Raw genomic sequence first — 113304 nt, 5'->3', positions numbered from 1 at the left:
CGAATAGATGAGCCGCTGCGCGAGCAGGTCAGTCGGCGTCGCTATGGGATGCTTCTCGAGGTAGGCCGGCGACGCGAGCGGGGCAATGGTCTCGCGGCGCAAGGTCCTGACCTCGACATCGCGCCAATGGGCATAGCCGTGTCGGATATCCACATCGTAGTAGCCGCCCGTGAAGGAGATGTCCTCATAGGAGCAGGACAGGTTCAACTGGATGTCGCCGTTGTCAGCCTGGAAGGATTCCAGCCGCGGCAATAGCCACATTAGGCCGAAACTGGGACTCGAGTGGACCCGCAGGATCTCGATGTTGGCTGGGCTGGAAGCGCGCTCCGTCGCACGATTCAAATCGGCGAGCACACCGGTAATGTCACGGAGATATTGCTCGCCGACAGGCGTCAGGACCAATCCGCGTCCTTGCCGGAAGAAGAGCGCCTGGCCGAGCGCCTCCTCGAGGTTACCGATCTGGTGGCTAACAGCGGACGCCGTCAAGCCCAGTTCCTCCGATGCACGGCTGACGCTCTTGGTTCTGGCAACGCTTTCGAAGGCAATGATGGCCTTCACCGGAGGAATCCGCATGTTATTTAGCCTCGGTGTGCAATCGTGGCACGCATTTGCGCCGGGGGGATCAAGGACATGGACGTATCGGAATTCTACGCGACGGCACGGGATTATCGAATTGTGCGTGTGCCATTACCACAATTCCCAATGACAGGGATACGCCTAGCTTCGGTCATTCCCACAGCAGACCGAGAATGACCGAATGGGGTCGATGAGAGACGATCAGTCATCCAGTGCCTGTGGCGCTTGAGGATGAGCTGGCACGGATACTACATTTTCCTAACGGATCAATATCTTTCAGCGGCGCATATGCCGTATAAGGCATATCTCGACCGAAGGCCGCGTTTTGAGGCTCGGCCGGAATTCGTGAAATTTTCGCAAAATATGGAGGACACTGCCCCTCCCGAACGGCACAGGCGAGCGCCCAACGCCATCGCCCGCGACAAGAGAAAATGGAGGTCAGAGACGAGAATCTTCCTTGTCCCGCCTGCACGTCCCATGTACCGTGGAAGCGAGCTTTTTAGCAGGTACCACAAGGCGCGTCCGCATCCGGTATCCGTGCAGGCGGCCGCGCGCCCGCGAAGGCCCGCAAACAGGAGCTGCCATGATCGAAATCCTGGAAGGCTTCCCCGGCAACGTCGTCGCGGTGCGTGCGTCCGGCGAAGTCACACGAGATGATTACGAGCGGGTTCTGATTCCTGCCGTGGACGCCGCGATGAAGGGGCACGACAAGATTCGCGTCTACTATGAGCTCGGGCCCGGTTTCACGCGGATGTCCGCGGGTGCGGCATGGGATGACCTGAAACTTGGGGTTGCCCATTACTGGCATTGGGAAGCCGTAGCCGTGGTGACGGATCATGACTGGATCCGCCGCGCTATCGATGTCTTCCGCTTCGTGGTGCCGGCCCACATCAGAACTTTCCCGGACGACCAGGCGGCCGAGGCGCGGGACTGGATCGTGAGCTCTCTCGACAAGCCCACGACTCGCCCGAGCTGACCAGGCCGCGACGGCAAATCAGGCCGCACGGGCGCGCCGAGGCGTATGAAGGACTGACACTGGGCGATTATGCTAAGCGATGGGTGTCCACAGGTCTGGATCTAGCAGCAAAGGGGGCAACGTGTCAGAAGATCTCAATCAGGAGAAGCTGCGCCAGCTCGCTGCCACCGTAGCCACCCAGATCGCCGAAGAGGACCGGTCCGCTGTCCTCGCATTAATGCGTCAGCTCTTAGTGATCCGCGACAGCGCACTGCCCCGGTATGAACAGGCGCGCGCGGCTTACCGAGCGACTGCGCAAAGTGGCGGAGCCTGGGCTCTCGCGAAGATGGCGGCTGGGGCTCTCAAGGAATACGCCTGGGACAGCCGTAGCACGTCCACTCGGCTTGGGCTTTCAGGTCTCGCCATCGTCGCGGCCGCGTTCGCCCGTCGAGGCTTAGGAATTGCGGCGGTGGGGGCGTTATTTGGCGTCCCCCTCTGGATCGTGTTCGGCGCCGGCGGCCAGTTCCCTGACCTACTGATTGAGGAACTCTCTAAGTTGGAAAAACCAAACAGCAGGGACGACGCGCAATAAACAAGATCCTGCATATCGCTGCCCTGGTTCTTATCAGTACCGCTGTCGAGATTCACGTAACTCTGAACTTTGTTCGCTCAACTCTGAACTCTAGCGGCGCACGTAGGCCACCCAGGTTCCTGCCGGCCCCCGACCGAAGGCAGAGATCGGCCAGTTACTGCCGCTTGCCTTCACCGTCATGCGGCCATTCGAGCGGCGGCTTCGTGTGATCATTGCGGTCAATGCGCTGCACCGACCCGGCTCAGGCTGCTGGCGTCACCCAGATCTTCTTGCGGTTCAGCAGTAGCGGAATGGCACCGATGGCAATGCCTCCTATACCGACGAAATTGGTGACCCAGTCGAAGGTCGGAATGCTGTAAAGCGCGATGAAGAAGAGGAAAAGTCCGCTTGCCGCCGGCCAGATAACGTGACTCACGGCAAGCCACAATCCATGCGCCAGCATTTTGCGGTAGTACCAGCCGCAGGCGAGCCCGGTCAGCCCAAGGTAGAAGCAGATCTGGAAGCCGATGGCTGTAATCGAATCCTGCAGGATGACGTTGATGGTTGGCAGGTAAGACGACACGAACAGCAGCGCGAGCCCCGTGATCCAGATGAAAAAGATAGCAATGTGTGGCGTCCGCCAACGCGGATGCAGACGCGCATAGCGAGGGTGGAGTGCGCCGTCGCGGCTCTTGGCAAAGAGTGTTCGCGTGAACTGCAGCATCTGCGTCTCGACCGTTCCCACCGTGCTCAGCAGTACCGCGATGATCGAGACGTAGCCCCAAGTCGGCCCGAAGAGCTTCTCCGCGATGGCGAAGATGATGTTCGTGTTGTAGTGCTGGATCTCGGCATCCGACAGGCCGAGCAGCGTGATGACGATGAAGACGAGGAAGAACGCCATCAAGAATACCATCGACCAAAACGCGGCGAGACCCGGGATGTGGTTCGAGTCTCGCGTCTCCTCACTGAGGTTCATGGTCACGTCCCAGCCGTAGAAAAAGAAGATTGCCACCAATGCGCCGTTGGCGAACAGCTCGGGCGAGAACGCGAAGGGCCAGAACCAGACCAGTGAGAACGGGTGTTGCGGCGCAGGTGTGAACGTGAAGAAGCTCGCGACGATGATCGCGAGCAGGATGACACCCTCGATGATCGTCATCAGCACCTGCACGTAGCTGGTGAGCTTGATGCCCTTGACGACCACCGCGCTGACAAACGTGAGCCACGCGGCGGCGATCAGCGTCACGTAGTGCACGTTATTCATCATTGGTCGATCAAAGATGAGTAGCGTGGCATTTGCCGCCGGAATCATGGCGGAAACCATGAACACGCAGCACAGTACGAGAAGCGCCCAGCCGGCAAAGAAGCCGAGCGCACGCCCGAATACCATGCTCACCCACGAATAGGAGGTACCGGCGCTCGCCAGCGCACGATTCATGTTGATAAACGCGTATGCGATGCCGAACATGATGAGCCCGCACACCAGGATACTCGCCGGTGACAACGTGCCAGCCGTCCCGATGATTGTGGAAGTCGTGATCTCGATGCTGTAGGCGGGCGCGGTGCCGGCGATGCCCATGATCACCGATTCGACGATGCCCAGCGAATCGGCGTTGAGCTTGGCGGGTTCGTCCATGGATGTGCGACTCGCGGTCGCCATTGATGGCCCCAACTTTTGCTCCGTGCGTGATGTGCTGGCAAGCTTCATTGCGCCTCCAAGGCTGCCATTTCTTCAGCTCGCAAACCGATCAATGCGAACTGGCAGTAGAGATTGCGTTGCCGGAAAGACACGTCCAGTCGCCTCTAAGGCCGGCAATAAAGCCACGTATGACTTCATGGCAACGCCAGGACCGTGTCAACGATAGGATCGCCAACTATCGCGCGCAGTTCACACAGCTGGACGTAATCATGGCGCAGGTGAAAAACACCGGCACTTACCTGACGCAGCAGTTCAGCGCGATGAGCTCCAGCGGTTAACGCACGGCATCCGCCTGGCAAACGCAGGCGGCGGGGGCCCGTTCTCGTGCTCCCGGACACCGGCCTCCTGACCCAGACGGACAAGTTCAACAGCATCCTAGAGGTGAAGTGCGCCCCCCGCTCAGCGAGCGCGCGTGCCTGCCGTATCGAGCGAACCGGAGATCCAGTCCCGTGCCTCGCGGGACTGGGCCATCTGGAAGCTCCTGACATAGCCCGGCACCAGGAATCGAAAGATATCGGCGGCGTGACGGATCCAGTCGAGATCCGTTACCACCGCGATGCCCTCCCAGTGCAGGTAGCGCGTCACGCCCAGCCTGAAGTCATCCCACATGGCGCCGACCGCCATCCTGGCGAAGCCGGGTCCGAGTTCGTAGTAAATGCGTACCTTGTCGTGCCGTGCGATTGCCGCGTCGACGGCGGGCATCAGCACCTTCTCGTAGTCCTCCCGCGTAACCTCGCCGCTGGCGCTGACCGCGACGACGTTGTCTGGAAAGCCGTTCAGGATCTCGATCATGACTGCTTCCTCCCGCCAGTGGCCGCAGAAATTGTAACTACCTGCGGTGCCAGTTCCAGACCTCCCTCGTCTGTCTTTCCCGTCCCTCTCTCACCGTATATGCAGGGTCCGGTAGCGGCAAGACAGCTTACAAGATCCGTATGCACGTCCCGTACCACAGGGTTATCTCCTGTCTTGTCCACTTTGTCTCGCGACGTGATATGTGATTCGTGCGCGGTTTGCGGGCGAATCCCGTCCCTGCCCCGCTTGCCTTCGGCTCATTCAACATGCCTCGGGACTGACAACGCCCGGACCAGTGTGACCGTGGTCGATTGCCGAACGCCTCATATGCCGGCAAAGACCCGGACTCCCACACGATGTTGCCAACGCTCGCAGCGATGCCGCCTCCGGTACTACCGCCGGCCACGCTGGCCAGCAAGGCCCCGGGCGTAGGAGTAACATTGACCCAAGTCATAGGTGCGCTTCCAGCCACGACACCTCGGCTACAAGAAAAAGGTTGTCGAGCGGCGCTTCACGGCCTGCGCTCAGTTCGTGCCGCTCACGCCCGTGGCGGGTGGCGCGGACGGTCCAAACAGTGTGTCTGGTGCAACTGGTGCGGACCCGGCCATCGGCGCTGTAGCGTCGGGCTTCGCCGCGGGTGCTGCAGTGGCCGGTGATCCATTAGGCGCCCTCGACGTCGGCGAAGGCGACGGTGCCGCTGGAACCGGTTCCAGTGCAGGTGCAGGTGCTACAGCGGGCGGCTGCACCGGAACGGGCGGGGCGGGCGGCGTCGGCCCGGCGGGCGTCGTCATCTTCATCGGCTCGCCCGGATGCGTCGGCGCGGGCTCGGGCAGCGGCGCAACATGCGCCTTCTCCGCGGCCTTCACCGTCGCACGGTCGCGCCGCACTGGATCGACCTTCAGAAAATGGTCGACCAGATTGAAGAAGCGCTCGTAGAACACGCCGGCCGGAATTGTCTCGCTCGCAATTTTGACCATCGAGTCGCTGCCCGAGCCGATCGGCAATGACAGCGAGCCGAGCACGCTCAGGCCGACGCTGGCCGACGTGCTGGTCTTCTTCAGCGCGTAGCGGTCTTGTACCGCGTTCACATAGGCGGTGCTCGACGTGCCATCTGCGTTCGCGTCCGCGCAGACGACGTGAAAGGCGATCACGACGTGCGTGTCGTTGCTCGGTTGGAAATTCTTGCTGCCATCGATCGTATCGGGATGGGGCGAACTCGACACATAACCCTGGCTCAGCAGCGCCCGGCGCGCGGCTTCACAAGTCGCGTCGGAATTGGCCTTGAACGTGCGCGCGTATGGGCTTGTCGCTGTGTCGAACTGCTCCTGCTGATAGAGCGGCGTCGGCGCCGGCGCCGTACTCAAACTGCATGCCGACGAGACGGTGGCAATCGCGCACAAAACGGACAACTGGCGGAATCGGTGGAGCATGACGTCAATCAAAAGCGCTCGGCCGTGTGACGCGCCGCGAGGCGCGGTCGGGACGATGCCGCCGCATGTGCCGTGTAATTATCATTTGCGCCGGTCGCGTTTGTGGCGACGCAATCTCGCTTGGCCGGGCCGTCAATATAGATTCTTCTGTTGACCGGGGGTTCCGCGCGCACGCGCGGACTTCCGCGTGGTGGTCGCCACCGGAATGAGTTGGCAGAGCGGATCCGTCCGACTCTAACTTTAGGCGCGAATTCGCTGGGCCGCTCCTCGCCGGCTGCTCACTGTCTCTGGCCAACCCATTTGCGCCGCTCGAACATAACCTATCTCTGTTTATCAGTCTTTCGCAATGCATTGATGGAGTTGATCCAATACGCGCCGCAAACGCGGGAGGTCTGGCAGGAGGCGGTGCGCGAGCAAGCTATAGCCTATCGCCCAAGCGCCAACATGCCCGCGCACTTCGTTTTCTCCTACCGCGGAGTCCGTACTCCCAATCACCAGCAGGCGACTCAGCCGATCTGCAGTTCGCCCAAGCCAGGCGCCGGCATCTCGCCCTCGAGGAATGCAGCGATCTGGATGAGATTCAGCCTGGCCGCGCTGCGCAGTCGCCTGCGGATGGCAGCAGGGTTCTGCCGGAAGCAGAATCGAAAATGCCGCCGCACCAAAACCAATGCCGATCAGTGTTGCGAAGGCCCCGTTCAAGAACGCTGCATCCTCGATCCATGACCCGCGTCCGGTCAGCGGCAGTGAAGTTCATCCCTCCAGGGATTGCCGCGGCACTTGGGGGTACCGTCAGCGAAATGTTTCCTGACTTTGCTGAAATCCGCCTGGGCGGGTGGCTACCGTGCATGAATCCATGCATGACTGCTGTAAGTTCAGCGCAGGTCAGTATTAAGTTCCATGCAATTGCACATTGGCGGCGATCTTCTACGATCCATGCATTGCCGGACAGTCCGTGGTCGGCCTTCCGCGCAACAATAAGAGGCAATGCGAGGGGGGCCTGCGATGACGTCAGGCAAATCTACAGGTCAGGTCCTAGGCCAGCCTAGGAGACGCCATCCACCGCGCTCGCGGTATCGCGTACATTGCCCGGAGGCAAGTCGCGCTCTGCGACTGAGAAGCAATTTACGCCAATTCGACCAACCGCCCTCGTCTTTTGCATCCACACGCCCCTGGCGCCTGCCAAGGCACCAGTTCTCTATTCCGCCGGCCGCCAAACCAGAATTGGTTCCGTCTGGAAAGGGCCTCATCAACCGTTGGCTAAGTACCTCTATTTATTGAGCTTTCCCTATTTCATGACAACTTCAAGACAACCACTATCATTCCCGCGCAGGCGGGGACGACGGACTTTTGGCGTTGTCGTGAATTTCGGAAACGTTAATAAGCTTGGCAGGCGCTACCCTTCGCTGTGAGCCGATGGTCATTCACGTCGAAAGAAGGAGAAATCCAAATATGGCGACGATCAACCATTTCGGACCCTACTACGTCACGCCTGCCGGAGGTTTGGCTCCCGGCGCCGCGTACAACGTGGTCTGGGGCCCCAGCGATGTATTCAAGGGTTCCACGATTAATGTGACAGCTCACCCTGGTGGCAACCGCAGAGGTAGGTATGCGGCCTGGATCAGCGACATGTCGATCGAGAACGTCATTAGCGGCACAGGGGACATCAGCTTTGTGGATACAAATGCCTATGCCACGTTCGCAAACGACGGGCAGGAAACCATTGATTATGTTTCCTTGTATCTGACCGTGACAACAGCTTAGGGGATCTCCATGCGATTGACGGTGATTCATGACAGCAACGGGAACATCGTTTCCATGGTTGCTTATCCCGAAGGTTCGCCTCCGATGTACCTCGAGACAAAGCCCGGGCAGCATATGACTGAGATGGAAGCGCCAGCAAATATCAGGCTTGATCTGGATGCCAGACAGATACATGAGCGCCTGTCCGAAGTGATGCAGAACTACCGGGTGGACATGGGATCGATGAAGTGCAGCCTGACTAGAAAATCCTGAGGCTTCAGCGCCTGGGTTAGTGGGCATGCGCTGGATCGGCACGAACTGCCGCTACACCCAGGCTCGTTCATCGAAACACATTTCAACCGGCCGAAGACGGTGTCCTTTCCTTCGATCCCAACGTGGGGAGCAAAACATGGCCAAGACCGCACCTCAAATTACGCAAGAGGAAATCGATGCTTTCGCTACCAAGGTTGCGAAATGGGCGGAGACGTTGCCCGACAGTCATCGATCCCTTGCCCATGTCCTTGTGGAGCACGCACGCGAGTTGACGCCGCACACTGTCGCGTTGTCGAAGATCACCGCAGACCTCAGGACCTCCGCAAAGGCAGTGATCAATGCACTGAACCTGGCTGCTACGCCACAGGGTTGGGTGCGGATCGATCCGGTCTGGGAAAAGAAGAACAAGGTCGAATTCGGCGAGGATATCGAGATTGTGCAACGGGTGTTCATGAAAACGAAGGGCTAGGCCGCCAGGTCCATTGATTTCTGTGTGGCGAGGGGACTCTCATGCTCGATTCGATCCAGGCACGTTGCAAGATTGATCAGACGACCGAAGAGACATTTGTCGCGACGCTCATGGAGTTTGCCGCAGGTCTTTCGCTACAAGAATCCCTGATTCTCTCCGCGCTCATGCAAGAGGCCATGGATCCGTGGTCCCGCTCGCTCCTTGCGCCCCCCGATCTGACCCCCGTCGAAGCTGCCATCCTGGAAAAAGCCGTACCACCGCCACCCGAGGAACCCTGAGGCCATGCACGCCGCGCTGATTATCAAAGCGACACGCCTTTGCAATCTCCGCTGCAGCTATTGCAATGATTGGCGCGTCGGGAGGGGCCACACCATGACATTCGAGGTCATGGTAGCCATGACCGCAAAGGCGCTAGGCGATCCACTTCATGACAGCGTTGACTTCATCTGGCATGGTGGCGAACCAACGCTTCTCGGCCGAGCGTTCTTTGAGAAGGCGATTCATGCGCAGGCGCGCTTGCGGCGGCCTGGTCAGGCAATCACCAATTCGATCCAGACGAATGCCACGGTACTCGATGCCGAACTGGCGGCGTTTTGCCGGGCGAATCAAATCGCCGTGAGTGTCAGCCTGGACGGGCCTGCCCATATTCATGACGCGCAACGCGCACACATATCCGGCCGGTCCTCATTCGACGAGGTCCGGCGAGGGATTGCGCTGCTGCGCCAGCACGGCATTCCCGTCAGCGCGCTGCTTGTCGTGGACCGCCCTACTCTCAGCCTCGGCCCCGAAGTTGTGTTCGACTTCCTCGTCAATCAGGACGTCAAGAGCTTTGGTTTCCTGGCGGCAAAACCGAAGAATACGCCCGAGGCCCGGCCGGCCACGCCCGCTGACCACTATGTACGCCCAGCCGAAATGGGAAAATTCCTGAGTCGTCTTTTCGATCTCTGGGTGGCGCACAACGATCCCGGCCTGCGGATCCGGGAGTTCGACGCCATCCTCAAACGCGTGCTGGGTCGCCCGGCGGCAACCTGCGTCCTGGCGGGTGAATGCTTTGGCAGGTACTTCATGATTGAGCCCTCGGGCGACGTTGCCCATTGCGACCTGTTTCTTGGCGATCCAGCCTACACCCTCGGAAACATCGTCACCGACACCTTTTCGGAGTTTAGGTCGAGCACCGTGCTTGCCATGGCGCGCGAGCGCAATCGAACGGTCATTGAAGCCATGCGCGGTTGCCACAATTCTCCAATCTGCAACGGCTGGTGCCCGCATGAACGGTACACGGCCTTGCGACATGACCCAGACTATTCCCAAGGATGTTGCGGGCTCAGCGGACTGATCGACCATATCCGCTCGCGGGTCGCGCCGCCTGCGCAGGCGATGAGCGACCCATTGCATTGCTTCTCGGTCTGACAAGAAGCCATGCGCGTCCTTCTTGGCCCTTCCCACGAGTTGCACAGCGGGATTCATGGCGCCCTCACGGATCGGCCGGCGGAGGGAATCGAGTACATCGACGGACGCTATACGCATTTCTTCCGGTATCAGCCATCGTCGCAGCGCCCTTTTTCACCTGTGCGCGACCACAGTGAATCCGAGTGGATCCGGTTCGAGAAAGCGCAAGACGTCGATTTGATCCACAGCGCGCGCTTCCCGGTAGAGACTGCCCTGCCTTGGGTGGTCGATGCGGATTGCCTGCTGCTGCCCCTGCAGATCGGCGCCTTCTTCGCGATGGGGCTTTCTCGTGGCGCGTCGGCGCCTGAGCCGGGCACTGTCTTTCGCCGGGAAGCCGCAATGCTCGCTCGCTATGCGGATGACGGCTGCCGCCGCATCCTGCTGCGCACTGAACGCGCGAGACGTCAATTCCTTCTTCAGATCAGCGAGCACCCGGAACTCGGGGGGAATATCGCGGATGCGTTGGCAAGAAAGACTGAAGTCGTTTATCCCGCAGTCGCCGCAAGCACTCGCCCCGGACCCCGCCAGAGTCGCCCTTCCATCATGTTCATGGGCCGCACATTCGTCGACAAAGGAGGCGTGGTCGCGCTTGCCGTATTCCAACGGTTGCGCGAACACCTGGGATCGGCATTCGACGCAACCATCGTGTCGAGTTGCCCGCCGGACGTCACGGATCGCTGCAAGGCACTGCATATTGATATCCAGCCGCCCTCCGACAGGGGCAGATATCTCGAACGTCTTGCCAACGCAGACATATTTTTCTCGCCAACCCTCTTTGAAAGCTTTGGTATGGGGCTCGTTGAAGCCGCGGCGGCCAACACTGCCATTGTCACGTCCAGCGGTCCCGGAATGGAGCATATCGACGAACTGTTCGAGGACGGCCACGACGCCTTCCTGGTGTCCAACGCGCTCGCCCCGGAGGCGCGAATCCGCGCCTATGCCGATGACCTGACCACGCTGATCACCGATTGGGAAGTTCGGCATCGACTCGCGGCCAATGCACTGGCACTTGCGTCGACGGGCATTCTTTCGCTCTCGCGGCACAACCAGATCATCGAGCGCATCTATGACAACGCCGTCCACGTTCCGCTGACGCGCAATGAAGGAACGGCGCGGCCAACGGAGCGCTGCGACGATGGACGTTTGCGAATTCTCGGCTGGAGCGAGCAGACCTGCCACTGGACCCGCCAAAGACTGATCCCTCCCGGCGGGCTCCGTATCTGCCTTTAGCAGCGGCGTATTGCAGGCGATGCCACGTCGCGAAGGACGTGGCATAACGTTCTAAAGTCACTGTCGATTGCTCGAAACAATACACTTGAAACGGGGTATCTCGGACTTATAACGGCGATGGCCGGGACGTCGGCGAGGGCGCGCTGCGGCGATTCGCTGTCCCGCGCCACTGCAGCGCGAGACACCTGCGCAATGACCTACGCCCGATTGCCGTTGTCGCGCGACACGCTGATGGACGCGAATAGCTCACGGACTCGGACGTTCTATCACGAAGGGCCGAACGTCCAGGAAGGGTCGGCTACGGCGATCGCCTTCTGTTGGGTTGGACGACCGCCTATCGCCCGAAGCGGCCAACGTCTCAGAAGGGTCGATTTGAGACGATCAGCCATGCAGTGCCCTTGGCGATTGACGGTATGCGGAAATGGATACTAAATTCCATTGTAGATCAATACGTTAGACTATATTTGGCGAAAATTTCACGAATTCCGGCCGACCCGTCAGCCCGTAGTCGGCCATCTGCGCCTGGATTGCAGTGACAACAGCGATGACAGTAAAAACTGAGCGGGCGGACGCGATCCGCTGCTTCTGGCGCGCAGTGCGCTCCTGGTCTAGCTCGCGCAAACTGCGGCACTCGCCGGCTTCGCGCGTTCCTGCGCGAGCGTTACCGCCTCGGGTGGCCGCCACAGCTTCGTCGAGAAATGGGTACGCAATGCTTTCAGTTGCGGCGGCCCGCCTCGAGTTCCGTTCGCCTCGTCTGTGTTTGCGACAGTCGCTTCGCAGGCCTATGCGACGCTGCCAAAAGCAGCGAAAGAATTCTAAAATGACGGGAAATTCTGTTCCGACAACATAGGGGCTAAGCCATGTTCAAGCACGTACTGGTACCCACCGATGGTTCTGACCTTTCTGGGAAGGCCGCTGCCGCTGCGATCGAGTTTGCCAAGGCAATGGGCGCAAAGATCACGGTGTTCACTTGCATGAATGAGTACCCCTTCCTCACATCGTCCGACTCGGGCCACCAGACCCGCAAGGCATTCGAGGAGCATGCAGCGATCGAGGCAAGGGCGAGGCTCGACTTGGTCGTGACGGCCGCGCAGGCGGCTGGCCTTGCCTGCAGTACTGATACGGCGATCACGACGACGCCGTACAAGGAGATTATCGAGGCCGCCAACCGGCACGGATGCGATGTGATTTTCATGGCATCGCATGGACGTCGTGGCCTTGAGGGACTGCTGGTGGGCAGCGAAACGCAGAAGGTGCTGACGCATTGCGCGATCCCTGTGCTGGTGTACCGGTAGTGGGGATGGCCAGACCCCTGACCGGGATTCCAGCGGTAGGACCGGGGTCATCGCTGACCCCACACTCCGGAAAATGTAGGGTTCGTCAGAATCTGAAGATCCACCTAAAGCAGGCCTTCGGCGCGTGGTGCGGCCGGCTGGAAGCCGCCCGCACTTACTTCAGCGTCTTCAACCGGTTGTTCGCCGCACGCCCGCCTTCGGTACCGGGATACTTGGCCACCACCTGTTCCAGCGTTTTGCGCGCGGCCGCCTTCTGCCCGGACTCGAGCTGATTATTGGCAACCGCGATCATTGCGTCCGGCACCTTGGGATGCGTCGGGTTGGCATTGATCATTTTCTGCAGCGTCCAGGTGGACCCCTTATAGTCGCGCTGCGCGTATAGCGAGTTGCCGAGCCAGTACTGCGCCAGCGGCAAGTACGGGCTCTGCGGATACTTCTTGATAAACGACGAGAACGAATTCCCGGCGCTCTTGAAGTCGCCCGCCTGGAAATGCTTAAGCGCGGCGTCGTATTCGGGCTTCTCGCCCGGCGGCGACGTGCCTTGGCGGTCTTCGACCGAAGCCTGCTGCGGCTCGAGCTTCTTCAGGCGCGCATCCAGGTCGGCGTAGTAGTCCTTCTGCTGCTTCTGCAGCGTCCCCACCGTGTTCTGCAGCACTTCGTTCTGGCCACGTAGCCGCGCCAGTTCCTGGCGTAGGCTTTCGAGCTGGTTCTGCATGTCGAGAGTGGTGCGGCTGTTTTGCTCAATGCGCTGCGTCGCAGTCGCCTGGAAACTGTTGAACTGGTCGCGCAGGTTGATGACCGTTCTGCGCGCCTGGTCATCGTCGAACACTCCGGCATGCGCCTGCGTGGGTGGCAGCATGCCGCCGCTAGCAATGGCGGCGAGCCACAACAAGGTGGAAACGCGTACTTTCATGGATGGGTCGTCGTTGGTTGTGTCGGTTAGCCCTCGTCACATCGCCGTTGGACAGAGGGCCGAATCTGCGGGCCTATCCGACCGGGAAAAACTCCTTACTCTGCCCCGCATTGACCGCCCGCCGCAGCCAGTCGGGCATCTCGCCCTGCCCGTCCCAGCTCTGCCCCGCGGCGTTGCGGTAGCAGACCACTGGCGCTGGTGCGGGTGGCGGTGGGGGCGGCGGATCAAAGCACCCCGCCGCTTCCAGCTCCTCCATCGTCAGCCCGTAGTCGGCCATCTCCGCCTGGATCCAGCGGGTCGCCGCCGCCCGCTCAGATTTTGCTGTCATTGCTGTCGTCACTGCTGTCGCTGCCGTCATCCGGGTTGGAGGCGGCCGTAGGCGCGCGCTGATTCTCGTCTTGCTGTTGGTCCAGTTTTTTGCCTGGCGCCTCCTGTTCGGTCGGCGCCGGGCTCCCGGTCTTGCGCCGCCGCCCGCCACCACTCCCCCCCGCCCGGGCGGCGCCACCCGCAATTCTGCCAGCAGCTGGCGCGCCAGCGCCGCTTCGGCCTCGGCCCGTTCGGCCCGGCGCTGCGCCGCGCCCAACTCCGCCTGCACCGCGTCCAGGACGTGCGCCGATTTGCGCTTCGCCTGCTCGGCGGCCGCGAGCCGCTCGGTGAGCCGCTCAGTGAGCGCCGCGGCCTGGGCCTCGAGCCGGGCCCGGACTTCGGCCTGCGCCACGGCCGCGTCGCGGGCCTCGCTGCGCGCCGCCAGCAGTTCGCCGCGCAACGCTTCGGCCGTGCGCTCGCTCTGCTGGCGCGCGGTACGTCCCCCATCCGGTTCGCGCAAGCTCCGCCGCTCGCTGGCTTCAGCCCGCTCTTGGGCAATGGTCACCTGCTCGCGGGCGCGCTCGAGCTCGGTCGAGAATTGGGTGCGCAGTTCCGCCAGTTGCCGCCCGGCGGCGTCCAGTTCCGCCCGCCCCGCTTCCAGCCGGGCCTGGGTCGCCGCGTGCGCCTCGCGCGCCTCCGCCAGCTGCGCCGAGATGGCGGCCACCTCCTCGCGCGCGTCCGTGGTCTCGGTCCGCGCGGCGTCGCGCTCGGCCTCGGCGGCGCTGGCCGCCGCGCGTGCCTCGGCGCGTAGCGTGGCCAGCTCACCGGTGGCGGCCTCGTTGGCCGCCTGCCAGACGGTCTGGACCGCCCCGGCCGCGATGTCCTTCAACGCATCCGGCAAGTCGGGATGGTCGATGGTGACGCGCGTGCGCCCGCGCAGCTCCTGCCAGAACGCCTGCAGCACCTCGGCGGGCGTGCCCATGCTGCCCTTGCGTACCAGGCTATAGAGCTTGTTCGCGGTGGGCGTAACGCCATAGCGGAAGAACAGCAGGCCGCAGACCTCGCGGTACAGCGCGCGGGTTTCGGGGAAACGGCTGCGCAGCTCGGCAATGCCATTGGCCATCGCGGCATGCAGCGCGGCGTCGGTCAGATCCAGGTCGGCAGCGGGCAAAATATCGCGCTTGCAACCGCGCCGACGCCCGTTGTCTCCGGTTCGCGACCGGAGGCAACCTGCCATCGCCACACCAGTCGGCCGAACTCCAGGGCGATCAGGATACTTGTGAATATTCCGATCGCAAACGCCAGTCCACCGGCCCAGCCAGCACCATAAAGTGACGGCCGCCCGCCGCTGGAAATATTTGTCGGCCCTGCAGGCAGGGTCTCCCGCTGCGCCCACCCGCAATGTGGGCAGGTCACGACTGATTCCAGGATGACGTCACGCATCGCACTATCCTCGCTGAAGATCAGACAGATCGCCCGCGCTTCCCGTCCACGCGGCTCAGTGCACCGACGCGTCCGTGAGACGCCGGCGAATCAGCCAGTCAACCGAGAGCGCCCCGGCTCCCCGCGCCAGCAGTACCAGCAGCATCGCCGCCCACTGGATATGCGTGGGCCATGCCTGCGGATAGACGAACAGCTGGATCACCGTGATCATGCCAAGCAGTATCAGCGCCATGGGGCGGGTTGCCAGGCCGAGCACCAGCAGCACTGGCGCCGTCAGCTCAACGGATACCGCCAGGTAGGCGGCCAGTTCGGGCGGCAGCAGCGGCAGCCGGTATTCCTCCCGGAACAGCTCCACCGCCGTCGCCCAGTTCGCCAGCTTGGCCATGGCCGAATTCCAGAAGACGGTGGCGACCGCGAACCGCAACGGAATGGCCAGGGCTGTGTACGGCATGCGATCGAGCCAATCCACGACGCGCTGTGCGCGCGCGGCAAGCGTGAAGGGGGTGTGGGGGGAAGGCGTGGCGCGTGTCATGGCGAGAGATCCGGAATGGGTAAGTCAGAGGCCTGGGCCCGGCCGAAGCCGGTAAAGCTGCCGGCCGACAACAGCGTGGCCAGCCACGCGTGCGCGTCCGCCGGCGACGTCGGGCCCAATGCAGCGTGCAGCGGATGCCCGGCCAGCAAGGCCGCGGTGAATTGCCATTGCCACGCGCTGAGCCGGTCGACGTCGATGGCGTCCGATGTGCGGCGCACCAGCAGCCAGACCGGGCCCACCGCGGGGTCGATGCGCGCCAGGGCATGGTCGTCGCGGTTCAGCACCGCGCGCCAGATGGCATCGACGGGGAACGCGGCATGCACCACGCGCACCGCAGGATGCGGCAAGAAACGTATATCGCCGGCTGCGGATACGTCTGATTCCGCCAGGCGGCGTAGATCGAGCGGCGTGGCGTCCGGCGCGTGCAAGACTGCACTCACGGCCCACTCCAGCCGGGCGACGTCAGGCAGGTAGCCAATTGCGGCCGCCTCAGGCAGACGCGCCAGGAATTCCGCGAACGCCTCGCCGTACGCATCCAGCCACGCGCTCTGCGGGGCAGACTGCCCGATGAACAGCCGGGCCGCGCCTTCGAAGAACTCGGGGCCTACCAGGGCCTGGACGGCCGGATATGACAGGCGCAGCGCGCCTACGAGCGTGGCGGTGGCGGTGTTTCGGTAGATACCCAGCCGCGCCTGCGGCGCCAGCCCGTCCGCGATCACGTGCGCCGAGGCCCCACCGGCGGCAGGATTCCCCAGTTCCTGGGCGAACGCGCGCTGCAGCTCAAGCAATGAGGGCGGATCGGATTGCATGCTGCTGTCTCTCCAGTGCCGCCTGAGCGATACGCGCTTCCCCCATCAGCACATCGAGAGGCGGCACGTCCGTATCCCATTCGATCAGCGTCGGCACCGCGCCGAACCGCCCAAGCGCCGCCTCGTAGAGCGCCCACACCGCCGGTGCCACGCGCGAGCCGTGATCGTCGATGCGCAGGACCTGCCCCTGCCCGAGTTGCCGCACGCTGTGGCCGGCCAGATGGATTTCGCCGATGGCGGCCGGCGCAAGCGCGTGCAGGTATGTCATGGCGTCCCATCCGTGATTGCAGGCGCTGACATAGATATTGTTGACGTCACACAGGATGCCGCACCCGGTGCGCCGCGCCACTTCGGACAGGAATTCCCACTCGGGAATGGTTGAGTGGCGATACTGGAGATAGGTAGACGGGTTTTCGACCAGGATGCGGCGCCGCAGTGCGCCCTGGACCTGGTCGACATGCGAGCAAACCACGGCCAGCGCCTCCTCGGTCATCGGCAAGGGCAGCAGGTCGGCAAGATACGTGCCGCAGGTGATGCTCCAGGACAGATGCTCCGACACCAGCCCGGGTTCGACCCGTTCAACCACCTCGCGCACCCGCGCCAGATGCGCCAGGTCCAGCCCGTCTGCACTGCCCAGCGACAGGCCAACGCCGTGCAGCGATAGGACGTAGTCACGGCGAATGGCGTCCAGGCAGCCCGGCGCGCGGCCGCCGCCCATGTAGTTTTCCGTATGCACCTCGAACCACGAAACGGCCGGGTGTTCCTCCACCACTGCCTGATGGTGCCGGAAGCGTAGTCCGATCCCGGCGCGCGGCGGGATCGGGCCCAGCCCGCGTGGGTAGGCGACAGCCGCGGCAGCCATGGTTCGCTCCTGCCTCATGAGACCTTCAGCTTGCCGCCCTGGATCTTGCTGCAATCGCCGGCGGGCAGCAACACGAAGGATTTGCCATCGCGTGCCTGCGTGGCTTGTCCCGCGCAGGAATGCGCACCTTCCGCGCAGTCGTTCTTTGCCACGGCATTGATGCCATAGCACTTCTCCAGCTTGCTCTTTTCCATCCTCGCCATGTTGTCCTTCACGACCTGCGGCATCGCGCTCATGTCCTTCGTGGCTTGCGCTTGCACTTGCGCTTGCGCTTGCGCTTGCGCGGGCGCGGCGACCATGGCAAGCGCCAGCCCAAGGGCGGACGACAAGGTGGATTCGGCCAATACGTGCTTGTTCATCTTGCTTTCTCCTGACGGTTGCGGCCCGGATCCGGAGCCGTGTCAGGAGATTCGGCCCCACGCGACCAAAGGTTACGCATCCCCGGAAAAACTAATTGCGCGACAGGCGGCTCTCCATGAAGCAGAATTTAGGCATGTCTTCCCAAGCTGACCGCTCACAACGCCCAGGCCACCATGCCGGCGGCAAGCCGGGCCTCGTGGACGCCACGCACGATGCGGCTGGTCCTAGCCCCTTGTCCGAGCCGGCGTGCCGCCCGGACGGCAAGCCGGACTGGTCGGCCATGATGGCCCGCGCACAGGCAGGCGACCGCGCGGCGTACCGGCGCCCTGCTCGAAGGCATCACCCCGTACATCCGGGCGCTGGCCGTACGGCAGGTCCACAACCACGGGGACATCGAGGACACCGTGCAGGATGTGCTGCTCACGATTCACGCCGTGCGCCACACCTACGACCCGGCACGTCCGTTCGGTCCGTGGCTGGTGGCCATCGCCCGCCGGCGCATTATCGACAGCCTGCGCCGGCGGGCACGCACCAGTGCGCGCGAAACACCGCTCGACACGGAACCGGAAACCATTTCCGACCCCGGCGCGAACCTCCAGGAAATGGCACTGGACGCGCGGGCGGTGCGCGACACGGTGGACTGTCTGCCTGCCGGACAGCGCGAGGCGCTGCGCATGCTGAAACTGGAGGAAATGTCATTGAAAGAGGCTGCTGTCGCCAGCGGCATGTCTGTCGTCGCGCTGAAAGTGGCCACCCATCGCGCCTTGAAGACGCTGCGCAAACTGTTCGAATCCCAAGGTAGCAAGCCGTGAGAGAGACCCCTGACCTGATCGAGTCGCTGGTGGCTGACGCCAAGCCGGTTCGCCGCTTGCACCGGCCCTTGGTGCGGGTGGTGTGCTGGCTGTTGCTGGCTGCCCTGTTGCTAGTGCTAGTCATGCTCGTGAATGGCGTGCGGCCAGACCTTGCGCTGAAGTTGCAACAGCCGGTGTTCGTCACCAGCGTTGCAGCCGCCATCGGGACCGGCATCCTGGCCGCGGCGGCCGCGTTCATCGCCAGCGTGCCGGGTCGCTCGCGCCGGTGGCTGTGGATGCCGCTACCATCCCTGGCCGTCTGGATGGGCACAATCGGTTACGGCTGTCTGACGAACTGGGTGGAGATCGGGCCGGAAGGCATGTCGCCCGGCGAGACCGCGCGCTGCTTCGCAACGCTGGTGGTGGTCAGCACGCCGCTGGCCATTGCTTTGACGGCCATGCTGCGCTATGTGGCACGCCTCTCGCCTGCGCCGGTGGCGATGTGTGCGGGCCTTGCCGTTGCCGCGATCGCGGCAACGAGCCTGCTACTCATTCATCCGCTGGATGCTAGCGCGATGGTCTTGTTGTGGAATCTGGGTGTCGCGCTGCTGTTCGTCGGTGCCGGCAGTCTATTTGGACATCGACCGTTCGCTCGAATGGCACAACACTGAAGCTACCCGACGGCAACTCTCAACATGAGGCCTGTGTGACAAGCACTTGGCCACCACGCCCACCAGGAGGGCATGCCAGTAGAGCCGATGGAAGCGGAAGGCACGTCACAGTATTCATCACCCATTGTCTACGGTCCTCAACTGCGTCGGATAGGCCGAGAACTTACCGGCCAGCACGGCAGCACGAAGGACGGTTGTACGTTGGAAGCCGCCCTTGACTCGGACCGACGGCCGAAGTGGGTCGCAATAAGACGAGCAGTAGACAACGGCGAGATCTTGCCGTTCATTGCACCGTTCGCTAGCATCGCCATTCCATAGTTTCATTATCATGAAAGTAACGGATTGGCACTACCCGACGGGCTTCTGCCATGCTCTGCAAGATATTTTATTAGGGTTTACACTCACCCTCGTCTTCTCCCTTTCACCGAAGGGATTTCAGCCCGCCCTTGCAGCGGGCTTTTCTTCTTTGTTCGCTTGGTTTAGGTCTTCGCCTTAACACCGGCACGTGGTGGCGTCTGGACCGCCGCAGGGCGATCTGCTGGATTGCCTGTAGGGAAGCTAACCGGAAAGAAGCCACGGGACGAAGCAAGCGCAAAATCCTGCGACCGCTTCCGGAAGCGGACAGCCGCCAGCGCCACACCAGCAGAGAGTGGACGGCCGGCCGCATCGAGATTCGCCGTACTCAGGATTCCCGACAACGAGCACGCGGTCGCGTGTCAGCCTCTGCAGCCCAGACTGGGCTCCTTCTGGAGACGATCGTGCATCGTCTCGCAGCGAATCAAGATCATTGTCGCGGGTTCCTCATCCGCATCGGCTACGTCCGCCTCTGCGGCGCTGCGCAGATATACTTGCCGGGAGGCAATGGCGACGACCACAATGATGGCGCCGACGCAGAAGACCCGGTCCATGAATTGAAGGTGTCGCGCCATGGAAATTGCCGAATAGCAGGAGTAATTTGGTGGCGAGACTACACCAGGATGTCGCCGCGTGATGCTACGCCGTTGCAGGATTGACAGCGCCTCCATTTCGCCATAGCGAGGCGCGGCCGCCGCCTGGGACACCACACCGGGCCTGATAAGATGCCAAAGACGATTGCGCCCCTACCGCGTGGCCATTACTGGGCCACGCCGCACGCGCCCTTTTCGCTGGACGGTCCGAACGGCCATGCCGAAGTCTTTCCTGGCGCCCACTGCGTCAGCGACGGCAAATGGGTTGCCTTCTATAAGCACGGTGAAGAGGTTTGGGCGTGCAATGCCATGTATGCCGCGGCCCATTTCGACTTTGCTCCTGCCTTCAGCGTCCACGCGCCGACGGAGGACTGAGCGCCTGGCTGTGACCGCAGCCGGCTAGCCCTCTCACTCAACATAACACCCAGCGCACAGCAAAGTGCTGATCGGGTATGCTTGGCTTGGCCTCACTTGAGGGCACCTGTCAAGAGCAACTCTGAACCTTTATGTATGAGCCGACTCGCCACGCGCTGGACGGACCGCCAAACGCATTCCCATCGCTTTGAGAATCGCCGATAGGTTGCTCAGTACGGGATTTCCAGTTGGGGACAGCGTGCGATAGAGCTGAGTCGGATTCAGGTGAGCCTGCTCAGCCACAGCTTGGACACCGCCGAACGCCTTGGTCAACTGGCGAAGCGTGATCATCAGTTCGGCTTGATCGCCATCCTCGAGAATGGCGTTGAGTGTCTCTAGGGCAAACGCCGGATCCTCGCGGAACATTTCGGCCATCGCGTCATCGTGGTGTCGGTCTTTCATTAGTTAGCCCTCCGTTGCCAGTCTTGCCAATACGCGCAAGCACGGTCAATGTCAGCGCTCTGCGTGCGCTGTCTGGCGCGGGCAAGAGGGCTACAGACTTTCCTGGTCGACAAATCGGCCTAGCGTACGTAGTGCTGGCAGCAGCACTTCATCCGCATAAGGGCAGCCGGTAAGGCCCGGATCGGTCTGGCCCGACTTCCTCGCTTCATCCGGCGCGTGGGACTCTTCGGCGAGAAGGCGTGCAAGCAGCGCCTCGTAGCCAGCCTTCCACGCTTGCGCGCCTGGAAATACCACGCGCAACTCCTTGAGAATATCCATCCCGGAAAAGTCCAGGTCGCCCCAGAAATAAACGGGGCGCGTGACGTCGGTCCCATGCAGCCATGCAAGAATGCGAATCCCCAACGCCGCATTCCGCTCAAACACGCCAGGCGCAAAATAAACTGAACTGCCAACCGGCTGGCGCAGGCGCCTCGCGCTCGCTTTGTATCCTGATGCATATATCAGGACAAAGCCTTCGGCGGCGCTCAGCCTGCCTGCCGCCATCGCTTCGAACGTTGCGGCGTTTTCCACAAACAGGATCGGGGCGGCAGGATCGGCTGTACGCACAGCTACCAGCAGTTGCACTGGCTTGTCTGGAAAGGGGCAGACTTCCATGTCAAGCAACAGAGCAATGGCCTCCTGGTGGCCGTTGAGAACCTTAGACAACCCCCAGAACTGCCGGCCTGCTACCTCATGGAGCATGAGGTTCTCGCTGGCAAGGGCCGGGATGCCCGCGAGACGCTCCAGCACCTGTTCCGGTGAACGCTGCAGGATGAGGATCGGGCGGGACAGAAGCCGCTCGCACAGCGTCGCGTTGCTGAAGCGCGCGAGCACAGCCTGCCGCCACTGAGCCATCCAGGCGACCACGGCACTGGGCTGGCGTCCCGTCTCGTCGCGAAGAAACGCTTCCGCTTGCGCGGCAATGACGAGCTTCGGTGAGCGCTCCCAGATATCAAGATCCCGCTGGCCGCGACGCTGGTCCAACACCAGCGCGAATCCGGGCTGCGTCTGCAGCGCTTCCAGGGCGCCCCACACGAACATACGTTCGCCATGGAGGGCGATCGAGAAAAACTCCGGCCACGTCCCGGCACTCAAAGGGAAGCTGATATCGCGGCGTCTCTCGACAAACGGCTTTGCCTCGATACGGTCCACCAGCGCATTCAGCAACGCGGTGAGGGCGGTCGGCCGGTGCTCCGGAATGCAATCGCCGCTCATGTCCCCATGTCCGAGACCAATTGCTTGCGTGCTTCTTGCAAGTCGAACTGCCCCGCCGCTTCACGCCGCACCGCCTCCCGGCGTTCAGTCCAGAGGGCATGTAGCCGGTCGGCCTTCAACAAAGAGCTGTCCACCTCGGTAATCTTATCGAGTTCGCCTGCCAGACCCTCCACCTTCATCAGGGAAAAACGATGCTCGAAACTGAACAACTCGAGCAGAGGGCCGGACGCGCGGGATGGCATGGCAACCACCAGTTGCAGGCCAAGGTTCTCATTGAGATAGCGCATCACGGCAGCGGTGCGGCCCTCGTCCATCTTGTCGAAGGCCTCGTCGATCATCATGAGCTTCAGGCTCGGCGTCTTCTCGAACTGGCGAAATGCCTGGGCCAGCACCGCGGCCCGTACCAGATAGGCTGGCGTCATTAGCTCGCCTCCCGAGAACGTCGCCATTCTTGCCAAGGACGCCTCGCGTCCATCCTCCGAGTACTTGCGGATGTCATATTGGCGATAGTTGCGGTAATCCGCTATGTCCTTCAGTCGCCGCAACGCGTGGTCGCGGTTGGTGTCGAGCAATAGCAGCTTGATGTCATCCAGCGCCATGACGCTGTCGGCGGACAGCACGCCTTCGGCGGCCGAGAACAAGTCCACCGGCGTTTGTGTCTCGGCCAGCCGGTTCAGTTCCTGGAACAGGTCGAAGTATTTTTTGTACTCTTTGACCATCTGCCCGTATTCGATCTCGAAACGGTCTTCGCCGAATGCCAGGCGCTTGAGCTTCTCATTGAGCCGCTTGAGCGGGTCGATGCCCTGCTCCACCGCGGTGCGTACGGCCAGCGCGAAATGCGTACTGAAGGTATTGTTGAAACTCTTCTCGGCGCCCCCCAACTCGCTGGTGTTGTTGAGGATGCGCACTTGGTCGAGCCGTTCTAACATGGCCGAGATTTGCCGCCGGGCAGCGGGTATGCCGCCATAGGCTTGCCACTCATACTCCCCCTGCGTTGAGTGGCAAGGCTGAAAGTCAACCCGCTCATCGAACGAGGAAGACAAGAGATTATGTACCTCCAGTTTCCGCTCGAATGCCTCGCGCTCCTGACGGTAGAGACCGGCTTGCTGGCGCCGCCGTCCATCGAAGGACGCTGAAGTCTGCTCCGTGGCCGCTTGCCGGGCGCGCTGGTCAAGCCGTACCGGATCGAAGTGCGGATTGAGTCGGATCAGCTCAGCCACGCGGGCGTTTACCTGTCTCACGGCGTCCCGGCACTCCACAAGCTTAGCTTCGGCGTCAGCGATGTTCCCTTCGAAGCCACGCGCCTGCCCCGCCGCTTCGCCCGCTAAGCGTGACGCGCCATTGGATAGGCGGTGGTGGCCGTCCAAGAGCTGCTCCGCACGCGCCACGCGGCGCTCCAGGACGATGAGGTCGGAGTCATCCAGGCTGGCGAGCTGCGCCGCGAGACTACTCAGCCCGCGCTGCGTTTCACCCAGCTCGTCCAGCATCGGCGCAACAGGCACAAACTTCAGGCAGAGCAGACGCGCGCCCCAGGCGGCCAACTCTGCGCCGCTTGCGCGATGTGCGTCCCTTTCCCGCGTCTTTTCGTCGATTTGCCGGGCAAGCCTCACCACGCGCTTGCGCCGCGCCTCTGCACCGAAGGCAAGTTCGCCGTCCTCCACCCATGACGAAAACATCTTGAATCCGCCGCTGGCCATGCCGTCCACGGTCAGTGCCTGTGGCGCGCCTCGCAGTGCCTGCGCATCCGCTACCTTGACATAACGGCCGTAGCTTGCGACCAGATAGGCGCGCGCGGTCTCATCGGCGATCACCAGCTCCTGCAACACGGCATCGGGCGACAGCGCCTGGTTTTCCGCCCGCCGTTTGGCCAGTTCCCCCTGCACCACGGAAGCCTCCCGCCCTTGCCTAGCAGCCGGCAGCTCGTGTCGCAGCGCCCGGATGGCGCTCGCCTCATACTGCGCGGCCACCAGGATCACGAAGCGGTTGCCGCCCAAGAGCCCTTCGATGGCATTCTGCCAGCGCGAGCCCTCCCGCGGCTGGACAAGGTTGCAAAGCACCCTGGGATGGGCGCCCGGCATCTTGGCTTCGAGATATCGGACCGCGGTCTCCACATGCGCCGGCAAGTCAAAGTGGCCATCTTCCAGCCCTTGCCGGCGCCGCTTCAGGTCATCGATTTCCCCTTGCAGGGCGGCAGCGCGATCCGACTCCCGCGCCTGCTGCTGTACCACTGCCCCATACAGCCCGTCGGCGCCCTGCAGCCGCTGCGCAATGGGAGCCAGGGCGGCATCCAGTCTGGCGAACCGGTCGCGCCGCAAGCTCGCTGGGTCGATCTGCGCGCCTGTCAGCATCGCCGCGAGTTCACGCGCGGCGGCCTGGCCGTCGGCGACATCGATTGCCGCGGCATCGACGACCAGACGCTCTACATGGGGCGCGTAAGCGCAGGTGTGCGCTGCTGGCTGTTTAGCCAAGGCAGCCAATTCATCCAGCACGCCTCGCAAGCCCGTCAGGGCGGCCAGGACGTCCAGCGCGATTCGGGTTCGGCTTTCAGTGGCCACGGCCATCTCGCGGCCGAGGCGCTCACGCTCTTGCGCCACCGGATTACCATTGAGCCGCCCCTTGGCAGTGCCGTGCAATTCCGTGGCGCGCTTTAGCGCCTGCGCGTGTCGGTCGGCAAGCGCCTGCTGCTTTTCGACTTCGGCCAGGGCGAGGCGCCGGCAGGCCTCCAGTCTTTGGATCTCCTCCTCAACATCCTGCTGTCGGCGCAGCGCTTCGCCCAGTTCGGCCTCCATGGCTTCTTCGAACGCGATAAGGAACCCATCCGCGTGTGCCTTCAGCACTGCCAGCCGCTCCCGGCACGCCAGCAATTCGGTAGCGATCTTGCGCAGACGTTGCACGTTCTGCATGAGCGACGCGATATGCCCGATCTGATCGGAGAAATCAGGCTCGGCCAGCACCTGCTCCCGGATCAGCTCGTCCACCGAGCCGACGGTTTTTCGGGCAATGGACTGGACAAAAGCCCGCGCCGCCCCTTCCGCCTCGCGCGGCCCGACCAGCGTCTTGCCGCCGCCGCGAAACTCGGCATAGAGCTTGCACAGATAGTCTTCGATGCTGTTCTCGAACGGCAGGACGCGCGGATAGCGCTGGCGCAGCCGATGGTAGATATCCTCGACTTTTACCGCCGTAATCGAATTGCCCTTGCGCGATTCGATGAAATCCGCCTCCATCACGCGGCTGCCCGGCAGCACAAAGTAGAGCTTGCGTGCCACATCGACGCTGCGGCCTTGCTCGCGTGTACCGGACACGGCGGCTTCCACGGCCACCACGGCGCTGAATGGCTCGGCGGACTCCCCGTCATCGGGTGCGAAGACGGCGACGACATAGGTGTGCGACCCATACGGCCGGACGCAGAGGTTGTCGCGCATGCCTACCGCGTAGGACGCGAGCGTCCGCCTCACCTTGCCGCCCGCGCGCGAGGCGCCGCTCTCGTCCTGCGCCGAGTTGAAAACGTTGATGTGCTGCTTGCCGCCGGTCATGACCAGCTGGATTGCGTCCTGGAAAGAGGACTTCCCCACCCCGGTCGAACCCGACAGCAAGGTGGTGTGGCCAAAGGGGTATTCCCGGGACACCACGAAGCCCCAGTTGACCAGGATGAGCTTCTCAAGCTTCATCGTCAGGCTCCGGCGACGTGACGGCCGACACGGGCGTCGGTGTTTCGGCCAGCAGGGCATCAATGGCGGAATCCGCCACGAACTGCAGGATCGTCCCACGAATGGCGACCAGAGCGTCAGCATCTTCCACCTCGGAATCCGCCCGGTAGTCGATCAGGCGGGCACGCTTCAGGTCGGCGAAGAGCTTCTCCCGCGCAGTCTTGGCCGGCAGTGAGCGGCGCACCTGCGCAGTCAGCGTGGCATTCAGGTATTCCACGGTGACGAGCGCTTCGTTGCGCTCGTTGATCGAGCCTTGCCGCAGGCTTTCGTTGTACAGCAAGCGAAGCACCAGGCAGCATGCCACGAAATCGGCGGAGAGCTTCGCCCGCACGGCGTCCACCGCTATAGCATCGTCCTCGGCGGGCAGTCCGGGCACGCGCGCCCCCGGCGGGTAAAGCCGAAAATAACTCTGATGCCGCTCGTGCAGCAGCCGGAACCCGCCCACGTCGAAGTACGCATTGAGCAGGCCCTCGATACGCACGGCGTCGTCGTAGAGTTGACGCTCGATGGCGCTGTCCTCCCGGTGCAGGATGGACAGCCCGAACAGGCGGCCGAGAATCTGCCGGAACGCCTCCGGCCTGACGCCTCCCGCCTTCAGTTCCGCTTCCACCAGTTGCCCAATCGTAATTTCATCCATGGCCGACATGGCGCCTCCTGATTGCATAGTCGGTACCTGACATGATGGCATTGTCCAGCGGCTCGGCGTCTAGCCGCTCCACGTCCAGTCCCTCTTGGTCCCGTGCTGCCTCGACTGCCCGCAACAACGATAACGCCTGGATGGCATCGTCGACCGGCAACTCGGACAGGCGCAGCGCGCCCGTGCCACGCATGGAACCGAGCAAGTAATCCACGACCTCTTGATGCGACAGGGAGAAGGCCCGCTCCTCCGCTTGCCGTACGAATTGACGCAAACGCTCCTCCCGCGTGATCTCCGGAACGATGCTCACGGCCTGTGCCCGGTTACGCTCGGCGGCCTTTCTCGGCTGCACAGCGGCGGGATCATACAGCGCCACGCTTACCGGTGCGAGCGCCGCTCCCTGCCGCTCCAGCCACGCGCGCTGATCCCGCTCCGGGATATCCCCCAGGCGGCGGATCAGGGTGGACAATGCCGCCCCGCTGCCCGATGCCCCCATGAACAGACTCTGCGACAACAAGACCACATGGCGGCGCACATAGCTTTCCATAGCCCGGAACAATTCCGGCTGCTTCGTTCGGCAGGCCGCGGTCACCATCTCGTCGATCCGATCAAGCATCCATCTCAAGATAGCCCCCTCCGGCGCGGCCTGCGCGGCCCATGCCGCGTGGTTGGCCAGCTCATCGTCAATGGCCTGCATCTCGACCGCGGTCAACTCGTTAAGACGTTCGATCAGCGCCCCGATGTCTAGCCGGTGGCGCTCGGCATTGTCATAGACCAGGCGGGGCGAGAACTCATCACGAAAACGTCGCTCTACGAATTCGATGAACCCATCCCAATTGCCCTGCACATGTGCATCAAGCAGTATTTTGCGAGCCAGGTCGTAGAAGAGCTCGATATCTTCGGAGAGGTCGGCAATGACCCGATCGGCATACTCGTAGGCGTCGAGCAGGTCCTCCACATCGCGGCGCTCGATGAAGGCACTCAGTGCATTTTTGCAGGAGCGCATGTTGCGCTGACGGGTCCGTTCGCGTGGGCGGTCGGCCAGCGTCAGCGCCTGTGCGAAGATCTTGCCGGCTCGGGTGAAGCGGTAGGCGGTAACCAGCCGGACGCGATCCTCGGCGGTTTCGAGCCAGCCGTCCGCGACAAGGAGGCGCACGATGGCACTTGCCAGCTTCTGGTCGTCGGCCAGCTCACCGGCGGCGAATCCGTCTTCGCCGTCTTCACCGGTAGGGTCGGCCGGCAGCGTGGCGGACTGCATGGTCTGGACAAAGAGGTCACGCAAGTCCTCGCGCCCAAGGATGGAACGGTAGTCGGCATGAGAACCATAAAGCCGCGCATAGAATGCGCGGATGCAGGCAGCGATCAGCCCTCGCCTCTTCAGCGTCAACGGACGAAAGAACTGCGGATACCCCGAATCCACCATGGCGGCTGATGTCCCTCTTAATACTCTGGCATTGCACGTGCGTACCATCGACGCAGCGAACAAAATCGTACGATACCACCCCGCACTGCACTGCCCCGCCGCGCGACCTGCTTCAGGGATTCCATTACGCCTGGCGCCGGCGCACCCTGTGCGGGCTGCGCCCTGGGGACCCGGTAGTTGCCTTATAAGCCGGAATCGGTACGGCATTTGGACTTGGCCCAAATACGATGGGGGGCGGGACGTCACCGGGACCCGCTCGGCGGCATCGAGCCACCCGCCAGCACCACGGCCTGCGTCTGCGGCCGGGCCGTCACCCATCTATCTTCCCGTCGCATGGCGCTCGCCCCTGGCATGGCACCACCGACGGGCGCAAACCTCAGGCCGTCATCCCATAGCCCAACGCGCGAATATGTGTCCGGAACTTTTCTTCGTCCTCGAGCCGCACTACCACATGCTTATCACCGGTGCGCAGACACAGATGGGCGGTCTCCTTGCGCGTGGCCAGCATGGCTGCCATTTGCGCGTCATTGCAATCAATCAGCAGCGTGGTCCCCGCGACTTTCAGCGCCTTGCCCTGCTTGCCAGCCCGCTTGATGAAGGATTCCACCGTGTCTGGCAGCGGCTGGTGGTCCCGGCCCTGCAGGAATTCGCGAAGTTCGGCGATGTCATGCCCCCTCTCGACTGCTACGATGGCCTTCTGAAGGTCGAGCCGCCAGAGTCTGTCCGCCTCTTCGGTCGCCCACACGCCCAGAACCAGCGATTCTTCTGCCGACAGACGGCCCGCGATAACCTTGACCTGCATGCCGGGCATGACAGACAGCCTTACGCTAGACTGGACCGGCGCCGGCGTGTAGTGGCCGCTGGCGCCAAGGCAATAGGCACCCAACGAGGTCACGCGAAAATAGGCCAGGCCATCGTAGCGACTGAGGAACTGGAGTTCATCCGTTCCCCATATATCGTGAAAATTAGGCCGAGCCCCCGCCGGTTCGGTGTATGCGATATCAATGATGCCAAGTGGCGCCGCATACTCAAACAGGAAGCAGAGCATATAGCGCAACTGCAGAATGTCCCAGTCATGGTAGCCGCTGTGCCCCAGGCTGCCGTAATCCGGCTCGCAGATGTAAAGACTCCAAGGGTCGCGGGCCACGTCGAAAGTACGCCCAGTTGCCACCATGAAGCGAGAAAGCGCGTCGATGCTGATCCACTCGCCGGCCGGACAACGCTGCAGCATCTCGGCGATCGCCGCGCGGCGCGGCGCCGCTGCAGTCATCGCACCGCCCTTGGCCTTTTGCCCTTTGATGACATCGATGCGGCTAAATTCATCAAGCAGCCTCGCCTTCAGCCATTTCCGCCAGATTGTGCCAAGCACGTCAGCCGTTGGGGTCGTCAGGGCTGTCAGTCCGGCCTTGCTTAGCACCAGCTTGCTGCCGTTACGTCGCACAAGCCCGGCTGCCTGAAGCAGCATCGGCCAAGAAAGTGCCTTGATTGGCCCAATCTCCTGATCGGTGGGACCCGGCGCGTGCTCGGCGTAGTAGTCGCTACCGGAAAGTTGCCCGCACAACAATTGCAACGTTGCCGTGCCCGGCAGCGATGTCTTCTCGCTGACCTTAAGCTTTCCCTGATCCACCAGACGCAGTAACAGCGGTAGATCCGCCAGGGCATCGCGCTCACACAGCCGCACCGTCAACGGGCTTTCACCGAACATTCCGGGAAGAGTATCGACCGTGTCCAGCCGGACAGGCTCGGGCGCGGGCACGAATGCCATGAGCCGCTCCTTCAAATCGGTGGGCACGCAGTGCAATCCGTTCTGGTAGTACAGAAACAGGCACAACGCCGTGGGCGGCCCATACTGGTGGTATCGGCGCCGCTCGTCCCGGACCGAAAAGTTCGGCAAACGCCCGTACTTTGCTCGAAACTGCATGGCATTGAAGCAGCCGTCGCCCGCATACGTGGCCTCTGCCACCGCCAGACGTTGAGTTTCGTCTAGCCCTTCCCACAGCGCGTTCAGCCTGTCGCCGGCAAGGTTCCGTAGGATCTCTTCAACCAGCCCACCCTTCTTGCCGATGGGTGAGGCATCTGGAAGCCAGCGCATCAGCGATTTCAGATTGTCTACCGTGAGATTGTTCAGCGCTTCAGTGAGGGAAATTATGGGCATAGGCAATCAGGGCAATTCTTCAGGCCGCTTCCGGCCTAGTGGCAAAGGCCTGGAATTCAGCAAACGTAATGATAGTCCGCACAATTTGGAATCGCGCTTCTGCAGCGGATTGGTCCTCGCATTCATCCCCACCTTCGCCCGCCGTAGTTAGACGTGAAAGCGGGCCAAACTGGCCCCACCACTGGGGATTCAGGCGAAGGATGTGGCCGGCTGCGCATGGGCTTGGGATGCTCAGAAGCTGTAGCCTTGGTCGCACCAGTAGTGCCAGTCGGAGACCTCGTGCTCTGGTTGGCACGAAGCGGGACAAGTTGGGCAAGGGGAACGACGAGATCACGCTGGTAGTGCTGCGCTCGAACAAAAATGGCAAAGCGGCACAATTGGTCATGAGCGAGTCCGGTGACGCAGACTTGCTCACTGACGCGTAGCGGAGAAGCGGCCAAGGTTTGACGTACCCGCGCTTCGAATGGAAAGCTCAGGGTTTCTTCAAGATGGCAGTACCACGCCATCGCGCATTCTTCTTCGGTGTATGCGTCGACAACGATCTCCATCGAGATGCGCTGTTCGCGTTTACTGTCAATTCTGCGCTTTGCCATGTGCGTGGTGGTCAGACGTCGAAGTAAGGCGTAGCAAGGCCATTCTTATGTTCCCACCCCCCAGTCGGGAGCATGCCAAGACAAAGGGAGCCGCTATCACAGGAAGTTCGGGGCCTCAGACCGATCCGCTGTTGAAGCGGGGGATAACCCCAAGCATCACTATCCGACCCGGTAAAACTCCACGCTCTGCCCCGCATTGACCGCCCGCCGCAGCCAGTCGGGCATCTCGCCCTGCCCGTCCCAACTCTGCCCCGCGGCGTTGCGGTACCCGATCGTCGCCGCCTTGCCACGACGTCTGGAGGCCGAGCATCGGTCGCGGCGGAATGCCAAGATGAGGCCGGGGATTCAGATTGCCAGACTGTACTGCGTTAGGATCAACACCGTTTGCGTCAGGCCTTGCGCCGAAAGGGTAGTCAAATACTCCGAAGGAGACTTCGGTGGATTCTTTAGAGATCCACGGTGTTCCGCCACTGCCGCCAGGACCTTCCCTGCATTCAGATCAAAGAGGTCCACGACGAAATCGTCCGGGTGGATCGCCTCGACGTTGAACTCCTTGAGTGCGGTTTCCGGGAAGTCCTTCATATTGAACGTGATGATTGCCTCCGAGCCGCTATGAATTGCGGCCGCAACCACATGTCGATCATCAGGATCAGGCAACTCAATGGACTCAATAAGGTGCTCATAGCCGCTAACCAGCGAATCGCGAACACTTCGGTTCATCAGTTCGCGCGTGCCTGCAAGGCGATCCGCGGAAAGCTCCGGCCGCCGCGCAAGGAGGTTGCGAATCCACTCGTCATGAATTTGATTCGTCCACTTTGCACGGTGCAGGTCGGTCAGCGCGAGCCGCATCAGCAGATCGCGCAGCGGAGCAGGATAGAGAACGCAGGCATCGTAGACTACAGCGAAGTTGGAAGTCATGCTCAATAGCCCATGTCCAACTCTTGGGCCTGCGCTGCGAGTTCGTCTAGTGCCTTGCGTCGCTCGTCATCAATGCGCTGCTTGTAGCTGACAACGTCCTGGTAGAGGACGCGCCGATGCGTGTTGACTTTACGGAACGGAATCTCGCCCTTCTCCAGAAGCTGAACCAAGTATGGTCGAGAGACGTTAAGCAGGTCCGCGGCCTCTTGCGTCGTCAGCTCGGCGTGAATGGGAATGATGGAGACGGCGTTCCCTTGGCCGATTTCCGCGAGAACCTCGACGAGAAGCCTCAGCGCAGAGGTGGGCAATGTGACACTATGCAACTCGCCCTTGTCAGTCTTGAAATCGAATTGCTGCATATCGGATCGGCTGTCCAAGGCCACCGCCAGGCTGCGGCTCGATTCCCGAGCGATAGCACTTTCGTCTGCCGAAGGCAGCGTCGTGTTGGTGATGGTTGCGTGCATGGGAAGTCCCCGGAAGACATGTGAGTGTATAGTAATTCGAAATAATCGAATTCGCAATATCCGAAACGATTGGACCTCAGCGAAGATGATTTGCAGTCGCGTGTGCGGTGTGAGTTCTGTGATTGTAGCTTTTTCGTCACAAATATCACCATGCTGTATATACCGCACACGAATGCGCAGGCGCATGGGACGCCAACCCGTGGGCGATTGCGCTCAGAAAAAAGCGCGAGGCGGCGCCGCCCTGGATAATATGGCAACGTTATCGAACCTTATCGCCGCGCCTTGGTCCAGTCGGCAAGGGCCGACCGCCTTGCGGCTGACGGAAGTCGCTTCCACGCCAGAAGCAGTCAATCGCATTCGACCACCGAGCGTCGGCTAAGCGAGCAATTTCAGCCATACGGTACCCAACTGCACGCCGGAGTCGTAGAGCGGGTCACCACGGGCGGCCGAGCCAAATCGGCCCAGCACTGCCACTGCACTGGCGTGTTCCTTCCGCCGTCAGCGGGTTGCCTACGCCAGGTCCGCCGGCGCACTCCGCATCGTACTGCGCCATCCAGCGCCGAACGGCCGACTCACCAAGCTCCATCGACCGGCAAACCTCGCCGACCGATAATCCTTGGTCTCGCACCATCCGTACCACTTCCAGCTTGAAGTTGGCGTCAAATTGTCGGCGCCTTCTTGTCATCTATCTTTCTTCCTCGTCGATACCGGATTGTCCTCCTATCGACCTGTCCGAGGAAATTAGACCACACAAACACTCTTCTAATAGGGTCCGGTTGGTAACTCTCCTGCCTGAGCGCTAGCGCCAGTTCGCCGAGCCAACTTCTGCACCCCGTACTCCTCGACCTCCGCGAAGTCCTGACGATCGACACCCGGCGCGCCCCTGTTGGAGCGGCACTGGGCGTACGCGTGTGCCAGCACATCCTCACGATAGATCTTGTCGTACAGAGCATAAAAGCGGTACTCGGCTTCTGCCTTTGCTTTCGCGTGTAACGCCATCTGCAGCTTCTGAACACTGATCGGAGTTGATAGGTTGCCCAATCTCCACGCCCTCGCTACGTATGCGTCTGTCCTGAACTGAGGCCCCTTCCCTCCACCAGCATTACACCGGCTTCAGCAGTAATACGGGCCTCTCCGTCACCCCAAGGCGCCCGGCCTGTCCCTCACGGGCGTCCGGTTGGTCATCCCTGACCACGCCAGGGGGCTTCCCGTGTTGCGTGCGCTTTCCTTGTGTACATGCTGTCGCCACTACCCCGGCGCAGCGACTGGGTGTCCTGCCTGCTCATTCACCCAGCCGTATCAGCCTTCCCCGATATGGCAGTCGGGTCGGCCTGCGCATCGACGTTTTCGAGGCTTGCTCGGCGTTCACTCGCGTTACGGCCTGCACACTCGCGCTGTCACCGTATTTCGTGACACGCTTCACCGAAGGCTTCAACCGCTTCGTTACCTCCACGATTGCTCCGGTTGCTTCCGGCTGGAGCGGTTGCCGGGTGGGGCTTTCACCCACTTCAAAAGCGCCGCCTTGTCACGGCGCACGCCATGAAGCGTCATTCGCCTTCACCGACGCGTGGACGTTCGTGCGTCCGCTTCGCTCAAGCAACAGACCCTTGTTCGCAATCGTTTCTGTCGCCTCTGTGGCGCTTCGACACGCCTTCGTGTCCTGACGTCCGCGACAATCCGCGAGTGGCGCGCGATTGGCTGCGCCTCCGACATATATACACAAAAAGTGTCAATGACTAACCAATAATATATTGGACGTGATCTTGTTGCGGCCATATTCTCCAGCAGACCCAACAACGGGCGCGGAAATGACTATGGCAAGCAATCTCATTCTTGAAACCGTCGGACTGAGGAAGGAATTCAAGGGATTTGTCGCCGTAAACGACGTCAGTCTCAAGGTCAGGCGTGGCCATATCCACGCGCTGATTGGTCCGAACGGTGCAGGCAAGACCACCTGCTTCAACCTCCTTACTAAGTTCCTGGATCCCACGCGCGGCACCATACGGTTCAACGGTGCCGAGATCACCGACGAAAAGCCGGCGCAGGTCGCACGCAGGGGCGTGGTGCGCTCCTTCCAGATCTCGGCGGTGTTTCCGCACCTGACCGTGCTCGAGAACGTACGTATCCCGCTGCAGCGCAGGCTCGGGATTTCCTTCCAGTTCTGGCGCTCGCCGAAAGTCCTCGCACCGCTCGATGACAGGGCCATGGCATTGCTCGCCGACGTCGGACTGGAGGACTTCGCCGACATGACGACCGCCGAGATGCCCTACGGTCGCAAGCGCGCGCTGGAAATCGCCACCACGCTGGCCCTCGACCCCGAGCTGATGCTGCTCGACGAGCCTACGCAGGGCATGGGCCACGAAGACGTTGACCGCGTCATGCAGCTCATCAAGAAGGTCTCGGCCAATCGCAGCATCCTGATGGTGGAGCACAACATGAAAGTGGTGTCCGGCATCAGCGACGCCATCACGGTGCTGGCGCGCGGCAGCGTGCTGGCCGAGGGCACATACGCGGAAGTCTCCGCCAACCCGCAGGTCATCGAGGCCTATATGGGCAGCGCTGATGCCGCGCTCGCTGCGCCGGGAGGGCTTTGATCATGGCGACGGAATACCTGCGGGTCACCGACCTCCATGCCTTCTACGGCGAATCGCACATCCTGCACGGCATCGACTTGCTGGTGAACGAGGGAGAGTGCGTGACCCTGCTCGGCCGCAACGGGGCAGGCCGTACCACCACCCTGCGCGCCATCATGGGCCTGACGGGGCGGCGCGCCGGCTCGGTCATGATCGACGGCCGCGAGGCAATCGGCATACCGGCCCATCGCATCGCGCGTCTCGGCGTCGGCTTTTGCCCGGAAGAGCGGGCGATTTATTCCAGCCTCTCGTGTGAGGAGAACCTCCTGCTGCCGCCGCAGGTGGGTGGCGGCGGGATGAGCCTCGACGAGATCTACGCGATGTTCCCCAACCTCCACGAGCGGCGGCATAGCCAGGGCACGCGGCTCTCGGGCGGCGAGCAACAGATGCTGGCAATGGCGCGCATCCTGCGCACTGGGGCGCGGTTGCTGCTGCTGGACGAAATCTCCGAGGGACTGGCGCCGGTGATCGTGCAGAAGCTCGCCCAAGTCATCCGCGACCTCAAGGCGAAGGGCTACACGATCGTGCTGGTGGAGCAGAACTTCCGGTTCGCCGCGCCGCTGGCCGACCGCATGTACGTGGTGGAGCACGGCCAAATCGCCGCGGAGATCCACCAGCACGAGATTCACGAGAAGCAGCACCTGCTCCAGGAACTCCTGGGTGTCTGAGACCGCTGCGGAGGAGACAGCATGACAACGATTCTGGGAGTCCCGCTACAGGGGCTGTTGGGGCAACTCGTACTCGGGCTGGTAAACGGCTCGTTCTACGCGATTCTCAGCCTCGGGCTTGCCGTGATCTTCGGCATGCTCAACATCATAAACTTTGCCCACGGCGCGCTGTTCATGGTGGGCGCATTCGTCGCCTGGGCGGGCCTGGAGTATCTCGGCATCAGCTACTGGTGGTCGCTGCTGGCGGCGCCGGTGCTGGTCGGGCTGGCGGGTATCGCCATCGAGCGCGGCCTGTTGCGGTGCCTGTACAAGCTCGACCACCTGTACGGGCTGCTGCTCACCTTCGGGCTGGCGCTCATTATCGAAGGCCTGTTCCGCTTCCAATTCGGCGTCTCGGGGCAGCCCTATTCGATTCCCGACGAGGTGGCCGGCGCCTTCAACCTCGGATTCATGATCATGCCGAAATACCGCGCGTGGGTTATCGGCGCCTCGCTCACAGTGTGCCTGCTGACCTGGTTCACGATCGAGAAGACCCGCATCGGCGCCTACCTGCGCGCCGCCACCGAGAACCCAAGCATTACCCAAGCCTTCGGCATCAACGTGCCGGTGATGGTGATGATGACCTATGCCTTCGGCGTGGGCCTGGCCGGGCTGGCCGGCGTGCTGGCAGCACCGACGGGGCAACTAAGTCCGCTGATGGGGTCGAACCTGATCATCGTCGTGTTCGCGGTGGTGGTGATCGGCGGCATGGGTTCCATCCTTGGCGCGATCGTCGCCGGGCTGGGGCTGGGCGTGGTCGAAGGATTGACCAAGGTGTTTTATCCAGAGGCGTCGGCCACGGTGGTTTTCGTGATCATGGTCATCGTGCTGATGGTTCGGCCGGCAGGCCTGTTTGGCAAGGAAAAGTGAGGTCGAGTATGAAAATGAGAAATCTTGGCTACGGTGTCCTGCTGCTGGGCGCGCTGGCGGCCCCGGCCGTGCTCTATCCGGTGATGCTGATGAAGGTGCTGTGCTTCGCCTTGTTCGCCTGCGCCTTCAACCTGCTGCTCGGCTATACCGGCCTGCTCTCGTTCGGCCATGCGGCGTTCCTCGGCACGGCGGCCTATATATCGGGCTACGGCATGAAGACCTGGGGGCTCACCCCGGAACTCGGCCTGCTCTTCGGCACGGCCGTCTCGGTTGCCGCGGGCTTTGTCGTCGGGGCGCTCGCTATTCGCCGGCAGGGCATCTACTTCGCGATGATCACGCTTGCTTTGGCGCAGATGTTCTACTTCTTGTTCCTGCAGGCGCCGTTCACCGGCGGCGAGGATGGCATGCAGGCCATTCCGCGAGGCAGGCTGTTCGGCCTGATCGACCTGGCGTCGGACCTGCGCATGTACTACTTCGTGCTGGCGATCTTCCTGTTCACCTTCTGGCTGATCCACCGCATCATCCATTCGCCTTTCGGCCAGATCCTGAAGGCGATCCGCGAGAACGAGGCGCGCACCACCTCGCTGGGCTACGACGTCGCGCGCTACAAGCTGCTGGCCTTCGTCCTCTCGGCGGGCCTGGCCGGCCTTGCCGGGGCCACCAAGACCCTGGTCTTTCAGTTTGCCACGCTGACCGACGCGCACTGGCACACCTCCGGCGAAGTCGTGCTGATGACCCTGTTGGGCGGCCTTGGCACTGCCTTCGGCCCGGTGGTGGGCGCGGGCATCGTGGTCGTCATCCAGAACGCCTTGGCGGACAAGGTCGGTTCCATGATCACCGTGATCATGGGGAGCATTTTCGTCGTGTGCGTGCTGGCGTTCCGCCGCGGCATCGTCGGCGAGTTGAACGCGTTGTGCCAGAGCATCGTGGCCAACCGCCGCGGCCGGCCCGCACCGCGCCACGCTGCCGTGCCGGCACCAAGTCATGACGAAACGCCCGCCGGAGCAGGCGTGCATGCCCGGCGCGTGGAAGGGAAGGCATGAAATCGAGCGCTGAACGGAACACCCCATATATATCCCCACAGTAGAGGAGACACAGGATGAACAATCGCATCAAGCTGCTTTCGCTCGCCGCGCTGCTGGCGGCCTCGACGGCGCAGGCCGAGATCACGGACGGCGTGGTCCGGATCGGCGTGCTCAACGATCAGACCGGCGTTTATGCCGGGCTGGCTGGTCCCGGTTCGGTCTGGGCCGCGAAGAAGGCGGTCCAGGACTTTGCGCCCGAGAAGCATGGTCTGAAGGTGGAGATCGTGGCCGCCGACCACCAGAATAAGCCGGACGTCGGGGCGAGCATCGCCCGCCGCTGGTTCGACGTGGACAATGTGGACGCTATCGTCGACGTGCCGACCTCGTCGGTCATCCTGGCGGTCAACCAGGTGGTCAAGGAGAAGAACAAGGTGATGATTGTCACCGGCGGCGGCACCTCCGACCTCACCGGCAAGGCCTGCACACCCAATGCGGTCCACTGGGCCTACGACACGTGGGCACTAGCGAATGGGACGGGTAAGGCGGTTGTCAAGGCGGGTGGCAAGAGTTGGTTCTTCGTGACTGCTGACTACGCCTTCGGCCACTCGCTCGAACGCGACACCGAGGCCGTTGTCGTCAAGAACGGTGGCAAGGTTCTCGGCAAGGTCCGGCATCCTTTCCCTGGCAACGATTTCTCCTCCTACCTGCTGCAGGCTCAGGCCTCGAAGGCGCAGGTAGTGGGCCTGGCCAACGCCGGGGGCGACACCATCGGCGCGGTCAAGCAGGCCGCCGAGTTCGGCGTGACCGCCGGCGGTCAGAAGCTGGCAGGCCTGCTCGTCTTCAGCAGCGACGTCCAGGCGCTCGGCCTCAAGGCTGCTCAGGGCCTGTTGCTGAGCGAGACCTGGTATTGGGATATGACCGACGAGAACCGCAAGTTTGGCAAGGAATTCGCCGCTGCCAACAACGGCAAGTTCCCGACCATGGCGCAGGCGGGCACGTACTCGGCTGTGATCCACTACCTGAAGGCAGTGACGGCGATGAAGGCGGATGGCGACGGCGGCGCCGTGGTAGCGAAGATGAAGGCGATGCCCACCGACGACAAGCTGTTCGGCAAGGGCAGCATTCGCGAAGACGGCCGGAAGATCCACCCGCTCTATCTGTTCGAGGTGAAGAAGCCGTCGGAATCGAAGTATGCGGGCGACTTCTACAAGCTCATCGCCTCCATTCCCGCCAACGAGGCGTTCCGGCCGATGGAAGAAGGTGGCTGCCCGCTCGTTGGGAAGAAGACGTTATGAAGATCACCGGACACATGCTGATCGGGCAGGACGGGGTCAGCGGCACCACCGGCGCGTTCAACGCCTTTTCTCCGGCGCTTGCCACCGACATCGAACCCGCGTTCGGCGGCGCCGGCCCCAACAACGTCGACCGGGCCTGCCGCCTCGCTGTCAGCGGCTTTGCGAGGTATCGCGAGACGACGCCCGAGGCGCGCGCCAGCTTCCTGGAGGCCATCGCCCTCGGCATCGAAGGGCTGGGCGACACCCTCATCGAGCGCGCCATGGCCGAGACCGCGCCTGTAGCGGGCGCGGCTGGAAAACGATCGGGCGCGCACGGCCGGCCAGTAGCGGCTGTTCGCCGGGGTTGTGCGGGCCAGGCACTGGGACGGGGCCACGTTCGATACGCCCCTTTGTCCGATGCGCGCAGCACGTCGGACGGCAGCGCCGCTATCGAGCGGTTCCTCCGCCCCGTGTGTTGTCAGAACTTCCCATCACGCCTGTTGCCGGCCGCCCAGCCCGACGGCACCTCGCTGGCGCTCGACCGTCACGTCGACGGCTGCCTGTTGCCGGCATCCCGGCGCGACTGAACGTCCGCGCCATCCTACGCCTCGCCCACGTCACAGCCGGCGAGGCCGGGGGAACCTTCACAGCACGCTTTTCGCCGTCTCGATGAATGCCGTCATCAGCGGCGTTGGGGTGCGCTGGCTATAGCCGAGCATGATCTCGACTGTTTGTTGCCGGCCTTTGATCGGCTTGTAGACGACGTGGTCGAACTTCATCTGCCGGACCGATGCCGGCACGAAGCCAATGCCCGCACCGGAGCTGACCAACCCGACCAGCGTGTAGACCTGCCCCACTTCAGACACGACCTTCGGCACGAAACCCGCCGACGCGCACATGCGCATGTTCATGGCGTGGAAGTCCGGCGCCGCCTCGGGCATGTACATGATGAAGGGCTCCTGCGCGCAATCCTTCAGCGAGATTGACTCCGCGTTCGCGAATGGGTGCCTTGCAGGCACAGCCAGCACGAACGGCTCTTCGAGGATGGTTTCCCACGTCACGTCCTCGAGGTCGGGCACGGGCCGCATGAAGGAGATATCCGCGTCACCCCGCCGCAGCGCTTCTGCCTGTTCGACGACCGGAAACCAGCGCAGCAGGATTTCCACGGCGGGAAAACGCTCCCGGTAGGCGCGCAGGATGGGCGGCAGCAGCGTATAGGACGTGTGCTCGAAGAAGCCGACCGTCAGCCGGCCAGTCTCGCCGCGATGCGCGCGCTGCGTCTGGATGACCGCACTCTCGGTAGCGCGCAGGATCTGCCGCGCCTGCTCCAGGAAAATGCGACCCGCCTCGGTCAGCTCCACGTGCCGACGCGAGCGGTTCAGCAGTGTCACATCCATCTCTTCCTCGAGTTGGCGGATCTGCAGGCTCAGCGGCGGCTGGGCGATGTGCAGGCGCTCGGCCGCCCGCGTGAAGTTGAGTTCCTCGGCGACGGCGATGAAGTACCGGAGGTGGCGAAGGTCCATCGCTATATCCTGTAAGTATAAAAGAGCGATCAATTATATATTGGACACTAGTTTGCGCAATCCCTACGATTCCATGCATACCCCGCTCCGCGCTCCACCCCTGCCTGTCCGCACGGCTGGCACCGGAGACCGGACAAGCCAAATGTACCCATGGAGACAAACATATGGATTCCCGACTGATCGATGATGCGCTAGATCGCATCCTGCACCGCATCGATGCAACGATCGCGCAGGACGAGGCGGGCTTTCCGCACTATGGCAATCCGGCCGACGGCACCTGGACACGCTCCCCGGCCGGCGACTGGACCGGGGGCTTCTGGGTCGGGATGCTGTGGCTGGCTGCCCTGCGCACCGGCGAGCAGAAGTACCGCGACAGCGCCCGCATGTGGTCCGCACGGCTGGCGCCGCGGGTGGCGTCGAAGTCGGTGTTCAAAGGATTCCTCTTCTGGTACGGCGCGCAACTCGGCGGCTCGCTGCTGGCCGATCCGCAGGCCGCGGGGCTCGCGCTCGACGGCACGCGTGGCCTGGCGGAGATGTACAGCGAAGCGGCCCGCCTGATCCCGCTCGGCACCGAGGCCGAGGAGGCCTCCAGCGTGGGGACGAGCGAGGCCAACATCGATGCGATTCCGGGCACCGTGGCGCTGCTGCTGCGGCACGACGCCGCTCTCGGCACGGGCGAGATCGGCCGCCAACACCTGCGCCAGCACATTGCCCTGTGCGTGCGGGAGGATGGCTCGGTTTGCCAGTCCGCCACATTCAACGCCGCCGATGGCTCGCTCGTGAAGCGCTACACGCACAAGGGCATCCATGACAGCAGCACCTGGGCCCGCGCCCAGGCGTGGGGCATGCTCGGGCTCGCGCAGGCGCTGTCGTGCGGCGAGCAGGCGTTCACGTCCGACGCGATCCGCGTGGCAGATTGGTGGGTCGCGCACCTGCCCGCCGACGGCGTGGCCTTCTGGGATTTCGACGATCCCGCCATCCCGCACACCAACCGCGACACCTCGGCCACCGCCATCGCCGCCGCCAGCCTGCTCAAACTGGCCGCGCTCATCCCGGAGCGCGCGGCGGTCTACCGCCAGGCCGCCGTCGACAGCATCGAGCAACTCGTGACCCGCTTCCTGACCCCGGTCGGCCCAGGCGATGTACGGCAGCCTGGCATCCTCACCGGCGGCTGCTTTAACAAGCGCAATGGCGTCGCCATGGATAACGAACTGGTCTGGGGCGACTACTTTCTCCTCGAATCCCTGCTCGTCCTCGCGGGCAGGATCGACGCCACCCAGGTCTGAACCCCAACCCACTTCCGGAGAACCCACATGTCCGACATCAAGCTCCCGCACGAAGGCAACGTATCCACCCTTATTGGCACGCACACCAGCTACACCCGCACCCTCGGCGAGTATGACATCTATGCCTTCGCCGGCATCAGCGGTGACAACCACCCCAACCACATGGACGACGAATACTGCAAGCGCATGGGCTTCGGCGGCCGCATCGCGCAGGGCGCCATGATGGTCGGTTTCATCGCCGGCGCCGTGACCAAGTATCTCGACATGATCCAGCGCCCGGCGGTCTCCTACGGCTACGACAACGTGCGCTTCACCAAGCCCGTGCGCATCGGCGACACCCTCACCGTGAACTACCGCATCGCCCGCGCCGACGACGAGAAGAAGCGCCTGTGGGCCGAGGCGACGCTACTCAACCAGCGGGGCGAGACGGTCTGCGTCGGCACCCACATCATCCATTTCCAGGCCTGAGCCCGGGCTGCGAGCGGCGAGAAAGGTGAGAGATCGCATGAGCAAGATCTGCACTGCGGCGCAGGCCGTTTTGGACATCCGGCCCGGCCAGAGCGTGGGCAGCGTCGGCGTGATCGGCTGGCTGACGCCGGACGCGTTGTTCCAGGCGCTGGCGCAACGCTTCCACGAGACGGGATCGCCTCGTGACCTGACGTTCTTCTTCCCGGTCAGTGTCGGCGACGGCATGGGCATCCGCGGCATGGATCACGTGGCCGTCGAAGGGCTGATGAAGCGGATCGTGTCGGGCAACTTTACCAATGCGGTGAATCCGGCCACCGGCAAGCGCCCGGAGTTCATGCGCCTGATCCGCGAGAATCGGGTGGAAGCCTACTGCTGGCCGATCGGCGCCACCATGCACTGGCTGCGCGAAGTCGCCCGGCGCAGCCCAGGCTACCTGACCCGCATCGGCCTCGGCTCCTACATCGACCCGCGCCAGCAGGGCGGCAAGTACACGGCGCGCGCCACCGACGACCTGGTGCGGATGCAGGAGCTGGACGGCAAGGAATACCTGTTCTATCCGAGCTGGCCGCTCGACGTGGCGTTCCTGCGTGCCACCAGCGCCGACGAGCACGGCAACCTGAGCTTCGAGGACGAGCCTATCACGTCGTGCGCGCTGGCCATGGCGCTGGCGGTGAAGGCGTCAGGCGGCACCGTGATCGCACAGGTGCGCAAGCTGGTGCCGCGCCACGCCCGGCCGGCGCACGCGGTGCGGATTCCCGGCGTGCTGGTGGATCGCGTCGTGGTGGAACCCGACGCCATGATGACCACCGACATCCGGTACGACGATGCCTATCTCGGCGGCCAGCTTTTCGACGGCCGCGCCTCGGACCGCCTGATGCCCGGCGCCGACAAGGTGATCGCTCGGCGGGCGGCCCGGGAAATCAGGCCCGGCGAGGTCAGCATCTTCGGCTTCGGCGCTTCGTCCGACGTGCCCACGGTGATGATGGAAGATGGCCTGTTCGCCGACGGCGGCCTGCATCGCTACAGCTTTACCACCGAGCACGGCCCCTTCGGCGGCGTCGTGATGAGCGGCTGGCAATTCTCCGCCAACAAGTATCCGGAGGCCTTGATCGACGGCCCGTCGCAGTTCGACTTCATCGACGGCGGCAACTGCCCGATGGCGGCGCTGGCCTTTGCCCAGTTCGACCGGGCCGGGAACATCAACGTCAGCCGCTTCGGCGCGGCCAATCCGGGGCCGGGCGGCTTCATCGACATCGCCTACAACGCGCGCAAGCTGCTGTTCACCGGCACCTTCACCACCGGCGGCCTCGCCGCCGACACTACCGACGGCTTCCTGTCGGTCGGGCGTGAGGGGAGCGTGCGCAAGTTCGTCGAGCGCGTGGACGAGATCACCTATCCGCTCGGGCGCAACGTGGCCGCGCGCGGCCAGGAGGCCAAAGTCATCACCGAGCGCGCAGTCTTCTCGGTGGCGCCAGACGGACTGGTGCTGGAGGAGGTTGCGCCCGGCATCGACGTCAAGTCGCAGGTGCTGGACCTGATGGCCTTCCCGCCGGTGCGCGTGGCGGAGCCGCTTCCGTGCATGGACCCGACGCTGTTCCGCGCCTGACGCATCGACATATCTACGAGGAAAACATGGCTGTCATCAACTACCTGACTACCGTCCACATCGACTTCGGCGCCCTCCAGGTGCTGGGGGCCGAGCTGCAGCGCCTGGGCATCCAGCGACCGCTGATCGTCACCGACCGCGGCATCCGCGCCGCCGGTATCGCCGACAAGGTGCTCGAGGCCTTGGGCCCGGATTGCACTCCCACCGTCTTCGAGGACACCCCACCCAACCCGACGGAAGCCGCCGTGTCCGCGGCGACCGGCCTTTACCTCGGCAACGGCTGCGACGGCATCGTGGCCGTTGGCGGCGGGTCGCCCATCGACCTGGGCAAGGCCACTGCGCTGCTGGCGACCCACCCGGCACCCCTGCAGACCTACGCGGCGGTGGAAGGCGGCGCGAGCCGGATCACCAGCCGGGTCGCCCCGCTGGTGGCCATCCCGACAACTGCGGGTACCGGCAGCGAAGTGGGCCGGGGCGCGGTCATCGTCATGGAGTCCGGCCGCAAGCTCGGCCTGCTTAGTCCGTTCCTGCTGCCGAAGTTCGCCATCTGCGACCCCGAACTGACGCTGGGCCTGCCGCCGGCCCTGACCGCCGCGACCGGCATGGACGCCATCGCCCACTGCATCGAGACCTTTCTGGCGCCGGCCATCAACCCGCCCGCCGAAGCGATCGCCCTGGACGGTCTGCGCCGCGGCATAGCCAATATTGGCAAGGCCACCGCGGACGGCTGCGACCGCGACGCGCGCTGGAACATGATGATGGCCGCCATGGAAGGCGCGCTGGCCTTCCAGAAGGGGCTGGGTGCGGTGCATGCCCTGTCGCACCCGCTGGGCGCGGTGCCCGGCGTCTCGTTGCACCACGGCACGCTGAACGCCGTGCTGCTGCCGGCCGTGCTGCGCTTCAACAAGCCGGCGACCCAAGCCAAGCAGGCCGCACTGGTACAGGCCATGGGCCTGCCCGCCGGCGGGAACCCGGCTCAGGCTATCAGCGAACTCAACGCCGGTCTCGGCTTGCCGGCTGGTCTCGGCGCCATGGGCGTGCCGCGTGACGTGTTGGAGGACATCGCGGTCGCCGCCACGAAGGACCACTGCCACGCCACTAATCCCCGCACTGCCACGGTCAACGACTACTTGGCGATGCTGCAGGAATCATATTGAGGAGAAAGACGATGTCATACATCGCAGAACACCACGAGATGATCCGCGAGGCGGTGCGCCGCTTCGCCGAGGAAGAGATCGCACCGGTCGCCCACCGGTTGTGGGAAGAGGAGTGTTTTCCCTACGAGATCTGGCGCCGGGCCGGCGAACTGGGCTATATCGGGCTGCCGTACCCCGAAGCCTGGGGAGGCAGCGGCGGTGACTGGCTTGGCTTCGCCATTGCGCTGGAAGAGATCGCCCGCGTCGATTGCGCCGTGGCGGTGGCCATCATGGCCAACTCGACGGCGGCCAGCCTGCTCAACAACTACGGCACCGACGGCCAGAAGGCGCGGTTCCTGCGGCCGATCCTGACGGGCACGCAGGTCGGCTGCATCGGCCTGACAGAGCCGAACGCCGGCTCCGACGCCGCCAATATCCAGACCCGCGCCGTGCTGAAGGATAGCTGCTGGGTCATCAATGGCGCCAAGACCTTCATCAGCAACTCGGGTTCCGAGATCACCGGCCCGATCGTCATTGCGGCGGTGACGGGAACCCGGCCCGACGGCCGCAAGGAGATTTCGAACTTCATCGTGCCGAACGGCACGCCCGGCTTCAGCCACGGCAAGAAGCTGCACAAGATCGGCTGGCGCGGATCGACCACATTCGAGCTGTTCTTCGAGGACTGCACCATTCCTGCCGAGCACCTGCTCGGCGAGCTTGGGGCCGGCCTTAGACAGACCCTGTCACAGGTGAGCACCGGCCGCATCCTGATCGGAACGCTGGGCCTGGGCATCCTGCAGGGCTCGCTGGAACGCTCCGTCCGCTACATGAGCGAGCGCACAGCGTTTGGCAAGACGCTCAACCAGTTCCAGTCGCTGCAGTTCAAGCTGGCCGACATGGCGACCCACGCGCACGCTGCCCGCCTGATGCTCTACGACGCCGCGGTGGCCAAGGACGAGGGCCGGCCCTACGAACGGCAGGCCTCGATGGCAAAGCTCTTCGCAACCGAGAAGGCCATGGAGGCGGCCCACCAGGCCGTGCAGATCCACGGCGGCAACGGGATCATGACGGAGTACGCGGTATCGCGCGCGTTCGGGGATGCCAAGGTGCTCGAGATCGTTGAGGGGACCTCCGAGATCCAGCGGATGATCATCTCCCGCGACGTAATGCGCTGACGCACGGCTGCAGCCAGTGAGGCAATCCATGGAACACGTCGAACACAGCGCGGATGGGCTGGAGCGCAGCCCGGTCAACTTCGTGCCCCTGACGCCGATCTCCTTCCTGCGCAGGACGGCCGAGGTCTACCCTGAGCGTACAGCCATCGTCTACGGCGAGCGCCGCACGAGCTGGCGGGCAATGCTGGACCGCAGCCGCCGCCTCGCGTCGGCGCTGGTGGCCGCCGGCGTCAGGACTGGCGATACGGTGGCCGTGATGGCCGCCAACACGCCGGAGATGCTGGAGATGCATTTCGGCGTGCCCATGAGCGGCGCCATGCTGAACACGTTGAACGTGCGTTTGGACGCGGCCGCCATCGCCTTCATGCTCAGGCACGCGGATGCAAAGGTACTGGTCACCGACACGGAGTACGCTGACGTAGTCGAAGCCGCACTGGCGCTGCTCGACGACAAGCCGCTGGTGATTGACATCATCGATCCCGCCGTCGAAGGGGGGCGCAGGCTGGCAGAGATCGAATACGAGGGCTTCCTGGCCGGGGGCGATCCGCACTGGGAGGGTGGCGAGCCCGCCGACGAATGGCAGGCCATCGCCGTCAACTATACCTCCGGCACCACGGGCAACCCAAAGGGCGTGGTCTACCACCATCGCGGCGCCTATCTGGCTGCGCTGTCGAACATGCTCGACTGGGGCATGCCCCGGCACGCCGTCTTCCTGTGGACACTGCCGCTGTTCCACTGCAATGGCTGGTGCTTCGCCTGGACGCTGGCGGCCAACGCCGGTACCAGCGTCTGCCTGCGGCGGGTGGATGCTGCCGCCGTGCTCGATGCGATTCGCGAGCACCAGGTCACTCACTACTGCGGGGCGCCGATCGTGCATGCGATGCTTGCCCACGCACCTGAAGCGTGGAAGGCGGGCATCGACCATCCGGTCCACGGACTCATCGGCGGCGCGCCGCCGCCGATGCCGGTGATCGAGGGCCTGCTGCGCATGGGGATCAGGATCACCCAGATCTACGGGCTGACCGAGGTCTACGGCCCCGCGGCGGTTTGCGTGGAGCAGCCCGAATGGGACGACCTCGGCATTGGTGCGCTGGCGGAACGGAAAGGACGGCAGGGCGTCCGCTACACTGCGCAGGAAGGCATGGCCGTGCTGCATCCCGAAACCCTTGTGCCGGTGCCGTGGGACGGGAAGACCATCGGCGAAGTCATGTTCCGCGGCAACATGACGATGAAGGGCTACCTGAAGAACCCCGAGGCCACGGCGGAAGCTTTTGCCGGCGGCTGGTTCCACTCGGGTGACCTCGCAGTCGTCTGCCGGGATGGCTATGTACAGATCCGGGACCGTTCCAAGGACGTCATCATTTCCGGCGGAGAGAATATCAACTCGCTGGAGGTGGAGGAGGTGCTCTACCGGCACCCCGCAGTGCGCGTGGCAGCCGTCGTCGCCCAGCCGGACGAGCGTTGGGGGGAGACGCCATGCGCCTTTGTCGAAGTCGTCGATGGCGCTAGGGTCGGCGAGCGCGAACTGATCGAACATTGCCGCGCCCACTTGGCGCACTTCAAGGTGCCGAAGAAGGTGGTCATCGGCCACCTTCCCAGGACGTCGACCGGCAAGATCCAGAAGTTCCTCCTCAGGCAACGAGCAAGCTCCGGCGCTCCCTGGCCCGGCCACGTACCGGCGTGAGTTCCCCCGTGAATGCTTTTCGGTGGCCCGCCGAGCCTGCTCTCCACATTCGGGATATCCGTGAGCGCCCGGTCGTGGCGGAGCAGAAGACTCGTGTCCGCCATCGCATTGGCAGCGAAGACCGGTTGATTGACCGCCTTGGCGACATCTTGCGCGAGATGCGTGACTGGCGCGGTGCTACCGCACGGCAGGCACGGCATCTGTCCAGGCGTCACGGTATCGGCTACCAGGCCGCGCTGCTATTCCTCTATCGCGCGGAGATGCGTTCAGCGTGCCCGAGGCGCATGGTGATCTGTCTAGCTGCGGCGGTGGAACTTGGCATTGACTTGAGCGGCTTCCCACCTGGATGCAGGATCGAAGAGGCAGAGTTGTCTTCGGAACTTCGGGTCATGTATTGGGCGGCCTTACGGAGGGGCGCAGGGCGGAAATGGAGCCAGTGGCCGGGTGATAGCGCCGGACAAGTATGAGTACAGGTAATTTCGGATGGCGGTCGTCTGAGTCCGCGGTGGTAAGCGGCCGTAGGCATGGCAACCTGTGACAGCTGCTCCGATCCTTTTCTGCCGTTGGCGCGCTGATTGCCGAATGACTGAAATGGCGACCATCTGCCGAAGAAGCATGAGGGCGGATGACCGTTGGACTCGGATAGCCGTCATCGTGTTGAGGAAGATTCGAACGGCGCAGAAGGGTCGGCACAAGACGAACGAACTGCCGCCGAGGCGCTTCCCTGTGCTCAGCACAGCAACCGCAGCGGCAGAACTAGACGGAGTCATGGTCTGGCGCCGAGCCGTTGGCGAATCTGCCAGGCCAGCACGTCTACCGAGCGAGTGGCTGGGGCGAAACGAAAGCGACCTGGTGCGACCCACTCCCCAAGACGCATCCATCCATCAGGAAATATCCAGACATGCAGGTCCTCATTAATGACGACCACACCAGCCAGCCCTGGATGGCTGGTTACCCCATGGCAGGGAATGCCGAGGCGCTCCAGATGACGTCGCACGGCACTTGCTCGCATGGCGGCTTACCCCGGGTTGTCCCGCCATTCTGAGGCCAACTCTAGGAGCGTATCAGTTCGCGTTCGCACCAAATGGAGGTTGTGCCGGGGCGCGAGGCGTCATTATTAGTTCCGATCGCTTATTATCCTGCGGACGGCCGGTGGCATCAAAGGTCTTGGCTTGCATGTCAAATACGCCGATCTCGACCCGCCACTTTCATAGTTTCGCGATCATGAAACTATTGGAGCCCCCTCATCGTCCCGGTATTGGGGGAGCATTCGCCAGCTCAGGACTCACGACAACGAGCGCGTGGCCGCTCTTCGGCATCCGCAGCCGAAGGGTGCCGACTCTGCAGACGGGCATGCATTGTCTCGCAGCGGATCATCTTCATTGTCGCGGGTTCCTCATCGGCGTCGGCTTGGTCGGCCTCCGCGGTGCTGCGCAGATATGCTTGCCGGGAGGCGATGGCGGCGATCACAATGATGGCGCCAACGCAAAAGACCTGGGCCATCAATTGAAAGTAACGAGCCATGAAATGTCGCAACGGGTAGCAGGAGGTAAATTGGTGGCGAAGCTACACGAAGATGCCACGAAGCGGTGCTATGCCGTTGAAGGATTGACACCGGCTCTGTTTCGCCGTAGAGCGCCAAGCCTGATGAATATGCCTCAAGAAGCGATCGCGCCCCTCCCGAGCGGCCACTACTGGACCAGGCCGCACACGCCCTTCCCGCTGGACGGTCCGAACCGCCACGATGAGGTCTTCCCCGGCGCGCAACGTCAGCAACGGCAACGGGGTTGCCCGAACTTCCTGTAATGGCTGGCTTGCTCCGCCCCGGGGTAGCATCCACATCCAGCCCTGCGACTCATCCGCATTCCTGCGGCGATACGCGAATCTCCCAAAATGGGAGTACAATTCTCCCAAAATGGGAGAACCAAAGGATGCGGATCATTGCGCGGCGGACGCTGCGAGAGTTTTGGGAGAGCGACCCCGCGTATGCGGATGCGATATCACCCCTCACGGAGTGGTATCGCCACATGGAGAAAGTGACATATGCTACACCACAGGATGTGAAAGCGGAACTACGGACAGCCAGCATCCTCAAGGGTGGTCGCGTGGTGTTCAACATCGCCGGGAGCAAGTATCGCTTGATCCTGGCTATCGACTATGAACGCCAGATCGGGTGGGTCCGTTTCGTTGGCGACAAAGTTGACGCGGAGAGCGTGTGATGGATATCAAGCCCATTCGTACCGAACTAGACTACGACACCGCCATGGAGCGCATTGGCCAGCTATGGGGCGCGCCGGTCGGCTCGCCCGAAGGCGATGAATTGGAAGTCTTGTCGATTCTCGTGGAGCGCTACGAGGAAGAGCATTACCCTATTCCCCCATCCGATCCGGTCGAGGCGATCAAGTTTCGGTTGGATCAGCAGGGCCTCACCACGCGCGATCTTGAGCCGTTCATTGGTTCCAGTGGTCGCGTGTCTGAGGTTCTGAACCGCAAGCGCAAGCTCAGCCTGAGCATGGTCAAGCGCTTGCATGATGGCCTGCGCATCCCCTATGAAAGCCTGCTGTCGTAGGAGCGCGAGCGCCAGGCAAACGGCCGAGTTGCCAAGCGAATGCAATTTGCAGTGAGCATGCCGGCTACGGGGCGCACGCCATCGTCGCCGCGGAGGCGCTGCCCGACTGGCTGCGCAAGGGACAGCCTCAATTGTCGACCCAGTGTGCGTCGGTAATGGGGTGATCGTACTTCCCGTGCATTTTGTGGCCGTTTGCTCCAGAGAATCTCGATCTATCAAGGACTTACAAGTACACCGATCGGACGAGACTTATTGCACCGAAAAGCCTTGCTGCAGGCGGATGCGCGCCCTGTAGCCGCCATTTTCTACACGGAAAGTACGATCACCCCTATGTCAGGTCAGCGGGGTCGACCATCCTGCGTGCCTGCTCAGGCCGTCTGGCCCGGCAACTCCACCACCACAAGCGTCGCCGCGGTGCCGCCGATCACCCTGCTGCGATGCCCCTTGCCGGTGGTGTCTTCCAGCAGCAGGCCTGCGCCGATGGTGAGGGGGTGGATCTGGCCGTCGGATGCCTCGAATTCCATCTCCCCTTCCAACAGGAATATCCACATCCGCAAGGGGGAAGGATGCAGGATGCCTATCCAGCCTGCAGGCACCACCAGGAAGCCCTGGCGTGCTGCCTCCACCATTGGCGAAACCATAAAAGGGGGCGCGGGCGGCGCGAAGTTGCGCTCGGCAATGGTTACGGCTAGAGGCCCGAAGTGGGATTCGCCGGCATCGTCGGCATAGAGCCGTGCAAACGCCAGGGTGGAATGGCCCGCAGCTGGCTTCGCGGTATCAGGCATGCCGCTTCTCCCGCCAAGGCCGTCACGCGGCCGTTTTCATGCTAAAGAGTCTAGTTCGCGGCGGCGCAAACGCAATGGTGTGCCCGAACGAAGAACGCTCCTCGAACGCCAAGTCCCTGTGCTTTCCGAGGACTACCTGGCGGCGTGCCAAGATAGGTAACCTGCTATCACAAGGGGTTTCGCCCCATGATCGGCTATCAGCTGAGCCGGGAAGCGGCGACACTATCCGACCCGCTAAAACTCCACCGACTGCCCCGCATTGACCGCCCACCGCAGCCAGCCCGGCATCTCGCCAGTCCCGTCCCAGCTCTGCCCCGCGGCGTTGCGGTAGCAGACCACCGGCGGCGGCACGGGTGGCGGTGGGGGCGGCGGATCGAAGCACCCTGCCGCCCGCAGTTCCTCCATGGTCAGGTCGTAGTCGGCCATCTGGTCCAGGATCCAGCGGATCGCCGCCGCCCGCTCAGTTTTCGTGGTCATCGTTGCTGTTGCTAGCCTTCCTGGTGGTCGCCGGGCACCGCCGGTGCCTCCGGCTCGTGGTCCTGCACTTTGTCCTGGCCATCCTGCACGGCCGGCGCCGGGCTGCCGGTCTTGCGCCGCCGCCCACCACCGGCGCCCTCCCGCTCGCGCGGCAGGCGCAATTCTGCCAGCAGCTGGCGCGCCAGCGCCGCCTCGGCCTCGGCACGCTCGGCCCGGCGCTGCGCCGCGGCCAGCTCGGCGTGCACCGTGTCCAGCTCGCTGATGGTTCGCTGCGCCGCCTCTCCGGCGACCGCAAGCCGATCGGCCAGCGCCACGGCCTGGGCTTCGAGCCGGGCCCGGGCCTCCGCCTGCGACACCGCCGCGTCGCGGGCTTCGTGGCGCACCGCCGCCAGTTCCATGCGCAGGTCCTCGGCGGCACGCTCCTGGGCAATAGCGACCTGCTCGCGGGCACGCTCGAGCTCGGTCGAGAATTGGGTGCGCAGCTCCTCCAGCTGGCGCCGCCCCGCCTCGAGTTCCGCCCGCCCCGCCTCCAGCCGGGCCTGGGTCGCGGCGTGGTCCCGCCGCTCCGCCGCCAGCGCGGCCTGACTCTCCTCGATGGCCTGTCGGGCAGCATCCAGCTGCGCGACGAGCGCCGCGGCTTCCTCCCGCGCGCCCGCGATCTCGGTCCGCGCGGCATCGCGCTCGGCCTCGGCGCGCAGCGTGGCCAGCTCGCCGGTGGCGGCCTCGTTGGCCGCCTGCCAGATAGTCTGCACCGCCCCGGCCGCGATGTCGTTCAGCGCATCCGGCAGGTCCGGATGGTCGATGGTGACACGGGTGCGCCCGCGCAGCTCCTGCCAGAAGGCCTACGACCAAGATACGCCCTTATGCTCTGCAGAGCATAAGCCCGCATCTTGGCCGCAGGCCTACTGGATCTGCTTTAAATCCATGTGCCCGAGTCGCCTCAGTTTTCTTATCATTAAAAATGATACTGTGAAATCAATACATATAAATCAGTGATCTACAAGGCGCCGGGTGCCAGCGCCGGCGATCGGCCTGAGGTGCAAAATCCACCGGGCGCAGCCCTGTAAAGCGAAGATCGCTTCCAAGGTCTCTATTAACGTTCTGTCATCGGGTCAAACACGTATATCAGCAGCTATGATATTTCGGATCAATAAACAATATTAGACCTGATGCATCTTCCTGACTAGGCTTGCCTCACATTGAGTGCGGCGGGGCCAGTCTGGACCAGTCTGGCCTGGGCTGCACACCGACGACCCAGGAGTCACGCCATGCCCAGGCAACCCGCCGAAACGACGAACAGCGCGCCGCAAGCCGCGCCATTGCCCGAAGGGGCGCTGACCATGCGCAGCTGGCTGCGCCACCTCGGCAACACGGACCGGCTGGCTGCAATCGACGAGCCGGTGGCACTAGAGCACACCCTCGCAGCCGTCGCCAAGCGGCTCGATGGCGAGCGCGCGGCATTCTTCCGCCGGCCTGGCGGCCATGCCGTTCCGGTCGTGAGCGGGTTCATGTCGCGCCGCGCGTGGATCGCCGAGGCGATGGGCGTGCCCGAGGCCGGCTTGCTCGAGCGCTTGCGCAGCGCCGCCGCGCAGCCTTTGCCGGTGAGCGAGGTGGCCCAGGGCGAGGCCGCATGCCAGCAGGTCATCCACCTGGACAAGGTGGACCTACACAAGCTGTTGCCCATCCCGACCCACAGCGAGCATGACAATGGCCCCTATATCACTGCCGGCCTGGCCATCGCGCGCAACCCGCGCACCGGCGTGCAGAACGTATCGATCCACCGCATCCAGGTGCATGCCGCGGATCGCATGGCCATCCTGCTGCTGCCGCGGCATCTCGATGCGTTCTACCGCGCGGCAGAGGAATGCGGCGAGGCGCTGCCGATTGCAATCGTCATCGGCGTCGATCCCCTCACCATGCTGGCTTCGCAGGCCATCACGCCGATCGACCATGACGAGTTGGAGATCGCCGGGGCATTGCACGGCGCGCCGCTTGCCGTGATCAAGTGCCGCACCAGCGATGTGCGTGTGCCGGCCAATGCCGAGATCGTGATCGAGGGCCGGCTTCTGCCCGGCGAGCGCGAGATGGAAGGGCCCTTTGGCGAGTTTCCGAAGTACTACAGCAGCGCCGAGCCGCGCGAGGTCATCCAGGTCGACGCCGTCACGCACCGTCATCGCCCGATCTATCACACCATCGTGCCGGCGGAGATGGAGCACCTGCTGCTCGGGGCGATTCCGCGCGAGGCGACCTTGCTGGCGCATCTGCAGCGCAGCCATCCCGGGGTGCAGGATGTGCATCTGTCGGTGGGCGGCGTATGCCGGTACCACTTGTATGTAAAGCTCGACAAGAAGCGCGAGGGTGAAGCGAAGAACGTCATTCTCTCGGCATTTGGCGCGCACTACGACATCAAGCAGGTGGTCGTGGTGGATACCGATGTCGACGTCCACGACCCGGCCGAGGTGGAATGGGCCGTCGCGACGCGCTTCCAGGCAGACCAGGACCTGGTGGTGATCGCCGGGGCGCAGGGCTCGGTGCTCGACCCCTCCACAACCGTCGCGGCCAGCCTCGCCGGCATCGACAATCCCGAGCCGCACCTGCAAGGCATCTGCGCCAAGATGGGGCTGGACGCGACCCGCCCGGTCAAGTACGCGGCGCATGTGTTCACGCGTGTGCGGATTCCCGGCGAGTCAACCATCGATTTACAGGCGCTGGTGTCGGTCGACCCATCGCACTGGGAAGCGTATCTCGGCGATGGAGCTTGATGCCATGGCCAGCCAGAGACGCATCATTGTCGGCATATCCGGCGCCAGCGGCGCGGCCATCGGCGTCAATCTCCTCAAGGCGATGCACAGCCTGGACGGCGTCGAGTCGCACCTCATCGTGTCGGCTTCCGGCATGCTCACCGCGACCCAGGAACTCGGCATCAAGCGCAGCGAACTCGAGGCGCTTGCCGACGTAGTGCATAACGTGCGCGATATCGGCGCGGCGGTGGCCAGCGGCTCTTTCGTGACCGAGGGCATGGTGGTCGCCCCGTGCTCGATGAAGACACTAGCGTCGGTGGCCAACGGGTTTTCCGACAACCTGCTGACCCGCGCCGCGGACGTGGTGCTCAAGGAGCGGCGGCGCCTGGTGCTGGTGGCGCGCGAAACCCCGCTGAACCTCGCGCACCTGCGCAACATGCTGCACGCCACCGAGATGGGCGCGATCGTGATGCCGCCCGTGCCCGCCTTCTACGCACATCCGACCAGCATCGAGGACGTGGTCAATCACACCGTGGGCCGCATCCTGGATCTGTTCCAGATCGAGCACGACACGCTGGCCAGCCGCTGGTCGGGCCTCGCTCACGACTTTGCCGGCTGACGGCCAGCGCTGCGGACCGGGGCGCTGATTCCGGCCGAACTTTGAATACTGAACAGGCAGGAGACAGACATGAAAACTTGGCTCGCCCATGCCGGGCTCGCTTTGCTGTTGCTGACGGGGCTTGCCCATGCACAAGGCTATCCCACCAAGCCGATCCGCATCGTGGTGCCGTACCCACCCGGCGGTTTCAACGACACGCTGGCCCGCATCGTCGGCAGCAGGCTCACCGCAGCCTGGGGCCAGCCCGTGGTGGTGGACAACAAGCCCGGCGCGGGCACCATCATTGGCACCTCGTTCGTGGCCAAGGCCGCGCCCGATGGCTACACGCTGCTGGTGGTGCAGTTCCCCTTCGGTGCCAATCCCTGGCTCTATAAGTCACTGCCGTACGACACCCTCAAGGACTTCACGCCCGTCATCCTGGCAGGCCAGTCGCCGATGACCCTTGTGGTGACCAACGGATCGCCGATCCGCTCCGTGGACGATCTTGTCAAATCCGCTAAGGGCACGCCCGGCAAGATCAACTACGGCTCGTCGGGCAGCGGCTCGTCCAACCACCTTGCGATGGCGCTGTTCGAGCGCAGTGCCGGCGTTACGCTCGCCCAGGTTCCTTACAAGGGCAGCACGCCCATGCTGACCGATCTGGCCGGCGGGCAGGTCGAAGTGGCCTTCGACGCGTTGCCCCATGTGCTGCCTTTCGTGAAGTCCGGCAAGGTGCGCGCGCTTGCCGTCGCCGACCGGAGCCGCTTTGCGTCGCTTTCCACGGTGCCCACCATGGCCGAGAGCGGCCTGCCCGGCTACGACGCGTCATCCTGGCACGGCATTGTCGCGCCGGCCGGCACGCCCCCGGAGATCGTGCGAAAGCTGAACGCGCAGATCAACGACGCGCTGCGCACGGCGGATGTGCGCAATATCTTCCACGAGCAGGGCGTGCGCCCCGACGGCGGCAGCCCCGCCGACTTCTCTGCGTTTATCGGCAAGGAACTGGCGAAGTGGAAGCAGGTGGTGCATGACGCGGCCATCCCCTTGCAATGACGGAGCAACGACGCACATGACAAGGGGAGACCGCATGGATACGCCGAGGGAGCGCTTCGACTACGTGATTGTTGGCGGCGGGTCCGCCGGTTGTGTCTGGCCAATCGCCTGTCGCAGGACCCGGCCATCCGCGTCGCGCTGATCGAGGGGGGCGTCGATACGCCGCCGGACGCTGTGCCGGTGGAGATCCTCGACAGCTATCCGATGCCCTTGTTCTTCGGTGACCGGTATATCTGGCCATCGCTGCAAGCCCGCGCTGTGGCAGGGGGCAGGTCCAAGGTCTACGAGCAAGGGCGCGTCATGGGCGGCGGCTCCAGCATCAACGTGCAGGCCGCAAACCGCGGGCTGCCGCGCGACTACGACGAGTGGGCCGCGTCGGGCGCGCCCGGCTGGTCGTGGCAGGATGTGCTGCCGTATTTCCGCAACCTTGAGCGCGATGTGGATTACGGCAACAGCCCGCTGCACGGCAGCCACGGACCGGTGCCGATCCGCCGCATCTTGCCGCAGGCTTGGCCGCCGTTCTGCACGGAGTTTGCGCACGCGATGGCCCGCAGCGGCTTGTCCGCGCTGGCCGACCAGAACGCGGAGTTCGGCGATGGCTGGTTTCCCGCCGCCTTCTCGAACCTGGATGACAAGCGGGTTTCGACCGCCATCGCCTATCTCGACGCGGATACGCGCCGGCGGGCCAATCTGCGGATCTATGCCGAGACAACGGTGCGCAAGCTCGTCGTATCCGGCCGCGAAGCGCGTGGGGTGATCGCCATCCGGGCCGATGGGTCGCGGCTGGCGCTGGACGCCGGGGAGGTCATCGTGTCCGCGGGCGCCTTGCAGTCGCCCGCCATCCTGATGCGCGCGGGGATCGGCGACGCCGGCGCGCTGCAGGCCCTCGGCATCGAGGTCGTGGCCGACCGGCCCGGCGTTGGCCGCAATCTCCAGGATCATCCGGCGCTGACGTTCTGCCAGTTCCTCGCGCCCCAGTACCGCATGCCGCTCTCGCGCCGGCGCGCCAGCATGACGGCGGCGCGCTTCTCATCGGGGGTGCCAGGTGGCGAGGCGTCGGACATGTACCTGTCCAGTTCCACACGGGCGGGCTGGCATGCACTCGGTAATCGGCTCGGCCTCTTCTTCCTGTGGTGCAATCGGCCATTCTCGCGCGGGCAGGTGAGCCTTGCGGGAGCCCAGCCGGATGTGCCGCCCACGGTGGAGCTCAACCTGCTCGACGACGAGCGGGATCTGCGGCGCATGATGGCCGGCGTACGCAAGCTAGTGCAGATCGTGGGTGCGTCGGCCTTGCATCAGCATCCGGGTGATTTCTTCCCGGCTACGTTTTCGCCGCGTGTCAAGGCGCTGAGCCGCTTGAGCCGCGGCAATGCGTTGCTCACAGAGTTGCTGGGGGCATTGCTTGATGTCTCGGGGCCGCTGCGCAGAAGCCTGATCGCGCGCTTTGTCACGGGCGGGGCAAACCTGGCCAGCCTGCTGGCGGATGAGTCCGCGCTGGAGGGCTTCGTGCGCCAGAGCGTCTTCGGGGTCTGGCACGCCAGCGGCACTTGCCGGATGGGCGCGCATGCGGACCGGAGCGCGGTGACGGATGCGGCGGGCCGCGTTCACGATGTTGGCAGGCTGCGCGTCGTTGACGCTTCGCTGATGCCGCGGCTGCCGACGGCCAATACCAACATCCCCACCATCATGCTCGCGGAAAAGATTGCCGACACCATGCAAGCCGAGCGCCGCGCCGTCCGGCTGGCATCGAGCGAAGGTGCCCATCCGAGTTGAAAGCCGAAGCTCAAATCTACGCTGAAGAACGAAGCTGCACGATGGCGCGCCACCGGCGGCTGGAACGAGGAGATAACGATGAAATACGATGACGAAATCCGCGCACGCTCTTACCGCTTCCGCGACGAATATGTCGCCGCCACCCCTGCGTGGTATCGCGGCGAATTGCATCTGGCCTTCACGCTGCTATTCACCGGCGGGGTGATTGCCTGGTGCGCGATGAAACTGCAAGCACCGACGCTGGCGCAGTGGCTCGCGATCGTGCCAATCTTCTTGCTCGGGAACTGGGCCGAGTGGGCCGCGCACCGCTATGTATTGCATCGACCGACGCGCTTGTTCAGCGCGATCTATAAACGGCATTGCGCGGTGCATCATCGCTTCTTCACACATCTGACGCTTGAGTACAAAGGCCAGAAGCACTGGCGCGCCTTGTTGTTTCCCCCCTTTGCGCCGGTAGCCTTCGTGCTGGCGGCCGTACCGTTCGCGCTGGTGATCGGCGTGGTGTTCTCGAAGAACGCGGGCTATATCGCGCTGATGACGATGGCGGCGTACTACCTGATGTACGAGGGCCTGCATACGCTGTCGCACATCACGGATAGCCCGCTGCTGGACCGGATGCCGTTCGTGGGGACCGTGCGGCGCCTGCACGTCACGCATCACGATCCTGAGCTGATGGCCACGCAGAACTTCAACCTGACCTTCCCGATCTGCGACACGCTGTTCGGCACGCGCAGCGATGCGCCGCGCGGGGTGCGCAGCCCGGTGGAAGGCCGGCGGTAGCCAGGGCCACTGCGCCAGGATCAGGCTGGCGTTCCGGATACCCTGCGGATCTCCTCGGCCACGATCGCGATCAGCGCGTCGGCGGCCGTGCTGAGCGGGCGCTGCGGATGGCTCACGCACACCAGGTGGCGCACGATGCGCGGCGCCAGGATCGGGTAAATGCGCAGCCGGCCCTCATCCACCGCGCGCTGCACCACGATGCGTGGCAGCACCGTGGCAAAGCGCGTGGCCTCGACGAACTGCACGATGGTGCCGAGGATGTCGATCTCGAATTTTGGCTGCAGCGTGACGTCTTCGATCTGCGTCGCGGCGTCCAGCACGCCGCGCAAGCCATGGCGTTTGGTGGGCAGCACCAGTTCCAGCCCGGGCAGCTTGGTGAGTTCCACCGCCGCCGGCAGTTCCGGGCCATGCTCGGCGCTGGTGACCAGCACCATTTCCTCGTCGTGCAGGGATTGCACATGGAGCGAGAGCTTGCCACGGGGCTTATGCACCACCGCCGCGTCGAGCTGGCCGGCGGAGACCAGGTCGATCAGCGTGGCGCTGAATCCGTCCGCGACCGATACCTCCACATTCGGGTAGCGCGCGTTGAAGCGCGCCAGCGACCCCACCAGCACGCTTTCCGTTTCCGACGCCACCATGCCGATGGAGATGCTGCCGGCCACCTGCTCTTCGCGTTGCATCAGTTGCTGCCGCGCATTGGCGATGTCCCGCGTGATCGGCAGGAACAGCCGGTACATCATGCGGCCGGCGGCGGTCGGCACCATGCCGTGCGGGATGCGATCAAACAGCTTCTGCCCGAACTCTTCCTCCAGCTTGGCGATCTGCATGCTCAGCGCCGGCTGCACGATATTCAGCCGCTTGGCCGCGCGTGTGACGGAGCCATCTTCGAACAGCGCGATGAAGTACTGGATCTGTCTGAGGTCCATGCTAAGTGGGTCGATTCGGTATCAACGAATTTGTATAACGGGGCTGAGCGTATCAGCTTTTTTGCTGCGGCAGGCCTCGGAAAACCTGGCCGATATCTAGGGAAAACCCTTATCTGTGACGCGCTGTGAGGCCGCATGCGCCCACTAAGGACCACCCCGTCTGGCATCATCAGAAGTGATGAGAACAATCAGAAAACAATATTAGAACTAATACCAGGTTCTCACTAAGCTCCTGTTCAACGTTGCATGAACCGGCGGATTCGCCCACCGGGTCCGGCGCGCAGAACGGAGTCAGGAATGAGAACAAACGATGCTGGCGGCATGACCGGCACGACACAGGAGACAGCGGCAGCGGGCGTTTGCCCCGCGCCGCGACACGCTTTCCCGTGCCGGCCCGCAATCCCCGCTAACCAGATGGACCGCCCGGGTCCCGCCACGCGGGAGGACTGGTCATGAGCGACAAGCGCAGCCTGCCGGCAGCAGCAGCGGCCCTCCACCTTGAATCCGCTGCGGCCGGGCGCCAGCGTCACGTGGGCCGCGCGATGGAGCGGCTCGAGGACGCCGCGATCCTCACCGGCCGTGGCCGCTATGGCGACGACCTGGGCGTGAAGCCCGGCACCCTGCACGCGGCCATCGTGCGTTCCCCGCATGCGCATGCCGAACTTGGCGCCATCGATGCCACCGCCGCGCTTGCCGCGCCGGGTGTGCACGCCGTGCTTACCGGCGCCGACCTGGCGGCCTGGTCGCGTCCCTTCGTGGTCGCAGTGAAGTCGCCAATGGAGCAATGGGCGCTGGCCATGGACCGCGTGCGCTATGTGGGCGAGCCGGTGGCCGTGGTAATGGCCGAGAGCCGAGCCCTGGCCGAAGACGCGCTCGACCTGGTGCGCGTCACTTACCGCGTGCTGCCGCCGGTGGTATCGATTGAAGCCGCGCTGGCCGACGAGGCGCCCATCCTGCATCCCGGCGTAGGCGCAAATGTGGTGAGCGACCGCCACTTCCGCTACGGCGAGCCTGAAGCCGCCTTTGCCGCGGCGCCGCACCGGGTCACGCTGACCGTGCACTATCCGCGCAACACCTGCACGCCGATCGAATGCGGCGTGGTGATTGCCGAGTTCCTGCCCGGTGACGAGGGCTACGACGTCACCTCCAATTTCATGGGGCCGTTCTCGCTGCATGCGGTGATGGCGATGGCGCTCAAGGTGCCGGCCAACCGGCTGCGCCACAAAGCCCCGCGCGATTCCGGCGGCAGCTTCGGCGTGAAGCAGGCCGTGTTTCCCTATGTGGTGCTGATGTGCCTGGCGTCCCGCAAGGCCGGCGCACCCGTGAAGTGGGTGGAAGACCGGCTCGAGCATCTCAGCGCCGCCACCTCCGCCACCGCGCGGCTGTCCACGCTGGAAGCCGCGGTGAAGGCTGATGGCCGCATCGTGGCGCTGTCCTATGACCAGGTCGAAGACTGCGGCGGCTACTTGCGCGCGCCGGAGCCCGCCACCTTCTACCGCATGCACGGCTGCCTGACCGGCGCCTACGATATCCCCAACCTGCTGGTGCGCAACCGGGTGGTGATGACCAACAAGACGCCCACCGGCCTGGTGCGTGGCTTTGGCGGCCCGCAAGTGTATTTCGCCCTGGAGCGGCTGGTGCAGCGCATCGCGACGCAGCTCGGCCTCGATCCGCTCGATGTGTATCGCCGCAACTTTGTTGCCGCCGAGGCCTTTCCCTATCGCGCCGCCGCGGGCGCGTTGCTGGACTCCGGCAACTACCAGCTGGCGCTGGCTCGCGCGCTGGAAGAAGGCGGCTACTCCGAGCTGAAGTGCCGCCGCGAAGCCGCGCGCGCCGAGGGCCGGCTGTATGGCATAGGCTTTGCCGCCATCGTCGAGCCGTCCGTGTCCAACATGGGCTATATCACCACCGCCATGCCGGCCGAGGCGCGCAAGAAGGTGGGGCCGAAGAACGGCGCCATCGCCAGCGCCACGGTCAGCGTCGACCTGCTCGGCGGCGTGGTGGTCACCATTGCCTCGACGCCGGCCGGGCAGGGCCATATGACCGTGTGCGCGCAGGTCGTGGCCGACGTGCTTGGCGTGGACCCGGCCGACGTGGTGGTGAACGTCGAGTTCGATACCCACAAGGATGCGTGGTCGGTTGCCGCCGGCAATTACTCTAGCCGCTTTGCCGGCGCGGTGGCCGGCACCGTGCATCTGGCCGCCGAGCGGGTGCGCGACAAGCTGGCGCGCATCGTGGCGCCGCAGTTCGGCTGCACGCCTGCGGAGGTCGTGTTCGAAGACGGCCGCATTGCCCGCAAAGGAGCGCCCGAATCCGGCCTGCCATTCACGCGTGTAGCCAGCAATGCGCCGCACTGGTCACCACAGCAGCTGCCGGCGGGAGAAGAGCCTGGCCTGCGCGAGACGGTGTTCTGGTCGCCGCCCAACCTGGAAGCGCCGGATGAGAACGACCGCATCAACACCTCGGCCGCCTACGGCTTTGCCTTCGATATGTGCGGCGTGGAGATCGACCGCGCCACGGGGCGCGTGCGTATCGATCGCTACGTGACCGCGCACGACGCCGGCACGCTGCTCAACCCGGCGCTGGCCGATGGCCAGATCCGCGGCGCCTTCGCCCAGGGGCTGGGCGCGGCGCTGATGGAGGAGTTCCGCTATGGCGCCGACGGCAGCTTCCAGTCCGGCACGCTGGCCGACTACCTGATGCCGACCACCTGCGAGGTGCCCGATCCGGTGATCGTGCACCTGGAAACGCCAAGCCCCTTCACGCCGCTCGGCGCCAAGGGCCTGGGCGAGGGCAACAACATGAGCACGCCCCCCTGCATCGCCAACGCGGTGGCGGACGCGCTCGGCGTGCAGGACATCCGCCTGCCGCTGACCTCGGCCAAGGTGATGGCCATGGTGGGCTTCGACGATCCGCCACCGTCGCGCCCCGAATTGCTGGAAGCCATACGCGAGGCCGCGGTGCCCGCGGCCCGCAAGGGCGGTGGCAAGGCGCTCACGGCGCGCGGCTCGGTGGATCTCGACGCCACGCCCGAAGCCATCTTCGCCGTGCTGCTGGACCCGCAGGCACTGGCCAAGGTGGTGCCCGGCTGCCACACGCTGGAGCGCACCGCCGAGAACCACTACCGCGCCGACGTGACGGTAGGGGTCGGGATGATCAAGGCGCGCTTCGAGGCGGAGATCGCCCTGTCGGACCTCGATCCCCCGTGCCGGCTGCGGCTGGCGGGCGCCGGCATGTCCTCGCTGGGCAGCGCGCGCGGCGCCGGCCTGGTGGAGCTGGTCCCGCATGGCAGCGGCACGCGCCTGAGTTACGACTACGAGGCCGAGGTATCCGGCAAGGTCGCCGCCGTGGGCGGACGCATGCTAGAAGGCGCCGCCAAGGTGGTGCTGCGCCAGTTGTTCGAATCGCTCGGCCGCCAGGCCGCCGGCAAGCCGGTACGGCCGCAAGGCTGGCTTACCCGCCTGCTGGCCCGTTTGGGAGTCCGTCGATGAAACCATCCGCTTTCGATTACCTGCGCGCCGAAACCACGCAGCACGCACTCGATGCGCTGGCCCGTGGCGGCGAGGGCGCGCGCGTGCTGGCCGGCGGCCAGTCGCTGATGGCGGTGCTCAACATGCGCCTGGCGCAGCCGCAACTGCTGATCGATATCTCGCGCACCGCCGAGCTGAACACGGTGCGGGTGGAAAACGCTCACCTGGTGGTGGGTGCCGCGGCCACGCAGGGCAGCGTCGAATGGCGCGCCACGCTGGCCGACGAGGTGCCGCTGCTGGCCATGGCCTTTCCGCATATTTCGCATTTCCAGATTCGCAACCGTGGCACCGTGTGCGGCTCGGTGGCTCATGCCGATCCGAGCGCCGAATTGCCCCTGGTGCTGACCGCGCTGGGCGGCGAGGTTGTGCTGCGCGCCGCGCGGCGCCGCCGCGTATTGCCGGCGGCCAGCTTCTTCCAGGGCATGTTGATGACGGCACGCGAGCCCGACGAGCTGGTGGAGGCGGTGCGCTTTCCGCTGCGGCGCCCCGGGGCGCGCTACGGCTTTGCCGAATTCTCTGCGCGCCACGGCGATTTTGCGCTGGTGGCCTGCGCGGCCACCGTGACCGATGACGCCATCGCGCTGGCGGTTGGTGGCGTGGCGGACAGGCCGGTGCTGGAAACCTGGCCGCGCCTGCAGGGCAAGAACCTGGAGGAGGCCATCAACGATTTCAGTTGGAAACTGGGCGCGCAGGACGACGCCCATATCAGCGCGCAGTACCGTCGGCACCTGGTGCGGCAACTGGGCATGCGTGTGATCGAGGAGGCAAAATGAGCAAAACCACCAAGGGCGCCGAATCCGGCAAGCCCGCCGAGGTGATGCAGCGCCAGGAGCGCCGCCGCATTACCCTGACCCTGAACGGCCGCGAACGCAGCGGCTATTGCGAGCCGCGCGAGCTGCTGTCGGATTTCCTGCGCCACGAGCTCGGCGCCACCGGCACCCACGTTGGCTGCGAGCACGGCGTCTGCGGCGCCTGCACGGTGCGGGTCGACGGCGTAGCCGCGCGCTCGTGCCTGATGCTGGCCTTGCAGGCCGAGGACCGCGCCATCGATACCGTCGAAGGCCTGGCGCCGGCCGAGGGGCTAAGCGACCTGCAGGAGGCCTTCCGCCGCCACCACGCGCTGCAGTGCGGATTCTGCACGGCCGGCATTCTGATGTCGTGCGCGGACTACCTGGAACGCGTGCCGGAACCCAGCGAAGCGCAGGTGCGCGACATGCTGTCCGGGCACCTGTGCCGCTGTACGGGCTACACCCCCATCGTGGCCGCCGTGCTCGACGTAGCCGCGATCCGTGCACGGGCTCGCCATGCTGCTGCCGGCGTAGTTATCGAGGAGGCCTGCGATGCTTGATCTCGGCCGCACCTTCCTGCAGAGCGTGGAGCGCAGCCCGCATGCGCCCGCCATCGTCGATGGCGACCTGATGCTCACCTATGCGCAGTGGTACGAGCGTATCCGTTGCGTCGCGTCCGGCCTGCGCGAGATTGGCCTGGAACCAGGCGACCGCCTGCTGGCCGTATTGCAAAACCGCTGGGAAATGGCCACGCTGCATTGGGCCTGCCAGTTCGCCGGCATCGTGATGGTGCCCCTGAACTGGCGCGCCAAGCCGGAGGAGCTTGATTATTGCGTGCAGGATGCCGCCGTCAAGGCGCTGGTGTTCGAGCCGGTCAGCGCCGATGCCGTGCTGGCCAGCCCGGCGGCGCAGGCCGTGCCCTGCATTGCGCTGGACTGCGCGGCGGGCGGCTCGATGTCGTTCGCCTCGCTGCTGGACAGCGTTGCGTTGCATGACGCCCCGGTGGCCGAAGCGAGCGCTGTCTCGCTGATGCTCTACACCTCGGGCACCACCGGCAAGCCCAAGGGCGTGCCGCGCCGGCATCGGCAGGAGCGCGCCGCCGCGCTCGCCCACGTGGCGCAGAACCTATATCGCCATGGCGAGCGCACCCTTGGCGTGATGCCGCTTTACCACACCATGGGCGTGCGCTCGCTGCTGGCGATGGCGCTGGTGGACGGCCTGTTCGTCTGCGTGCGGCGCTGGAACGCCGGGCAGGCGCTCAAGGAGATCGCCACCCACCGGATCACCTGCCTGTACCTGGTGCCGACGCTGTACCACGACCTGCTGGCCGATCCGAGATTCGATCCCTCGGCGATCCGCACCGCGACCAAGCTCGGCTTTGCCGGCGCGGCGATGAGCGACGGCCTGCTGCGCCGCCTTGCGCTGGCCTTCGAGCCGGAGCTGTTCGTGAACCACTACGGCTCATCCGAAGTGTACACCTTCAGCATCGACCAGCGCGCCACCCGCAAGCCCGGCAGCGCGGGGCGCGCCGGCATCAACACGCGCCTGCGCGTGGTGCGCCTGGACGCCCGCTCGCCCGACGATCTGGCGGCCACTGGTGAGGAAGGCCAGATCATCGCCGACCTGCGCGGCGATGAGGCCTTCGAAGGCTACTGGAACCGCGACGACGCCAACGCCAAGTCGCTGCGCGACGGCTGGTACTTCACCGGCGACACCGGCTACTTCGACGCCGAGGGCGACCTCTTCGTCAGCGGCCGGGTCGACGACATGATCATCAGCGGCGGCGAGAACATCTCGCCGGTCGATATCGAGTCGGTGCTGTCGCTGCATCCGGCGGTGGAAGAAGTGGCGGTGGCCGGCGTGCCGGACCCGCGCTGGGGCCAGAAGGTGGTGGCCTTCGTCAAGTCGCGCGGCAACGTCGATGCGCAAGCACTGGATACCTACTGCCGCGGCTCGGACCTGGTGAACTTCAAGCGCCCACGCGATTACGTCTTCGTGGAGGAGATCCCCAAGTCGCCGGTCGGCAAGATCCTGCGCCGCAAGCTCTCCGCCGGCGAGTACGAGCCGGCCTCGCATTCCCGCAACCCTGACCTCAATCTCAACCCCAACCCCAACCAGGCAGCGGACGCCACGCCTGTCGACACGATCAAGGAGTAAGACATGACCCAGGTAACTGAACTGATCCATCCCGACCAGCAACGCCTGCAACAGCTCGACGGCTTCTCCGTGGAGATCAATGCCGCGCGCGAGCGCGCGGACATCATCCTGCACCGTCCGCCGTACAACGTGATCGCCATGGCGGCGCGCGACCAGCTGCGCGCCGTCATCGAAGCACTGGATGCCGACGAGCGCGTGCGCGTGATCGTGCTGCGCTCGCAGGGCGAGCATTTTTCCAGCGGCGGCGATATCAAGGGATTCCTGGAGGCCTCGCCCGAGCACGTCTCGCAGTTGGCCTGGAACGTGGCGGCGCCGGCGCGCTGCAGCAAGCCGGTGATTGCCGCCAACCGCGGCTATTGCTTCGGCGTGGGCTTTGAGCTATCGCTGGCCTGCGACTTCCGCATCGCCACCGAGACCACGCAGTACGCGCTGCCGGAGCAGAAGCTCGGGCAGATCCCTGGCTCGGGCGGCTCGGCGCGCCTGCAGAAGATGGTAGGCATCGGCCGCACCAAGGACATCGTGATGCGCTCGCGCCGTATCTCGGGCAAAGAAGCCTACGAGTGGGGCATCGCGGTGGAATGCGTGGCCGACGCCGAGCTGGAAGCCGCCACCGATGCGCTGGTCGACGAGCTGCGCGGCTTCTCGCCGCTGGCGCAGCGCACCGCCAAGAAGCTGCTCAACGACACCGAGGATGCGCCGCTGTCGATCGCCATCGAGCTGGAAGGGCATTGCTACAGCCGCCTGCGCAGCTCGGACGATTTCCGAGAAGGCGTGGAAGCGTTCCACGGCAAGCGCAAGCCGGCGTTTCGCGGCAGCTGATGCAAATTGCGGGCGCGCCGGCAAGGCCGCCCGCATCCCGGACGAATTGACCGGATAACGATGCCTTCTGCCACGGCGCAAGCATCGCGGGGGAGCGCTCGCCTGCCGGCAAGGCACCGCTCGCGCGCCATCGCTGCCGTAATGATCCAAGCAGAGATCCAAATCAAAGGAGACAACAATGGAAGCCGTAGCAAAGAAGAGTACAGAGACGATCAGCGAGCCGCTGCCAGCGGCGAGCAATCGCCAGGTGTTTGGTGCCGTGACGGCGTCATGCATGGGATGGGCGCTGGACCTGTTCGACCTGTTCATCCTGCTGTTCGTGGCGCCGGTGATCGGCAGGCTGTTTTTCCCGTCGGAGCACGCCATGCTGTCGCTGGCGGCAGTGTATGCGTCTTTTGCCGTGACGCTGCTGATGCGTCCGCTCGGCTCCGCGATTTTCGGCTCCTATGCCGACCGCCACGGCCGCAAGGGCGCGATGGTGGTTGCGGTTACCGGCGTTGGCTTGTCCACGGCGGCGTTCGGGCTGCTGCCCACGGTGGGACAGGTGGGCCTGCTTGCGCCAGCCTTGTTCATCCTGCTGCGGCTGGTACAGGGGATCTTTGTCGGCGGCGTGGTGGCATCCACCCACACCATCGGCACTGAATCGGTGCCGCCGTCCTGGCGCGGCGCCGTCTCGGGGCTGGTTGGCGGCGGTGGCGCGGGTATCGGGGCACTGCTGGCTTCCATCACCTACATGGCAATGACCGCGCTGTTTCCCGGGGATGCGTTCGACACCTGGGGTTGGCGCTGCATGTTCTTCTCCGGCATCATCAGCTCGGTGCTCGGCCTATTCATCTTCAATTCGCTGGAGGAGTCGCCGCTGTGGAAGCAGTTGCAGGCGGCCAAGGGACATGCCGCTCCAGTTGAGAACCCGTTGCGTGTCCTGTTCTCCAGCAAGTACCGCGGCGTCCTTGTTGTCAACATCCTGCTCACGATCGGCGGTGGTAGCGCCTACTACCTGACCTCAGGCTATCTGCCGACCTTCCTCAAGGTCGTGGTGAAGGCACCGGCGGGCGCATCCGCGGCCATCCTGATGGCCAGCAGTGTCGGCGTTATCGTGGCATCGATATTTGCCGGTCACCTCAGCACGCTGATTGGTCGCAAGCGATCCTTCCTGCTGATCGGCGCCTTGAACGTGGTGCTGCTGCCGTTGATCTACCAACGGATGCCCGCGGTGCCGGATGTCACCACGCTTGGCATGTATGCCGTGGCGCTGGCGATGCTGGGCAGCATGGGTTTTGCTCCGATCCTCATTTTCCTGAACGAACGGTTCCCCACCAGCATCCGTGCCACGGGGACTGGCCTGTCATGGAATATCGGCTTTGCCATCGGCGGCATGATGCCGACGTTTGCGTCGCTGTGCGCGAGCACCCCCGCCGACCTGCCAAAAGTGCTGGGGATCTTCGTCGCGGTGGTCACTGCCATTTACCTGGCCGGTGCGGCGATCGTTCCGGAGACCGCCGGCCGCCTTGGGGAAAAGTGAGGGTGTTTGCGCAGTTTGGGAAAACCGGGCCGTTCAGGACTGTCGCAGGACTGGACGGTCAGGCATCCCTTCGTGCGCTGGCATGGGCCTCGACGGCGCCGCTGTGTCCAGGCGCTGTTTTGACCAGTTGCGATAGGAGCTCGGGCTCATGCCCGCGAACGGGAAAAAAGCACGCCGAAAGCTGCTTTCGTCCTCGTAGCCACTCCGCAGGGCAACGCACTTGATGCTGGTGGCCCTGCCTTCGAGCACACGCATGCCGTCTCCAGCCGGATGCGCGTGATGAACGCTTTCGGCGACTCGTCGACGAGCGCCGTCAGGCGGCGGTGCAGCGTGGGGTAATCGTACTTTTCGTGCAAAATCTGGCGGTGAACTAAGAATTATCCTTACAAATCAAAGCGTTAAGAAACCGGAAAGTTCACTACCTTGCATCCTTTCGATGCAAAATCTGGCGCCCGCCTTGCCCGCCTTGCCCGCCTTGCCCGCCTTGCCCGCAAGCGCAGCCCTTGTGGTATTGCGAGCTATAGATCACATGCGCCCCGTATCCAATTGCTAGCCCTCAGGGCGGACGAAGTATTTCGTGAACAACCGCTCGGCCTCGCCTAAGCCCTCCTCCGTTAGCCAAACCGATTTCGCGCGGTTCACCGGATCCCCGATGAGCCCTCTCTCGTGCAGACGGTTCAATGCGTCCCAGTCAAAGCTCCGCCACGCACGATTCTCCCCACATAAATTCAGGTAGAGCAGCGCGAGGACAACCTCGTCGATCGCGTCGGTATTGATGTCCATTTTGCCTCCTCCTTGAAGGTGGCCCTCACGATCCTGCCGCACGCTGCCAGGGCGCCGCTTCGAGCAGCATGTCCTGGTACTGCTCGAGGGGAAATTGCAACGTGCCCCGAAAGTTCACATGCGCCGAATGCGCCGGCCCCATTCGGCGCAGCCAATCGTCCTCGACTCGCTGCCCCTTGCCGCGCCACGCGTCGACTGTCGCCTGCATGCGCTGCGTGTTCCAGGCAATCACCAGATTCGTCAGCAGGGTCAACGAGCCAGAAATCGCGATGATTTCGTCACGACGACGGCCGCGCTCCGGCGCGACCTTACCCGTGTAAATCGTACGCTGGAGCTCGTGTACCGACTCACCGCGATTGAGCAGCGCGTGCAGTTCCCGGCGAAACTCGACGTTGCTGAAATAGTCGCACAGGAACAGGGTCCGCAGCAGCTTGCCAAGCTGTTCCGCCGCCCGATAAATCGGATCCCCTTGGGCTGCGCTGCCGAATCGCTGCAACGCGACGACGGCGCTGACACGCCCTGACTTGATGGATGCAACGATCCGCAGCAGCCCGTCCCAGCCGTCGCAAATGGGCTTCAGTGAGATACCATGATCCACGACGGGAGCAATATCTTTGGCCACCTCCATACCCCGTGGCAGATAGAGCTTGCGCTCCGACAAATTGCGTAGCCGCGGACATAGATCGAAGCCGAGCAGCTTCGATACGGCCATCCCCACGTTCGTATACCCATGCGTATCAACGGCAAGCGTGAGCAGGCCACCGTCTTCGCGCGTGTCGCTGTGGCGCACTGCCCCTTCAATTGCGACCCCCGCCTGGCGCTCGTTAAGGGCGATGGGCTGGTTGTACACAATGCCATGCTGGTCCAAGACGTGCGTGTAGATACCCACTGCATGGGTGCGCCTACGCGGATCTACACGAGCGTAAAACAAGCTTGGCCAGCCTGCGAAGCTGCTGTCGTAGCTGCCGCTGCGAAGGTACTGCCGTATTTCGGCCTCGAGCCACTGCGGTGCCAATCTGTGGCAGATTTTGCTCTGCGGCGTTTGCTGTTGCAGTTATGCCATAGCCTGTCGGATTGTTGCGCCACGGCCTTGGATCAGCGCGTCAATGTAGCGCTCGACACCGAAGCTGAGAATCCCCCGGAAGTTGATGTGCCCGGAATGCCCCGGCCCCATGCGGCGCAGCCAAGCGTCCTCGATGTTCGTGCCCCCCTTGCGAAGTCGCTCGACGACATCGTTCATGCGGTGGGTATTCCACGCCAGAACGATGTTGGTCAGAAGCGCGTGCGCCCCCGAGATCGCCGTCAGCTCATCGCCTCGTCGGCCGCGTTCGTGTGGTACCCGGCCAGCATGGATCGCGCGCTGCAACTGGTGCACCGACTCCCCTCGGCTGAGCAACGTATGGATTTCGCGGCGGAAGTCTTCAATGGTCACGTAGTCGCACAGGAAAATGCTACGCAACAGCCGGCCGAGATGCTCGGCAGCTTTGTGCGCCTTGTTGGTCCGGGCGGCGCTGCCCAACCGTTGCATGGCGAGCTCAGCGCTAATGCGGCCGATACGGATCGATGCCAGCACCCGTAGGAAATCGTCCCAACCCAGGCGTATGGCTCTCAAGGACAATCGCTTCGAGGTGACACGCTCGATACCTCCGGCACTTTGAACTCTGCGGGCAGGTACAGCTTGCGCTCCGCCAGATCGCGCAGCCGCGGACATAGATCGAAACTCAAGCCCTTGGCCAAGGCCATCGCGGCGTTCGTGTAGCCGTGCGTGTCCACTGCCAGTAACGACAGGCGGATACGGTCCTCGCTGCGGTTGTGCTGCTCTACGCCCTCGATGGCAACCCCAGCCTGACGCTCGTTCAAGACAATCGGTTGGTCATAGACGATGCCCCACTTGTCGAGCACGTGGGTATAGATGCCGGTCGCGTAGGTGCGTCGACGTGGATCGACACGAGTGATCCACAGATGTCGTGAAACGTCCAGTGACATCATGTCGGCCGATGCCTTCTGCCCGGTGCCCCAGTGCGTGGCTAATGGGATCTTTCCTTGAAAATCAGCCACCACCTCGTTGGCCCGGCGCAAACGGCCATGGGTCTCCAGCCCTCGCATGGCAAGTGACACCGGGGCGGTGTCGATGCCGGGAATCATCGCAGCAATGCCCTTGGCATCGATCTCGGTGCCATGGGCGAGCAAGGCCGCGTAGGTCGACAGCAGTTCGGCCACGGACTTCGCCCGGTGCCCGAGCAGCACCTCGCTGAAATTGGTCGAGGCGTCGACCTCCAGCAATAGGTCCGGCAACTGCACATCGCCGATTGTCTTGTAGATCAAGTCGCGTGTGCGGCGCGGCTCATCGTCCTGCTCCAGCGGCACAATCGCCGGCAGGTGAAGCATGCCATCGTCTCCTATTTCGATCTTGCCTTGAGCGGAGGCCTCGGCCACAGCAGCCACGCCAGCACGAAGCGTATCCAGTAGCTGTTCGATGAAGGTATCAGCCGCGACTGGCAGGCCCAATAGCCCGAGATACTTGACACGGTCGCGCTCCCACTCCTTGGCAGGGATGAGCATTTGGTCGCCATCACGAAAGCGCATCGAGTGGTCAATCCATACGCTGCCCCGACGCAGGCTATTTCGTAGCGACATCATCGTGCAGGCAGAGAAGGCCTGATAGCCGCGCTTTGGGTCAGGATCATGGACGAGGTCATGCCACGCCGTGCCAACGCCGGTCTCCGTAAAGTCTTCTGGCAGAGCATTGAGCTTCCTTGTCTGCAGGTCGCGCCACGCCTTGAGGTTCGCAAAGCCGGGACCGTCCTCCCTGCCGCCGAATTCCAGGCCTTCCAGGCCCGACAGCAGAGCGTGAATCCGCTGATGGTCACCGGTCAGCGCCGCGCGCACGTGTGACGCAAAGCTCGAATACGCCGCGTCGGTGACGACGGCCAGGTGCTCCAGGGCTTCATCCACTCGCTGCTCGGTCGACTTGCTCTTGTCTTGCAGGACGGCCTTGGCCTTGAGCGCCTGCTGCCTGTCTTCCACGGCGGAGCGGGTGTGCGTCGACTGCGCCGTGCTGGCCGCGCGTCGGAACAGATCCTGGCTGCGTCGGCTGGTCTGGTGCATCGCGATATCGGTGAGTTCCAGCAAACTCATCCGTAGAAAGCACACCAGTTCAAGCGCCTGGGTGCTCTCCTTCAGTGTTTTGGTCTTGGCCGGTCGCCTTGCTTGCACCTTCTGCGCATAGGCACGCAGTTTGGGCAAAGCGATGTCATCCAGATTCCACTCGTGCACAGCGAGGGACCTCAGGTAGCGGATCTTGTCCAGCGTTTCAGCGAGGTTCTTGGGGCCGTTGCGCCCGGAAGGCGCCTTGATCCACTCGAGGTGCGTTGCAGAGCCGTCAGCCCGTGGACTGCGGACGGATTCCATGCAGTGCTGCAGCGTGGCCGCCGGCACTGCGCGGTTGACCGCTGCGAGCATTTGCGCCTCGTAGGCGGAAAATGCATGCCGTGCCATGTCGGTGATCTGGCGCTGGCCGGGAATGAGGCGGCAGCGATCGTAGAGCCATCGCTGAGCGGTGGTGACAAGTTCATCCACGTCTGCCGCTGCGGCAGCTTGCACGCGGAGCATTTCCAGCAAAGCGGCCTGGCTGGTGACATCGAACGGCTTGATGCCAAGGTGCTCCTTGACCCATTGCTGATGCTCGTACAACGTCGGGCGGGCGCCGTTGGTACAACGTCTTCAGGCTGGCAATCGACAGCAGCGGCGCGGAGAAAGCTTCGCACACGTACTGAAGGAGATTTCGCGGAACGGCAGCAAGCCGGTCTAACGGCCGACCGAAGGCCCGGAGGCAAACGAGTTGTACGCCGACTGCGGCGAATCTGTCGGCCCGAAACCGCTCCCGTATTGCCGCGATGTCAGCACTGGTGAGGTGAAAAAACTGCCGCAGGTTAAATTCTGTCAAGCGGGCGGGCAACTCTTCCCTGCCAACGTAGCGATACGCAAATGCCGACATCTACACTTTTCGGGGTGTCGTTCGAGACAAAACTGTACGACAAGTGCTCGGATGGCCGCAATGAGGTCACGCGAATGGGCTCCAACGCCACGCCAACAAGGGACTCGGGGCTGATTAATAACCGTATCAATCTGCAGGAAAAGGACGATTACCCCTAGTCGGTGAACCCGCACGCGCTTGCCTATCCTTACTCGGTAGGCAAGCGCTCGAAACGGTCAAAGCGCGCAAATGGTGGCTTCACTTCGGTAACTTCAAGCTCTTCCACAAGCGCTGCTGACATGCCTTCGCTCAACCATGCGCACATGTCGGCAAGCTGCTCGGGCGACCCCTGCAACATCGCCTCCACGGATTCGTCCATACGATTACGGACCCACCCTGTGACACCCAGCTCCTGGGCACGATGTACACACGCCTCCCGATAGCCGATACCCTGCACACGGCCATGGACGCGTACCAGCCGCATCTCAAGCATTCCGTCGCTTCAATCCGTTTGCATGAGAGCTCTCCTGCCTGAGCAGCTAAGGCTTAGCGCCTCAGTGAAGCAGCCCGGCTGCAATTGCATGTTTGCGCATCTTCTCCCAGAGGCTCTTCCGGGAAATGCCAAGCGCATGGGCTGTCTCAGAAATGTGCCCCTGGTGCTGTAGCAGTGCAGCGCGGATGAACGCGCTTTCGCACGCAGCCATGTACCCGTCGAGTGGCGTGTCCACATCCACTACCGCCGTGGCCGGGGCCCCGTCCTCTTCGAATATATCGGACGAGAAAAGCATGTTCTGCGGGGAGACAATGCACGCGCGCTCAAGGCGGTTCTGCAACTCGCGAACATTCCCAGGCCAACCATAGGTCGCAAGCCGAGCCTCTGCGGACGGGTGAAATAGCTTCATCGGTTCACCGAGCCTGCTGGCGATGTCTCGCACGAAGCGATGGGCAAGCCAGAGAACATCGTCTGGCCGGTCGCGCAGCGCCGGCACGCGGAGCTGCAAGATGTTGATTCGATAAAACAGGTCTTCGCGAAACTTCCCAAAGCTGACCAACTCCGCGAGGTCTCGATTGGTTGCGCAGATGAGGCGGAAGTTGGTTTCGACCTCTTTCTCGCCACCGACTCTCGTGACTCGCGGTTCTTGCAGCGCTCGCAACAACTTCACCTGCATCGAAAGAGGCAAGTCACCTATCTCATCGAGAAAGAGCGTCCCGCCTTCGGCTTGTTCGAAGTATCCCTTCTTCTGGCGCCCCGCACCGGTGAAAGCGCCCCGCTCGTAGCCAAAAAATTCGGACTCAAGAAGCGTCTCTGGCACGGCGCCACAATTGACGGCAACAAACGCGGTCGCATCGCCCGGCGCATGTCGATGAATGAATCGCGCCAGCACCTCTTTGCCAACACCCGACTCTCCAGTAATCAGAATCGACTTCGCACGGCCAGCAACACGCGGCACCATGTTTGCAAGGCGCCGCATGGCTTCGGAAACGCCAAGCTCGCTCTGCGCCGGCATGGCCTGGTCTGGGATTACAGTTCCTGTCAATAGCCTGACCTTCTCCACCAGCGCGCCAATGTCGAATGGCTTCGTGATGTAGTCAGCAGCACCTCCCTTCAGCAGGTCAACCGCCGTTTCGACAGACGCGTAGGCAGTAATAAAGACAAACGGCGGATGAGATGTACGTGCGGCCATCGAGCGTGCAAACAGATTCTCTCCCGAGATGTCAGGCAGACGAATATCACTGATGACGGCCTGATACGGGCGAGTCTGCAAGGCACGCAAGGCCGATTCGCCATTGATGTGCCAGTCCACATCAAACCCCTCCAGACGGAATCTGTCTGCCAAGGACTCCCCCATGATGGGGTCGTCTTCCACGACACAGATTAGCGTAGTCGACATGTTGAACTCCTGCTCTATGAAGAGGCAATCGGCAGCATCACTACAAAGAACGTCCGGCCTGGCTCACTCTCAACAGCGATGGTGCCGCCGAGCTGGGTGGCGATTTGATAGCTGACCCAAAGACCTAGCCCATATGAACGCCGTTCTCCTGCTTCCCAAGCGGAACTGAACGGCTCAAACAAATGTTCCATTGCAACGCCCGCTATGTATTGTCCGGTGTTCGATACCATTATCTGGAGCTCCGCTGGGTGAGCCGAGACCCGGAAATCGACCCGCCCTCCGTGCTCTACGGCTGTCGCAGCATTCAGCAGCAGATTGAGAACGAGTTGCCGAACTAAATGGGCGGGGAGCGCGATGGCCTCTGCTTGCCGCACCTCCCAGTTGAACACTGCTTGCTTCGCATGTATCTGCGGCGCTATCAACAGTCTCAGGTCTTGCCAGTCGGCCGGACTCATTGCAGGAGAGTCGAGCCGAGCTTCCACCAGCAGCGCCGCAACGGTGGACCGAATTTGGTCCAACCCTCGCTCGAGGAGCCCCAGGGTTCTCTTGGTTTGGGCGTCTGGTGTGCCGTGCGTGTTGAGCGTATCGATGGCGTTGAGCATGCCGCCCAGCGGGTTGTTGATTTCGTGGGCGATACCTGCCGCTACTCTTCCAACGGCCGCCAGCCTTTCGGAAACAACAACCTCACGCTCCAATGCCTGCTTCTGAGCCAATTCTCCAAGCATGGCCTGGAACTGGTGACCCAGCTGGCCTATCTCATCCTTGCCCTGCACAGTCATCTCGGAGCCGACATTCTCCGCCGGCTCCTTGCCAATCCGAGCCATTGCCGAAGCGAGCCGCAGAAGAGGTTTCGCCATCCGGTCACCCCACAGCCAACCCAGCGGTATGAGTACCAACAACGCTGGAACCGTAGCCACCCCTAGTTTGACCAGCGTTGAGCGAATGCGGCCATAGAGGATATTGGCGTCGTAGACCAACACAACATATCCCAGACGCCCCCCGTCATCCGAATTCACTGGCATACCCGCCGTCACGTCATGGGTTGCAAGCAGCTCCGGAAAATTGAAGTAGAAGCGGTCACCGGCGGTACGCAAGTGTGAAAGAACGTCGCCGTATTCGGCAGGTAGTTGGGCGACGTCTGTCTGAATGGGTGCCTTCCGGGGCGCAGTCGATGCATACACGCGCCCTCGAGCGTCAAAGAGCGCGATTTCCTTCAGCGGGTTCGTCGAATCCTTGACTGCAACTGGCGTGCGAATAACTTCGAATGCTCGCCATACGTCGTCCTTGACCATCGGGTCACGTACCGACAGCGTAAGCACACGACAAAGATTCTGTGCGCCGTTCTCCAGGTCCTTTCGCGCATCAGATAACGCGAGGCTGACAAGCGCGGCGGTTACGAGGAGTTCGGTAAGCAGGATGACCGCGCTCAATGCCAGTGGAATCTTGTAGCGGTAACTGAGATTGGAAAGCATCTGTGGGCGCCTACCTTGGCCCAGCGTCAAAAATCCGGACTAGCCCGCGAATGCTGTCGAACACGCTGTCGGCACCTTCCACGAAGCCGTCGAGGTTCAATTGCTGAAGAATGTCGCGCCCTTCCGGTCGTTCCTTCATGCCGACGAGCGCCCCCTGAATGCGGCGAAACGTCTCTTCGTCGAGGTTCGTGCGTGCCACAATCGGCGGGAAGCCGTACTGCGGAGAACGCCACGCCACCTTTACGTCTCGGGTGCGGTCGGGATATCGCCTTTCAATCGTGTCGTAGACGTATCCATCTATTTCACCGCCATCCGCCAGTCCAGAACTCACCGCATCGACCACCTTCCGGTGCGCATACGTAAAGAAGGTCTTCCTGAAGAATGCGCTTGGCCGTATGCCTGCCCGAATCAGCTCCGTGGTAGGCACCAGGAAGCCTGAGTTCGACTGCGGGTCGCTGAACGCGAACACACGATTCCGAAGTTGCGTGATATGCGTAGTTTGGGCGTCGCCCTTGGGCACAATCAGGTAGGAGCGGTACAGCGGTTGCCCCTGGTAGTCTGGTATCGCCATCAGCCGCATGGTCTGCTGGTGCGTGACGTAGGGGTAGCCGCAGACCCATGCGACATCGAGGCGATTCGCAGCCAACAGCTCGTGGATTTCACGGTAGTTATTGCGCTGCACAAATCTCACGTTGGCACCGCAAACGCTTCCGAGTTCTTTGGCCCAACGTGCCAGCAGACTGGTTTCGTTATCCAGGAAGACGGCCGTGGTGCCGAACGCAATCGACGGACGCTCGTCGCCTGAGGCGAACCTAAGGGCCGAGAGGAGCGGCAAGCTCAGCGCAGAACGGAGGAGCCGACGTCGACCGATGTTAAGAATTGGTGACATCACGGTTCATTCCCCCTCCCGAACCGTTACTGGACGGTAACGGCGCCCAGCGCCTCCGCGTCCAAGTTTCCCGTAAACAAGCCCGCCGATTGCCGCTGAGGTGCTTGGCACACGTCTTGCCACGCAATCGATGCTAGCGACTGGGGAAGCAAGATTCAAGCAAGGAGGAAACCATGTCCGAACTAAAAATCGACCGCCGGACGTTCTTGAAGCTGGGAGGCACCTCCGTTGCCGCCTCTGCTGCGTGTGCGTTTGCGCCGACCGCAGCCTCGGCTGCGACGCCCATTGACACAAGCAAGACTAAGCTCCCGTATCCGAGAAAGAGTCTGGCGCAACTCGGGCGGATGGCGCTCAACACCCCAGTCTCCTTCACATATCCGGACGCCGCGTCGCCCTGCATCGCTGTCAAACTCGGCAGCCGCGTCCCAGGCGGTGTCGGCCCGGAAGGTGACATCGTCGCTTACAGCGCGATGTGCACTCACATGGGTTGCCCTGTGGCATACGAACCTGCCACAAAGACATTCAAGTGCCCTTGCCATTACAGCATCTTTGATGCGGAAAAAGCTGGACAAATGGTTGCTGGCCAGGCCACCGAAAATCTGCCCCGGGTGAGGCTCACCTATGACGAAAAATCTGGAACGGTGTCAGCTGTCGGCTTGGAAGGCCTGATATACGGCCGCCAGGCCAACATCCTTTGAGTGCGAGGAGTTGAAAATGGCTACCGAAAAGGACCGCATTGTGCTGCCGCCGGTCACGGCCAAGCGTACAAACATGACCTGCCACTTCTGCATCGTCGGGTGCGGGTATCACGTTTACAAGTGGCCGGAGGCCCAGGAAGGTGGTCGGGCACCGACCCAGAATGCGCTCGGACTTGATTTTCGCAAGCAGCTGCCGCCGCTCGCGATTGTCATGACGCCCGCGATGGAGAATGTCGTCACCGAACGTGACGGCTCGCGCCACACCATCATGATTGTCCCGGACAAGAGCTGCGTTGTGAACAGCGGGCTCAGCTCGACGCGGGGCGGCAAGATGGCAACCTATATGTACGCCCCAGACGGGCTCACAAAGGACCGTCTCAAGAATCCACGTGTCTATCTGAGCGACCAATGGGTCGATACGACCTGGGACCAGGCGTTGGCGCTTTATGCCGGGCTGATGAAGAAGGTGCTCGACAAGGATGGCCCGAACGGCATTGTCTTTTCTGCCTTTGACCATGGGGGTGCGGGCGGTGGATTCGAGAACACGTGGGGCAGCGGCAAGCTGATGTTCACGGCGCTGCAGACTCCGATGGTCCGCATTCATAACAGGCCGGCGTACAACTCCGAATGCCATGCCACTCGTGAGATGGGCATTGGAGAACTGAACAACTCATACGAGGACGCCGAACTCGCCGACGTCATCTGGTCCATTGGCGCCAACTCGTACGAAACGCAAACGAACTACTTCCTGAACCATTGGGTGCCAAATCTCAATGGAACGACGGCTGACAAGAAGAGAAAGTGGTTCCCTGGAGAAGCGAGTCCGAAGACAAAGGTCGTGTTCGTCGACCCGAGACGCACCCCGACCATCGCGGTTGCCGAAAAGGTGGCAGGGAAGGACAACGTTCTGCACCTGGACATCCAGCCGGGTACGGATATCGCGTTGTTCAATGGCCTTTTCACCTACGTCGTCCAGCAGGGCTGGATTGACCGCGAGTTCATTGCCGCACACACGAGCGGGTTCGATGCGGCGGTACAGGCCAACAAGCTGTCGCTTGAAGATTGCAGCAAAATCACCGGCGTGCCTGTTGAGAGGATTCGGACGGCTGCCGAATGGTCGTACAAGCCAAAGGTTTCGGGCCAATTGCCGAGGACGATGCACACCTATGAAAAGGGCATCATCTGGGGCAACGACAACTATCTGATTCAGTCCTCCCTCGTGGACCTTGCGCTCGCGACGCACAATGTCGGACGGCGAGGTACCGGCTGCGTTCGTATGGGCGGTCACCAGGAAGGCTACACCCGGCCTCCTTACCCCGGTGACAAGAAGATATACATTGACCAGGAACTCATCCACGACAAGGGCCGGATGATGACTTGGTGGGCTTGCAATAACTTCCAGACCAGCAACAACGCTCAGCAGTTGCGCGAAGTCGTTCTGCGCAGGTCGCAAATAGTCAAGGATGCGATGCAACGCGCCCGTGGCGTGACCACCGAGCAAATGGTCGATGTTATTTATGATGCGACCGGCAAGGGTGGGCTGTTTGTAGCGAGCATCAACCTCTACCCGACCAAGCTCGAAGAAGCTGCACATCTGATGTTGCCTGCGGCGCATCCTGGCGAAATGAATCTGACTTCCATGAATGGCGAACGGCGTATGCGGCTCTCTGAAAGGTTCATGGAACCGCCCGGAACTGCTCTACCCGATTGCATTATCGCGGCTCGCATCGCCAACACGCTGCGCGACATGTACCGCAAGGATGGCAACGCGAAGATGGCGGCCCGGTTTGAAGGCTTTGACTGGAAGACTGAGGAGGATGCGTTCAACGATGGCTTCCGCAAAGCTGGACAGCCGGGAGCTGGGAAGATTGACAGCCAGGGCGGCGATACGGGCAATCTCGTGACCTATGAACGGTTGCGTGTCATGGCCAATAACGGAGTGCAGCTGCCAGCGAAGGCGTGGGAAGGCGGCAAGCTTGTCGGCACAGAGATGATGTATATGGACGGTAAATTCGACACGCCGGACGGCAAGGCACAGTTCAAGCCGTCACCATGGCCTGGTCTGCCGAAGCTCATAGCAGACCAGAAGGCGAAGTACCGGTTCTGGATTAACAACGGCCGCACAAATGAAGTGTGGCAAACGGTCTATCACGACCAGTACAACGACTTCGTCCGCACGCGAGACCCGATGGCCTATATCGAAATGAACCCCGGAGACGCGCAGGAACTAGGGATTGCTGCGGGGGACATCGTCGAGGTCTTCAACGACTTCGGGGCCACCTATGCGATGGCTTATCCGGCTGCCGAGATTAAGCATGACCAGACGTTCATGGTGTTTGGCCATGTCAACGGCATCCAGGATAACGTCACGACGACATGGACGGACCGCAACATCGTTCCTTACTACAAAGGCACGTGGGCGAACGTTCGACGCGTGGGGTCAATGGACGACTACAAGCAAACGGTGAGCTTCAAGAGCCGCCGCTTCACATAGGCGGCAGAGGGCCGGCGCGTTGCCGGCCCCTTCCCATTTCTGTCTGCAGCTGAGCACGAGCTGGATAGGTGGCGCAATGAAATCATTCACCCTGGGGCGCGTGATTCCTCTGGTGGATGTCACTGCCTTCCACCCTGCAGAGAACTACTTCCGCACCACAGATGTCCCGCTGTTCCATTGCCGGTTCAGGACACGCGACTTCGGCCGTTGCGAGACTTACGCATTTCGGTAACAGACCGCTGTAACTTCCGCTGCATCTACTGCATGCCGAAGGAGGTTTTCGGTAAGGCCTACCCCTTCCTGCCCCGAGCTGAATTGCTCACCTTTGAGGAAATCGAGCGTATTGCACGTGTGTTCGTCGGCCTCGGCGTCGAAAAAATTCGCCTGACAGGCGGGGAGCCACTACTGCGAAAGGACCTTGAATACCTGGTAGAGTTGTTGGCGAAGCTAAGAACGCCCGGCGGCGACGACATCGACCTGTCGCTGACAACGAACGGCTCACTGCTTAGCCGCAAGGCACAGTCGCTTCGGGACGCGGGGCTGAAACGCGTCACGGTCAGTCTCGACTCAATCGACGAAGCCGTGTTTCAGCAGATGAACGGAGTTGGCTTCTCCGCAGCAAGCGTTCTTGAGGGCATTAGCTCGGCGCTGCGCGTAGGCTTTTCGCCAGTCAAGGTCAATATGGTCGTCAAGCGCGGCGTGAATGAAATGCAGATTCTGCCCATGGCGCGCCACTTCCAGGGGACCGGCATCGAAGTTCGGTTCATTGAATTCATGGACGTCGGCACGAGTAACGGCTGGAACCTGGAGTCGGTTGTCCCTTCGTCCGAGGTGATACGGACCATCGAATCAGCCTTCCCGCTCGTCCCGGCCGGGCGTGACAGACCATCGGACACTTCAGTTCGATTTCATTACGCCGATGGGCAGGGAGAAGTCGGCGTTATCTCGAGCGTCTCAAGACCCTTCTGCGGCAAATGCACACGGCTGCGGCTGTCCGCGAACGGCCAGCTTTTCACTTGCCTGTTTGCCTCCCATGGCCTGGACATCCGTGCCCCATTGCGTGGAGGGGAATCGGATGACGCCCTGCGTCGGCGAGTGGCCGACCTTTGGCTGCATCGAACTGACCACTATTCGGAGCAGCGCGCTGCAAACACTATCGCCCCCAACCAGCCCAAAGTCGAAATGTCGTTCATCGGCGGTTGATGGTCGACTTCGGGCAGTGCCACACAACCGAGACGCCAGGACCATCAGTCATGTCCGTAATGACAACGAGATGCTCCAGCGCAATGCCTCTGCAATCGCATCCAATAGTAGGCTCGTTGCCGACAGGTGGTCTCCTCAGGGCTCAAAGGCTAACTCCGCCATAATGGCCGCCAGACACGCGGAAGGCCCGCCGGCAAAGGGATGCCAAGGCAAGGGGACGTCACGTGTTTGATGAAGCACATACAAGGGATGCTCGTAGACTAGGTGCAACTTGTTCTCACGCCGCAATTCGAGAGAGTCTGTATCCCGAGCCAAGCAGCTGTACTGCCGTTCCCCGTTAGCCTAGGGCCGTACACGCTGCGGGTCCCGCCAGGGCGCGAAGTGCGAGTACATAGTGAACGGCAACCTCACGAACCTTTCCCTTATGGCTCCCGCGACCTGGCGGTAGCATACTGTCAACGTCCTACCTGACCACATGGCAGCTGCCTACTTCCCTGACCAGGAAGCCTAATCATGGACTGGCTCTCACAGAATCTCTCATGGCTCCTGCTTGGCGGGCTGGCCGTCGTCGCCCTGATAGCGTGGCAGCGATTCATAAGTCGCCGAACCAATCAAGAGAGCGTGCAGCGCCGCCATACAACGCAGGAGTACAGCCCTACTGCCCGCGACCCCGTCACAGGGAAGAAGGTCGACGTTGCTCACGCCATCACGGCAAATTTTGAAGGTCGGACATACTTCTTCGAATCTGAAGCTTCGCGCACGATTTTTAAGCAAGACCCCGCGCGATATGTGTACCGGCATTAGCGCCACGACGGCTGCAAGACGACACCTTCTTTGGCGGACTCTGCCGGGTTCTCCATCTCAGGCATTGGAATACTCGTTCCGAAGTAAGCGTCATTGCGCACTGATTGCCGGCTGTTCGCGCCTGGTCCCACGACATCGGTCCGCGTAGCTGACTTCAGCCGCACCCGTGCGGGCCAGAGACGCTACGTATGCGTCGAGACCACGCAACTGGCCGGTTTGCGCGCGTTGTTCTTCTTTCGGCCTATCGGCTGCTGGCGGTGTTTCCGCCTGCAGTCGCGATAGGCCGAAGACGAGCGCTGACCGTCTGACCTTTGTGAGCGGTCATTGCCGGGTCGTGCCAACCAGACCACGCAGCAAATGCGGCGCCTACACACAATTCCGCGCGGGACCTGAGCATCAGCACTCTGTATGCGATGCGAATTGCGATAGTGCAAACACTGTTCTGGCGCCGTCGGCGCGCGCCTTTTCACATGACGCCCAAGTGGCGAACATACTAACGTCGAGCAGCATCAAGGCTAATCCGCAATTCCTTCGATATCAGCCTTTTGGTGCACTTGTTTGACACCAAATCGACATGTGTCGATTGCGTTCAATGCGTGGGCGGCATCTGCTACGCCCTCTCCGGGCAACCGGAAACTCGACTTCATTACGAGCACGCAAGCGTGCCCACGCGAGAAACAGTTGACTTCCGAGCAATCGCCCCTAGAATGATTTTTGCCGCAACGCAGCAAAGACTTTCACCCTGGCGGCGCACTATTCGTGTCCCGATTCAGAGTTCCCCTCGAACACTCGCAGCCTCACCCTATGGAGCAGTGATGAGCACTCCTATCCCCGAACAATCCATCTCCGCGCAGAAAGCAGGTGTGGAAAGGCTCCTTGGTCTGTCGACCATAGCCTTCGAAGGCATCGAAAAGCTAGCTGAGCTAAATCTGCAAGCAGTCAAATCAACCTTCGCCGAAAATCAGGAAATCCTGAGCAAGACGCTTTCCGCCAACAACCAGCAAGAGTGGCTTGCCCTGCCTGTGCGCCTGACGCAGCCCGTAGCAGAAAAGGCGGCGTCGTACAGCCGCCAGGTCTCCGAAATCGTGTCGAGCATTCAAGGCGAATTCTCGGCGGCCGCCCAAGCGCACCTCCAGCAATGTCAACGCGATGCGCAGGAGTTATTCGAAAACCTCGCGAAGAACGCGCCCACAGGAAGCGAATCTGTCCTAGCAGCATGGCAATCAGCCTTTTCGACGCCCGCCGGCGCGTCCGACGAAACGGCCAAGAAAACCACAAAGCAATTGGCCCACGACAAAGGTGCTGGCCCTGCCCTATAGCATTTCCTAGCGCGCACGCGCAGCCCCGGAATTTTCTTGTGCGAACTTCGGTTCGCTTTTTTTCGCCGAGGGGAGCCGATATGCGAAAATCTACGGTGAAACATTGCAGGACTTCATTTCAGAGGCGCGCATTCAAGACTATGTGCCACTGTTTGTCGCGAAGCGAGTCAAGGGTGCGTTACGCCACCACGCTAACCCGCAGAAGCATCACGCGCAAAGATTAACGCAGAGCACCGCAAGATGTCACCTCACCACGGGAATATCATGCGGTGCGTCCTAGGACTGCCAAAATAGCTGCCGGGCGTACACCTCTGTCACTCAACGCGGAAATGCTCAACGCTTTGCCCTGCGTTCACGGCCCTTTGCAGCCAATCGGGAAGCGGCCCATGGCCGTCCCAGCGTTCCCTGCTGCATTCCTATAAAGAGCAGGACCGTTGGCAGCCGGACGCTGGAAGCAGCCTGTTGCCTCCAAATCGGCCATCGATATGCCATGCCGCGCCATTTGCAGGCGAACCCATAGGATTGCTGCTGCTTTGTCACGACCGTTGGAACCTGAGGGACTAAAGCTGGCGTCTTGAAAGAGGGGCTCGGGGCTTACCCTTGCCTCGCGCGGTAAAAAAGTCTGTCTGGATTTCAAATTAGAGCAATTCATAATCGCAACAATAGGGCGATATGCATGGAGCCTGTCGGGGCGCTCCAGCACTCTATAGGAGGGCACGTCCAATTGGCGCGCCGAACCCCGTCCTGCAGTAAGGCCCAGCGAGAGTCTTTATTGATTGCACCATTCGAGCTGTGAACTCAGTAATCGCACCTCTCTCTAGCCAGCGACTCCCTCGTGAAGCCGTGACTCACGCGCAGCTCATGCTCGACTGCAATCACCTGGTCCTGGCACGCAAACAACAAGTCGTCCTTGAACTTCTGCGAAGCGCCCTTGATGCGTTGAGCTTCATGCGATGTCTGTCTCCCGCGACAACGAAGATACAACAACGTCGCCTTGGGAGCCGGTTTAAGTTCCGCCTTGTCCAGAGGCTTACATTCGACATAGGACTGGGTGAAGCTTCCTTGGCTCGCTAGTAATGCCGAGGAAAGCAAGAGACGAAAAATGCGCGACGTGAACATGTAACACTTGAGGTGCCGGCCGAACATACCGGCTTTCGCAGGCTGCAAAAGTGAAAAAGGGGGCTACTCGTTTCCGCTATCCCGCCCCGTGACACTGCGCTTTCGCGTGGCAACAGCACCTTCCTTCGACTCACTACCGGAGTTCGTGCGCCCTTCGGGACGAGCGCCTGAACCCGGTTGCCGGACGCCTGTCGGCACTTGTATGGTCGATATTGCTCGCTTGTAGACAATTTGCGTGCCGCCGGCCCCCCTGAGCATCACCACGAACTGGTCGAATGACTCGATTGTACCGGTCAGCTTGATGCCGTTGACTAGGTACACCTCGACACGCTTCCGCTCTTTGCGCGCTGTGTTCAGAAAGCCGTTCTGCGAATTGATGTCTTCGAGCTGCATTGGATAACAATAAAAATGTAGGCAGATGGAGCGTCGCGGCGCGATGTGAGCCGTTGGGGCGCTGTTTTGCAGAGGAGCCGCGACGCACAACATTGGTGCTCGCACACGAGCCCGACGTACGCTCCTACGTCACGTGAACAAGCGCCATAAGCCGTAGTTGCGCATCGCGATAATTGATGCCAGTCATTCTATCGCATGCAAGTGTGAGCCCCGTGTGCAGCCAAACCTAGGGCGCCGCCTAACAGGCCGCTGAAATACCTCCGGCGGACGTCAGCGCGACGGCTGGCTGAAGCGTTCATCTAAGGACCTCATCCAACCAATCATTCATGCGCCGCGCAGACACCTTTACTGAAAGCTTGTTCACCATGCGGCGGCTGGGTGATTTTGCGTATTCCGGCCGATCGTGACCGGTCATTCCTGATTATCGTGACCGCGAATTCCGGCATCGTGACCGGCATTTCCGGTTTATCGTGCCCACCCGTTCCGGCGATCGTGACCGGACCGCCGGGCAGGCATTTCACGCTGATATGGTGATGTCCTGCTCGCGCTGGGTCCGGGTGGGGATGTTGCGTATTGTTCAACCCAGGCTGTGGGTAACCTTCTGCGTTTTTGTACGGAGAAGCGATGCCCAAGCCCCCCATGACGATACGCATGATCAAAGACGTGTTACGACTCAAACACGAGTCCGGACTGTCGCACGCCAGCATTGCCGCGGCGCTGCAAATCTCCAAAGGCGTGGTGTCCAAGTACGTGTCGCTGGCCGCTGAGGCCGGCATGACATGGGAGCAGGTGCCCCTTTGATTTCGGTGCAATTTACCGGGATAGCTGCCCCGAGCATTCATGCGGGTTTCCGGGCGATTTGCTAGAAATATCACGATAAATCAATAGTTTGCTGACTGCTGTTGCTTGCTCTTTTGGAGTGGAATAAACAGCACATTCGTGCTCTGGGCATTGCGACCCCTTCTCATTGCCGCTACCCTCCGTAGTCCGTCTCACGCTTGGGAGAGCGCGATGGATCACTGGCGGTTGGCCTACCTCGGGATGCGGCAGATCCCTCGGGAACTCAGCGAGTTCGAGCTTGCCACGTTCTTCACCTACTCGCCCAAGGAACGGGCGCTGATTGATGCTCGGCGCAGCCCTTGGTATCGCCTGGTCGTTGCCGTACACATCGGCTTTATCCGCATGACGGGACGCACGCTGGACGCCTGCAAGCAAGTGCCCAGATTTCTCTGGGCGCATGTCGGGGCTCAGGTCGGTGTGACACCGCCGGATATGGGTACGCTCAACGCCCTCTACGACGGGCGCACAGATACATTGGCACACCACCCCCGTTGGCCGGTCAAACTCCCCCACTTTTGGCCGCTTAAATTCCCCCACCTGATGACTGCGTAGCAATGCGGTAGCGACCGGTCGCGGTACCTCCAGGGGCATCCTGCTGGCAGGACGTAACTTTGATCCCTTTGTCGTTGACAGGGGGGAGGGGTGAACGTCTTGAAGCCACATCTGCAAACTACCGTCCTGACGCTGCTGGCCGCCGGCAAGAGCCAACGTGAGATCGAGCGCGTCACCGGCGTTGACCGCAAAACCATCCGCCGCCTTGCACAGCGTCAGGCGGAGGTAAATTCCCCCACCCCGGCCACCGGCGAATCGCCCCTCGTCCTGTGAGCCGTATCGGGAGTGGATCGAGGCGCAGTTGCGCCTGCGGCGCAATTACACCGCCATCTACCAGGACCTGGTCGATCAGTTCGGCTTCACCGGCGCCTACAACAGCGTCAAGCGCTTCGCCGGCCGGCTTGTACAACGCGAGCCCGAGCAGTTTGACCGACTCGAATTCCCTCCCGGTGAGTAATCGCAAGCTTTCGATTACTCGCCTAATACGAAGAATCCCGTAATCGGAAGGACACTGCCGAGTCGCAGGACAGTTCGTATCCTTTTGCGATTCTGCTTTCCATTATGGGCACGTGGCATCCTCATACTTCGTCTTCTCCGAGGAGGTTCACATGTCCGCTTCGCTATCAACTGATGAGCTATTGATCGAGAAACTGCAGGCTCATCTGAGGGCCGAAGGATATTCCCTACGGATCCAGCGGTGGTATCCGGCCCGCGTACGTCAGTTACTGGATTACTGCAACCGTAATGGACTGTCGATCGAAGCCGTTCGCTCGGCGCACGTGACGCGGTTCTTGCGCGGGCAATATCGGCTCTCGCGGAAACGGTACAGCAAGTTGCCTCCGTTTCAGAGATGGCGACATCGATACACCGGTGCCATCAATATGATGCTGCGTCTTGTGCATGGAACATGGCCAGTTTCGGATCCACCATGCACCGCGCTCGAAGTCTTTCATCGCGACATCGTCAAGGACTACGATGCGTGGTTGCGCGACCTGCGTGGACTGCACCCACTGACACGAGCCAAGCGCACCAAGCATGCGCTGCAATTCCTGACGTCACTCGGGCAGCGAGCAGACAAGCAGGGTCTTGCTGATCTGAGCGTTTGCGATCTTGACGCGTACTTGAAGCAATGTTGTGACGGATTGCGGCGCAGTTCCATCGAAGATCGAACCGTCTGCCTCCGTGATTTCCTTCGCCACTTATCGCGCACGGGCTGCACTGCCGTCGATCTCGCGAGCGCCGTGATTGGGCCGCACATCTATGAGCACGAAGATATTCCGGTCGCCCTTCGGACAGAGGAAGTGCAGCGCGTTCTGGAGGTGACTCGGAAGGATCTCTCGCCAGTTGGTCTGCGCGACTACGCCATCTTGATCCTGTTGTCGACTTACGGATTACGTGCTGCAGAGGTCGTCAATTTGCGCCTGGACGACCTCGACTGGAGGCGGGACATTCTTCGCGTGCGCCACTCAAAGACAGGAACCTACTCCGAACTTCCATTGCTACGCGAACCGGGCGAAGCCGTGCTCCGATACGTGGAGAAGGCGCGCCCGTCAAGCATACATCGGGAATTATTCCTACGCATCCAGGCGCCGCACCGCCCGTTCAAAAACGGATCGATCCTCAACTGTGTCACGAGCGCTCGTCTGAGGGCGGCTGGAGTCACGCCGCAAGGAAGGAAAGGCCCTCACGCCTTCCGCCACGCACGCGCCGTGAGCCTGCTCCGATCTGGGGTCATCGTACTTTTGGTGCGAAATCTGGCGCTAGCAAGCCGGAATGCCGCCTGCGGCAAGGCTTTCCCGGTTACTCCTCCCTGCATACCAGCCGATCTTCCAAGTCCCTGATTGCAAACGGTTTGAAGGACGGAACCGCCAGATTTCGCACCAAAAGTACGATGACCCCGGCTACGCCGGATAATGGTGGGGCAGGTGCTGGACTGAGAACCGCTGGCGCCAGCGCCAGCCGGTCCGAAGCCTGCCGGGCCGCGGAACACACCCGTGCGTCGGCCAGCGCCGGCGCTGGCCTGTCAGCCATGCATGGCGGACAGGAACTGCTGCAGCTCGGGGGTACGCGGCTGGCTGAAGATCTGCTCCGGTGCGCCGGTCTCATGCACCTTGCCCTGATGCATGAAAACGATGCGGTCGCTGACCTTGCGCGCAAAGTTCATCTCGTGGGTGACCATGATCAGCGTCATGCCGTCGGCAGCGAGCGACTCGACCACGCTCAGCACCTCGCCCACGAGTTCCGGGTCCAGTGCCGATGTGATCTCGTCGCACAGCAGCACGGATGGGTCCATTGCCAGTGCGCGCGCAATCGCGACACGCTGCTGCTGCCCACCGCTGAGTTGGTCGGGATAGCTGTCGCACTTGTCGCCAAGGCCGACGCGCTGCAGCAAGGCCTGCGCGCGCCGGTGCGCTTCCGCCTTAGGCACACCCTTGACGAGCGTCGGCGCGAGCATCACGTTCTGGCAAGCAGTCAGATGCGGAAACAGGTTGAAATTCTGGAAGATCATGCCGACGCTCTGGCGCAGCTCGCGGATTGCCTTCGCGTCGCCGTGGCGCAGCGCCTGGCCATCGATGGACAACTTGCCTTGCTGAAAATGCTCGAGCCCGTTCAGGCAGCGCAGCAGCGTGCTCTTGCCGGACCCGCTGCGGCCGATGATGCAGACGACTTCGCGCCGGCCGATCCTGAGGTCGATGCCCTTCAGGACTTCATTGTCGTCGTACCGCTTGCGCAGCCCCTCGATGTCGACAAGGGCAAAATGCTCGGTGGTCGCGTGTAACGTGGACATGGATGGAAGGTTGGTTGGCTGGTGATGGGTCGGTGGGATGCGCGCCAGCTCAGCCGTGCGGCTGCAGCCGGCGTTCTAGCCTGCGGCTCCAGACCGACAGCGGAAAGCACAGGGCGAAGTACAGCAGCGCGACGCAGCTGTAGACCAGGAAAGGCTGGAAGGTCGCGTTCGAGATCATCTGCCCGGCCTTGGTCACCTCGACGAATCCGATGACGGAAGCCAGCGCCGTTCCCTTGATGACCTGTACCATGAACCCCACAGTCGGTGCCACCGCAATCCGCGCCGCCTGCGGCAGGATCACGTAGCGCAATTGCTCGCGCAGGTTCAGTGCAAGGCTGGCCGATGCTTCCCACTGCCCGCGCGGAATCGCGTCGACGCACCCGCGCCAGATTTCCGTCAGGTAAGCGCTGGCATAGAGCGTCAGGCACAATGCGGCGGCAAACAGCGCCGAGGTCTCGATACCGATCAGCGCCAGTCCGAAATAGGTCAGGAAGAGCTGCATCAGCAGCGGCGTGCCCTGGAACAGCTGAACGTACAGGGCAATGCCGCGCCGGACTCCCGGCACGTCGGCGATGCGCGCCACCAGCAGCAGAAGGCCGACAATGCCGCCGCCGGCGAAAGCGATCAGCGACAGGCCGATCGTCCAGCGCAGCGCCAGCAGCAGGTTACGGAAGATGTCCCACAGGGAAAACTCGATCATGGCCGCCTCCTCTCAGCGGCCGAATACGAACCGCGGCCCGATCCAGTTCAGGGCCTGGCGCACCAGCACCGCCAGCGCAAGGTACGCCGCGGTAACGACGATGTACGACTCGAAGTTCCGGAAGGTGCGGCTCGCGATGAGGTTCGCGGCATAGGACACCTCCTCCGCCGAGATCTGGCTGCAGACCGACGAGCCCAGCATCACGATGATGACCTGTCCGACGAGCGCGGGCCAGACGCGCTTGAGCGCAGGTGGCAGCACCACGCGCGTGAAGATCTGCCAGCGGTCGAGCGCCAGGCTCTGTGCCGCCTCGATCTGGCCACGCGGTGTCGACACCAGGCCGGCGCGCACGATCTCGCAGGCATAGGCGCCCAGGTTCAGTGTCATCGACAGCACGCATGCCACCTCCGGCGCCAGCCGCACGCCGATCGACGGCAGGCCGAAGAAAACGAAGAACAGCTGGATGATGTAAGGCGTGTTGCGAATCACCTCGACGTAGCCGCCGACGATGGCGCGGATCCACCCTGGCGCGTGCAGGCGTGCCCAGGCGCAACCGATACCGAGCAAGGTACCGGCGGCCGCCGAGAACGCCGTCAGCAGAACAGTCAACCAGATGCCTTGCAGCAGGAACGGCCACTGGGAAAGGACGGGCCAGAAATCGAAGGAAATCATGCGAAACAGCCTGACGAAACCGATGGAAGGACCCGCGGCAGCGCATGCCGCCGCGGACTGGTGCCTGACCGGGGGTTACTCCGGCAGCTCGCCCGTGCCGCGGCCGAGCCAGCGCTGCGCGTAGGCGCCCAGCGTGCCGTCGGCCTTGGCCTGGCGCAGGATGTCGTTGACCTTGCCCAGCAGCGCGGTATCGCCCTTGCGCACGCCGATGAAGTTCGGTGAGTCCTTCAGCAGCAGCTTGTACTCGGCATCCACCTTCGGGTACTTCTGGATCGCTGCGGCGGCCACCGCGGCCCCGGTGGCGACCAGTTGGGTCTGCTGCGACACGAACGCGGCCACCGTGGAGTTGTCATCCTCGAACCGCTGGATCTTTAGCGTAGGCGGCGCGACCTGCTGCAGCACGTCGTCCTGGATGGTGCCGCGCGTCACGGCAATGGTCTTGCCGCCGAGGTCGGCAAAGCTCTTGATGCTCAGGCTCTTCGGACCGAACACGGCCTGGTAGAACGGTGCATAGGCGATCGTGAAGTCGATCACCTTGGCGCGCTCGGCGTTCTTGCCCAGCGCGGACACGATCAGGTCGATCTTCCGGGTCTGCAGGTACGGAATGCGGTTGGGCGTGCTGACCGGCACCAGTTCCGCCTTGACGCCCATCTTGTCGGCAATCATCTGCGCGACCGCCACATCGAGGCCCTGCGGCTTCAGGTCCGGGCCCATGAATCCGTACGGTGCAAAGTCGACCGGGATGCCGATCGCGATCGATTTCTTCGCCATCACCGCATTAAGGGAATCGTCAGCCCTGGCCGGCGCCATGGCGAACATGGCGGCCGTCGCGAGGATGGTGGCAACGGCGGTGAACTGTCTGCGTCTCATAAAACACCTTTATCTTCAGTCGGGTCGGGAAGCCGGGCAAACTGCAAGATGCATGCCACACCCTCCCGGGATGCCGCGAACGCCTGCCTGAAGAACAGGAATTCCTTTCAAATCAACCTATTACGCGACCTGAAGTCGCTTACGGGATGGGCTGGCATCGTGCTTGCTTAGGCGAGCAGCCATCATGAAATTTTGGTTCCACAAGTGCAACAATGAGAAACCATGGTTTCATAATTGTGCGAGACGGCGCCAAACTGGTGCAGCGCCATGAAACCCCGGCCATTGCCATCCATCATTCAGACATGACCGCATACGACACGCTTGAAGCGCAGATCACCCAGCGCTACAACGAGTTCTCCGGCGCAGACAAGAAGCTGGCCGACGTGCTGCTCACGCGCAAATCCGAACTGCTCGGATACTCGGCGACCGAACTCGCGGCGCTTGCCAGCGTATCCAAGGCGAGTGCCGCGCGATTTTTCCGGCGGCTCGGCTATGCCGACTTCGGTGCCTTCCGGCAGGAACTGCGAGATCAGCGCGCAAGCCAGTCGCCGCTGGCCAAGATGGACCGCGCCGAGACCTTGCGCGGCGCGCGCGCGGGAGCGGCTGTGCCGGCACTGGCCGGGCTGCAGGCGCATGTGCAGCACGACGCCAGCCGGCTCACCGGCCTGCTCGGACAAGTCAGCGAACGCGCGCTCGACACCACGCTGCATGAATTGGCCGAGGCACGCCGTGTCTGGGTCGTCGGCTACCGCAACGGCTTCATGCTGGCCTTCTATGCCAATGCCTTGCTGTCCCAGGTACGCCCCGAGGTCTATTTGCTCAACGACCAGGCCGGCAAGGATGCCGAGCTGATCGCGGAAATCGACCGAAAGGACGTACTGCTCGCGGTCGACTTCCGGCGCCGTGCCCGTCGGCTGATGCCCATCGTCGCGCTGGCCGCGGAAGCGGGCGCCAAGGTGATCCTGCTCAGCGACACGCCGGTATCCGCGCTGTCGACCCGCGCCACCGCCGTATTGCGCTGCTCGCACCACGGCGACCAGGTGTTCGACTCGTATGTCGCCGCGGTCAGCCTCGTCAACTATCTCGCGACCACGATGGCCGAACGCGCACGCACCCCATCACGGGCACGGATGGCGCGGATCGAGCGGGCGCATGAGCGGCTCGACGATCTCGACCTGGAGTCATAGGCCTCGCACATGCCCGCACCGTCGTACCCTGTTCCACGATCCATTCCCGCAAGCATCGGAAGTTCCATGTCTACGCTACCGCAACTCAAGCTCGATCTCTTCGTCAATCCCGCGCGCTCGCGCAGCGAACCCTATGGAAGCGCACGCGATGCCATTCTCGGGGCAACCGCGCTGGCCGCCGCGCAACGTGCCATCAGCGCCTGGGACGGCTACCGGCCCACGCCACTGCACGCGTTGCCGGCGCTGGCCGCAACGCTGGGCGTCGGCGCGATCCACTACAAGGATGAGGGCACGCGCTTCGGGCTGGGCAGCTTCAAGGCGCTGGGCGGCGCCTATGCCGTGGGCCGGCTGCTCGCTCGCGAGATCAGCCGGCGGGTCGGCCGCGACCTGAGCCCGGCCGACCTTGGGGCGCCCGAACTGCGCGGGCTGTGCGCCGGCTATACGGTCACCTGTGCCACGGACGGCAATCACGGGCGCTCGGTCGCATGGGGCGCCCGCCAGTTTGGCGCGCGCTGCGTGATCTACATTCACGCTACCGTCAGCGAGGGACGCAAGGCGGCGATCGAGCAGTTCGGCGCCACCGTGGTGCGCACGACCGGCAACTACGACCAGGCAGTCCGGCAAGCGGACCGCGATGCCAGCGAGAACGGCTGGCATGTGATCTCCGACACGTCGTATCCGGGCTACATGGACGTCCCGCGCGATGTCATGCAGGGCTATCAGGTCATGGTCGACGAGGCGGTGGGCGCACTGCCCGAGTGGCCGACGCACGTCTTTGTCCAGGCCGGCGTGGGCGGCTTCGCCGCCGCAGTCTGCGCCTATTTCTGGGAACGCGACATGGCCCATCGCCCGGTGTTCGTGGTCGTCGAGCCGCAGGCGGCCGATTGCCTGTACCGCAGCGCGCGCGCCGGCCGAGTGACGGCGGTGACCGGCGAACTCGATACGCTGATGGCGGGCCTTGCCTGCGGGGAGGTTTCGCTCCTGGCGTGGGAGGTGCTGGCCGAAGGCGCCGACGCGTTCTGCACCATCGACGACACGGCCGCTGTCGCAACGATGCGCCTGCTCGCCACGCCGGGCGGCGGCGATCCCGCCATCGTCGCCGGCGAGTCTGCCGTCGCGGGCCTGGCCGCCGCGATCGCGGCGATGCAGGATCCGCAGGCGCGTACGGCGCTCGGCCTGGGCGCCGACAGCCGCCTGCTGTTCATCGGCAGCGAGGCGGACACCGATGCGGCACTCTACGCGAGACTGGTAGGACGCACCGCGGACGCCGTGCGCAACGGAGCACAGGCATGATGGCCAGCACCCGCGCCGACACCCGCCCGGGCCCGGTGCCGGGCAACGACGAGTTTCCGAAAATCGACGGCGCGCGGCTGCTGCACCGGATCGACGCGCTGAACGCGCACGGCGGCATCGACGGCGGCGGCGTCTGCCGGCTCGCGCTCACCGACGCCGACCGGGCCGGCCGCGACTGGACCGTCGCCCAGATGCGCGCGCTCGGCATGGCTGTCACCATCGATGCGATCGGCAACGGCATCGGACTCTATGCCGGCCGGGAAGACCTGCCGCCGGTCATGGTGGGCTCGCACATTGACACGGTCCGCACCGGCGGCCGCTACGACGGCAACTATGGCGTCATGGCCGGACTGGAGGTGGTCGCCACGCTGCGCGATGCCGGCGTGCGGCTGCGCCGGCCAGTGGCAGTCGCCTTTTTCACCAACGAGGAAGGCGCACGGTTCCATCCGGACATGATGGGCTCGCTGGTCTATGTGGGCGGCATGCCGCTCGACGAGGCGCTCGCCGCTGGCGGGATCGACGGCAGCACCGTCGGCGTGGAGCTGGAGCGCATCGGCTATCGCGGCCAGGCGCCGGTCGGCCTGCCCGAGGTCGACAGCTTCATCGAACTTCATATCGAACAGGGTCCGGCGCTGGACCGCGCGGGTATGCAGATCGGCGTGGTGGAAGGCGTGCAGGGCATTAGCTGGACCGAGTTCGTGCTGGAAGGCGTCTCCAACCATGCCGGCACCACGCCCATGGCGCTGCGGCACGACGCCGGCTACTGCGCTGCGCGCATCGCCACCTTCGTGCACGATCTGGCGCTGCGATACGGCGGTCGTCAGATCGGCACGGTCGGCGCCATCCGCTTCGAGCCGAACCTCGTCAACGTGATTCCGAGCCGCGCCACGTTTACCGTCGACCTGCGCAACACCGACAGTGCCGCACTCGCACGGGCGGAGGCCGAGGTGCTCGACTTCGCACGGCTGACATGCACTGCGCAGGGTGTCTCGCTGCGCCATCGCTCGCTGGCGCGCTTCGAGCCGGTAGCATTCGATCCCCGGGTGATCGGCCTCGTGCAGCAGCACAGCGACGCACTCGGCCTGTCAAGCCTGCGCATGCCCAGCGGCGCGGGCCACGATGCCCAGATGCTGGCGCGCGTCTGCCCGGCCGGCATGATCTTCGTTCCCAGCGTGGGCGGACTGAGCCACAACGTGCGCGAGTTTACCGAGCCGGATGACCTGATGCGGGGCGCGCAACTGCTGATGCGCGTCGTCGTCAGCCTCGCCAACCGCCCCTGAACATGGCGGCGGCCCTCTGGCAAGAGATTCCCCCCTACCCCCTTCGTCCCCGGATTCCAGGAGTCAATCGTGTCCCGATTCGTACATGTCGCCCTTGGCCAGCTTGGCCCGATCACCCGTGCCGATACGCGCGTGCAGGTGGTTGCCCGGCTATGCGAGATGATGCGCGAAGCCCATGCCTGCGGCGCGCACCTGATCGTCTATCCCGAACTGGCACTGACCACGTTCTTCCCCCGCTGGTACATGGAAAGCGACGACGAGATCAACAGCTTCTTCGAACGCGAGATGCCCGGCGCCGATACGATGCCGCTGTTCGAGCTGTCACGCCGGCTCGGCGTCGGCTTCTACCTCGGCTATGCGGAGCTGGCCAGCGAGAACGGCCGCGACGTTCGCTACAACACGTCGATCCTGGTCGACCGCACCGGCACCATCGTCGGCAAGTACCGCAAAGTCCATCTGCCGGGGCACCGCGAACACGAACCGTGGCGCCGCTTCCAGCATCTGGAGAAACGCTATTTCACGCCCGGCGACCGGTTCGGCGTTACCGAGGTTTTCGGCGGCAAGATCGGCATGGCGATCTGCAACGACCGGCGCTGGGCGGAAACGTACCGCGTCATGGGCCTGCAAGGCGTTGAGATGGTGCTCATCGGCTACAACACACCGGTCCACAACGCGCCCGCGCCGGCGCATGATGACCTGTCACTGTTCCACAACCAGCTCTCGATGCAGGCCGGTGCTTATCAGAACGGCACCTGGGTGGTCGGCGTAGCCAAGGCCGGCGTGGAGGAAGGTGTGGACAGCATCGGCGGCAGCTGCATCATCGCGCCATCCGGTGAAGTGGTCGCCAGTTGCATCACCAAGGGCGATGAGGTGGCCATCGCCCGCTGCGACCTCGACTTCTGCGCGCTATACAAGCAGACCACCTTCAATTTCGACCTGCACCGGCAGCCTCACGCCTACGGCATGATCGTCGAGCGCAAGGGCGAGGCGCTGCGCGCGGATGGGTCACCGCTCGTTGCCCTGAAGCAGGCAAGCTGAACGGCAGCTGTCCGCCCGGAGGCGCTGGCAGGGCCAGCCTCCTCCGGGAACTGCATCTGCCCCCATCAGGCCACAGCCTCCGTCCTGAACACCGCCATCGCCCGCCGCATATACTGCGCCTGTTCCTGCAGCGACTGCGCCGCGGCGGCCGCCTCCTCCACCAGCGCGGCGTTCTGCTGCGTGACCTGGTCCATCTGGGCGATCGCCTGGTTGACCTGGCCGACGCCGGCGCACTGGCTCGCGCGAGGCGTGGCTGATCTCATCCATCATCGCGGTCACGCGGCGGATCGCTGAGACGGTGCTTTCCATGGTGGCGGCCGCGTCCAGCGCCAGCGTGTTGCCGGCAGCCACGCGCTGCGCCGACTGGGAGATCAGCAGCCGGATTTCCTTGGCCGAACTGGCCGCGCGCTGGGCAAGCCCGCGTACCTCGGTCGCCACCACGGCAAAGCCGCGCCCAGCCTCGCCCGCACGCGCTGCTTCCACTGCCGCGTTGAGCGCCAGGATATTCGTCTGGAACGCGATGCCGTCGATCACCGCAATGATGTCGACTATGCGACGGGAATCGGCCTCGATCTCCTCCATGGTCTGCCGCATACGGCTCACCGCTTCACCGCCCGCCAGGGCAACGCCCGATGCCTCGCGCGCCAGTTCACTGGCCTGCTCCGCGCTGCCGGCGTTCTGCTGCACGGTGGCGGTCAGTTGTTCCATGCTGGCGGCAGTCTGCTCCAGCGACGAGGCCTGCTCCTCTGTACGCTGCGACAGGTCGATATTGCCCTGTGCAATATCCCCGGCCGCCGCCAGCACATTGTGCGCACCCGCCTTGGTATCGCCGATCAGCGCGCGCCAGCGTTCCACCAGCGACAGCAGGTGCCGCTTGACCTCGCTGAATTCGTCGCGCCCGTGCACCGATACGTGCACGCTGAGGTCGCCTGCGTTGATGCGCTCGACCATACTGGCCACCTCGTGCACGTCGTTGCGCATACCGCGGCTGAAGCCTGCGAACAGGTAGAACGCGATCGCCACCGCGCCTAGCGCCACGCCTGCCACCATTGCAAAGCGCCGTTGCTGCGCGGCAATTCGCTCGGCCAGCATGGTGCTGACGATGGCCGAGAACGCCTTGTTGGTGACGAGTACGCCGTTGATCGCTGCGCTCGCTTCGTCGAAGTACGCCTTGGCCTCGATATCTATACCGCTCGCTCCCAGCATCCGCACCTTGAGCGTGCGGTAGAAGTTGTCCATCGCCGTCAGCCTCGCCAACGCCGCATCGATCTGCGCCCGCAGCGCCGGCGCTTTGTTGCGCACGCGTGTGATGTCGTGGCGTACCGCGTCCAGGCCATCGCGGATCTGCTCGGCCAGCGCGCCCAGGTCGGCCTGCTGCCCGGCATCTGCGTAGCCGCCCGGCGCGATGATGCCCGCGCCGCGGCCACGGGCCAGCGCGCTCAGCTCGGCCAGCCGGGGCATGGTGCCGACCATCAGGCTGATAAGGTAGTAGGAGGCCGCTTCGTCGTCGAGCGCGAGTTCCGAGCGCTCGGCCACATCGGCGATGAACAGTTGGGTCCGCTTCACCAGCGCGCTGTGACGCTCGAATAACGGCGCGGCGGTGGTACTCAGGCCCAGGCCGCGAATATGCTGCCAGTCCTCCTCCAGCGCGTGCGCGCCGGCATCGAGGCCGAAGCCAGGGCTCTGCGCCGTCGTGGCGACGAGCTGCGCAAGGCTGGCTGCGGCCTTCTGGTCGGCGCCATCGAAGACCGGACGGAAGTTCGCATTGCCGGCGAGCACGGTATTCGCGGCGCCGCGCCGCACCTGCGTCTCGCGCATGAAGTCGAGCGCATGGCCGACGATGGCCAGCCCGCGCAATTCGCTACCCGTGGCGCGGATCGTTTGCGCCGAAGCGTCCAGCACGGCGTACATGGCGCCGCATAGCGGCACGAGATACAGCACGGCGATCAGTGCAAGTTTCCGGTGAATGTTGAGGCGCGCCATGAGGCGCTCGGCGGGAAGAAAGAAGGCGGTCATCGGGGTCGGCGAAGCGAGTCGTTTGCCGCCCTATCGACCTTGTTATTCCGTAACCACGCGCCAGACCGGACCGTCAGTGCGCGCTCCCCGTTCGCCCTGCCCGCCTGCGCATTCGGAAACAAATGTAACCCAACCGCCGGTGCGTTTGCGAGCGGTCGCGCCGGCGTGCCGGGCCGAACAGCGTGTCGTTCGCCATCCGGATCGCGCTGGCCTCGTCATCACTCGGGAGCAAGCACCGGACCGAAGACTCTTCCTGCGCGATCGCAGAGCGGTTGTCGAGCGTATTCGCGGCGGTCTCGACATCGAAGTCTGCGAGAAAGATGGCTGGCGACTTGCGCGAAGTCATCGCTTGCCCCGCCGGTTCGATGCGCAGTCGTCGGGGCCTGGTCAGGCCGCTTACGTCAGGTTGTCCAACAGTACTTTGGCATCTTGCCAGTCAACGGTATCGAACCCTTCGGTGAAGGTATCAAGAATACCGGCCAGGATCGAGCGCGCAGCATCCGTCTTGCCACAGCGTTGCCATAGTCGGGCCACGCTCAGCGCGCCTTTCAGCTCGACTGATCTGGCTCCCTGGTCATGAGCCATGGCAATTGCCGCCTGAAAACAGGCTTCGGCTTCCTTGGCGCTGGTGGACGAGCCGGCATCGTCGCCAGACAACATCAGAATCAGCTCCCCCTTGAGCCGAAGCAGAATCGGCTCAGCGAATCGCTCTCCCGTGTTCTTCACCAGAGCCAACGCCTCACTCAGCACACGAAGCCCTGCCTCGGCTTGTCCTGCTTTTCCATAAGCGTTGGCGAGCAGTCCCAGAAGCGTCGGCCGACCCAATGCCGCTCCGGTGGCTTCGCGGGCGCTGAGGCCTTGATGCATTTGCGCGATTCCCTCCTCATAACTACCCTGCTCGGCCAGCGCCCAGCCGCGCAGGATCCTTCCCCAACCCAGATAGAAGGGGAACCCCTGGTCGCTCGAAAGCGCGATGGCGGCGTCTGCATACTCCCGCGCCAGTTGCACTTCGCGCCGGTACTGGTGCAATTCGGCCGCGAAGATCAGGCACAAGGCCAGGCCGAACGGATCAGAGGCCTTCCTGGCCAGCGCCAGCGCTTCCTCGCTGCGCGCGCGCGACTGGTCCGGCAAGCCAAGAAACCAGAGCGTCCAGCTTAACGTGCTCCCGATATGAAGGGCGAGGTTCGGCGCATAACGCAGAAGTTTGCTGTATGTTTGCCGATCGGGACGGTGCAGTGCCAGCGCCTGCTCCATGTGGGTCCGGGCCATCCTGATCTCGCCCAGACGGAACAAGGTGGCGCCGAGAATGCGGTGCGCCTCCGCAAGCTGTTCCGGATCTTGTGTATCCTGCGCGAGACCGAGCAGCCGCTGCGCCAAGGCGTGTGCCGTACTGAGTTGCGCACGCAATAGATAAAACGACCACAGTCCTAACTGCGCCGAGAAGCTCTGCGGTATTTCCCCGCCCTGTTCGCACAAGGCCAATGCACGCGTGTAGGTCTCCTCCACCTCTGGCGCTCCATAGCCTCGAGCGGCCATCCAGGCAGGACCGAGGGTTAGCAGAAGCGTGAGTTCCTGGCGTGCGCGTTCGGGAGTGTCTGCCACGGACTTGAGCAGTTCGAGGGCTGCACTGAGATGATGGATCGCTTCAAGCTGTGCGGAACGCTGCAAGGCCTGCTGGCCCGTCAGATGCAGGTATTCAACGGCCTTCGGCACATTTCCACTCTTGCTGTAATGGTGAGCCAGTTCGCTGCAGTAGTCCTTCAGCCGGCTTGGGAATAGTGTCTCGATGGCCCGGGCCGTGCGTTCATGCAGCACACTGCGCTGACCGGTCAGCAGGGAGTTAGCGGCCACCTCCTGGGTAAGCGCGTGTTTGAACGCGTACTCCACTTCGGGGAATGCGGGACGCTCGTAAATGAAGTCGCCGGCCTGGAGGTTGCCCAGAAGCGGGCGCAGTTCCTCTTCCGGTTGTGCGGTGACCTGCTGGATCAGACCTAAGGGAAACTCTTTGCCGATGATCGCAAGGGTCTGCAGCAAGTCCTTCTGCGCGACGGGAAGCCGGTCGATACGGGCGGCGAGCACCCCCTGCACGGTCGTCGGAATATGAAGTGACAAAGGGGCCTTATCGATCCGGTAGCTGCCGGGCTGGCCCAGCAAGACGCTCTCCTCGGCCAACGTCTTGACGACTTCCTCCATAAAGAACGGGTTGCCCTCCGTCTTCGCCAAGATAAGCAGTTTCAGGGGCACGAGCGAGGGATGGTCTCCCAGCAAGGCCGTGAGCAGGCCCTGTGCCTCCGCTTGCCCAAACGGCTCCAGTTGCAATTGGGTGTAGTAAGGCTTTCGGCCCCAGTCATGCGCGTATTCCGGGCGGTAGTTGACGAGAAGAAGCAACCTGGTGCGCGGCACATGCTCGATAAGGATATTGAGAAAGGCCTCGGTCTCACTGTCCAGCCATTGCAAGTCTTCGAACAAGACCATCAGCGGCTGATTGTGGCTCTCGCGCACCAGTAGCCGTGCAATGGCTTCGAAGGTGCGCTGGCGCCGGATGGTGCCGTCCATCTTGGGCAGCGCCGAGCCCGCTTCGCTGATACCGAGCAGGTAAAGCAGATAGGGCAGATGGTCCTCCAGTGTGCGATCCAGGGTCATCAACCTGCCGGTGACTTTCTCGCGATACAGTCGTTCGTCATCCTGCGCGGTGATCTGAAAGTAGTTTCTCAACAGATCGATCAAAGGCAGATAGGGAAAGGCCTTGCCATGCGAAACCGAAAAGGTTTCGAGCACCATGCAGCCCCGCTGCGAGCGGGCCTTGAATTCATGGTACAGTCGCGACTTGCCAACACCCGCCTCGCCTACCACCCCGACGATCTGCCCTTGCCCCGCCTTGGCCGACTCCGCCGCCTCATGTAAGCGCTCCAATTCGGCCTGACGGCCGACAAACCGCGCCAGACCGCGATGCGCCGCTACTTGCAGGCGCGTGCGCAATGCGCCGAGGCCGAGCACCTCATAGACCGCAAGCGGCTCCCGAATGCCCTTTACGTGCGTGGTCCCGAGGTCCTTGAACTCGAAGTATCCCTGGGTCAGCCTATGGGTCGATTCGCTGACGAGGATCGACGACGGTGTCGCGATGCCTTCCATCCGGGAGGCAATATGGATCGTATGCCCGACCGGGTCGTAGTCCGTGCGCAAGTCGTCCTTGCGGATCGAGCGTACCACCACTTCGCCGGTATGGATGCCGACCCGGATCTGCAGCGGGGCACCCTGCCCCACGCGGATCCGGTCGCCATGGCTGCGCATCGTTTCCTGCATGCGCAGCGCTGCGTACAACGCCCGCACGGGGTGGTCCTCGTGGGCAATCGGCGCGCCAAATAACGCCAGGATGCCGTCGCCCAGGGATTTGGCAACGAATCCCTCGTAGTGATGCACGGCCTCCATCATCAGCGCTACCACAGGGTCGATCAGCCCGCGCGCTTCTTCCGGGTCCAGGTCCTGGATCAAGGCGGTCGAGCCGGCCATGTCCGCAAACAGCGCCGTAATGGTCTTGCGTTCGCCGGCAGCCTGTCCCCGAGCCTCCATCGCGGCTTGCTCGGCGAGGATGCGTTCGGCGAGATGGGGCGGCGTGTAAAGAACCGGTGCGGGGACAGCGGGCGTTGGTACTGCGGCCGCGACTGGCGTTGCGGCCAGCTCGGTCAGTGGCACGCCGCAAGCACCGCAGAATTTTGCCGTGGGGCTGGACTCATGGCCGCATTGCGGGCAGATCTGCGCAAGCCTTTGCCCGCACTCCTCGCAGAACTTTCCTCCCGCCGGGTTCTCGAACCCGCATTTTGTGCAGCGCATATCGCCCTCTGACAGCCTTCGCCTGCCACGAACTCATTAGAGGCGTAATGACCACCCGTCGCAAGAGATAGATTACCGAAAATGGCCGAGGCAGCCCAGATCGATGCCGCGGTCGTGAGGCCGCGGATGCTCATGTCGTCCATCATGATGCCCCCCGCGAAAAGGAAGCCGATGCCGGGGCAGAGCGCGACCTAACAAGGCACACAAGCATTCATAACCGTGAGCCCGCGTACGCCCGCAGTTCTCAGTCGAGCCCAAAAATGCGCGAGCCCTACGATGCACGACGTGTCCCGGGATCGTTATCGGCCACGTTACATGAGGCAAGCAGCGTGAGCACGCCGGAACCCTTCAAAATCTCCGGATTTCTCCCCCATATTGACTTGATTGTCATCATGACAGGGAGTATGGTGATGACCAGGTCGTAAACGTTCCGCGAACTCGGCCACGAGACGCCAGGCACTGGCGCGGACTCTTTGAGGAGGTTAATGCGGCATGCATCACATGAACCTGTCATCCGATCCGCAAGATGATCCCGCTACGGCCTTGCCCTACGCATTTGCGCCGGGAACGACGTTGCCAAACGCGGGCGCTGAATACGCAATCGACGCGTGGCAGCGCAATGTGCTGTTCGCCGACGTGATGCGCGAGCGCGGCAACCAATACCAAGCGCACTTGCATGAGCGCACACCCAATGTGCTCGATTTCGCTGCCGAGTTGATCCTGGATGGGCGCACCTTGCCGCGACCGGTCAGCTACGGCCTCGTGCGCATCATTTCGCCTGACGATCTGCAACCCGATCGCAATGCCACCGAAGCGCGCGACGCGGGCCGTCTTCGTCCGTTCATCGTGTTCGACCCGCGCGCGGGGCACGGGCCGGGCATTGGCGGCTTCAAGCGCGACAGCGAAATCGGCGCCGCGTTGCGAGCGGGACATCCGTGCTATTTCGTAGGCTTCCTTCCTGACCCCGTACCCGGTCAGACAGTCGAAGATGTCATGCATGCCGAAGCGACGTTCCTCGAGAAAGTCATCGAACTGCATCCGGATAGTCCTGGAAAGCCCGCCGTAGTCGGCAATTGCCAGGCAGGCTGGCAGGTACTGATGACAGCCGCGATGCGACCTGAGCTGTTCGGGCCGATCATCGTCGCGGGCGCGCCCGTTTCGTATTGGGCAGGCTGGCGCGGCAAGAATCCGATGCGCTATTCCGGAGGTTTGCTCGGCGGTTCCTGGCTGACCGCGCTCACGGGCGATCTCGGCGACGGCCGCTTCGACGGCGCGTGGCTCGTGCAGAACTTCGAGAACCTCAACCCGGCCAACACACTCTGGCAAAAGTACAACAACCTGTATGCGAATATCGATATCGAAGCGCCACGGTATTTAGGCTTCGAAAAATACTGGGGCGGCCACGTGTTCCTCAACGCGGCAGAAATGCAATACATCGTCGACAACCTATTCGTCGGCAACCGGCTCGCGCGCGGCGATATCGTTATGTCGGGTGGCGTGCGTCTCGACCTGCGCAATATCCGCTCGCCGATTGTCGTGTTCTGCTCATACGGTGACAACATCACGCCGCCACCCCAGGCGCTCGGCTGGATTACCGACCTGTATCGCGACGACGCCGACCTGTTCGGGCACGACCAGACCATCGTCTACGCAACCCATGACAACATCGGCCATCTCGGCATCTTCGTGTCGAGCAGTACGGGCCGCAAGGAGCATCGCGAATTCGTGAGCAACATCGATCTCATCGACCTGTTGCCGTCCGGCCTGTATGAAGCGCACATGGGGGCGAGGACCGAAGCAACGCCGCATGCTGACCTCGTCGAAGGCGATCACGTGCTGTCGATCGCGCCGCGCAGCATCGATGATGTGCGGGCGATCGTGCAGCCAGACCCGGAAAGCGACCGTCGTTTCGCAACAGCAGCCTATGTGTCCAATTTCAATCTCGGCCTCTATCGCAGCTTTGTACAACCGTGGCTACGCCTGTGCGTAACGCCGTGGAGCGCAGATCTCGCGAGCAAGTTTCATCCACTGCGGATCCCCTACGAGTCTTGGTCGGACCGCCATCCGCTGGCATCGAGCGTCGCCCAGGCTGCGCAAAGCGTGCGAGAGTCGCGCAAAGCCGCCCCTGCCGATAATCCATTCTGGCAAGTGCAAAGCGTGGTATCGGACTCGATCGAGGCGTCGCTGAATTGCTATCGCGACATACGTGACGCGGCGGTCGAACAGCTCTTCGAAGCCATCTACGGCGCCCCCTGGCTGCAGGCCATCGCCGGGCTTCCCCCGCAACGCGACGACGGCCGATCTGCCGTATCGGAAGACTCCGGCGAGGTAGACGATCGTCACGCAGCGATCGCCGCAGAACACGAACGGTTGCGCCATAGCATGACAACGGGCGGCCTCATCGAAGCGAGTGCGCGCGCGCTGCTCTTTGTGCGTCGTACGCACCGCGAAGCTGATGAACGCGGCTTCAATCTCGCGCGCGCCATGCTCGGCACGCTGTCCGATCGCGGCATTCTTTCGTTCAAGCAGGTTGTTCGCGAGCAAGCCACGTTGCTGCGCCTTGACGCCGATGCCGCAATCGATGCACTACCCGGCATGCTGTCCGGCGCGCCGCCCGCGGAGGTCCGTAACGCCGCACGCGACATCGAAAAGCTCAGCACCACGCTGCCGCTCGACGAACAAGAACGCGCCGATCTGGCGCGCGTTCTGACCATTTTTGAGTCGGCAGCGAAGGCGAAATCGGCGCCGCGTGCCAACGCCCGCCAGCAGGTCAAGTAACAGCGCGTGTGAGCGCGCGTGCCCGGTGGTTGATCGCTGTCGGGCTCCAGGAAGTTTAGCCAATCGAAGGCACACGACATGGAACACAAACGCGAAAAATATGGGCGGCTGATCGCTTTCGCGACAACGCTGCCGGCAATGCCGACCGCCGTTGCGCACCCATGCGATCACGACTCCTTGTCCTCAGTGATCGAAGCCGCGCGCCTCTGTCTGATTGCGCCGATATTAGTGGCGCCGCGCGCCAAGCTCGAGGCGGCTGCACGGGAAGGCAACCTCGACCTCGGCGATCTGCCCATCGTCGACGTGCCACACAGTCACGCGGCGGCAGAAGTCGCCGTGCAACTCGTGCATGAAGGCAAGGCGCAAGCACTGATGAAAGGTTCGCTGCACACGGACGAACTGATGGCAGCGGTCGTCACGCGAGGCACCGGGCTGCGCACCGAACGGCGCGTCAGCCATTGCTTCGTGATGGACGTGCCCGGCCAGGCCGACGCGTTGATCATCACCGACGCAGCCGTGAACATCTCACCGACACTCGATGAAAAACGTGACATCGTGCAGAACGCCATCGACCTCGCCCAGGCATTGCGATTTCCGTCCGTGCGGGTGGCGATCCTGTCGGCGATGGAAACCGTGAACCAGAAGGTGCCGTCGACACTCGACGCCGCCGCATTGTGCAAAATGGCCGACCGCCAGCAGATCACAGGTGGGATTCTCGACGGCCCGCTCGCCCTCGACAATGCGATCAGCGAAGAGGCCGCGAAGATAAAAGGCATTTCGTCGCCAGTGGCCGGGCATGCCAACGTGCTCGTCGTACCGAACCTCGAAGCCGGCAATCTGCTCGCCAAGAGCCTGTCATTTCTCGCCGGTGCGGATGCCGCCGGCATCGTGCTTGGCGCGAGGGTTCCCATCATTCTCACCAGCCGTGCCGATTCGGTGATCACGCGGCTTGCGTCGTGCGCGGTCGCTTCGCTCGTCGCACTTGCGCGGCGCGAGAAGCCTTCTGCCGCCATCGTCTAAAGGGTTCACGCATGGACGTCATTCTGGTCATCAATGCGGGGTCATCCAGCATCAAGTTTCATGCATTCGCGGCGAGTGACCGCGCGCTTGACCCAATCGCCGGCGGCAAGCTTGAGGAGATCTACACCAACCCGCGCTTTCAGGTCAAACGGAAAAGCGGCGAGATAATCGACGACAAGCGCTGGCCGGAGGGCGAACGTCTCGGCCATGACAAGGCGATTGCATTCCTGCTGGAATGGCTACGCGGACACGCGGGCGACGCCAGGCTGCTCGCCGTCGGCCATCGCGTCGTGCACGGTGGTGAATGTTATTCGGCGCCCGTACGCGTCGACGCGAAGGTGATGGCCGAACTGGAAGCGCTCATTCCCCTCGCGCCGCTGCATCAGCCGCATAACCTCGCGGCGATCCGGTCGATCCAGGCGAGCAACCCGGTGGTACCTCAAATCGCATGCTTCGACACGGCGTTCCACCATACCCAGCCCGACGTGGCGACCCGCTTCGCGCTGCCACCCGAGATCACCCAGCGCGGCGTTCGGCGCTACGGGTTTCATGGGCTTTCCTACGAGTACATTGCCAGCGTCCTGCCGGATGTCGACGCTACCGCCGCCGCGGGCCGCACCGTCGTTGCCCATCTGGGCAATGGCAGCAGCATGTGCGCGCTCGTGGCCGGTCGGAGCGTTGCCAGCACAATGGGATTCACTGCGGTGGACGGGCTGCCCATGGGCACACGCTGCGGCAACCTGGATCCCGGTGTCATCCTGTACATGATGGATGAGCTCGGCATGGATGCCCGTGCGATCGAATCACTGCTTTACAAGCGCTCTGGGTTGCTTGGCGTCTCCGGCATTTCAAGCGACATGCGCACTCTGCTCACGAGCGACGCGCCCGCTGCGGCCATTGCCGTCGACCTATTTTGCTATCGGATCACGCGCGAAATCGGTTCGCTCACGGCAGCGCTCGGCGGCCTCGATGCGATCGTCTTCACGGCGGGTATCGGTGAATATGCGGCCCCCGTGCGCGAGCGCGTGTGTCGCTCGGCGGCATGGCTTGGCGTCTCGCTCGACCCGCAGGGGAATGCGAAGCACGGACCGCGCATCAGCGACCCGCAAAGCGTTGTCGATGTCTGGGTCATCCCGACCAACGAAGAACTGATGATTGCCCGGCACGCACTGCACCGGCTGGAGGAGTAAGCATGGACAAGCCTTCTGCGCAGCCGTTCGCGGGCCGCAAGGTTTTAATCGTCGGCATCGCGAACGAGCATTCGATCGCTTATGGATGTGCACGGGCATTCCGCGAGCTTGGGGCGGAACTCGCCATCACGTATCTGAACGAGAAGGCAAAGACTTACGTTGAACCGCTCGCGCGGGAATTGGGCGCTTCGATTCTCTTGACGCTCGATGTATCGAAACCTAGCGAACTCGAGGCCGTCTTCGATTCGATTCGCGACACGTGGGGACGGCTCGACGTCGCCATCCATTCAATCGCGTTCGCACCGAAGAACGATCTGCAAGGCGGTCTGTTGAACAGTTCGGCAGAAGGCTTCGCGCAAGCGATGGACATCTCGTGTCACTCGTTCATCCGTATGGCGCGTCTCGCCGCGCCTTTGATGGATGAAGGCGGCTCCCTGTTTGCGATGAGCTACCTCGGTGCGACTCGCGTCGTGCCGAACTACGACCTGATGGGCCCAGTGAAGGCGGCGCTCGAAGCAACCTGCCGCTATCTCGCGCACGAACTCGGCCCGAAGCGCATCCGCGTCCATCCTATCTCACCTGGGCCGTTGAAGACGCGGGCTGCGTCCGGGCTAAAGGACTTCGATCTCCTGCTGAGCGAAGCCGCCGCGCAAGCACCGATCGGCGAACTGGTCGACATCATGGACGTCGGCTACACCTGCGCGTTTCTGGCGACACCCTACGCGCGGCGGATGACGGGCAACACCATCTTCGTCGATGGTGGCGTCAGCATCATGAACGGCTAACCCATCTTTTGTGCGAGCGCCATTATGAAGTTACTGATTATCGGACTGCCTCCGCGAGCCACGATCGAGGATCTGCGCACCCTCGTATTTCGCTATTCGCACGCCGCCTGCCGCGACATCCAGTTAATCGGCGAGAACGACGAACACCCTGCCGCGCTGGTCGACATCGAGGGCGGCAACGGGATGACGATGAACATCATACGCCAACGCCTGCATGGAATGTATTGGCATCGCTGCCGCCTCGGCGTGCACATCCTTTCGTTCTGGGATGTGAGCAACGCGGCCTAGGAAAAATGCTGGGCGCGGACTACTCTGCCAGGTACGCGCTAATGATGTTTGCGAATTCGCAACGGCACCCGACGTCAACGACTTTCACAAATTAGCCCAAGCGCGGGCATAAACGGAAGAGCATTACCTTCCCAGCCCGGCTCGGGACTCAAATGCTGGAGAGCCACGGCCCATAGACGGCGGCTTGCGTCGGAGCTAAGCCGAACGCTGCGAAGACGTCTCGCCCTTCTTTAAGCCGCTATTATCGACGTTCTTCCCCAAGGAACTTGCAACGTTGTGCATCCGGCACGAAGGAATACTTTTGAGACTTGTATAAATCATGACAACCGATTCGAGTCTGACGCGTTATCTGATCAATCAAGGCGTTGATCGGGAGTCGATTGCATAGCTGGGAAGATGGACGAAGCGACCAGAAGGCGGGTTCGCGCTGGACGGATGCTAGCGAACAAGCCGGTCGCGGAGGTTGCGGCTGCGGTGGGCGTGGCACGGCAGACGGTGTGCACGTGAAAGACGCGACTGGATGAAGGCGGCAGACGCGCTGCGCACCACGGCCCGTGGACGGCCGTCGTTGCTCGACGATACGCGGCGCGAGCAACTGTGCCGTGCCTTGCTACAGTGCCCCTCGGAGCATGGCTTTGGCACCGAACTGTGGACGCTCAAACGGGTGCGCCTACTCATCGAGCAACGCTTCGGGGTGTCCTGCAACGAGGCCTATGCCTGGCGGATTCTGGATTCGCTCGGCTTCTCGCCCCAACGCCCAGACCGATCGCTATCGAACGCGACGAGGACGTCGTGCTAGCGTGGAAGCAAAAGACCTGGCCAGCGCTCAAAAAAGTGTACGCGGGAGTTTGACCTTTCGGAGCCAAGATGCGCACGCGCGTGGGTCGCTCCGAGAGCCAAGACTCGTCAATGAAGACAATCAGCCGCTGTGTTCGCCGGCAGCGAACTGGCCGGCCAGCGTGCCGCGGTCGTGATCAGCCTGGTGCAATTCAGCCAAGCTCAACGGGCACGATCCGTGGGCCTAGCTTAACGACGTATTGACCCGCCTACCTACACGCCTGAACAGCCGTTCTCCGTCCTAGGGCCCATGGACGGATCAGCTTCTTCAAGATCCACGCTCACCTCCCCATCGAGGAGGTGGCGCGTCAGCGGCGGTCAGTTCTTGGAGCTGTAGTCGGGTGCCTTGGCTGTGATGCCGCCATCGGGTACACGTGACCGCTCCAGTTGCAGCCAGGCATGCAGTTGCTCCCACAGCGGCTTGGCGTCGCTGCGCCTTCTGGCCAGACGTTGCTCGCTGTTCAGGGTGGCCAGCGTCGATGGCTGTCACCGTGGTCACGCTGGTGATCCCTCCCACGGTCACCTGGCCTGGCGCCTTTGTGACGTCCACCTTGGTTTCCGGCTGTGCCATCGCCGAACCCGCCATCACTGCAAGGGCGGCCACCATCAGGAATTTCTTGCTTTGCATTTTTCTGAACTTTGATGAAACGATGAAACACCAAAAACCCACCTTCTTCAGCTCGCCGCTACAGCATGCGCGAGGCCTCGTCGAGCAGGCTCGTGCACGACAACATCGCTGCGCGTGCAAAGCGCACCAGCGCGAACGTACGCACCAGCGGCGGATCGCCGGGAACGCGCGCCGTCAGCAACTCCAGCTCATGCCCGGGCACCGTGCTGCCTTCCGGCAAAAGCACATTCATTAGGCTCAGCCGCATGCGCCGGCTTTCGATGGAGAAGCACGACCTTGCATCCTTGAACACCGCCACCATGCCTTCCAACTGGCGCTCAAGCGCGCCGGATTTGTCACCCAGTTCGCCCAGCTCCCTGCCGTTCTGTTCGATCTGCTCGCGCAGCCGGGCCCGTTCCCCGGTGTCCGCCTGCTCGTCGCCGCCGCCCATCACCGAACGCATACCGGTGCTCTGCCGTTCCAGCAGGCGCAAGCGCGCTTTCAGCAGACCATGCTCGCGCTCCAGCACATCGCGTCGCGATGTGTCGGTAGCAATATTGGCAAGGCTCTGAAGGGCCATCTGATCCAGCATTCGCCGGGCGATCTCCTCGCGCAGCGCCGCATCGGTCGAGCCGCAAATCCGGACCTCATGGTCACTGAAGCTGATGGTGGTCTGCGGCACCTCGGCACGCATCACATCCCCTTCGAGGGCCATGCCCAGCGTACGGCGCTCCGTCATCGTCATGCCCAGCACGGCGTACGCTTCGTCCGCACCCGCCGACGCCTCGAAAAACTCGCGCAGGTCCGATGAGCGGCTGAAGGCGAGCTCCACGTCATGCGCGGTGCCGAAGAAGGCGTGAATATAGGGGTCGGATCCCCACGCCAGCACGCTGGCTTCCCGTGGCGCTGGAAGGCCGGCTACGAGGTCCCGTACATAATCGAGCGCCATGCCGATCGCGGGGCCGAGCCGTTGCCCATAGCGCGGCACCAGCCGCAGGCGCGGGCTGAGCCCGAGCACGCGCTCCGTCAATCCGGCAATCTCTTGCTCGTCATGCGGGTGCGCGCCGGCCTCACGCCGGCGCAGCCAGTTCAGAATACTCATGCAACAACTCCCTTCACCGCGCGTCGCCCTGCTCTGCGAGGTCAGCTATAGCGCTCCGCCAAGACCACCGCGCTGAGGTTGTGGCCTTTCCAGAACATATGGTGGATGCGCGGCTGAAGCTTGCGCAAGGCATCCGGATCGAGGGAGTGGAAGGTCAGCGTCACGGCTGGCCGCGAGCCGTCCCCCGGAACATGCTCGATTTCGTCGAACGGTGGGAAGCCGTACTTGACCAGGAATGCCTTGATCTCGTCATCGGTGGTGCCGCTCTCGATATTCTCCAGTAGTAGCAAGGACATAACTCACTCTCCTCAGTTGCAGCCGCGGCGCGCTACGCCATGATATTGAGGCCGCCGTCCACATACAGCGTTTCTCCCGACAGCCGCCGCGCAAAGGGCGTCGCGAGAAGCGCGCAGGTAAAACCGACATCGAGGATGTCGACCAGTTCTCCCACTGGCGCGCGCTGCGCCGCGTCGTTGAGCATCAGGTCGAAGTCCTTCAGTCCGGAGGCGGCGCGGGTCTTGAGCGGTCCCGGCGATATCGCATGCACCCGGATGCCCTTGGAGCCGAGCTCGTAGGCCAGGTAGCGCGAAACGCGCCTCCAGCGCGGATTTTACCGGACCCATTACGTTATAGTTCGGCACCACACTGTTTGCGCCGTAATAACTCATCGTATACATCGTGCCGCCGTCCGGCATTAGGGGCACGGCCAGCCGCGCCAAGCGGATGAAGGAATGGCAGGAGACGTCCATGGCCTTGCTGAAGCCCTCGGCGGTGCGCAAACTGCACGCCTCCGTGCACCACGCGGTGCCCCACGGCGGCCAGATGGTGCCCCTCCCCGTGCCCGCGCAGGAACTCCGCAAGAAAGGCGATGGCGCCGCCATGTCCCAGTTCGGTGCCATCGCCCCAGTGCTTCGTCTCCACCTCCGCGCCCGACGCGTTGGTGGCACGAAAGGATGGCGACGTGTAGATGCCGTCGAGACTGCCGCGCAGCACAAGATCCGGTTCGTCGCCGTGGGCACCGAAGGCGCTGAACTTGATGCTCGACAAGCCTGCATTGAGTACCAGTATCACGTCGGCCATGGCATTACCCCGGTGCCTTGCCCGACTCGCGGCGGGCCTTTGCCACCAGCGCGGCAACCGCGCAGGACGCCAGCCGGGTCGAGACGGAGTCCGCCCTGCTGGTGAGGATGACAGGTACCCGCGCGCCGAGCACGATGCCGGCCGCATCGGCACCGGCCAGAAAGGACAGGCTCTTGGCGAGCATGTTGCCGGCCTCCAGGTCGGGCACCAGCAGCACGTTGGTGCGGCCCGCAACCGCCGAATCGATCTTCTTGATGCGGCCGGCCTCCAGGTTGATGGCGTTGTCGAGGACTAGCGGGCCGTCGACGATCGCACCAGTGATCTGGTGACGGTCAACCATCTTGCACAGCGCCGCAGCTTCGATGGTGGACGGGATCTTCGGATTGACGGTCTCCATCGCCGACAGGATCGCCACCCTTACCTCCTTGAACTGCAACGCATGGGCCAGATCGACGGCGTTCTGGAGGATGTCCGCCTTCTCGGCGAGCGTGGGAGCAATGTTGACGGCGGCGTCTGTGATGATCAGCGCCTCCTCATGGTCCGGCACGTCCATCACGAAACAGTGACTGACACGCCGGGCAGTGCGCAAGCCGGCATCGCCCTTGACCACCGCCGCCATCAGCTCATCCGTGTGCAGGCTGCCCTTCATCAGCGACTCGGCCTTGCCTTCGCGCACCAGTTGCACGGCGGCGGCGGCCGCCGCCTGGCTGAAGGGCGCGTCGACGATCGGATACGGGCTGATGTCGATGCCGCCGGCCCTGGCCGTTTCGTCGATGCGCGCCCTGGGGCCGACCAGGATGGGGGCGATCAGCCCCATCTGCGTAGCCTCCACCGCCCCTTCCAGCGAACTCTGGTCGCAGGGGTGCACCACCGCCGTCGGCGTTGGCCGGAATGGACTTGCAGAAATCAATCAGCCGCTGGTACTTCTCGTGCTTCGTGTTCACTTGCACTCCGTCGCCGGCAGCATTCCTGGTGCGCTCAGGCACGCGCGAGCGTGGCCGGACGGCGCACGCGCTCCGGCTTTCCCGCCAAGGCTCTACGGATACGCGCGAGCATCGCTTTCTGCTCGGCCGAGGGCTGGATGCGTTGCACGCGCTCGTCGGCGAGCACGCGTTCCAACAGCGTTAGCAGCCGATTCCGGTCTTTCCGCCCGGCGACCAGCACGGGCAGCGTCTCGACCGCCCTTTCCGCTTCATAGCGCGCGATGATCTCTTGCTCGCCGCCGATACGGCGCGCCGCGTCGGGTGCGAGTTCGGGGAGCAGGTCCCGGTACTCTTCAATCAGTTCATGCGCGAGCTGCAGCCGGGAAAGCGGGAGTGGCTCATCCTTGTGCGCCATCAGGAAAGCGACACGCGCGAGCGCCTCCGCGTAGCCGCCTTTGTCGATCGAATCCAGTGCTTCCTTCACGAATGACAGCTCACGCGGGTTGACCGGAAGCGGCGCCATTTCCGGCGATTGTCAACGTAGTTGTCACGTCACCTCACGCAACCTGCTTTAGTTCTGCTGGCTCAATCCGTTCCGGATTG

General features: G+C 63.1%; 98 protein-coding genes and 17 pseudogenes (1 of these 115 only partly in view). 59 read left to right on the top strand and 56 right to left on the bottom strand.

Translation table 11 applies throughout. From position 1 onward, the window contains the following. Window positions 1-573, bottom strand: the 5' portion of a protein-coding gene (locus AC1Q7H_RS24015; protein WP_153956426.1) for a LysR substrate-binding domain-containing protein. It extends 315 nt beyond the left edge of the window; 573 of the gene's 888 nt are visible here — the first part of the coding sequence; its start codon is at window positions 571-573; the stop codon falls past the left edge of the window. A 586-nt stretch (window positions 574-1159) separates the two neighbouring features. On the opposite strand from AC1Q7H_RS24015, the gene AC1Q7H_RS24010 reads away from it, so the two are divergent. Together AC1Q7H_RS24010 and AC1Q7H_RS24005 are read left to right on the top strand one after the other, a co-directional pair. After that, window positions 1160-1552 carry a SpoIIAA family protein gene (locus tag AC1Q7H_RS24010; RefSeq protein WP_442877043.1) on the top strand — a complete coding sequence of 131 codons (393 nt, stop codon included), beginning with the start codon at window positions 1160-1162 and terminating at the stop codon, window positions 1550-1552. Window positions 1553-1673: 121 nt separating this feature from the next. After that, window positions 1674-2123, top strand: coding sequence for a hypothetical protein (locus tag AC1Q7H_RS24005; protein WP_400099660.1), 450 nt, complete (start codon window positions 1674-1676; stop codon window positions 2121-2123). Window positions 2124-2364: 241 nt separating this feature from the next. Here the strand turns inward: AC1Q7H_RS24005 and AC1Q7H_RS24000 are convergent, their stop codons facing one another. Then, entirely contained in the window at window positions 2365-3735 is a 1371-nt protein-coding gene (locus AC1Q7H_RS24000) for an APC family permease (RefSeq protein ID WP_153955565.1), read from the bottom strand. A gap of 191 nt (window positions 3736-3926) precedes the next feature. Here AC1Q7H_RS24000 and AC1Q7H_RS23995 point away from each other — a divergent pair, with 191 nt between their 5' ends. Next, window positions 3927-4076 (top strand): hypothetical protein, encoded by a 150-nt coding sequence (locus AC1Q7H_RS23995; protein ID WP_013959225.1) that lies wholly within the window; start codon window positions 3927-3929, stop codon window positions 4074-4076. A 121-nt stretch (window positions 4077-4197) separates the two neighbouring features. On the opposite strand, the gene AC1Q7H_RS23990 is transcribed toward AC1Q7H_RS23995, so the two are convergent. Then, window positions 4198-4590 carry a SpoIIAA family protein gene (locus tag AC1Q7H_RS23990; protein ID WP_013959224.1) on the bottom strand — a complete coding sequence of 131 codons (393 nt, stop codon included), beginning with the start codon at window positions 4588-4590 and terminating at the stop codon, window positions 4198-4200. Between the two features lie 524 nt (window positions 4591-5114). Beyond that, the gene (locus AC1Q7H_RS23985; RefSeq protein WP_153955566.1) at window positions 5115-6020 is read right to left on the bottom strand and encodes a DUF2242 domain-containing protein; all 906 of its coding nucleotides are present in this window, start codon (window positions 6018-6020) and stop codon (window positions 5115-5117) included. Window positions 6021-6374: 354 nt separating this feature from the next. On the opposite strand from AC1Q7H_RS23985, the gene AC1Q7H_RS23980 reads away from it, so the two are divergent. The 8 genes from AC1Q7H_RS23980 (at window position 6375) to AC1Q7H_RS23945 (ending at window position 12476) form a co-directional block, all read left to right on the top strand. Continuing rightward, window positions 6375-6743, top strand: a complete 369-nt coding sequence (locus AC1Q7H_RS23980; RefSeq protein ID WP_153955508.1) for a hypothetical protein — start codon at window positions 6375-6377, stop codon at window positions 6741-6743. Window positions 6744-7469: 726 nt separating this feature from the next. Beyond that, window positions 7470-7781 (top strand): hypothetical protein, encoded by a 312-nt coding sequence (locus AC1Q7H_RS23975; protein ID WP_153955509.1) that lies wholly within the window; start codon window positions 7470-7472, stop codon window positions 7779-7781. A 9-nt stretch (window positions 7782-7790) separates the two neighbouring features. Then, window positions 7791-8033 (top strand): hypothetical protein, encoded by a 243-nt coding sequence (locus tag AC1Q7H_RS23970; protein ID WP_153955510.1) that lies wholly within the window; start codon window positions 7791-7793, stop codon window positions 8031-8033. 136 nt (window positions 8034-8169) lie between these two features. Next, window positions 8170-8502, top strand: a complete 333-nt coding sequence (locus tag AC1Q7H_RS23965) for a hypothetical protein (RefSeq protein WP_153955511.1) — start codon at window positions 8170-8172, stop codon at window positions 8500-8502. Window positions 8503-8543: 41 nt separating this feature from the next. Continuing rightward, complete coding sequence (locus AC1Q7H_RS23960; protein ID WP_153955512.1) at window positions 8544-8780, top strand: hypothetical protein; 237 nt, start codon at window positions 8544-8546, stop codon at window positions 8778-8780. 4 nt (window positions 8781-8784) lie between these two features. Beyond that, window positions 8785-9912, top strand: a complete 1128-nt coding sequence (locus AC1Q7H_RS23955; protein ID WP_492381817.1) for a radical SAM protein — start codon at window positions 8785-8787, stop codon at window positions 9910-9912. Between the two features lie 9 nt (window positions 9913-9921). Next, window positions 9922-11181 (top strand): glycosyltransferase, encoded by a 1260-nt coding sequence (locus tag AC1Q7H_RS23950; RefSeq protein WP_153955514.1) that lies wholly within the window; start codon window positions 9922-9924, stop codon window positions 11179-11181. 860 nt (window positions 11182-12041) lie between these two features. Then, window positions 12042-12476, top strand: a complete 435-nt coding sequence (locus AC1Q7H_RS23945) for a universal stress protein (RefSeq protein ID WP_153955515.1) — start codon at window positions 12042-12044, stop codon at window positions 12474-12476. Between the two features lie 154 nt (window positions 12477-12630). Here AC1Q7H_RS23945 and ybgF read toward each other — a convergent pair whose 3' ends face one another. From ybgF to bufA1, 8 genes and pseudogenes are all read right to left on the bottom strand, one after another. Continuing rightward, complete coding sequence (gene ybgF / locus AC1Q7H_RS23940) at window positions 12631-13389, bottom strand: tol-pal system protein YbgF (protein WP_153955516.1); 759 nt, start codon at window positions 13387-13389, stop codon at window positions 12631-12633. A gap of 73 nt (window positions 13390-13462) precedes the next feature. Beyond that, window positions 13463-13645: an H-NS family nucleoid-associated regulatory protein gene (locus tag AC1Q7H_RS23935; protein WP_492381820.1), complete on the bottom strand. Its 183-nt coding sequence runs from the start codon at window positions 13643-13645 to the stop codon at window positions 13463-13465. Window positions 13646-13700: 55 nt separating this feature from the next. After that, a pseudogene (locus tag AC1Q7H_RS23930) lies at window positions 13701-14866 on the bottom strand (DNA-binding protein). Then, window positions 14842-15138, bottom strand: a complete 297-nt coding sequence (locus tag AC1Q7H_RS23925) for a hypothetical protein (protein WP_228772578.1) — start codon at window positions 15136-15138, stop codon at window positions 14842-14844. Before AC1Q7H_RS23925 ends, AC1Q7H_RS23930 begins: the two are co-directional and overlap by 25 nt. 55 nt (window positions 15139-15193) lie before the next feature. Beyond that, a complete protein-coding gene (locus tag AC1Q7H_RS23920; protein WP_153955518.1) occupies window positions 15194-15670 on the bottom strand; it encodes a DoxX family protein in 477 nt (158 codons plus the stop codon). Continuing rightward, window positions 15667-16479, bottom strand: coding sequence for an HvfC/BufC N-terminal domain-containing protein (locus tag AC1Q7H_RS23915; RefSeq protein WP_153955519.1), 813 nt, complete (start codon window positions 16477-16479; stop codon window positions 15667-15669). Before AC1Q7H_RS23915 ends, AC1Q7H_RS23920 begins: the two co-directional genes overlap by 4 nt. Then, window positions 16451-17341 carry an MNIO family bufferin maturase gene (gene bufB, locus AC1Q7H_RS23910; RefSeq protein WP_492381816.1) on the bottom strand — a complete coding sequence of 297 codons (891 nt, stop codon included), beginning with the start codon at window positions 17339-17341 and terminating at the stop codon, window positions 16451-16453. The genes AC1Q7H_RS23915 and bufB overlap by 29 nt, the downstream gene beginning before the upstream one ends. A gap of 14 nt (window positions 17342-17355) precedes the next feature. Next, the gene (gene bufA1, locus AC1Q7H_RS23905; RefSeq protein ID WP_153955521.1) at window positions 17356-17700 is read right to left on the bottom strand and encodes a BufA1 family periplasmic bufferin-type metallophore; all 345 of its coding nucleotides are present in this window, start codon (window positions 17698-17700) and stop codon (window positions 17356-17358) included. A 327-nt stretch (window positions 17701-18027) separates the two neighbouring features. Between bufA1 and AC1Q7H_RS23900 the strand changes: the two genes are divergently transcribed. After that, on the top strand, window positions 18028-18513 hold the full coding sequence (locus tag AC1Q7H_RS23900) for a sigma-70 family RNA polymerase sigma factor (protein WP_338084264.1): 486 nt from the start codon (window positions 18028-18030) through the stop codon (window positions 18511-18513). Beyond that, window positions 18510-19163 carry an NrsF family protein gene (locus tag AC1Q7H_RS23895; RefSeq protein ID WP_492381815.1) on the top strand — a complete coding sequence of 218 codons (654 nt, stop codon included), beginning with the start codon at window positions 18510-18512 and terminating at the stop codon, window positions 19161-19163. Before AC1Q7H_RS23900 ends, AC1Q7H_RS23895 begins: the two co-directional genes overlap by 4 nt. Window positions 19164-19879: 716 nt before the next feature. Here AC1Q7H_RS23895 and AC1Q7H_RS23890 read toward each other — a convergent pair. The 12 genes and pseudogenes from AC1Q7H_RS23890 to AC1Q7H_RS23835 all read right to left on the bottom strand — a co-directional run bounded on the left by AC1Q7H_RS23890 (window position 19880) and on the right by AC1Q7H_RS23835 (window position 32762). Beyond that, the gene (locus AC1Q7H_RS23890) at window positions 19880-20092 is read right to left on the bottom strand and encodes a hypothetical protein (RefSeq protein WP_228772579.1); all 213 of its coding nucleotides are present in this window, start codon (window positions 20090-20092) and stop codon (window positions 19880-19882) included. A 522-nt stretch (window positions 20093-20614) separates the two neighbouring features. Beyond that, window positions 20615-20926, bottom strand: coding sequence for a helix-turn-helix domain-containing transcriptional regulator (locus AC1Q7H_RS23885; protein ID WP_153955523.1), 312 nt, complete (start codon window positions 20924-20926; stop codon window positions 20615-20617). A gap of 90 nt (window positions 20927-21016) precedes the next feature. Beyond that, entirely contained in the window at window positions 21017-22180 is a 1164-nt protein-coding gene (locus AC1Q7H_RS23880; protein WP_492381814.1) for a Wadjet anti-phage system protein JetD domain-containing protein, read from the bottom strand. After that, window positions 22177-25848, bottom strand: a complete 3672-nt coding sequence (locus AC1Q7H_RS23875; RefSeq protein ID WP_492381813.1) for an ATP-binding protein — start codon at window positions 25846-25848, stop codon at window positions 22177-22179. The genes AC1Q7H_RS23880 and AC1Q7H_RS23875 overlap by 4 nt, the downstream gene beginning before the upstream one ends. Then, window positions 25838-26533: a DUF4194 domain-containing protein gene (locus AC1Q7H_RS23870; RefSeq protein WP_492381812.1), complete on the bottom strand. Its 696-nt coding sequence runs from the start codon at window positions 26531-26533 to the stop codon at window positions 25838-25840. Before AC1Q7H_RS23870 ends, AC1Q7H_RS23875 begins: the two co-directional genes overlap by 11 nt. After that, window positions 26517-27947, bottom strand: a complete 1431-nt coding sequence (locus tag AC1Q7H_RS23865) for a Wadjet anti-phage system protein JetA family protein (protein WP_492381811.1) — start codon at window positions 27945-27947, stop codon at window positions 26517-26519. Before AC1Q7H_RS23865 ends, AC1Q7H_RS23870 begins: the two co-directional genes overlap by 17 nt. Before the next feature lie 376 nt (window positions 27948-28323). After that, window positions 28324-30102, bottom strand: a complete 1779-nt coding sequence (locus AC1Q7H_RS23860) for a hypothetical protein (RefSeq protein ID WP_492381810.1) — start codon at window positions 30100-30102, stop codon at window positions 28324-28326. A gap of 122 nt (window positions 30103-30224) precedes the next feature. Continuing rightward, window positions 30225-30608, bottom strand: coding sequence for a calcium-binding protein (locus AC1Q7H_RS23855; RefSeq protein WP_228772589.1), 384 nt, complete (start codon window positions 30606-30608; stop codon window positions 30225-30227). Window positions 30609-30854: 246 nt separating this feature from the next. Beyond that, window positions 30855-30962: pseudogene (locus tag AC1Q7H_RS23850) on the bottom strand (H-NS family nucleoid-associated regulatory protein); the annotation flags it as partial. A gap of 78 nt (window positions 30963-31040) precedes the next feature. Next, window positions 31041-31613, bottom strand: coding sequence for a PIN domain-containing protein (locus AC1Q7H_RS23845; protein ID WP_153955528.1), 573 nt, complete (start codon window positions 31611-31613; stop codon window positions 31041-31043). A 2-nt stretch (window positions 31614-31615) separates the two neighbouring features. Then, window positions 31616-32077, bottom strand: coding sequence for an excisionase family DNA-binding protein (locus tag AC1Q7H_RS23840; protein WP_492381809.1), 462 nt, complete (start codon window positions 32075-32077; stop codon window positions 31616-31618). 433 nt (window positions 32078-32510) lie between these two features. Then, window positions 32511-32762, bottom strand: coding sequence for a transposase (locus AC1Q7H_RS23835; protein WP_153955530.1), 252 nt, complete (start codon window positions 32760-32762; stop codon window positions 32511-32513). 1129 nt (window positions 32763-33891) lie between these two features. Between AC1Q7H_RS23835 and AC1Q7H_RS23830 the strand changes: the two genes are divergently transcribed. From AC1Q7H_RS23830 to AC1Q7H_RS23805, 6 genes are read left to right on the top strand one after another with little or no spacing between them, the layout of a single operon-like run. Further along, window positions 33892-34671, top strand: coding sequence for an ABC transporter ATP-binding protein (locus AC1Q7H_RS23830; protein WP_153955531.1), 780 nt, complete (start codon window positions 33892-33894; stop codon window positions 34669-34671). A gap of 2 nt (window positions 34672-34673) precedes the next feature. Next, complete coding sequence (locus AC1Q7H_RS23825) at window positions 34674-35378, top strand: ABC transporter ATP-binding protein (protein ID WP_153955532.1); 705 nt, start codon at window positions 34674-34676, stop codon at window positions 35376-35378. 21 nt (window positions 35379-35399) lie between these two features. Next, window positions 35400-36287, top strand: a complete 888-nt coding sequence (locus AC1Q7H_RS23820) for a branched-chain amino acid ABC transporter permease (protein ID WP_492381808.1) — start codon at window positions 35400-35402, stop codon at window positions 36285-36287. 14 nt (window positions 36288-36301) lie between these two features. Next, window positions 36302-37330 (top strand): branched-chain amino acid ABC transporter permease, encoded by a 1029-nt coding sequence (locus AC1Q7H_RS23815; RefSeq protein WP_492381819.1) that lies wholly within the window; start codon window positions 36302-36304, stop codon window positions 37328-37330. Between the two features lie 56 nt (window positions 37331-37386). Then, window positions 37387-38607, top strand: coding sequence for an ABC transporter substrate-binding protein (locus AC1Q7H_RS23810; RefSeq protein WP_153955534.1), 1221 nt, complete (start codon window positions 37387-37389; stop codon window positions 38605-38607). Then, window positions 38604-39173 (top strand): hypothetical protein, encoded by a 570-nt coding sequence (locus tag AC1Q7H_RS23805; RefSeq protein WP_153955535.1) that lies wholly within the window; start codon window positions 38604-38606, stop codon window positions 39171-39173. Before AC1Q7H_RS23810 ends, AC1Q7H_RS23805 begins: the two co-directional genes overlap by 4 nt. A 57-nt stretch (window positions 39174-39230) precedes the next feature. On the opposite strand, the gene AC1Q7H_RS23800 is transcribed toward AC1Q7H_RS23805, so the two are convergent. Further along, entirely contained in the window at window positions 39231-40109 is an 879-nt protein-coding gene (locus AC1Q7H_RS23800; protein ID WP_153955536.1) for a LysR family transcriptional regulator, read from the bottom strand. A gap of 164 nt (window positions 40110-40273) precedes the next feature. On the opposite strand from AC1Q7H_RS23800, the gene AC1Q7H_RS23795 reads away from it, so the two are divergent. The 9 genes from AC1Q7H_RS23795 (at window position 40274) to AC1Q7H_RS23755 (ending at window position 50033) form a co-directional block, all read left to right on the top strand. Continuing rightward, window positions 40274-41395, top strand: a complete 1122-nt coding sequence (locus AC1Q7H_RS23795; protein WP_492381807.1) for a glycosyl hydrolase — start codon at window positions 40274-40276, stop codon at window positions 41393-41395. Between the two features lie 27 nt (window positions 41396-41422). Then, on the top strand, window positions 41423-41863 hold the full coding sequence (locus tag AC1Q7H_RS23790) for a MaoC family dehydratase (protein ID WP_153955538.1): 441 nt from the start codon (window positions 41423-41425) through the stop codon (window positions 41861-41863). A 37-nt stretch (window positions 41864-41900) separates the two neighbouring features. Further along, entirely contained in the window at window positions 41901-43469 is a 1569-nt protein-coding gene (locus AC1Q7H_RS23785) for an acyl CoA:acetate/3-ketoacid CoA transferase (protein ID WP_211983988.1), read from the top strand. Window positions 43470-43495: 26 nt separating this feature from the next. Further along, window positions 43496-44626 (top strand): 4-hydroxybutyrate dehydrogenase, encoded by a 1131-nt coding sequence (gbd, locus tag AC1Q7H_RS23780; protein ID WP_153955540.1) that lies wholly within the window; start codon window positions 43496-43498, stop codon window positions 44624-44626. A gap of 11 nt (window positions 44627-44637) precedes the next feature. Then, complete coding sequence (locus tag AC1Q7H_RS23775; RefSeq protein WP_153955541.1) at window positions 44638-45780, top strand: acyl-CoA dehydrogenase family protein; 1143 nt, start codon at window positions 44638-44640, stop codon at window positions 45778-45780. 28 nt (window positions 45781-45808) lie between these two features. After that, entirely contained in the window at window positions 45809-47464 is a 1656-nt protein-coding gene (locus AC1Q7H_RS23770) for an acyl-CoA synthetase (protein ID WP_153955542.1), read from the top strand. Window positions 47465-48817: 1353 nt separating this feature from the next. Beyond that, on the top strand, window positions 48818-49270 hold the full coding sequence (locus AC1Q7H_RS23765) for a hypothetical protein (protein ID WP_153955543.1): 453 nt from the start codon (window positions 48818-48820) through the stop codon (window positions 49268-49270). Continuing rightward, on the top strand, window positions 49270-49683 hold the full coding sequence (locus tag AC1Q7H_RS23760) for a type II toxin-antitoxin system HigB family toxin (protein WP_492381806.1): 414 nt from the start codon (window positions 49270-49272) through the stop codon (window positions 49681-49683). Before AC1Q7H_RS23765 ends, AC1Q7H_RS23760 begins: the two co-directional genes overlap by 1 nt. Next, on the top strand, window positions 49683-50033 hold the full coding sequence (locus AC1Q7H_RS23755) for a helix-turn-helix domain-containing protein (RefSeq protein ID WP_042876695.1): 351 nt from the start codon (window positions 49683-49685) through the stop codon (window positions 50031-50033). The genes AC1Q7H_RS23760 and AC1Q7H_RS23755 overlap by 1 nt, the downstream gene beginning before the upstream one ends. A 368-nt stretch (window positions 50034-50401) precedes the next feature. Here the strand turns inward: AC1Q7H_RS23755 and AC1Q7H_RS23750 are convergent, their stop codons facing one another. The 3 genes and pseudogenes from AC1Q7H_RS23750 to AC1Q7H_RS23740 all read right to left on the bottom strand — a co-directional run bounded on the left by AC1Q7H_RS23750 (window position 50402) and on the right by AC1Q7H_RS23740 (window position 52122). After that, a complete protein-coding gene (locus AC1Q7H_RS23750; RefSeq protein ID WP_153955545.1) occupies window positions 50402-50818 on the bottom strand; it encodes a cupin domain-containing protein in 417 nt (138 codons plus the stop codon). Window positions 50819-51052: 234 nt separating this feature from the next. Next, window positions 51053-51295, bottom strand: coding sequence for an H-NS family nucleoid-associated regulatory protein (locus tag AC1Q7H_RS23745; protein ID WP_153955546.1), 243 nt, complete (start codon window positions 51293-51295; stop codon window positions 51053-51055). Beyond that, window positions 51279-52122 (bottom strand): annotated as a pseudogene (locus tag AC1Q7H_RS23740) (DNA-binding protein). Before AC1Q7H_RS23740 ends, AC1Q7H_RS23745 begins: the two are co-directional and overlap by 17 nt. Window positions 52123-52563: 441 nt before the next feature. On the opposite strand from AC1Q7H_RS23740, the gene AC1Q7H_RS23735 reads away from it, so the two are divergent. From AC1Q7H_RS23735 to AC1Q7H_RS23715, 5 genes and pseudogenes are all read left to right on the top strand, one after another. Beyond that, complete coding sequence (locus AC1Q7H_RS23735; protein ID WP_153955548.1) at window positions 52564-54057, top strand: UbiD family decarboxylase; 1494 nt, start codon at window positions 52564-52566, stop codon at window positions 54055-54057. Window positions 54058-54061: 4 nt separating this feature from the next. Further along, on the top strand, window positions 54062-54655 hold the full coding sequence (locus AC1Q7H_RS23730) for a UbiX family flavin prenyltransferase (RefSeq protein WP_078201745.1): 594 nt from the start codon (window positions 54062-54064) through the stop codon (window positions 54653-54655). Window positions 54656-54724: 69 nt separating this feature from the next. Further along, window positions 54725-55687, top strand: a complete 963-nt coding sequence (locus AC1Q7H_RS23725; protein ID WP_153955549.1) for a tripartite tricarboxylate transporter substrate binding protein — start codon at window positions 54725-54727, stop codon at window positions 55685-55687. Between the two features lie 34 nt (window positions 55688-55721). Then, a pseudogene (locus tag AC1Q7H_RS23720) lies at window positions 55722-57460 on the top strand (GMC family oxidoreductase). Window positions 57461-57538: 78 nt separating this feature from the next. Beyond that, window positions 57539-58240, top strand: a complete 702-nt coding sequence (locus AC1Q7H_RS23715; RefSeq protein WP_492381805.1) for a sterol desaturase family protein — start codon at window positions 57539-57541, stop codon at window positions 58238-58240. A gap of 20 nt (window positions 58241-58260) precedes the next feature. Here AC1Q7H_RS23715 and AC1Q7H_RS23710 read toward each other — a convergent pair whose 3' ends face one another. Beyond that, window positions 58261-59166 carry a LysR family transcriptional regulator gene (locus AC1Q7H_RS23710; protein ID WP_492381804.1) on the bottom strand — a complete coding sequence of 302 codons (906 nt, stop codon included), beginning with the start codon at window positions 59164-59166 and terminating at the stop codon, window positions 58261-58263. 452 nt (window positions 59167-59618) lie between these two features. Between AC1Q7H_RS23710 and AC1Q7H_RS23705 the strand changes: the two genes are divergently transcribed. The 6 genes from AC1Q7H_RS23705 (at window position 59619) to AC1Q7H_RS23680 (ending at window position 67982) form a co-directional block, all read left to right on the top strand. After that, entirely contained in the window at window positions 59619-62657 is a 3039-nt protein-coding gene (locus tag AC1Q7H_RS23705) for a xanthine dehydrogenase family protein molybdopterin-binding subunit (protein WP_153955551.1), read from the top strand. Next, entirely contained in the window at window positions 62654-63469 is an 816-nt protein-coding gene (locus tag AC1Q7H_RS23700; RefSeq protein ID WP_153955552.1) for an FAD binding domain-containing protein, read from the top strand. Before AC1Q7H_RS23705 ends, AC1Q7H_RS23700 begins: the two co-directional genes overlap by 4 nt. Continuing rightward, entirely contained in the window at window positions 63466-64044 is a 579-nt protein-coding gene (locus AC1Q7H_RS23695; RefSeq protein ID WP_153955553.1) for a (2Fe-2S)-binding protein, read from the top strand. Before AC1Q7H_RS23700 ends, AC1Q7H_RS23695 begins: the two co-directional genes overlap by 4 nt. Then, complete coding sequence (locus tag AC1Q7H_RS23690; RefSeq protein ID WP_153955554.1) at window positions 64037-65641, top strand: AMP-binding protein; 1605 nt, start codon at window positions 64037-64039, stop codon at window positions 65639-65641. Before AC1Q7H_RS23695 ends, AC1Q7H_RS23690 begins: the two co-directional genes overlap by 8 nt. A 3-nt stretch (window positions 65642-65644) precedes the next feature. After that, window positions 65645-66460: an enoyl-CoA hydratase/isomerase family protein gene (locus AC1Q7H_RS23685; protein WP_153955555.1), complete on the top strand. Its 816-nt coding sequence runs from the start codon at window positions 65645-65647 to the stop codon at window positions 66458-66460. 178 nt (window positions 66461-66638) lie between these two features. Next, a complete protein-coding gene (locus AC1Q7H_RS23680; protein ID WP_194946882.1) occupies window positions 66639-67982 on the top strand; it encodes an MFS transporter in 1344 nt (447 codons plus the stop codon). Window positions 67983-68015: 33 nt separating this feature from the next. Here AC1Q7H_RS23680 and AC1Q7H_RS23675 read toward each other — a convergent pair whose 3' ends face one another. The 9 genes and pseudogenes from AC1Q7H_RS23675 to AC1Q7H_RS23635 all read right to left on the bottom strand — a co-directional run bounded on the left by AC1Q7H_RS23675 (window position 68016) and on the right by AC1Q7H_RS23635 (window position 76994). Beyond that, window positions 68016-68237 (bottom strand): helix-turn-helix domain-containing protein, encoded by a 222-nt coding sequence (locus AC1Q7H_RS23675; protein WP_338084263.1) that lies wholly within the window; start codon window positions 68235-68237, stop codon window positions 68016-68018. Window positions 68238-68531: 294 nt separating this feature from the next. Next, window positions 68532-68765, bottom strand: coding sequence for a DUF6429 family protein (locus AC1Q7H_RS23670; RefSeq protein ID WP_492381803.1), 234 nt, complete (start codon window positions 68763-68765; stop codon window positions 68532-68534). A 25-nt stretch (window positions 68766-68790) separates the two neighbouring features. After that, complete coding sequence (locus AC1Q7H_RS23665; RefSeq protein ID WP_276522680.1) at window positions 68791-69780, bottom strand: Tn3 family transposase; 990 nt, start codon at window positions 69778-69780, stop codon at window positions 68791-68793. A 39-nt stretch (window positions 69781-69819) separates the two neighbouring features. After that, a pseudogene (locus tag AC1Q7H_RS23660) lies at window positions 69820-72419 on the bottom strand (Tn3 family transposase). Beyond that, entirely contained in the window at window positions 72337-72762 is a 426-nt protein-coding gene (locus AC1Q7H_RS23655) for a DUF4158 domain-containing protein (RefSeq protein ID WP_420872224.1), read from the bottom strand. Before AC1Q7H_RS23655 ends, AC1Q7H_RS23660 begins: the two are co-directional and overlap by 83 nt. A 187-nt stretch (window positions 72763-72949) precedes the next feature. Next, window positions 72950-73234: an acylphosphatase gene (locus tag AC1Q7H_RS23650; RefSeq protein WP_153955557.1), complete on the bottom strand. Its 285-nt coding sequence runs from the start codon at window positions 73232-73234 to the stop codon at window positions 72950-72952. 61 nt (window positions 73235-73295) lie between these two features. Next, window positions 73296-74633 (bottom strand): sigma-54-dependent transcriptional regulator, encoded by a 1338-nt coding sequence (locus AC1Q7H_RS23645; RefSeq protein ID WP_492381802.1) that lies wholly within the window; start codon window positions 74631-74633, stop codon window positions 73296-73298. 14 nt (window positions 74634-74647) lie between these two features. Continuing rightward, window positions 74648-76105 carry a sensor histidine kinase gene (locus AC1Q7H_RS23640; protein WP_492381801.1) on the bottom strand — a complete coding sequence of 486 codons (1458 nt, stop codon included), beginning with the start codon at window positions 76103-76105 and terminating at the stop codon, window positions 74648-74650. A 10-nt stretch (window positions 76106-76115) separates the two neighbouring features. Continuing rightward, window positions 76116-76994 carry a substrate-binding domain-containing protein gene (locus AC1Q7H_RS23635; protein ID WP_153955560.1) on the bottom strand — a complete coding sequence of 293 codons (879 nt, stop codon included), beginning with the start codon at window positions 76992-76994 and terminating at the stop codon, window positions 76116-76118. 173 nt (window positions 76995-77167) lie between these two features. Here AC1Q7H_RS23635 and AC1Q7H_RS23630 point away from each other — a divergent pair, with 173 nt between their 5' ends. From AC1Q7H_RS23630 to AC1Q7H_RS23605, 6 genes are all read left to right on the top strand, one after another. Beyond that, a complete protein-coding gene (locus tag AC1Q7H_RS23630; protein ID WP_153955561.1) occupies window positions 77168-77692 on the top strand; it encodes an arsenate reductase (azurin) small subunit in 525 nt (174 codons plus the stop codon). A gap of 16 nt (window positions 77693-77708) precedes the next feature. Then, entirely contained in the window at window positions 77709-80186 is a 2478-nt protein-coding gene (locus AC1Q7H_RS23625) for an arsenate reductase (azurin) large subunit (protein WP_153955562.1), read from the top strand. Window positions 80187-80363: 177 nt separating this feature from the next. Further along, a complete protein-coding gene (gene moaA / locus AC1Q7H_RS23620) occupies window positions 80364-81389 on the top strand; it encodes a GTP 3',8-cyclase MoaA (RefSeq protein WP_492381800.1) in 1026 nt (341 codons plus the stop codon). 513 nt (window positions 81390-81902) lie between these two features. After that, on the top strand, window positions 81903-82193 hold the full coding sequence (locus tag AC1Q7H_RS23615) for a YHS domain-containing protein (protein ID WP_492381799.1): 291 nt from the start codon (window positions 81903-81905) through the stop codon (window positions 82191-82193). Between the two features lie 815 nt (window positions 82194-83008). Beyond that, window positions 83009-83512, top strand: coding sequence for a TIGR01841 family phasin (phaP, locus tag AC1Q7H_RS23610; RefSeq protein ID WP_492381798.1), 504 nt, complete (start codon window positions 83009-83011; stop codon window positions 83510-83512). An 88-nt stretch (window positions 83513-83600) separates the two neighbouring features. Continuing rightward, window positions 83601-83792 (top strand): DUF3562 domain-containing protein, encoded by a 192-nt coding sequence (locus tag AC1Q7H_RS23605; protein ID WP_276522710.1) that lies wholly within the window; start codon window positions 83601-83603, stop codon window positions 83790-83792. A 34-nt stretch (window positions 83793-83826) separates the two neighbouring features. Here the strand turns inward: AC1Q7H_RS23605 and AC1Q7H_RS23600 are convergent. The 3 genes and pseudogenes from AC1Q7H_RS23600 to AC1Q7H_RS23590 form a co-directional block, all read right to left on the bottom strand. Next, window positions 83827-84014 (bottom strand): annotated as a pseudogene (locus AC1Q7H_RS23600) (H-NS family nucleoid-associated regulatory protein). A 752-nt stretch (window positions 84015-84766) separates the two neighbouring features. Then, a pseudogene (gene hfq, locus AC1Q7H_RS23595) lies at window positions 84767-85024 on the bottom strand (RNA chaperone Hfq); the annotation flags it as partial. 320 nt (window positions 85025-85344) lie between these two features. Beyond that, window positions 85345-85545, bottom strand: a complete 201-nt coding sequence (locus AC1Q7H_RS23590) for a hypothetical protein (RefSeq protein WP_492381797.1) — start codon at window positions 85543-85545, stop codon at window positions 85345-85347. Between the two features lie 103 nt (window positions 85546-85648). On the opposite strand from AC1Q7H_RS23590, the pseudogene AC1Q7H_RS23585 reads away from it, so the two are divergent. The 4 genes and pseudogenes from AC1Q7H_RS23585 to AC1Q7H_RS23570 form a co-directional block, all read left to right on the top strand. Then, window positions 85649-85807 (top strand): annotated as a pseudogene (locus tag AC1Q7H_RS23585) (IS21 family transposase); the annotation flags it as partial. 228 nt (window positions 85808-86035) lie between these two features. After that, window positions 86036-86359, top strand: a pseudogene (locus tag AC1Q7H_RS23580) (DUF4158 domain-containing protein); the annotation flags it as partial. A 147-nt stretch (window positions 86360-86506) separates the two neighbouring features. Continuing rightward, a pseudogene (locus AC1Q7H_RS23575) lies at window positions 86507-86870 on the top strand (IS21 family transposase); the annotation flags it as partial. Between the two features lie 154 nt (window positions 86871-87024). Continuing rightward, a complete protein-coding gene (locus tag AC1Q7H_RS23570; RefSeq protein ID WP_492381796.1) occupies window positions 87025-88257 on the top strand; it encodes a tyrosine-type recombinase/integrase in 1233 nt (410 codons plus the stop codon). Between the two features lie 182 nt (window positions 88258-88439). Here AC1Q7H_RS23570 and AC1Q7H_RS23565 read toward each other — a convergent pair whose 3' ends face one another. The 4 genes from AC1Q7H_RS23565 to AC1Q7H_RS23550 all read right to left on the bottom strand — a co-directional run bounded on the left by AC1Q7H_RS23565 (window position 88440) and on the right by AC1Q7H_RS23550 (window position 91446). Further along, window positions 88440-89204, bottom strand: a complete 765-nt coding sequence (locus tag AC1Q7H_RS23565; protein WP_153956807.1) for an amino acid ABC transporter ATP-binding protein — start codon at window positions 89202-89204, stop codon at window positions 88440-88442. A gap of 49 nt (window positions 89205-89253) precedes the next feature. Beyond that, complete coding sequence (locus AC1Q7H_RS23560; protein WP_153956808.1) at window positions 89254-89904, bottom strand: amino acid ABC transporter permease; 651 nt, start codon at window positions 89902-89904, stop codon at window positions 89254-89256. Window positions 89905-89916: 12 nt separating this feature from the next. Beyond that, window positions 89917-90576 (bottom strand): amino acid ABC transporter permease, encoded by a 660-nt coding sequence (locus AC1Q7H_RS23555; protein WP_153956809.1) that lies wholly within the window; start codon window positions 90574-90576, stop codon window positions 89917-89919. 75 nt (window positions 90577-90651) lie between these two features. Further along, window positions 90652-91446 carry a transporter substrate-binding domain-containing protein gene (locus tag AC1Q7H_RS23550; RefSeq protein ID WP_153956810.1) on the bottom strand — a complete coding sequence of 265 codons (795 nt, stop codon included), beginning with the start codon at window positions 91444-91446 and terminating at the stop codon, window positions 90652-90654. Window positions 91447-91748: 302 nt separating this feature from the next. Between AC1Q7H_RS23550 and AC1Q7H_RS23545 the strand changes: the two genes are divergently transcribed. From AC1Q7H_RS23545 to AC1Q7H_RS23530, 4 genes are all read left to right on the top strand, one after another. Next, window positions 91749-92633, top strand: a complete 885-nt coding sequence (locus tag AC1Q7H_RS23545) for a MurR/RpiR family transcriptional regulator (protein WP_153956811.1) — start codon at window positions 91749-91751, stop codon at window positions 92631-92633. A 66-nt stretch (window positions 92634-92699) separates the two neighbouring features. Continuing rightward, window positions 92700-93926 carry a diaminopropionate ammonia-lyase gene (locus AC1Q7H_RS23540; protein ID WP_153956812.1) on the top strand — a complete coding sequence of 409 codons (1227 nt, stop codon included), beginning with the start codon at window positions 92700-92702 and terminating at the stop codon, window positions 93924-93926. Beyond that, window positions 93926-95206: a Zn-dependent hydrolase gene (locus AC1Q7H_RS23535; RefSeq protein ID WP_492381818.1), complete on the top strand. Its 1281-nt coding sequence runs from the start codon at window positions 93926-93928 to the stop codon at window positions 95204-95206. Before AC1Q7H_RS23540 ends, AC1Q7H_RS23535 begins: the two co-directional genes overlap by 1 nt. Before the next feature lie 69 nt (window positions 95207-95275). Next, window positions 95276-96244, top strand: a complete 969-nt coding sequence (locus AC1Q7H_RS23530; RefSeq protein ID WP_249678702.1) for an N-carbamoyl-D-amino-acid hydrolase — start codon at window positions 95276-95278, stop codon at window positions 96242-96244. 65 nt (window positions 96245-96309) lie between these two features. Here AC1Q7H_RS23530 and AC1Q7H_RS23525 read toward each other — a convergent pair. The 4 genes and pseudogenes from AC1Q7H_RS23525 to AC1Q7H_RS23510 all read right to left on the bottom strand — a co-directional run. Then, window positions 96310-98260 (bottom strand): annotated as a pseudogene (locus AC1Q7H_RS23525) (methyl-accepting chemotaxis protein). 73 nt (window positions 98261-98333) lie between these two features. Beyond that, window positions 98334-98606, bottom strand: coding sequence for a hypothetical protein (locus AC1Q7H_RS23520; RefSeq protein WP_153956813.1), 273 nt, complete (start codon window positions 98604-98606; stop codon window positions 98334-98336). Between the two features lie 50 nt (window positions 98607-98656). Continuing rightward, a complete protein-coding gene (locus AC1Q7H_RS23515; protein ID WP_492381795.1) occupies window positions 98657-102091 on the bottom strand; it encodes an adenylate/guanylate cyclase domain-containing protein in 3435 nt (1144 codons plus the stop codon). 50 nt (window positions 102092-102141) lie between these two features. Then, window positions 102142-102267: pseudogene (locus AC1Q7H_RS23510) on the bottom strand (MgtC/SapB family protein); the annotation flags it as partial. 316 nt (window positions 102268-102583) lie between these two features. Between AC1Q7H_RS23510 and AC1Q7H_RS23505 the strand changes: the two are divergent. From AC1Q7H_RS23505 to AC1Q7H_RS23480, 6 genes and pseudogenes are all read left to right on the top strand, one after another. Further along, the gene (locus AC1Q7H_RS23505) at window positions 102584-104869 is read left to right on the top strand and encodes a DUF3141 domain-containing protein (protein WP_492381794.1); all 2286 of its coding nucleotides are present in this window, start codon (window positions 102584-102586) and stop codon (window positions 104867-104869) included. Between the two features lie 78 nt (window positions 104870-104947). Then, complete coding sequence (locus AC1Q7H_RS23500) at window positions 104948-105889, top strand: phosphate acetyltransferase (RefSeq protein WP_492381793.1); 942 nt, start codon at window positions 104948-104950, stop codon at window positions 105887-105889. 11 nt (window positions 105890-105900) lie between these two features. Continuing rightward, window positions 105901-107079, top strand: coding sequence for an acetate/propionate family kinase (locus AC1Q7H_RS23495; RefSeq protein ID WP_492381792.1), 1179 nt, complete (start codon window positions 105901-105903; stop codon window positions 107077-107079). 2 nt (window positions 107080-107081) lie between these two features. Continuing rightward, window positions 107082-107864: an enoyl-ACP reductase FabI gene (gene fabI, locus AC1Q7H_RS23490; RefSeq protein WP_492381791.1), complete on the top strand. Its 783-nt coding sequence runs from the start codon at window positions 107082-107084 to the stop codon at window positions 107862-107864. Window positions 107865-107888: 24 nt separating this feature from the next. Further along, window positions 107889-108152 carry an RNA-binding protein gene (locus AC1Q7H_RS23485; protein WP_492381790.1) on the top strand — a complete coding sequence of 88 codons (264 nt, stop codon included), beginning with the start codon at window positions 107889-107891 and terminating at the stop codon, window positions 108150-108152. Between the two features lie 396 nt (window positions 108153-108548). Continuing rightward, window positions 108549-108986: pseudogene (locus AC1Q7H_RS23480) on the top strand (winged helix-turn-helix domain-containing protein); the annotation flags it as partial. Here the strand turns inward: AC1Q7H_RS23480 and AC1Q7H_RS23475 are convergent. The 7 genes and pseudogenes from AC1Q7H_RS23475 to AC1Q7H_RS23445 all read right to left on the bottom strand — a co-directional run. Then, a pseudogene (locus AC1Q7H_RS23475) lies at window positions 108983-109096 on the bottom strand (IS630-like element ISCARN39 family transposase); the annotation flags it as partial. The pseudogenes AC1Q7H_RS23480 and AC1Q7H_RS23475 overlap by 4 nt on opposite strands. 579 nt (window positions 109097-109675) lie before the next feature. After that, on the bottom strand, window positions 109676-110626 hold the full coding sequence (locus AC1Q7H_RS23470) for a hypothetical protein (RefSeq protein WP_492381789.1): 951 nt from the start codon (window positions 110624-110626) through the stop codon (window positions 109676-109678). Window positions 110627-110739: 113 nt separating this feature from the next. Beyond that, entirely contained in the window at window positions 110740-110994 is a 255-nt protein-coding gene (locus AC1Q7H_RS23465) for an RNA-binding protein (protein ID WP_492381788.1), read from the bottom strand. Window positions 110995-111026: 32 nt separating this feature from the next. Continuing rightward, window positions 111027-111471, bottom strand: a pseudogene (locus AC1Q7H_RS23460) (SDR family oxidoreductase); the annotation flags it as partial. A gap of 58 nt (window positions 111472-111529) precedes the next feature. Further along, window positions 111530-111778: pseudogene (locus tag AC1Q7H_RS23455) on the bottom strand (acetate/propionate family kinase); the annotation flags it as partial. A gap of 4 nt (window positions 111779-111782) precedes the next feature. Continuing rightward, window positions 111783-112722 (bottom strand): annotated as a pseudogene (locus AC1Q7H_RS23450) (phosphate acetyltransferase). 34 nt (window positions 112723-112756) lie between these two features. Next, the gene (locus tag AC1Q7H_RS23445; RefSeq protein WP_492381787.1) at window positions 112757-113185 is read right to left on the bottom strand and encodes a hypothetical protein; all 429 of its coding nucleotides are present in this window, start codon (window positions 113183-113185) and stop codon (window positions 112757-112759) included. Window positions 113186-113304: the final 119 nt, after the last annotated feature.

The organism is Cupriavidus sp. GW823-FHT06D04 (assembly GCF_058795055.1).
Note: the sequence above shows the minus strand (reverse complement) of the source record. Positions and strands in the feature narration are given on the sequence as shown.

What these genes read in the sequence shown, in the direction of transcription:
- AC1Q7H_RS23865 (WP_492381811.1), bottom strand. Translation starts at nt 27,947, where the DNA reads ATGGTGGATTCGGGGTATCCGCAGTTCTTTCGTCCGTTGACGCTGAAG.
- AC1Q7H_RS23995 (WP_013959225.1), top strand. Translation starts at nt 3,927, where the DNA reads ATGACTTCATGGCAACGCCAGGACCGTGTCAACGATAGGATCGCCAAC.
- AC1Q7H_RS23870 (WP_492381812.1), bottom strand. Translation starts at nt 26,533, where the DNA reads ATGTCGGCCATGGATGAAATTACGATTGGGCAACTGGTGGAAGCGGAA.
- AC1Q7H_RS23520 (WP_153956813.1), bottom strand. Translation starts at nt 98,606, where the DNA reads ATGACTTCGCGCAAGTCGCCAGCCATCTTTCTCGCAGACTTCGATGTC.
- AC1Q7H_RS23845 (WP_153955528.1), bottom strand. Translation starts at nt 31,613, where the DNA reads ATGACTTCCAACTTCGCTGTAGTCTACGATGCCTGCGTTCTCTATCCT.
- gbd (WP_153955540.1), top strand. Translation starts at nt 43,496, where the DNA reads ATGGCTGTCATCAACTACCTGACTACCGTCCACATCGACTTCGGCGCC.
- AC1Q7H_RS23615 (WP_492381799.1), top strand. Translation starts at nt 81,903, where the DNA reads ATGGACTGGCTCTCACAGAATCTCTCATGGCTCCTGCTTGGCGGGCTG.
- AC1Q7H_RS23700 (WP_153955552.1), top strand. Translation starts at nt 62,654, where the DNA reads ATGAAACCATCCGCTTTCGATTACCTGCGCGCCGAAACCACGCAGCAC.
- AC1Q7H_RS23935 (WP_492381820.1), bottom strand. Translation starts at nt 13,645, where the DNA reads ATGGAGGAGCTGGAAGCGGCGGGGTGCTTTGATCCGCCGCCCCCACCG.
- AC1Q7H_RS23565 (WP_153956807.1), bottom strand. Translation starts at nt 89,204, where the DNA reads ATGTCCACGTTACACGCGACCACCGAGCATTTTGCCCTTGTCGACATC.
- AC1Q7H_RS23795 (WP_492381807.1), top strand. Translation starts at nt 40,274, where the DNA reads ATGGATTCCCGACTGATCGATGATGCGCTAGATCGCATCCTGCACCGC.
- ybgF (WP_153955516.1), bottom strand. Translation starts at nt 13,389, where the DNA reads ATGAAAGTACGCGTTTCCACCTTGTTGTGGCTCGCCGCCATTGCTAGC.
- AC1Q7H_RS23840 (WP_492381809.1), bottom strand. Translation starts at nt 32,077, where the DNA reads ATGCACGCAACCATCACCAACACGACGCTGCCTTCGGCAGACGAAAGT.
- AC1Q7H_RS23495 (WP_492381792.1), top strand. Translation starts at nt 105,901, where the DNA reads ATGGACGTCATTCTGGTCATCAATGCGGGGTCATCCAGCATCAAGTTT.
- AC1Q7H_RS23925 (WP_228772578.1), bottom strand. Translation starts at nt 15,138, where the DNA reads ATGCGTGACGTCATCCTGGAATCAGTCGTGACCTGCCCACATTGCGGG.
- AC1Q7H_RS23775 (WP_153955541.1), top strand. Translation starts at nt 44,638, where the DNA reads ATGTCATACATCGCAGAACACCACGAGATGATCCGCGAGGCGGTGCGC.
- AC1Q7H_RS23805 (WP_153955535.1), top strand. Translation starts at nt 38,604, where the DNA reads ATGAAGATCACCGGACACATGCTGATCGGGCAGGACGGGGTCAGCGGC.
- AC1Q7H_RS23715 (WP_492381805.1), top strand. Translation starts at nt 57,539, where the DNA reads ATGAAATACGATGACGAAATCCGCGCACGCTCTTACCGCTTCCGCGAC.
- AC1Q7H_RS23975 (WP_153955509.1), top strand. Translation starts at nt 7,470, where the DNA reads ATGGCGACGATCAACCATTTCGGACCCTACTACGTCACGCCTGCCGGA.
- AC1Q7H_RS23915 (WP_153955519.1), bottom strand. Translation starts at nt 16,479, where the DNA reads ATGCAATCCGATCCGCCCTCATTGCTTGAGCTGCAGCGCGCGTTCGCC.
- AC1Q7H_RS23655 (WP_420872224.1), bottom strand. Translation starts at nt 72,762, where the DNA reads ATGTCGGCATTTGCGTATCGCTACGTTGGCAGGGAAGAGTTGCCCGCC.
- AC1Q7H_RS23695 (WP_153955553.1), top strand. Translation starts at nt 63,466, where the DNA reads ATGAGCAAAACCACCAAGGGCGCCGAATCCGGCAAGCCCGCCGAGGTG.
- AC1Q7H_RS23685 (WP_153955555.1), top strand. Translation starts at nt 65,645, where the DNA reads ATGACCCAGGTAACTGAACTGATCCATCCCGACCAGCAACGCCTGCAA.
- AC1Q7H_RS23465 (WP_492381788.1), bottom strand. Translation starts at nt 110,994, where the DNA reads ATGTCCTTGCTACTACTGGAGAATATCGAGAGCGGCACCACCGATGAC.
- fabI (WP_492381791.1), top strand. Translation starts at nt 107,082, where the DNA reads ATGGACAAGCCTTCTGCGCAGCCGTTCGCGGGCCGCAAGGTTTTAATC.
- AC1Q7H_RS23880 (WP_492381814.1), bottom strand. Translation starts at nt 22,180, where the DNA reads ATGAGCGGCGATTGCATTCCGGAGCACCGGCCGACCGCCCTCACCGCG.
- phaP (WP_492381798.1), top strand. Translation starts at nt 83,009, where the DNA reads ATGAGCACTCCTATCCCCGAACAATCCATCTCCGCGCAGAAAGCAGGT.
- AC1Q7H_RS23515 (WP_492381795.1), bottom strand. Translation starts at nt 102,091, where the DNA reads ATGCGCTGCACAAAATGCGGGTTCGAGAACCCGGCGGGAGGAAAGTTC.
- AC1Q7H_RS23985 (WP_153955566.1), bottom strand. Translation starts at nt 6,020, where the DNA reads ATGCTCCACCGATTCCGCCAGTTGTCCGTTTTGTGCGCGATTGCCACC.
- AC1Q7H_RS23625 (WP_153955562.1), top strand. Translation starts at nt 77,709, where the DNA reads ATGGCTACCGAAAAGGACCGCATTGTGCTGCCGCCGGTCACGGCCAAG.
- AC1Q7H_RS23690 (WP_153955554.1), top strand. Translation starts at nt 64,037, where the DNA reads ATGCTTGATCTCGGCCGCACCTTCCTGCAGAGCGTGGAGCGCAGCCCG.
- AC1Q7H_RS23885 (WP_153955523.1), bottom strand. Translation starts at nt 20,926, where the DNA reads ATGAAAGACCGACACCACGATGACGCGATGGCCGAAATGTTCCGCGAG.
- AC1Q7H_RS23555 (WP_153956809.1), bottom strand. Translation starts at nt 90,576, where the DNA reads ATGATTTCCTTCGATTTCTGGCCCGTCCTTTCCCAGTGGCCGTTCCTG.
- AC1Q7H_RS23855 (WP_228772589.1), bottom strand. Translation starts at nt 30,608, where the DNA reads ATGGCGTGGTACTGCCATCTTGAAGAAACCCTGAGCTTTCCATTCGAA.
- AC1Q7H_RS23675 (WP_338084263.1), bottom strand. Translation starts at nt 68,237, where the DNA reads ATGCGTGTGCTCGAAGGCAGGGCCACCAGCATCAAGTGCGTTGCCCTG.
- AC1Q7H_RS23645 (WP_492381802.1), bottom strand. Translation starts at nt 74,633, where the DNA reads ATGTCGACTACGCTAATCTGTGTCGTGGAAGACGACCCCATCATGGGG.
- AC1Q7H_RS23955 (WP_492381817.1), top strand. Translation starts at nt 8,785, where the DNA reads ATGCACGCCGCGCTGATTATCAAAGCGACACGCCTTTGCAATCTCCGC.
- AC1Q7H_RS23500 (WP_492381793.1), top strand. Translation starts at nt 104,948, where the DNA reads ATGGAACACAAACGCGAAAAATATGGGCGGCTGATCGCTTTCGCGACA.
- AC1Q7H_RS23745 (WP_153955546.1), bottom strand. Translation starts at nt 51,295, where the DNA reads ATGACCACGAAAACTGAGCGGGCGGCGGCGATCCGCTGGATCCTGGAC.
- AC1Q7H_RS23635 (WP_153955560.1), bottom strand. Translation starts at nt 76,994, where the DNA reads ATGTCACCAATTCTTAACATCGGTCGACGTCGGCTCCTCCGTTCTGCG.
- AC1Q7H_RS23800 (WP_153955536.1), bottom strand. Translation starts at nt 40,109, where the DNA reads ATGGACCTTCGCCACCTCCGGTACTTCATCGCCGTCGCCGAGGAACTC.
- AC1Q7H_RS23505 (WP_492381794.1), top strand. Translation starts at nt 102,584, where the DNA reads ATGCATCACATGAACCTGTCATCCGATCCGCAAGATGATCCCGCTACG.
- AC1Q7H_RS23705 (WP_153955551.1), top strand. Translation starts at nt 59,619, where the DNA reads ATGAGCGACAAGCGCAGCCTGCCGGCAGCAGCAGCGGCCCTCCACCTT.
- AC1Q7H_RS23630 (WP_153955561.1), top strand. Translation starts at nt 77,168, where the DNA reads ATGTCCGAACTAAAAATCGACCGCCGGACGTTCTTGAAGCTGGGAGGC.
- AC1Q7H_RS23825 (WP_153955532.1), top strand. Translation starts at nt 34,674, where the DNA reads ATGGCGACGGAATACCTGCGGGTCACCGACCTCCATGCCTTCTACGGC.
- AC1Q7H_RS23950 (WP_153955514.1), top strand. Translation starts at nt 9,922, where the DNA reads ATGCGCGTCCTTCTTGGCCCTTCCCACGAGTTGCACAGCGGGATTCAT.
- AC1Q7H_RS23920 (WP_153955518.1), bottom strand. Translation starts at nt 15,670, where the DNA reads ATGACACGCGCCACGCCTTCCCCCCACACCCCCTTCACGCTTGCCGCG.
- AC1Q7H_RS23990 (WP_013959224.1), bottom strand. Translation starts at nt 4,590, where the DNA reads ATGATCGAGATCCTGAACGGCTTTCCAGACAACGTCGTCGCGGTCAGC.
- AC1Q7H_RS23540 (WP_153956812.1), top strand. Translation starts at nt 92,700, where the DNA reads ATGTCTACGCTACCGCAACTCAAGCTCGATCTCTTCGTCAATCCCGCG.
- AC1Q7H_RS24010 (WP_442877043.1), top strand. Translation starts at nt 1,160, where the DNA reads ATGATCGAAATCCTGGAAGGCTTCCCCGGCAACGTCGTCGCGGTGCGT.
- bufB (WP_492381816.1), bottom strand. Translation starts at nt 17,341, where the DNA reads ATGGCTGCCGCGGCTGTCGCCTACCCACGCGGGCTGGGCCCGATCCCG.
- AC1Q7H_RS23735 (WP_153955548.1), top strand. Translation starts at nt 52,564, where the DNA reads ATGCCCAGGCAACCCGCCGAAACGACGAACAGCGCGCCGCAAGCCGCG.
- AC1Q7H_RS23815 (WP_492381819.1), top strand. Translation starts at nt 36,302, where the DNA reads ATGAGAAATCTTGGCTACGGTGTCCTGCTGCTGGGCGCGCTGGCGGCC.
- AC1Q7H_RS23570 (WP_492381796.1), top strand. Translation starts at nt 87,025, where the DNA reads ATGTCCGCTTCGCTATCAACTGATGAGCTATTGATCGAGAAACTGCAG.
- AC1Q7H_RS23750 (WP_153955545.1), bottom strand. Translation starts at nt 50,818, where the DNA reads ATGCCTGATACCGCGAAGCCAGCTGCGGGCCATTCCACCCTGGCGTTT.
- AC1Q7H_RS23650 (WP_153955557.1), bottom strand. Translation starts at nt 73,234, where the DNA reads ATGCTTGAGATGCGGCTGGTACGCGTCCATGGCCGTGTGCAGGGTATC.
- AC1Q7H_RS23785 (WP_211983988.1), top strand. Translation starts at nt 41,901, where the DNA reads ATGAGCAAGATCTGCACTGCGGCGCAGGCCGTTTTGGACATCCGGCCC.
- AC1Q7H_RS23550 (WP_153956810.1), bottom strand. Translation starts at nt 91,446, where the DNA reads ATGAGACGCAGACAGTTCACCGCCGTTGCCACCATCCTCGCGACGGCC.
- AC1Q7H_RS23810 (WP_153955534.1), top strand. Translation starts at nt 37,387, where the DNA reads ATGAACAATCGCATCAAGCTGCTTTCGCTCGCCGCGCTGCTGGCGGCC.
- AC1Q7H_RS23765 (WP_153955543.1), top strand. Translation starts at nt 48,818, where the DNA reads ATGCATTGTCTCGCAGCGGATCATCTTCATTGTCGCGGGTTCCTCATC.
- AC1Q7H_RS23875 (WP_492381813.1), bottom strand. Translation starts at nt 25,848, where the DNA reads ATGAAGCTTGAGAAGCTCATCCTGGTCAACTGGGGCTTCGTGGTGTCC.
- AC1Q7H_RS23680 (WP_194946882.1), top strand. Translation starts at nt 66,639, where the DNA reads ATGGAAGCCGTAGCAAAGAAGAGTACAGAGACGATCAGCGAGCCGCTG.
- AC1Q7H_RS23790 (WP_153955538.1), top strand. Translation starts at nt 41,423, where the DNA reads ATGTCCGACATCAAGCTCCCGCACGAAGGCAACGTATCCACCCTTATT.
- AC1Q7H_RS23545 (WP_153956811.1), top strand. Translation starts at nt 91,749, where the DNA reads ATGACCGCATACGACACGCTTGAAGCGCAGATCACCCAGCGCTACAAC.
- AC1Q7H_RS23945 (WP_153955515.1), top strand. Translation starts at nt 12,042, where the DNA reads ATGTTCAAGCACGTACTGGTACCCACCGATGGTTCTGACCTTTCTGGG.
- AC1Q7H_RS23960 (WP_153955512.1), top strand. Translation starts at nt 8,544, where the DNA reads ATGCTCGATTCGATCCAGGCACGTTGCAAGATTGATCAGACGACCGAA.
- AC1Q7H_RS23830 (WP_153955531.1), top strand. Translation starts at nt 33,892, where the DNA reads ATGGCAAGCAATCTCATTCTTGAAACCGTCGGACTGAGGAAGGAATTC.
- AC1Q7H_RS23560 (WP_153956808.1), bottom strand. Translation starts at nt 89,904, where the DNA reads ATGATCGAGTTTTCCCTGTGGGACATCTTCCGTAACCTGCTGCTGGCG.
- AC1Q7H_RS23640 (WP_492381801.1), bottom strand. Translation starts at nt 76,105, where the DNA reads ATGCTTTCCAATCTCAGTTACCGCTACAAGATTCCACTGGCATTGAGC.
- bufA1 (WP_153955521.1), bottom strand. Translation starts at nt 17,700, where the DNA reads ATGAACAAGCACGTATTGGCCGAATCCACCTTGTCGTCCGCCCTTGGG.
- AC1Q7H_RS23860 (WP_492381810.1), bottom strand. Translation starts at nt 30,102, where the DNA reads ATGCCCATAATTTCCCTCACTGAAGCGCTGAACAATCTCACGGTAGAC.
- AC1Q7H_RS23730 (WP_078201745.1), top strand. Translation starts at nt 54,062, where the DNA reads ATGGCCAGCCAGAGACGCATCATTGTCGGCATATCCGGCGCCAGCGGC.
- AC1Q7H_RS23835 (WP_153955530.1), bottom strand. Translation starts at nt 32,762, where the DNA reads ATGACAAGAAGGCGCCGACAATTTGACGCCAACTTCAAGCTGGAAGTG.
- AC1Q7H_RS23710 (WP_492381804.1), bottom strand. Translation starts at nt 59,166, where the DNA reads ATGGACCTCAGACAGATCCAGTACTTCATCGCGCTGTTCGAAGATGGC.
- AC1Q7H_RS23820 (WP_492381808.1), top strand. Translation starts at nt 35,400, where the DNA reads ATGACAACGATTCTGGGAGTCCCGCTACAGGGGCTGTTGGGGCAACTC.
- AC1Q7H_RS23755 (WP_042876695.1), top strand. Translation starts at nt 49,683, where the DNA reads ATGGATATCAAGCCCATTCGTACCGAACTAGACTACGACACCGCCATG.
- AC1Q7H_RS23890 (WP_228772579.1), bottom strand. Translation starts at nt 20,092, where the DNA reads ATGGCGCGACACCTTCAATTCATGGACCGGGTCTTCTGCGTCGGCGCC.
- AC1Q7H_RS23535 (WP_492381818.1), top strand. Translation starts at nt 93,926, where the DNA reads ATGGCCAGCACCCGCGCCGACACCCGCCCGGGCCCGGTGCCGGGCAAC.
- AC1Q7H_RS23485 (WP_492381790.1), top strand. Translation starts at nt 107,889, where the DNA reads ATGAAGTTACTGATTATCGGACTGCCTCCGCGAGCCACGATCGAGGAT.
- AC1Q7H_RS24000 (WP_153955565.1), bottom strand. Translation starts at nt 3,735, where the DNA reads ATGGACGAACCCGCCAAGCTCAACGCCGATTCGCTGGGCATCGTCGAA.
- AC1Q7H_RS23980 (WP_153955508.1), top strand. Translation starts at nt 6,375, where the DNA reads ATGGAGTTGATCCAATACGCGCCGCAAACGCGGGAGGTCTGGCAGGAG.
- AC1Q7H_RS23725 (WP_153955549.1), top strand. Translation starts at nt 54,725, where the DNA reads ATGAAAACTTGGCTCGCCCATGCCGGGCTCGCTTTGCTGTTGCTGACG.
- AC1Q7H_RS23760 (WP_492381806.1), top strand. Translation starts at nt 49,270, where the DNA reads ATGGCTGGCTTGCTCCGCCCCGGGGTAGCATCCACATCCAGCCCTGCG.
- AC1Q7H_RS23670 (WP_492381803.1), bottom strand. Translation starts at nt 68,765, where the DNA reads ATGGACATCAATACCGACGCGATCGACGAGGTTGTCCTCGCGCTGCTC.
- AC1Q7H_RS23970 (WP_153955510.1), top strand. Translation starts at nt 7,791, where the DNA reads ATGCGATTGACGGTGATTCATGACAGCAACGGGAACATCGTTTCCATG.
- AC1Q7H_RS23965 (WP_153955511.1), top strand. Translation starts at nt 8,170, where the DNA reads ATGGCCAAGACCGCACCTCAAATTACGCAAGAGGAAATCGATGCTTTC.
- AC1Q7H_RS23770 (WP_153955542.1), top strand. Translation starts at nt 45,809, where the DNA reads ATGGAACACGTCGAACACAGCGCGGATGGGCTGGAGCGCAGCCCGGTC.